Below are 114,133 nucleotides of genomic sequence, written 5' to 3' on the forward strand. Positions count from 1 at the left end.
CGCTTTCTTTTGCCTACTTTTCTTTGCGGCGGCAAAGAAAAGTAGGTGCCGCCCCGCACAGGGGCGACGCTTGGAGCGCGAAGGCAAAACGCGGATGCCAGCGAAAAAACGAGCAAACCAACCAGCCGTCGCAGACAAAGCAGGTACCGTCCCGCACAGAGGGCACCGCATGAAGCACGAAGACAAAACGCGGATGCCAGCGCAAAGGCCAAAACACCAACCAGCAACGCCACCCCCTCGACGCAAAATCGCAAACACCGGCGAAGCCAAAAGCAACGACGATCCACGAGGCAGTGATCGCAGTCGTCACGCGGGACGTGCCGGCCTGCACGCTGGCGGGCGGCATGCCGGACCGCAAAAGATCAGAGACATCGAGCCCGACCACTCAGCGCCAGGGCGCCATCGCCTGAAACACGCCATCGCGTCTGACCAGCGCATGAAACAACGCGGCCGCGAAATGCACAAGGATCAACGCAAAGAAGCACAACGCGAGAAACCGGTGCGCGTTCCATAGCAGCGTGTGCAGTTCGTTGCTATGCGGCAGTATCCACGGCAACTGGACGCCGGCCACGATCACGGGATACTCCGCTGCCGACAACATCCCCCAACCAATCAGCGGCAACGCAATCATCAACGCATAGAACGCGAGGTGCGACAGATGAGCGGCGAGCTTCATCGGCTCGGGCATGTCCGGCGGAAGTCGCGGCGCGCCGCGCGTGAGTCGCACCACCAGACGGATCAGCGCGAGCACGAGGATCACAATGCCAAGCGGCTTGTGAACCGAGACCAGCGTCAGATAGTCAGGCCGAATGGTCGACACCATGCCGACGCCGATGAACAGCATCGCCAGAATGCAGATCGCCATGATCCAGTGCAGCGCGCGCTGCAACGGTGTAAAGCGCTGGAGAGTCGGTGTCATGGCTTCGCTCCTTCGGCAGGCGTGTGCGGATAGTACTTGTCTTCGGCAGTCCGGCGATTGAACGAAACGGAATAGGCAGCCGAGCGCGCAGCTGGGAACGGATCGTCGGAAACATGCATGCCCGCCGGCAGGACGGTCGGATCGAAATTGAGGTCGCGGCACGGGCCGTCGGGTTCGGGCTCGATCGCGCTGACCACCAGCGTGCCCGCTTCCACCTTGCGGCGGTCGTCCGGCCAGGCCTTGCTCGGGTCGGCCGTCGGGTCGCCCGGATTGGCGACGGTGACGATCATCGTCCAACGTTGCGGCGCGCTCTGCACGCGTTGCGTGATGTCGGTTTCGAGGAAGTTCGCGGGGCGTTGCTTGAGGACGTCGGGCGACACGGCCTCCGGCTTCGCGGCCGGCACGAACGACCAGCGCACGACCTGGTCCTGTCCCTGGGCATTCGTGAACACGAAGCTGTTGAGACTGTTGTATTGATCCTGCGCGAACGATCCCGTCCATGGCGCCGTCGTCGCCCACGCACCGAACGCGGCGAACTCAGGGTGCGCGGCGATGAACTGCTTCATCGCATCGGGATCGTCCTTTTTCGCCGATGCTTCGAGCAACGCGTAGAACGCTTGCGGTGTCGCGACGGGGAAGAAGGGCGCGTCGATCATCGCCGAGCGCCATTCGGTTCCATCCGGCGCGACCACACGCATGCTCAGGCCGCGAACCCGAACGGTCGGGTCCGGCGCGTTGGGGTCCGGCGTGGCGAGATTGAAGCGTCCCGTCACGCGGGACGAACCCTGCGCGAACATCGGCGCCTTCGACAATGCAGCGGCTGCTCCATTCGATTCGAATGTGCCCGTGAAGCAGATGCCCTTCGCGTGATTGCGCCGGAAACCCAACGCAGGACCGCCCGGCGGCGCGAGCGCGTTGACGATCTTTGGTGGTGTCAGCCGGCCTGGCGTGAGCCAGCCTGCCGTATACGCAAACGCAATGGCCACGACGGCGACGATGATCGAAATCAAGGCCAGTGAGCGGGCAGCGGAAGCTTGTGAACCGGGTCTGTCAACCATGGAAGTCTCGCTCGAGAGTTCTGCTGGCGACAATCTAGCAGCATCATAAAATTTGTGCAGAAGGGGGCGGAGCGCGGGCAGGTCGGCGATAGGTGTCCACGGGGCAACACCGTGTATCTGTCCGCATGTCTACTGTCCCCATTCGAATCCGTCTAGCATGACGGCATGCTCAAACGAGCGCAGCGTGCTGCGTGACCATCATGGATACCATCAAGATCCTGCTACAAACGACCATTCCCCCCGTCGCCGACGACTGGTCGATCGCGCGGTTCAGCCGCCTTGCCGAACTGCTGCGCGACCATCGCGATGCTGAGGGGCGCGCCGTATTCGACGTGGTCGCGAGAGACCGCGAGCAACCCGGAGAGCCGGACCCGGTACTTTCGCGTCTGGATGAAACCGCGTTCGACGAGTTGTGGCTATTTGCCGTCGATAACGGAGACGGCCTGACGCCCGAAGACTGCGCAGGCATTACGCGATTCCGTCAGGCAGGCCGCGGTCTGATGGTGACGAGAGATCACATGGATGTGGGCTGTTCGCTGTGCAGCCTGGGCAAAGTGGGCAAGGCACATCACTTTCATACCCGCAATGTCGATCCCGACCAGTCGCGATGCGTATGCGACGATCCGTTCTCCACGCATATTTCATGGCCCAATTTTCATTCGGGCGCGAATGGAGACTTTCAGGAAGTTGCGGTTGTGGGTGCGACACATCCCGTGCTGAAGAATGCCGACTCGCCGACGGGCGTCATTCGCTACCTGCCGGCTCACCCGCACGAGGGCGCCGTTAATGCGCCCGACGATGCATCAGCCCGCGTGATCGCACGAGGCAACAGCAAGATCACAGGAACGAGCTTCAATCTTGCCGTTGCCTTTGAACCGTCCAGCGACGGCGGGCCCGCTGTCGCGCAAAGCACGTTCCATCATTTTGCCGACTACAACTGGGACGCGCGGCTCGGTTGTCCAAGCTTCGTGGACGAGCCGCCAGGCAACGGGATGCAGACGGAGCAAGCGGCGCTGCAGGACGCGCATCGATATGCGATCAATCTCGCGCTGTGGCTCGCTGGGAAAGCGCCGCATTAATAGACGCAGCGGCGCCCGTCATTCTCGTTTCGTCTTCGGTTGTTCGGGCTTCTGCTGCGGGTCTTTTCCGCGTTGCGTCGGAGCCCTTGTGCAGGCGTCCGGCGGCGTTGCGTACGGCACGTCGTTGCAGCAGCACGCGTACACGGGAAAGCCGTATGCGTTCGTGCGGATGATGGTGGTCGGCCCGTGTAGCGGGCATACCGCGTTCATGGTGCCTCCTCGATTTCATCGGTCGATTGTCTATCGTACTGCCGTTTGCACCGATGTTCACGACGCAATCCGGCTTGTGCGAGCTGTCGTTTCGAATGTACGGCCATCTACCCCTGTTCACCTTGAACAGCGCAAGCATGTACATCACCAGCACGCCTGCGAGAAATCCAGCCACCATCCCGACGATCAACATAGTCATCGCTCATGACCGAGCGCATCCATCGCGGCCCGAACCATGTCGTCGCGCCATTCGCGCTTCGGGTCCGCACGTACGGCCTGCATCGCGGCGATGCCGAGCCCGGAAAACGCGCTCGTCACGCGCACGATACGTTCCATACTGATCTCACCGCGGACCGTTAAGCAGCGCGACGACCGTTTCGATTCGCAACGTAAAGAAACTTTACGGTGCGCCTGCGCGCTCACCTCGCAAATCCCGCAAAGTGCCGCCACACAAGGCTCCGCTCACACTGGCGCAGCCCTTGCATATGAGCCGCACCATACAACCGGAGCTGCCCATGATCGAACCAGGCCAAGCCGCCACGCTCACCCACACTGTCGCTGCCGCCGATCTCGCGTCGGCGCATGCGCACGCGGCTGGGGAGCGGTATCCCGACGTGCTGTCGACGCCTGCATTGCTCACGCTGATCGAGCGCGCGTGTGCCGGGCTCATGCATGACGCGCTGCGCGACGGGCAGCTTTCCGTTGGCGTCACCACGCACCTCAGTCATCTTGCGCCTACGCCGCCCGGCATCGACGTGTCGGCCACCGCGACGTTTCGCGGCGTCGAGGGCGCGCTGTACTGGTTCGACATCGTGGCGGCCGACGCGGGCGGACCGGTCGGCACGGCGAGCCATGCGCGCGCCATCGTCGATCGTGCCGCCATCGAGGCGCGCGCGTCGAAGCGCGGCGCGCGATAAGCGGGCGCTCATCCATCCATTCATTCGCGGCGCGAGCCGCTCACCAAGAGGAATCACATGGACGTGGCCGTTTCTCCCCCGCCGCAAGGCGTCTATTTCGACGCAGCGTTCGAAACCCTTGCCCTGTCCGAGGTGCGCCGTCATCAGGACACGCTGTGGGCGCGCCAATGGCCGTATTTGCGCGCGATGTCGGCGTTCTATCGAAGCAAGCTGTCGCGCTGGATCGAGCGCGAGGACATCACGCTCGACACGCTGCAGGACATGCCCTTCACGGAGAAGGACGAGTTGCGCGTGAGCCAGGAAGGCGCGCCGCCGTATGGGAGCTACGTGGCGTGCGCGGAAAGCGGCATCGCGCGCTTGCATCGGACCTCGGGCACGACGGGCCGCCCGCTGATCCTCGCCAACAGCGTCCGCGATGCGCAGGATATCGCCCGGGTGGGCGCGCGTTCGATGTGGGCAGCGGGCCTGCGCCCCGATGACCGCGTGGTGCACTGCCTCAACTACTGCATGTGGACGGGCGGCTTCACCGATCACACGATCCTCGAAGCGACGGGCGCGACCGTGGTGCCGTTCGGCGTCGGTAGTACACGGCTTCTGATCGACTCCATTCTGAATCTCGGCATCAACGCGATTTCGTGCACGCCGTCGTATCCCGCGCTCATCGAGCAGGTGTTGCGCGAAACGGGCGGACCTTCACCGCGCGAACTCGGATTGAAGCTCGGGCTCTTCGGTGGCGAGGCGGGTCTCGACAATCCCGATCTGCGCGCCGCAATGGAGGACAAGTGGGGCTTCAAGGTGCGCAACGCGAATTTCGGTTTGTCGGAAGTGCTGAGCATTCTGGGCGGACAGACGGACTGGACCAACGATCTGCTGTATCACGCGGCGGACGTGGTGTTCGCGGAAATCATCGATCCCGAAACGCTCCAGCGTTTGCCCGTCGAAGAGGGCGTCACGGGCGAGCTGGTCTGCACGCATCTGCGCAAGCAGTGTCAGCCGCTCGTGCGTTATCGCACGCGCGACGTGGTGACGGTGACGGGCGCCGATCCGGGTCCCGACGGCCGCAGCGCGTGGCGCTTTCGCGTGACGGGCCGCACCGACGACATGTTCAACGTGCGCGGTGTCAATGTGTTTCCGGGCGCGGTGCGGCTTGCCGTCGAGGCGCTGCCGCAGTGGGCATCGGGTCAGTTCCGCATCGTGCTGAAGGGGGACGGGCCGTACGACCGTATCGTGATGAAAGTCGAGGCAGCAAGGGATCTTGCTGCCGAACGCTGGCCGGATGCCGCGGCACGCGTCGAAAGCGCGGTGCGCGAGCGCATTGGCGCGAGCGCGGCGGTGACGATGGTGCCGTTCGAACATTTCCCGCGCACGGAAGGCAAGACGCGCTGGATCGACAAGGAACCCACATGAGCGACGTGATCTTACGCAACGAAGGGCCCGTGGCCGTCGTGACGCTGAACCGGCCGGGGCGCATGAATGCCATCGGCGGCGCATTGCTCGACGATCTGCACGATGCCTTGCACGCATGCAATAACGATCCTGCCTGCCATGTGGTGGTGCTGACGGGCGCGGGCCGCGCGTTCTGCGCGGGCGACGATCTCCAGGAATTCGGCCAGCAGAGCGCGAGCGACGCGAGCATCCGCAGCCATATCGAACGGATTCAGCGGATCACGCGCGATCTCATGCTCGGCGCGAAGCCGGTGGTCGGCGCGGTGCACGGCTATGCGGTTGGCGGCGGGTTCGAGTGGATGCTCAATTGCGATCTCGTGGTGGCGTCGGACGATCTCGTGTGCTTCTTCCCCGAGATGGATTGGGGGCAGTTCGTGACAGGCGGCGTCACGCATCTGTTGCCGCAGGCCATCGGCCACCAGCGCGCGATGGAGCTCTGGCTGCTCGGCGAGCGGCAGAATGCGCAAGCGCTGCTGTCGATGGGTCTCGTCAATCGCGTGGTCCCGCGCGACGCCGTGCTCGACACGGCGCTCGATCTGGCGTCGCGCATCTCGCAGCGTTCGGCGACGTCGGTGGCGCGCCTCAGGCGCCTCGTGAACGCGGAGTTGTCGGGCGCGCTTGGCCGCAGTCTCGAACTCGAAAGCGCCGCGACCATCGACGCGTTTTCGCATCCCGATGCAGCGGAGCGCGTGAAAGCGTTCGCGGCGAGAAAGGAGGGCACGCGATGAATCCGAAAGCGCTGACTTTCGATTATTTTGGCACGCTCGTCGACGTCGATCGCGGCGGCACGGCAGGCATGGCCGAAGTGCTGCGCCGCCTGTCGGTCGAAACGGGCGAAAGCGCGTTCGATGTCTATCTGGACTGGGACATCCGTAACGTGCGTCTTTATCGCGGCCAGGCTTACGCGCGCTACCGCGACGTCGCGCAGCAGGCGCTGGCGGCGTGTCTCGACGCACGCTGGCCCGGCGCGCGCAAAGGCCATGCGATCGACACGCTGACGGACACGTTCCTCGCGCATCTGGTGGAAGCGTCGCCCGCGCACGCGGACGCCGAGCCGTTTCTCGACTGGGCGGCGGCGCGTTATCCGCTGATGCCGATCACCAACATGGATAGCGATCTGTGGCGTCGCACGCGGCTCACGCATTACTTCGAGCATGTGACGACGGCGGAGATGGCGCAGGCGTACAAGCCGTCGCAGGCGATCTTCGCGCTGGCGCTCGATCGCCTCGCGCTCGATGCAGCCGACGTGTTGCACTGTTCGCTCGCCAGCTGGGCGGATATCGACGGGGCGAAGCCGCTCGGGATGGCCGTGGCCTGGATCAACCGCGGCGCGGACACGCTCGGCACGTGGCAGCCGCGTCCGGATTTCGAGTTCGACACGCTGTCGCCCGTACGGGACGTTCTGGAAAGTTTGCCATTCACAGCAACTGGGGAAGCGATATGAAACCGATGAAGACGGCGATGGCGTTCATCGCATGCGCGGCGGCCGTTCTTGGCCTGGCCGGCGGCGCTGCTGCGCAGGAAGTGGTGAAGATCGGCGTCGCGGGCCCGCTCACGGGCAGCGCGGCGCAAAGCGGCAAGGACGACGAGCGGGGCGTGCGCCTCGCCGTCGAGGAGCTGAACGCGAAAACGTTCATGGTCGCGGGCAAGCCGGTTCGCTTCGAGCTGGTTTCGATGGACGATCAGGGCGATCCGAAAGTCGGCGTGAACGTCGCGCAAAAACTCGTCGACGGCGGCGTGGCGGCCGTGATCGGCCATTACAACTCGGGCGTGAGCATTCCGGCCGCGCGCATCTACAACGAGGCGCACGTGGTGATGATGACGGGCGCGTCGTCGAATCCGCAACTCACGCATCTGGGTTTTCCGTATGTGTTTCGCCTCGCCACCAACGACAACGTGATGGGCGGCCGCATGGCGCTCTATTCGGCGAAAGTGCTCGGCGCGCAGCGGGCCGCCGTGATCGACGACCGTACCGCTTACGGCACGGGCGTGGCTGACGTGTTCGTCGAAAGCGCGAAGAAGGCGGGGCTCGAGATCGTCGCGCGCGAGTACAGCACCGACAAGACGACCGACTTCAAGGCCATTCTCACGCAGATCAAATCGCGCAACCCGCAGGTCGTGTTCTACGGCGGCTACTACGCGCAGGCCGCGACGCTCGCGCGGCAGATGGGCGAACTCGGCATCAATGCGACGATCGTCGGCGGCGACGGCATCTGCTCGCCGGAATTCGACAAGCTGTCGGCAGGCGTCGCCGACAAGCGCATGTTCTGTGCGCAGGGCGGCGCGCCACTCGACACGCTACCCGACGGCAAGGCCTTTCGCGCGAGGTTCAGAAGCGCCTTCAACGCCGATGTCGATACCTACGCGCCGGCTTTCTACGCCGCGACGCTCGTCGTCGCCGATGCCATGCAGAAGACGGGCTCGACGAAGCCCGAGGTGTTCGTCAAGGCGTTACGCGATCAGGCGTTCACGAGCATCCTCGGTCCCGTGCGGTTCGATGCGAACGGCGACTGGATCGATGCGCCCGTCACGGTGTACCGGCTCAACGGCGGGTCGCTTACCGCGATTGCGCAGAAGGATTGACGCGCGCTCTGGCGCGTCGGAATGGGCCGGGCAGCGGGATTTTGAACTGGTATAGTCGGAGCCGTTGCCCGACCGCTCGCAGGTAGACATGGCCACTGTCGCGCTCGATCCCGACACCACTGCGCTCGAAAGCGCGCTTGCCTGCAAGCAATGGCGCACCGCGCGCCGGCTCGCCGCGAGTGAGGCGCGGGCCTGCGTGTTCACGCTGGATCGCGCAGGACACCTGCTCGAAGGCATCGAGGAAGTCGCGGATCCGGACGCTGCCAGGCGTGACACGCTCGATGCGTTCTTTGCGCACTGTCCTGCTGCGCGCCTCGCTGCACTCGCCGAAGCGGCAACGTCAATATCGGATGGGCGTTGCGCGACGCTGCCGTTGCAAGGCAGCGCCGCCACGCTTGGGCAGGCGTTCGCGTTGCGTGTCGAAGCGCATGGTCGGCGCGTCTTTCTTGTTGCGCTGCATGCGCAAGATGCCAGCGGCGGGCGCGCCAACTGGTCCGCGAGCTGGATTACGCTGCTCGGCGCGACGCTCGACGTTCTTTTGCAACGCACCTTCGATCTCGCCGCTTACGACACGCTCGTCGAAGAGCAGCGCGCGATCATCGATCATATTGGCGACGGGCTGATGGTGATCGGCCAGGGCCATGTGCTGCGGCACGTCAATTCGGTGGCAGGGCGCATTCTCGGCATCGATCCGAAGACGAGCATCGGCAAGACGCTCAACGAGGTCATCGATTTCGAGCCGATCGTTGGGCCGATCTACCGGACGGGCGTTGGCTACGTGGATCGCGAACTCATCATCGATTCGCCCGCGCGGCATCTGCATCTGCTCGATACGGCCATCCCCATCAAGAATCGCTGCGGCGAAGTAGTGTCCGTCGTCAATACGTTTCGCGAGATGCGCCGCGTGCGCAAGATGGCGGGACGCTACGCAGGCAATCACGCGCGCTTCACGTTCGACAGCGTGGTCGGAACCAGCGCGGGCACGCGGCGCGCGCTCGATGCGGCGAAAAAAGCCGCGCGCGGCTCGTCGAATGTATTGCTCTCCGGCGAGAGCGGTGTCGGCAAGGAAGTCTTTGCGCAGGCGATTCACAATGCCAGTTCGCGTAGCGCCCAGCCGTTCATCGCGATCAATTGCGCGGCCTTGCCGCACGCGCTGATCGAAAGCGAGCTGTTCGGCCATGCGCCTGGCGCGTTCACAGGCGCGGCGCGCGATGGCCGTCCCGGCAAGTTCGAGTCCGCCGACGGCGGCACGGTGTTCCTCGACGAAATATCGGAATTGCCGATCGACGTGCAGGCGAAGCTGCTACGGGTTCTGCAGGAGCGCGAAGTCACGCGCATCGGCGATACGCGCGGCATTCCGGTGGATGTGCGGATCGTTTGCGCCAGTAATCGCGATCTCGCGTCGATGGCGCGGGAGAAGACGTTTCGCGAAGATCTCTATTACCGCTGCAACGTGATCGAGATCGACATTCCGCCGTTGCGCGAGCGGCGCGAGGACATACCCGTGCTGGCGGCGTTTTTTCTCGAACGCTATTGCACGCGCATGCACAAGCCGACGCCCGCGTTGACCGAGCACGCATTGAAGCAACTGGCCGCCTACGACTGGCCGGGCAATGTGCGCGAACTGGAAAATCTCGTCGAGAAGATCGTCAATTTTGATGACGGCGAACGCATCGAGGACGTGTCGTCGTTCCTGCGTGGCGCGACACGCGCGCAACCAGCAGACGATGCCGTACACGTCGCGCATCGGGCGGCGCCTGTCTCGCTGATGGAAGCGGAGCGTCAGGCCATCGAAAACGCGCTGGAGGCGTGCCGCTACAACGTCACGAATTGCGCGAAGCTGCTTGCCGTGTCGAAGCCGGCGCTCTACGCGAAGATGAAGCGGCATGGGATTCGCCTCGAACGCTCGATCCGGCACAAGATTTGAAGCTTGCCGCGACGTGAACAACTCAATGCCTTGACGACGGCATGACGCCCACTCACGCAGCTTGCCCGGCCGCGTTCGCACGACGCCGCCGCGTCGCCGTTGTCTTCGACACTTCCTCGACCGGCGCGACATCGCTCGCCCGCTGCGCCTGATAGGACTCGCCCCATTCCCTGAGACTGATCAGCACCGGCGCAAGCGTCTCGCCGAATGGCGTCAATTCGTATTCGACCTTCGGCGGAACCTGAGGATAAACATGGCGCGCAACGATGCCGTCAGCTTCCAGCTCGCGCAGTTGCAGCGTCAGCATGCGTTGCGTCGTGTTCGGCAGCAGCCGGGTGAGTTCCATGAAGCGCTTCTTTTCATGCATCAGGTGAAACAGGATCACCGGCTTCCACAAACCGCCGATTACCGAAAGCGTCACTTCGACGGCGCAGCCGCTCTTGCTGTCCAGGCGTTTGGGTCGCATGGCGTTCATACCTACATAAATGATAGTACCGGCCATAATTGTACCTTCTTGCGGTAATCGACGTACGATCGGACAATCACGACGTGGTCGCGGCGCTTTCGCGACCTCGCGCGCCGGCCAACGCGCGCGACCGCCTTTTCGACGGCGATGCCGCATCGCGCATCGTCAGTCCGTCAATCGACTATCAGGAGTTGCTTAGATGAAAGCCATTACCTTGCGCCAGCCCGCCGGACTGGACAATCTCGTCCGCGTGGAACTCGCCGATCCCGGCGCGCCGGCGCCCGGCGAAATCCGCGTGCGCATCCGCGCAAGTTCGCTCAACTTCCATGATCTGGGTGTCGTCACGGGACGCATGCACACCGAAGACGGTCGCATTCCGATGTCGGACGGCGCGGGCATCGTCGAAGCGATCGGCGACGGCGTGACGGAATTCGCGGTCGGCGATGCCGTCGTATCGACGTTCTTTCCGTACTGGCTCGACGGCGGCCCGACGCTCGCCGATTTTTCGACGACGCCGGGTGATGGCGTCGACGGCTACGCTCGCGAAAGCGTCGTGCGTCCTGCGCAATGGTTCACGCACGCACCGCGCGCCTACAGCCACGCGGAGGCTGCGACGTTGACCACTGCAGGCCTGACCGCGTGGCGCGCGCTAGTCGTCGATTACGCGCTGAAGGCGGGCGACACCGTGCTCGTTCAGGGCACGGGCGGCGTCTCGATCTTCGCGCTGCAGTTCGCAAAGCAGATGGGCGCGACAGTGATCGCGACGTCGTCATCCGACGAGAAACTGGCGAAGGCAAGCGCGCTCGGCGCCGATCACCTGATCAACTACAAGCGCGATACCGACTGGGCCGCGAAGGTACTTGAGATCACGAACGGTCGCGGCGTCGACAACGTGGTCGAAGTGGGCGGTCCGGACACGCTGGGACAGTCGATCCGGGCTTGCCGGATCGGTGGTCACATTGCGTTGATCGGCGTGTTGACGGGACTGGCCGGGCAGGTGCCGACGGCTGAACTGATGCGTCGTCAGCAGAAGCTGCAGGGGCTGATTGTCGGCAGCCGGAGGCATCAGATCGACATGATCCGCGCGATCGACGCGAACGGTATCAAGCCGGTGATCGACAGCACGTTTGCGCTCGACGAGATTGCCGACGCGTTCCGCCATCAGGCGGCGGGCAAGCATTTCGGCAAGGTTTGTCTGGCGGTCTGAAGCGGGCGGCGGTAGCGATCGGGCGCCGCGGGCGATCTTCTCCTTTCAGGTGAAGATCGTCACAGGTCAGTAGTAAAGCCAGCGTCCATACTCCGGCGACCAGTACCAGCGGCCAGCAGCCGGCGCCGGCTGGTATTCGCCCGCCCAGGCAGCGGGTGGCGCGTAGTAGGCGTACGGGCGGGCGGCCACGCTGGTTGGCCGCTGCACGTAGCCATAGGCTTGCGGCGGAGGCTGCATCGCTACGGGCGGCGGCGCGTACTGCGGTCGCGGTCGCACGTACTGCGGCCCGGTCGTGTAGACCTGTGCTGTCCGTGGCATGACAGCGTCGTCGCCTTCGTCATCAGCGAACTCTTCGGGCGGCATTGCATTCTGTTGTTGCACGCGTCCCGTAGACCGCACGATGCCGGCATTTCTCGGCGGAGTGCTCGAGCGTTGCACCGGTTGCGGGTTCTGCAGTGAGTCGGTATCCGTCCAGGCGTCGGTTGTCGCGACTGGAGAGCGACGGGCAACCGGCTTTGTTGGCGCGATGCGAGTGCCGCTGGATGCGGAAGTTGGTGTGCCTGGCTGTTCCCCAAGCGGCTTCGACGTGATGGGCACCTCTTGCACGGTCTCGATATCGCTTGCGTCGCTGTAAACGTGCTTGATGTCGAGGATAGGTTTGCGAGGAGCCTCAATCGTTGATTTCTGCGCCCGCACTTCGGTTGCGGGTGGCGTCGTGGCGGCAGTGCCCTTTGCCGCCGCTGCGCGCGTGAGTTCCTCTTTCGCTGCCTTGTAGCCGCGATCGTAGGCCGCCTTCACTTCCCGGTCCTGGGCCTCGGCATCGTCGGCCGCGTTGTACGCGTGGGATGATGCCGAAAACAGGCAACCTGTGGCGAGAAACGCGCCGGCCAAAGTCTGCCTCAAGCGTGCGTCCATGAGGCCTCCCTTTATGGTTATTGATGGGCAATCGTACAACGTCTCCGGCGACAAAAGAACGCTAGCGATGCCATTGCGTGCGCTTCCCAACTGAACCTTCAATCGCATGCGTTTGCAACGAAACATGACGCGGCGACATGCGTCCGTTGCGTGCGGTCTCATGCCATGCGGGATGAATACCACACGTAACGTCAGCGCAGCGTCGCTATGGAAGCAGAAGCTATGGCTTGCTCCACACCAGCCTCCAGCACATCAGAAAGGTACCCTTAGCGTCCCTTGAAACCGCTCCTTCGGCCGTACACGCGGAGCCGGGAAGCGCGGGGCCGAATTGGGCGACCTCTCTATCGGCGTCGGCGAGTGCATCGGCGGGCACTCGTCCCCAGATGGACAGACTGGCCAGTACGCCGGCACAGCCGACCAACATAATCAGCGTACGTTTCAATCGGGCAGGGCGGCTGGCAATAAGGTCGATTCGCATTGGGAGGGCTCGTCTGGCAGGGGCTTATGAGCGCTCTTATCGGCATCGGCTGCCAAAAGAATAGATCCCGGTTCAAGTATTTTTTTCGGGCCAGATTGTCGGAGATCGTGAAGCGGGCGTCTGAACGTTTCAGGCGCCAGCAACGGGTTCCCGTCGAGCGTTCCGGCGCAGCATATCGGCGGGCACACCGAACGTTCGGACAAACGCGCGGCGCATGCGCTCCCGATCCGCAAAACCCGTTTCCTGCGCCACGACGTTGATCGTGTGCCGGCCCTGTTCGATCATGAATCGGGCTGCTTCGAGCCGTAGCTGCTCCACGGCCTTGGCGGGCGACTGACCGGTCTCGGCTACGAACGCGCGGCTGAACTGGCGAGGGCTGAGGTTGGCCACCGCGGCAAGCTCCTCGACCGTCAGCGGATTGCGCAGGTTACGGCGGATATGCGCCAGCACCAGTTCGATCCGATCGGACTTTGGCGTCATGTCGAGAAGGGCGGAATGTTGCATCTGGCCACCCAGCCGACGCTGATTCATGACCAGAAGCCTCGCGACCATTTTCGCGGCATCGGGACCGAGGTCGTTATCGATCAACGCCAGAACGAGATCGATACCGGCCGTCATGCCGGCCGAGGACCAGATGGGACCGTCATTGACGAAAATCCGGTCTTCTTCCGTGATGACTTCCGGGAAGCGGGCCCTGAATTCAGACGCATGGGCCCAATGCATGGTGGCGCGTCGGCCATTCAACAGTCCGGCCTCGGCGAGTACGAATGCACCGCTGCAGATCGAGGCAATCCGTCTCGATGCTTTGGCTGCCTCCTGAACGAACGCGATCACAGCGGCATCGGAGGACGGCATTTTCATTTCGGTGATCGAACCCACGATAACCGTATCGAAAGCCGGATCGCCGAACGCCTCGGTTTCCAGTGTCATGCCGCCCGAAGAACGGACAGGACCGCCATGTGCAGACAGCACATGGACGTCGTAGCACGGACCCGCCGGCGGCATGTTCGCGATCTCGAACGCTGTTAGGGCCGCAAGACTCATCATCTGAAATCGTTGCGGCACGATAAACCCAATCCGATGCATGTTTATTCCTGAGGTCCGGCTCGCGCACGTAACCGTAAATTCACGTCATTCCACGGGTCACATTCGCTGATTCCTTCTCGATCCGGCGACCCTCGTACGCCCGGGCGACGCACGTCATGAATGGTGGCAACAACGACATAGATCGTAAAGGGCAGAGGCGATAACGTACAAGCACTTCATCATCTGTCTCGCACCAGCGAAAGGAACACCATCATGTCGAAGATCATCCGGGCCGCAGCCGTTCAGATCGCGCCCGTTCTCTACAGCCGGGAAGGCACCGTCGATAAGGTCGTCAAGAAAATTCTGGAACTCGGCAAGCAGGGCGTCCAGTTTGCGACCTTCCCTGAGACTGTCGTTCCGTACTATCCGTACTTCTCGTTCGTCGAATCTCCGTTTGCGATGGGAGCCGAGCATTACAAGCTTCTCGATCAGGCAGTGGTCGTGCCGTCCGAGACGACGCGTGCAATTGGCGAAGCGGCGCGTCAGGCGAAAATGGTGGTGTCGATCGGCGTCAACGAACGCGATGGCGGCACGCTCTACAACACGCAACTGCTGTTCGATGCCGACGGCACACTCGTGCAACGCCGCCGCAAGCTCTCGCCGACCTATCACGAGCGTATGGTCTGGGGAATGGGCGACGGTTCAGGTTTGCGCGCGATCGATACCGCCGTGGGCCGCGTCGGTCAGCTCGCCTGCTGGGAGCACTACAACCCGCTAGCGCGCTATGCGCTGATGGCCGATGGCGAGGAAATCCATTCGGCGATGTATCCGGGCTCGTTCGCTGGCGATCTGTTCTCCGAGCAGATCTCGGTCAACATCCGCCAGCATGCGCTGGAGGCGGGCGCCTTCGTTGTCAACGCGACAGCGTGGCTGACTCCCGAACAACAGCAGCAGATTCTGAAAGATACCAATACCACCCAGGTGGGCCCGATCTCGAGCGGCTGTTTCACTGCAATCGTTTCGCCCGACGGTGAATACATGGGCGGAGCGCCGCTGCGCGAAGGAGAGGGCGAGATCATTGCAGACCTCGATTTCTGGCAGATCGACAAGCGCAAACGCTTGATGGATTCGCGTGGCCATTACAGCCGTCCGGACGTGCTCGGGCTGGTGATCGACCGCACGCCGAAGACTCACGTCATCGAGCGCTCGCTGCGTGCGCCAGGCGAAGAGCCCGTCAGGGATCTCGAAGTACTCGCCTGAACGGCGTATCCACACGCTCGATACCGCCATCCTCGTCGATTCGTTCACGTTCGTTCCGGGCTGCATTCCGTTCCTCGGCCGGACGCTGAACATCCTCGCGTTACAAGCGGTGCTTCGAGCCGAGGCTTGTGAGGTCGTGCGCGCACGATGCGCGCAATTCGACCGCTCGAATTTGCCCATTATCAAGGAGTAGCAGAAATGAACTTCAATGATGTCATGCTGGAGCGCAACGCCAGGTTCGCCGAGACCGAGTTCGCGCCTGAACTCAAGATGCTCCCGTCGACGGGAACGGTTGTCGTCGGCTGTGTCGATCCGCGCGTCGATCCCGTGAACGTGCTGGGGTTGAAGCAAGGTGAAGCGGCCGTGATCCGGAACGTCGGCGGGCGCATCAACAAATCGTTGCTCGAAACGCTGGCGGTGTTGAGCGTCGTCGCGGCATCGGCGGGACGCCCGGATGGTGCGCGCAATCTCGTGCTGCTCCAGCACACCGATTGCGGGATCATCGGCTGTCACCGGCATGCGCCCGCATTGCTCGCCCGGCATCTCGATGTCGAGACGGATGCGCTCGATGATCTCGCGATCACCGAGCCCTACAAGGCGGTCGCGCTCGATGTCGCAGCGCTCAAGGCAAACAAGGCGCTGCCCGATGGCATGGTGGTGTCGGGTCTTGTCTACGACGTCAAAACCGGCAAGATCGAAACCGTCGTCCCGCCGGCACCGTTGCGGGCGCCCGCCGCTTGACGGAGGCGCATCGGCCATCGCGCACGGCAGGTGCGGTCAATCCGGTTTCGAAGTCGCGCGATCGTCTGGCAGCAACGCTTGCGCGACGCCTTCCGAAAACCGCATTGACCGGCCCTCGATCAGCAGTCGTTCCGCATCCGCTGGATCACGCTCTATGTCAGGCAATCCGTGCGCGACGAGCGCGCGAGCGCAGCCGATCCAGTCGCCGTGTTCAACCCCGGCAGGTTCATTAATCGAAGCCCACGACAACGTGCCCAGCACGTCAGCACCGAAGCCATGTGTCTCTCGCCAACTTGCTCCATGCGCAAGCAGGAACGCGGTCAATTCGGCATCGCCGCGAAGCACCGCATGGTTCAACGCCGTCGCGTCCCAATCCCCGCCGCGCGCAGCAATTGGCCAGCCTAGTTCGACCATGACCTTGATCGCGTCGCCCGATCCCCACGCGGCTGTATCCGGCAATAGCCGCAACTGATCCTCCGGCAGAGCACGAGGAAGATCAGGACGCCATGCCTGGATGCGACGCGCCTCGCCGGCATCGGCGCGTGCACAGGCCGCCACGAACTCGTCCTCGGCGCTGAGTGTGTCGTTTGCCCCGGCGGCGCGCAACAGGTCCGCGACCTCGCGCAGTCCTGTTTGCATCGCCAGTCGCCAGGCGCTGACGCCACCGGGCGTGCGCGCCTGCGGATCGGCACCGGCGGCGAGGAGGGCGGCGATATGACGGGCCGATCGACGCACGGCGATGGCGCGCAGCAGCGGCGGTCCCCACGTCGTCGTCGGACCTGCTTCAACGGGTTCATTCGGATCGCCGCCGTGTGCCAGCAGCAGTTCCAGTGCAACAGGGTTCGGCATGTCGAGCGCCCGACGCAGCGCATTCGTTCCGCCGACGCGAGCGCCATGCTGCAGCAACACGCGCGTGCAAGCAGGCTCCTCCAGCGAGTGATAGAGCGATTCGCCGTCGTTGGGATTCGCACCTGCGGTGAGGAGCATCTCCGTCAGGACGGCATCGCGGTTGACGCCCGCTGCGCCGTAGAGCGCAGACAGCGGTTCCGACTCGTGGGGCGACGCCAGTGAAGCGGGGGGATACCGGTTGCCGATACGCTGATTGGGATTGGCGCCGGCTTGAAGCAGAAACCGCGCGCAATCACGCAGCCGTTCAGCGAACTGCGGCAACTGTCCGAGGCGCGAATGCGTCACGGCAACGAGCGGCGGAAGATTCAGCGGTCCGTCCGCCCGATTGATCCAGTCTGGATCGGCTGAGACTGCACGGGCTATCACGTCGAGCTGTCCCGCAGCGCACGCCACCGACACATCCGACGAAGGCAAGCCGGGATGGTCGCGCAATACCTGCGCAGCAACGCGCGGCCTTGCGGCGTCGTGGCTGCCAACGACGTCGCCGCCGTAAGCAAGGCCAAGCCAGTGTCGAATCAAATCCTGCTGTTCGCGCTGCACGGCACGGCTTTCGACATACAGGCGAAGCTCTGCCCATGAAGCGAAGCCGTACTCGCGCGCGATACAGGACTGCGCATCGTGCAGACGCAAGCCGAGTGCGATGACGTCGTCAGGCGTTCGCTGCGTGGCAGCAGGAAGGTTGTCGATGAAGCGCGAAATAGCCGTTGCATCGCCATCGCGATAGAGGCGGAGCAGTTCTTTCGCCTGCTTCTTCAGATAGTCGAGATTGGCCCTGGAAGGCAGAGTCTTCATTGCGGATCCTCGTGCATTGGAGGCTGTCGGTCCGCAACACCGCCTGCACAAAGGATGGTGAGATAACGCATTGGCTATCGCAGGTGAGTTCAACTCTTTCCGCGGACCCGGAAGCGGCCTGTACCGCTGACGAGATGCTAGGAGAAGACGGGCGGTGCCGTCAACTCCCACGCAGATGCACGGACCTATTCCTGCGGCGGCAACAGCGCCAGAAGCAGTCGCCGCAACTCCAGACATTCCCGCTGCGTCAGCCGCGCCGTGAGAATGCGCTCGACTTCCTCGACACGCGGACGCAAGGTCGCAAGCTGCTTCTTGCCGTCCGCGGTGAGGAACAGCACATAACTGCGCTTGTCGACGGGATCGTCGGACCGTTCGATCAGGCCGTTGCGAACCATGCGCGCGACGAGATCGGCGATGGTCGATCGGTCCACGTCGAGTTCATCGCCGAGTTGCCGCTGATTGACGCCGGGTGTTTTATGCAAGATCTCGAGCGCCGCATACTGGACGCTCGTGACCTCGGCGGAGACTTCGCTGAGCCATACCGCTACGTGGCGCTGCTGGGCGCGGCGCACGAGACTGCCCGTAAATTTCGAGAGCGCTTCGGGGTTGTCGTGTCTGGTCGGCAATTTCGCAGTTTCGGAACGGGTTAGCGCATGCGGAGTATCGGCCGGAAAAAGGCCTTCAGTTCCGCATATGCATCGAGTGGAAGAACATGCGCGACGTATTGATCCGGACGGACCACGACGAGCGCGCCCCGTTCGCGATCGATGCCGCGCGCGTCGAAGATATCAGTCGCTGCGTCGCTCGTAAATGTTTTCTCGTAGTCGATGAGGCCGTAGCGTCCCTTGCGCGGTAGCAACAGGGCGGGCAGGTCGTCGAGACGCACTTCGCGATGCGGCTGCTGCAGCACCGCGCGCAGATCGAACACGCTATCCACATCGGCATCCTCTGGCGTGGTGAGCCGCAAGACAGAATCGGACGATGTAGCGAGATGCTCGCACAGTGCATCGAGCGCAGTCCGTTTCGCATCCGCGAACGCGTACAGGCGCCAGCGGCCGTCAGCGGATGCCGCGTGTCCGAGATGGACGGGCTTCGCATCGGCGAGACGAACGACGGGCGATGAATGAAAACGCGTGCCGATCGCGAAGCCCTTGGCGAGCGTCTGATGCGCCGCTTCGCCCGTCAGCACACCCGGCCGGTAATGCGTCGCGACGCCCGCCGTATATCGGCCCGCGCGAACAAAATAGGCTTGCAGTTCAGCCGGATCGACGCCGCCTGCCTCGGGCCGGTTGGGATCTTTCGGCGGAGCGGCCATCATCGCCGACCATTCCTTGTCGAAGTCGATCAACTCCTGCGCGATCGGCTGACGCTCGTCGGAATACGTACGCAACAGATCGGCGCCGCTGCGTCCCTGCAGCACCGCGCCGAGTTTCCAGCCGAGATTGAAGCCGTCCTGCATCGACACGTTCATGCCCTGGCCGGCCTTCGCGCTATGCGTATGACAGGCATCGCCTGCGATGAACACACGCGGGTCGCGAGACGTGCCGTCGGCGGCGAGGGCGTCGTCGAAGCGATCGGTCAGGCGCTGTCCCACTTCATACACGGAGAACCACGCGACTTCCTTTGCATCGAGTGTATAGGGGTGCAGGATGTGCTGAGCCGTCTCGATGATGTGATCGACCGTGGTCTGTTTGAGGCTGTCGCGATTCTCGGGCGTGACCTCGCCTAGATCGACGTAGAAGCGCACCAGGTATCCGCCTTCGCGCGGAATGATGAGCAAGTTGCCCTTGCTCGCGGACTGAATGGCGACTTTCAGGCGGATGTCCGGAAAGTCCGTGACGGCGAGCGCGTCCATCACGCCCCACGCATGATTGGCGGCATCGCCGCGCAGGGTTTGTCCGATGGCCGTACGCACGCGGCTGCGGGAGCCGTCGCAACCGACGACATAGCGCGCACGCACAGTGATTTCCTCATCCAGCCTTGCTTCATCCATACGGCGCAACTTCACGCGCACGGGGTATTCGCCGGTATCGTCGCGTTGCACGTCGACCACTTCCAGATCGTAGTCCGGTTCGAGCCGTTGCGCGGAGCGACGCATCACATCGAGCAGATAGTCCTGCACGCGAGCCTGATTGACGATCACATGCGGAAACTCCGACATGCCTGTTTCGGTATCCTGAACACGACCGGTACGCTTGATGGCGCCACGGTCCTGTGCATCGGGGCGCCAGAACGCGGTTTCGTTGACCCAATATGCTTCACGCTGCAAGCGGTCGCTGAGGCCGAACGCATTGAACATCTCGACAGTCCGGCACGCGACTCCGTCTGCCTGTCCCATCTGCAACGGTCCTGAGCGCCGCTCGACGATGCGTGTGCGGACGGTCGGGAATTGCGACAGTTGTGCTGCCAGCACGAGTCCCGCAGGACCGCTTCCGACGATCAACACGTCGACCGTGTCGGGCATCTCGACGCGAGGCGCATTGTCGGCAGCCGGCTCGATGGTCGGATCGCCGACGCGGAAACCGTTGAGATGAAATTGCATGGTGTCTTCCTCCAGGGTGTGCGTGTCATCGTGATACTGAATATACTCCGTACACCAATCATTTCAAAGCACTTCGTGTGGTGGTGGATGTTTACCCTGGCCTGAGGATTTCGAGCGCCTGGCTCTGTCCGCATCCGAAAAAGCAGCCTATATCCAGCACACGGACGCCGCAGCGCAGCCCCCGACGCCATATCCGGTAAAACCCTAAGTCCTATTCCGCGCGACCGCCGACTCTGCTATAAATTGCGCTCCGTAGCTGATGACGTTTTAGCACGGCGATTTCTTGCAAGATTGGCAAGGTTCAGCGGGACCGTTTGAAAGGAATGGCATGGCGCGCGTAGTTGTGGTGGGCAGCATCAACATGGATATGGTGGTCGTCACCGACACGTTTCCCCGTCTGGGCGAGACACTGTTCGGCACGGGCTTCTCGACGAGCCCTGGCGGCAAAGGCGCGAATCAGGCCGTCGCGGCGGCTCGACTGGGCGCGCAGGTGACGATGGTTGGCCGGGTAGGCGCCGACGCCTTCGGTGAAGACATGAAGGCGACGCTCGTGCGTGAAGGCGTGGACGTGCGTTACGTCACCACCGCGAGCAAGGCAACAGGTATCGCATCGATCACGCTGACGGGCGGCGATAACGCGATCGTCGTCGTGCCGGGCGCCAACTCTGAGCTTTCGCCCGAAGATATCGACCGTGCCGCCGATGCATTCGAGCAGGCCGATGTCGTGCTGGCCCAACTCGAGGTGCCGTACGCGACCGTTCTGCATGCGGCGCGCCGCGCCCGCGCACTCAACAAGCCGTTCTTTCTGAATCCGGCTCCCGCCGTCGCGCTGAGCGACGAACTGCTGGATCTCGTCACGCTGCTGACGCCCAACCAGCATGAACTCGCGACCGCTTTGCACACGAGTGAAGAGCAGTGGGCCGACGAACTCGCGCGGCGCCCTGGCCAGATCGCGATGACTCGTGGTGAGGACGGCGTGTGTTACGCCGACACGGACGGCAAGCTCGTGCACCAATCCGGCTTCGCGGTGAAAGCGGTCGATACGACGGGCGCCGGCGACACGTTCAACGGCGCACTCGCGGCCTTCTGGAGCCTCGGGATCGACGAGGCAGTACGCCGCGCCAATGCTGCGGCAGCACTGTCTGTCACGCGCGCAGGCGCGCAAGGCGGCATGCCGACGCTCGCCGAACTGGACACATTTCTCGAAGCTCGATCATGAAAAAGCTCGGACATCTGAATCGCGACATCGCGCGCGTGCTGGCATCGATGGGCCACACCGACAGCCTCGTGATTGCCGACTGCGGCCTGCCGATTCCCGAAGGCGTCGAGTGCATCGACGTATCGCTGGCGCTCAACGTGCCGGGCTTTTTCGACGTGCTCGACAGTGTGCTCGCCGACTTCAAGGTCGAACGCGCGGTGTTTGCGAGCGAGAGCGCCGAACACAACGCCGCTGTCGTGGAACGCATCGCACAGATGGCGTCCAGCAAGATCGAAGTCGAACAGGTGCCGCACGAGGCGTTCAAGCAGCGCTCGCGCGAGGCGAAAGCCATCATCCGCACGGGCGAGTGCAGTCCTTACGCGAATGTGATTTTGCATTCCGGCGTCATCTTCTGAGAGGCACACCATGGAAGTGTTGATGCAGGGCATCGGCAAGGCCTTCGGACCGGTACGCGTGCTCGAGGGCGTCGATTTTCACATCAGTGCGGGCGAGATCCACGCGCTGATGGGTGAAAACGGCGCCGGCAAATCGACGCTAATGAAGATTCTGTGCGGGGTCCATCAGGCTGACGCAGGCAAGATCCTGATAGATGGCCGCGCCGCGCAGATTCGCAACACGGTCGAGGCCGAACACGCCGGCATCGCGATCATCCACCAGGAACTGAACCTCATCCCGCAACTGACGGTGATGGAGAACCTCTTCCTGGGCCGCGAACCGAGCCGGTTCGGGATCGTCGACAACGCGAAGATGCGTCGCGAGGCACGCAAGTGGCTCGACATGGTTGGCGCGCGCGACATCGACCCTCAGACGGAAGCGGGCGAACTGTCCATCGGCCGCCAGCAACTGGTCGAAATCGCAAAGGCGCTTTCACTGGACGCGCGCGTCGTCGTGATGGACGAGCCGACGGCCGCGCTCACCAATCGCGAGATCGACACACTGTTCGAGATCATGCTGTCGCTGAAGGCTCGCGGCGTTGCAATCGTCTATGTCTCGCACCGGATGGAAGAGATCTTCCGGATCTGCGACAAGATCAGCGTCTTGCGCGATGGTCACTTCGTCGGCGAACGCGCGATCCGGGACACGAGTTTCGACGAGATCGTCAGGCTGATGGTCGGCCGCGAACTCGGCGAGCGTTTCCCGAAGCGGCAGCACAAGCCCGGCGCGGTCCGCTTGCAGGTCAAAGGTCTCGCGGATCACGGCAACATCTCTAACGTTTCGTTCGATGTACGTGCGGGCGAAGTGCTCGGCATCGCCGGATTGATGGGGGCGGGGCGCAGCGAAATTCTCAGAACGCTGTTTGGCGCCAATCGGAAGACAGCGGGAACTGTCACGCTCGATGGCAAGCCGCTCGAAGTGCGCGATGCGTCCAGCGCCATCGCGGCGGGCATCGGCTTCGTCACGGAAGACCGCAAGGGCCAGGGGCTCGTGCTGGGTATGTCCGTGCGCGAGAACGCGACGCTCGTCCATCTCGATAGCTATGCAAGGCTTGGCTTCGTCGACAGCAAGGCCGAGCGCCAGGCGGCGGATGGTTTGATCGAGCAGTTGCGCGTGCGCACGCGGGATGCGGAGCTGGACGTGAAGTCGCTGTCGGGCGGCAATCAGCAGAAGGTGGTCTTCGCGAAGTGGCTTGCGCGACCGCCCAAGGTGCTGCTGCTGGACGAACCGACGCGCGGCGTCGACGTGGGCGGCAAGGCCGAAATCTACACGATCATCAATCAGCTGGCGGAGCGCGGCGTCGCAATCGTCATGGTGTCGTCGGAGCTTCCCGAGGTCCTTGCGATGAGCGACCGGATCCTCGTCATGCATCAGGGCCGCCAGAGTGGCCTGTTCGATGCAGAGGGCGCAACGCAGGAACGCATCATGACGGCAGCGGCGGGCGGCAATGCGACGCCTGTTTCGGTTGCTGCATAGACACCACACAACCTGATTCATGACGGCAGCGCGATTGGCAGCGCGCCGTGCATCCCAATTGAACGGTCCTGTCGCAAGCGAAGGGACACAACGCGAGACACATCATGGCGCAACTGAGTATCACACCGACCAACCGCGCGACGCTCCAGAAGCTTGGGCCGTTTATTGCCCTGCTTGTCATTGCGGTGGGACTCTCTATCGTCAGTCACAATTTTCTGACCGTCGACAATCTGCTGAACGTGATGCGTCAGGCGTCGATCAATGCGCTGATCGCATTCGGGATGACGCTGGTGATTCTGCTGGGCGGGATTGACCTCTCTGCGGGCTCAGTGCTGGCGCTGTCGTCCGTCATCATCGCGAGCCTCCTGACGTCGGGTATGCCTGCAGGTCTTGCGACGCTCGCCGGACTCGTTGCAGGCGGCCTGATGGGCCTCGTAAACGGGCTCGTGATCAGCAAAGGCAAAGTCGCGCCGTTTATCGCGACGCTTGGGTCGATGACGGTATTGCGGGGACTGGCATTGGTCCTGTCGAACGGAAGTCCGCTGAGCAGCTTCAACAGTGACTTCTTTTCGCTGCTCGGCGGCGGCTACATCGCACGCCTCGTACCGATCCCCGTCGTGCTGATGCTGGTCATGTTCGCGATCTTCTGGGTGCTGCTGCGCAAGACCGTGTTCGGCCGCCACATCTATGCGACGGGCGGCAACGCTGAATCGGCAAAGCTCTCGGGCGTGAAGGTCGATCGCATTCAGCTCTATGTGTACACGATCTCGGGCGTCATGGCCGCGCTCGCGGGCGTCGTGCTGACTTCCCGTCTGAACTCCGCACAGCCGACGGCGGGCACAGGCTATGAACTCGACGCCATCGCCGCCGTCGTGCTCGGTGGAACGAGTCTGACGGGCGGACGCGGCTGGATTTTCGGCACGCTCGTTGGCGCATTGCTAATCGGCGTTCTGAACAACGGCCTGAATCTGCTCGACGTGTCGTCTTTCTATCAGCAGGTCATCAAGGGCGGCGTGATCCTGCTCGCCGTGCTGATCGATCGCGGCAACAAGAAGGCGTGACGCAGGTTGACGAGGGAAGGGCGTAGCCCCTTTCCACAGAGCTTTATCTGCTTTATCTATTACCGACTGCTGGACAGCAAAACCCAGTTTCACCACACAAGGAAGAAGAGGAAGACAATGCAGAAACCCGTTTCGCCGCGATTCTCGAAGCTTTTCGCCGCGCTGTGCGCAAGCACGCTGATGGCTGGTCTGGTTGCGTGCTCGAAGGAGGGTCCGGCTACGTCGGCGGACGCCGGAGCCAATGCGGCATCGGCGCCCGCTGCAAACGGCGCGATCACGGTCGGGCTGTCGATTTCGACGTTGAACAATCCGTTTTTCGTCTCGCTGCGTAAAGGCGCGGAAGACGAAGCTGCAAAAGACGGCGTGACGCTGATCACCGTCGATGCGCAGAACGATCCCGCGAAGCAGCAGGCGAGCGTTGAAGACCTGATCGAAAAGAAAGTCAGCGTGATTCTGATCAACCCGACCGATTCGTCGGCCGTGGCGAACGTCGTCAAGGAAGCGACCAGCAAGGGCATCAAGGTCATCTCGCTCGACCGTAGCGTGAACGGCGCGGATGTCAGCTCGCACATCGCGTCGGACAACAAGGCCGGCGGCAAAATGGCGGCCGAGTTCCTCGCGGACAAGCTGGGCGGCAAGGGCAATATCGTCGAGCTTCAAGGCATTCCTGGCTCGTCGGCGGCGAATGAGCGTGGTGCTGGCTTCGACGACGAAGTGACGGCGAAGGGCGGCGTGAAGATCGCGACGAAACAGCCTGCCGACTTTGACCGTGCGAAGGGTCTTTCGGTGATGGAGAACATCATCCAGAGCAACAAGGACATCCAGGGCGTGTTCGCACAGAACGACGAGATGGCGCTGGGCGCAGTGAAGGCGCTGCAGGCGGCGGGTCTGAAGAACGTGGCGGTGGTTGGCTTCGACGCGACCAGCGACGCCATCACGGCCGTCAAGGGCGGTCAGATGTCGGCGACCGTGCAGCAGCAGCCGGAGCTGATTGGCCAATACGGTGTGCAGACGGCGAAAAAACTGGTCGATGGCCAGTCGGTCGACAAGTTCATCCCGGTGCCGCTGAACCTCTATAAGCAGTAAGTTCTCATCTGTCCCTTCCCGTAGTACCATCAGGCGCCAGGACTCACGTCGCTGCGCGCCTGCCTCTGCCTCCGATCGAGTTTGGGCGGCGAATCCCCGACGAAGTTATATCGTACGCACGCACCGCTTACCGAAGCGGTGCGCTCGCGCTTGATTCATTGACCTGCAGGAAGCCCGCGTGACTCAGTTCGAGCGTCTGACCATCGACGACATTGCCCGCCTCGCGAAGGTTTCCCGTACCACCGCCAGCATGGTGCTCAACGGCTATGCCGAGCGCTACCGGATATCCGCGGCGACCGTCGAACGAGTGTTGCAGGTCGCTAAGGACCATCACTTCACGCCGTCGCAGTCGGCGCGGGCGTTGCGCACCCGTCGCAGCAATACGATCGGTCTTGTGATTCCCGACTTGACCAACTCTGCACACGCGGCGCTGGCACAGGCTATGGAATGGCAGTGTCGCGAACGCTATCAATATCAGCTCGTTCTTGTCACCAGCGATGAAAACCCGGTACGTGAGACGGAGGGTATTGCGCACCTCGTTTCTCATCAGGTCGATGGCCTGATCGTCGTGCCGTGCACGGGGGATGCGAAGCGCTACGAGAAATGGATGAAGCGTCTGCCTCTCGTGTTTGCCGATCGTCGCGTCGAGTCGAGCAGCATTCCGTACGTCGTCACCGATGCGGTTGAAACGGTAGCAACACTGGTGGGCGAGAGTATTGCGCGAGGCGCGCGTGAGGTGGTCTATCTTGGCGGTCAACCAGAGTTGTCCGCGAGTCGCGATCGTCTGGCTGGATACCGGCAGGCGCTTCGCCAACATGGTCTCGAGGAACAACCGGACTGGGTGTTCGAGCGAGACTACCAGCGTGAATCGGGTTACGAGCTGATGAAGTCATGGTTCGCTGAACACCAGCGATATCCGCAAGCGCTGTTCGCAGGCTCGATTACGTTGCTCGAAGGCGTTCTGCAGTTTATGAACGATGCACATCAACTGGCGCAGGCGCCAGGCCAACTGATGACGTTCGATGACCACAAGCTGCTCGACTGTTTGCCTTTCAAGATCGACGCGATTATCCAGGACAGCGCGCAACTGGCTGAGCACAGTTTGCGCTGCGTGTTTTCTCTGCTTGAGGGTGACGGCGCGCCGGACTCGCGGCTGGTGCCGGCGCGGATTCGGTATCGTAGGTCTGGTGGATGAGTTGTTGCCGCGCGTGGCTTGTTAGTGCGCCATCCGTTCTATCAGGCCCTATTTTCAAAATTCGACTTTTGTCTCCGCCAAGTTCAAATGTCGTACCTCCAGCTAAATAGAAATGTCGGGTTTTGCTGTGCTTTTTCTTATGTTTTTGGGGTGGGGCGGCGCAGCCGCCCCCCGTTCCCTCATGCCGTTGGCGCTGACTTCAAGAATGACCTTGTTGATGTCGGCAACCTCAATGGCCCGCTGTTTCTTCAGCCCGATGAGCGCCTGCTTCGCGCGAACTTCTTCACCGCAATGCGTACGTGACGGCGAGCCCGAGGCGCGGCGCTCATCACGCATGGCCTGCACGTGCCTCGCAACCTCCAGGGCGCTGGCCAGCCGCTTGTTCTCAAGCTCCGCGCCCTGATCAATGCGCGTGATGCGATCGTATTGCCGGTAAGGCAGCGTGACACCGCCGGCCTGGATCTCGATGACGCCATCGGGGTATTCAACGACCTCGACGTATTCATGGATCAGCCCACGGCAGACCGGCGTGTCATCCAGCAGGTACATCACGCGGTCGTACTGCACGGTCAGCGCATTGGAGACCTTGCGTGGCACGCGATACGCGAGGATCTGTCGCAGTGCCTCGTCGGCCCGCAGGGGCCGGTGCGCGTCGTAATCGCTCTTCGGTGGCTTGCCGAAACGCCGGTTGAAATCGGCGATGAAGGAGGGCGCATACGCATTGGCCGCCTCCCGCGTGCTGATCCCGCGCAGCCGCAGCTCCTTCACGAGGCGATCCTGCAGCGTCAGGTTGGCCCGCTCGACGCGTCCCTTGGCCTGACTCGTGTTCGCACAGAATGCGTCGATGTTGAGTTCGTAAAGCGCGCGGCCGAACTGCGTGACACCTTTGCCCACCGTCTCCGAGCGCTGCTTCACGTAAAAGACGCTGGCCTTGTCGCTGTAGAACGCGACCGGCTTGCCGTGCGCGTCCAGATACTTCGCCAGCGCCTCAAAGTAGCTGAAGGTCGACTCCGTCGCCGTGAAGTGCAGCGCCATCAGCCGCCCGGTCGCGTCATCGATGAACACCAGCAGCGTGCAGGCGGGCGCCCGGTCCTCAAACCAGCGGTGATCGCTGCCGTCGATCTGGATCAGCTCGCCCAGACACGCGCGGCGGTTACGCGGCTGGTACACCTTTGGCGCACGTTCCCGGCGGGGAATCCACAGCCCGGCAGCCCGCATCAGCGTGCGTACCGTCTCGACGGCCAGTTCGATGCCATGACACTCCCGCAGCTTCTCGCACGCCAGCGTCGGCCCAAAATCCGGGTAGCGCTCGCGGATCAGCGCCAGCGCCCGCTGTGCCTTGCCGGCAGGAAGCTGATGGTTGCCCGGACGGCCTCGCTTGCCCGACACCAGTCCGGCCACGCCGGCCGCCTCATAACGCCGCACCAGCCGCTCCACCTGGCGCACGCCCAGTCCCAGCCGTTCAGCCGCCTGGCCCGGCTTGAGCCGGGCCTCGGTCACGGCCTGAATGACCTTGAACCGGTCCACCTCGCGCATCGTCATCGTGATCGTCCCAGTCGCATTCATCGCCGGCGCTCCCTGAGGGATGTCCGGCGCTCAAACTACCTAAAACACGACATTTCTATTTAGCGGAAACCCGACATTTCTATTTGGGACCTACAGACTTTACGTTGATAATTTATCTTATGTAAAATCACAAACGCAACCTGAAGATGGCCAATTCCCCCCCTTCAGTTCACGCGTCCTTCAGCCGCCATTGAGACCCGACGCGCACTGCACGAACCGTCGAAGCATTTCTGCAGCCAGTCGTTCGCCCAGTCGGTGGCATATCGGATCGCATCCTGGCGAAGATCGAAACCCGCCAGATCACCGCTCACATGGATGAACGATTCGCCGTCCGGCAGCGGACCACTGATCATCGCGTGAGCCATGTATTCGCCATCGGCGCGACGCGGCGTAGGGTCTATTCGGAACACTGCAGGATCGAAATGCATGCGACGCTCCCATCGCGCGTTGCGCGAGTATAAAGTTCGCTTTCAGTGAAGTTGTACTGGGCGTGTCGTGGATGCGCCGAACAAACAACCCTACGCATCGATCGTCAATCGAAGCGCACCACGATCACTATCGCAGGCGATCACTTCCGGGACGCGCGATGAAACCACCAAATACCGCGGACCATCGGATTCTCACACTTCGGCATCCCAGATGGTTCGACCCGACGGACACGCATCAATGAGATGTTCGGCATAAGCCGTCGACGCCCTTCTCGCATCGCCGATGTTTTCAAAGCCGCGTTCAACCTTGAGTTGAAAAACGCGGCTGCGCCCTTCCACTTCTTTCTGCCCGGGTTCGTTGATCCGGACAGCGGCATCGAAGCCCTGATCGTAGCTGTGACCCGTTCCCGCCATCGTGCGTTGACGCGGATAAACGAGCAGACGAACTTCAAGCCCCCTGTATAGATATGCAGCGGCTTCCATGAGACACCTCTGTTGCCGCGATGTGCGGCGAAGATTATGCAGGTGGGACGAGCGCGGACCAAACGGCCGCATCACGATCGACGCACACGCGGCTGTCGGGCGACAGCGTTGCGGTGCATTCAGGCGGGCGATATAACCGAAACGAGAACCGAATGAGCGCGAGGTGCGAGGACTCAGTCCATCGTACGCGCATTAGTGCATTTGTACAGTGAAACTTTGCTTTCCGAACCGCTTGAAACGGGCGTTTCCGGTAGCGGCCGATGCCCGCCGGAATGCGCAGCGCAAGGACCATGCATGGAGTACCATGGCGCGGCAACTCATCAATCCGTCAGCTCATCGGACGCCACCCACGCTGGTCATTCACTCGTCAGGCTCAGATGAACATTTTCACCGGCAAGGCGCTGGCGGGCTTCCTGAACGAACGGGAATTACTCGATAACTGGTTGGACCAGCATTTTGCAGTTTCGTTGAGGCGAGGCCTCACGACAGAAGCCGAGATGCGCAGTCAGTTTGTGGGGTTCATCGAAGTATTTCTCGACACGTTCAGGTCGAGCGACACGCTTGACGCAAACCGTCCCGAGTGGGAGCCCGTGCGTGTGCGCCTGGGTGAGATATCGGAGCAGCGCACCAGGCAGGGCTTCACGCCCGTCGAAACCGCGGCGTTTGTGTTTTCGCTGAAGCAGCCGCTCTACACGCAGTTGCGCGTGGCGTTCGGCGATGACATGACCGCGCTCGCGGACGCCAACTGGTCCATCAATCTGCTGCTGGACGCGCTGGGCCTCTACACGACAGAAGTCTTCCAGCGCAGCCGTGAAGCAACCATTGCCCGACAACGGGAAGAACTGCTCGAACTGTCGACACCCGTCGTAGAACTGTGGGAAGGTATCCTCGCGCTGCCGCTCGTCGGCACGCTCGATTCGGCGCGCACTCAGGTCGTGATGGAAAGCCTGTTGCAGAGAATCGTCGAAACAGGCGCCGCCGTCGCGATCATCGACATCACGGGTGTGCCGACCGTGGACACGCTCGTTGCGCAACACCTGATGAAAACGGTGGCGGCCGCGCGGTTGATGGGAACGGACTGCATCATCAGCGGTATTCGCCCGCAGATTGCGCTGACGGTCGTGCATCTGGGCGTCGATCTGTCCGGCATCACGACCCGCGCGTCGCTTTCCGATGCATTCGTCGTCGCGCTGCGCATCGCACAGGCGACCAGCCCGGGCATCAGGGCGCGCAGATCTTAACGGCGGCGTGTCGCGCGACGACATCACGAACCCGCTTCTCGCTGCAACAACCTGCGCGCGATCGCCTCCATCAAAACCTGAACAGGACTTTTTACCGATTCACATCCACTCGCGCAGAATGCAGATAATTTCTTTTCCACGTGGTAATTTGGCGGGGGGAATTTGTCACAGACGTTCTGGTCCGCGAGACGGTAGATGGAAAAATTGCCGAGCAGTGAAATCCTCCTGACGTCCATGGGAAGCTCCGCGTCGCGAGCTGCGCGTCAGCATGAACTCGTCGTTCGTTTCGGTCAGGCCGCCCTCGCCGCACATAATCTCGCTTCCGTGCTGAACGAAGCGTGTCGCACAGTGGCCGACGGCCTCGGTTCCCACTTCGTCAAGGTGCTGCGCTACGTCCCCGAGCACGATCATCTTCTGCTCGTAGCGGGCGTGGGCTGGTCACCCGCTGAAATCGGCTTTGCGAGACTGTCGGCGGACAATGGCAGCCCTGCTGGCTATGCGATCGCCAACGGCAAGGCCGTGCTGTCGAATCACCTCGCGTCGGAATTGCGGTTTCGTACACCGATACTGCTCGAGCGCTACGGCATCAAGCGGGCGATCAACGTGCCGATCCGCGGCGTGCCCTCTCCGTTCGGCGTGCTGGAAGCCGACAGTCCCGACGAAGAAGCTTTCATCGCAAGCGACATCGCCTTCGTCGAAGGGGTTGCGAACATCGTCGCCATGTCGGCTGAGCGGCTGGCCGCCGAAGCCGGGGAACGACGCTCCGAAGAGCTGTCCACCGACATCCTGTATGCAAGCCCCGACCCCGTCACAGTAATGACGGAAGACGGCGTCGTGCAGTCGATGAATGCTCGCGCGTTGTCGCATGTCGGCGTTACCGACGTTGCCGCCGTGCAGGGCGTGAAATGGGCGACGCTATGGCCGGCACAATTTCAATCCGCCGTTGAAGCGGCCCTCGTGCACGCCCGGACAGATTCGCCCGCCCGCTTCGAGGCGCCCATCGTCGCCGCTGACGGAGCGCAAACATGGTGGGATGTCTCCGTGTCGAAGATCGAGCCGCAGCATGGCGTGCCGGGACGTCTCGTTGCTGTCTCGCGTGACGTCACCGAGCGCCATGAGCAGGAAGCCAGGCTGGCGGCACTGATCAGCGATCAGGAGCAGCAGATCGGCGCGAACGAGGCGATGATGAAAGAAGTCCATCATCGCGTGCGCAACAGCCTTCAACTCGTCCAGACCTTGCTCGGCCTGCAAGGCAATCTGGCTCCCGAGCCGGCCGTCAAGGCACAGCTCAAGGCGGCAGCCGTTCGCGTCATGACGGTTGGTTCGGTCCATCAACGCCTGTATCAGGACAACGGTTCTGCAGCGACCGATGCCGCGCGCTATCTGCAGGGGCTGATTACCGATCTCCAGGCAGTCATCGGTGAGCGGCCAATCGAACTGGTCGCCGATCCCATCATCGTGCCCGCCGTGCGCCTGAGCCCGCTTGGTCTGATTACGGCGGAACTCGTCACGAACTCGGTGAAATACGGGCGCGGAAAGATCTCAGTATCGCTACGTGCCGACGCCCCAGACTCGGCACTATTGAGCGTCGTTGACGAAGGGCACGGACTGCCCGATACCTTCCCGTCGCCCGAGGGAACGGGGCTGGGTTTGCGGCTCGTGCAAACCTATTCGGGTTTCGGCCGCGACGCGCTGAGCGTGGACCGGTCGGTGCCGTACAGCAAGATCGACGTGCGGTTCCGTTTGTGACAGACTGGCGCATCATCGCGCAATCTTCACTGTTTTATGGTGCATTCGCGCGTGATCGCCTATCTTTGAATCGCGGGTATGCCGTGTGCGAGAAGACCACGTAGCAGCGCTTTCCGGGCTGCGGGCAATTCAGCCGGCAGGTCGACCGAAGGCCAATGTGAACGTTTCTTCCCGCAGCACAGATGAGAGACCCGCCATCCTTCTCGTTGACGATGCGATCGATGCGCTGGAAGCGTGGGCACTGCTTCTGCGCATGGAAGGTTTCGAGGTCGTAACGGCGACGGGTGGTCTGGACGCGTGGCATAAAGCCCAGCAGTCGCCGCCAGCACTCGTCATTACCGACCTGATGATGCCTGGCATGAACGGCCTTGCCCTGTGCCGCGCGCTAAAGGCCGATAGCAGGCTCGAATTCATACCGATCATTCTCTGGACGGCGGCAACGATCAGCGTCAGCGAACCGGTTTTCGATCGCTTCCTGGTCAAGCCCGTTCTACTCGATACGCTTCTCGAGCATATCAACGTGTTGCTCGTAGGGCCCTGAAAAGTAGCGGGTCAACTCCACCAGGCAGATCGGTTGATGGGTGAATCCGAACGACACCTGCAAAGCTGCGCTCTTCTTGGGGAAGTCATCATGGCGACGACGGACTCACTGCTGACGCTGGCCGAGTATCTGGAAATATCGCTCGATAACGGCGGCAGCGTGCTTGTGATGCAGATGTGCGACGGCCTCTGCGCGATATACGTCGGCGACGCAACGAAGGCCCAGGATCATTGGCGGTATCACGGCGCGATCAGTGCTTCGATTGTCGACGACATTCTCAGGCTGACCCGCTGCGGACGTAACCACCTCGAAATTGGCGGCCAGAAGTATCGCTTCATTCGCAGCGCCGCGCACTTCGAGGATAGGGGCGCGACTGTCTTCGCCACGGGGTAGGCACGCGCTCCGCTTTTATTTGTCACTCTGTCACGAACCCGGGACATATTGCATAACCGCGCGACGGCCGCCGCCCTGCTCTGGCGCGGCAAAATCAATGGCACCTTCCTTGCATTCATCGCACCTCCAACGTCGTCCAATCAAAGAGGAGGTCCACGATGAGCATCGATCTGACATTCCGCGCGGGTGAAGCCACCGTCTTCGCGGCGCCCGGCCAGGTGACGGACGCCATGCCAGAAATTCTGATCGGCCGCGTCGACGGCCCGGTTGGGCATGCGTTCGCGAACATGATGGCGCAGAGCAAAGGCCACACGGCGATGTTCGCGATTCGTGCCTGCAACCAGATGGTGCGGCCCGCGACGATGATCGTCCCCAAGGTAACGCTAAGAGACATGGCGACCATCGAACTGTTCGGCGGCGTCGTGCAGTCGGCCACGGCCGATGCGATCGTCGATTGCCTGATCGAAGGCATCTTGCCGAAAGACCAGGCGAACGAGCTATGCATCGTCAGTCTGGTATGGATCGATCCGCGCTGCGTCACAGATGCGAACCTCGACAAGAAGGACATGTACCGCACGAACTACGAGGCGACCAAACTGGCGATCCAGCGCGCGATGAGCAACGAGCCAAGTGTGGACACGCTGATCGCCAACCGTCATACGATCAAACACGACATGGACGACTGGAGTTGAACCTCGAGCCTCCGGCGACCCGAACCGCCGTGCGATTTCAGAATCGCGCCCGCTCCGCAAAAACATAACAAGGTGGCTTGCGGCACCATAACGTCACGTCAGTCCGGCGTGAGCACAGCGCCGCGTTTCCACGCGGCCACCCCGTCCTCTCGTACGACAAACACCCCCTGTTCGCGGTACTCTCCTAATCCGGCACCTTTTCTGCCACGACGCAATCCGCAATGGTTTCAACAGGACATGGTCCGATGCCCAACGACATTCCAGAACCCCAGGCCGTCACCACCCCCATCAACCGCAGCGCGATTTTCATCGTCGCGACGCTCGTCGACGGCGAAGAGCACGCCGACACCGCCCGCGCCTGGTGCGCTGACGTCGCCGCGCTCGTACGTTCGGTCGGCAAGCGCGTCCCGTCCGGCAATCTGTCGTGCGTGGTCGGCTTCGGTTCCGGCGCATGGGACAAGCTGTTCGGCGCGCCCCGCCCTGCGCAGCTGCACCCGTTTCGTGAGTTCGGCCCGAGTGAGCGCCGCGCGATCGCCACGCCGGGCGACATCCTGCTGCATATCCGTGCCGATCAGATGGACCTGTGCTTCGAGCTTGCGACGCAGCTGGTGACCCGGCTCGGCGAGTCGGTCCAGGTCGTCGACGAAGTGCATGGCTTTCGCTATTTCGATCTGCGCAGCATGGTCGGCTTTGTCGACGGCACCGAAAATCCGACCGGACGCGAGGCCGTCGACTTCACGATGATCGGCGACGAGGACCCCGAATTCGTATCGGGCAGCTACGTGCTCGTGCAGAAATACCTGCACGACATGACGGGCTGGAACGCGCTGTCGGTCGAGACGCAGGAGCGCATCATCGGCCGCACGAAGCTCTCCGACATCGAACTCGACGACGCCGTCAAGCCGACCTCGTCGCACAGTTCGCTGACGACGCTCGTCGAGAACGGACAGGAAGTGAAGATTCTGCGCGACAACATGCCGTTCGGACGGCCGGGCTCCGGCGAGTTCGGCACGTACTTCATCGGCTACGCGCGCTCGCCCGACCCGATCGAGAAGATGCTCGAGAACATGTTCGTCGGACGCCCGCCCGGCAACTACGACCGGCTGCTCGACTTCAGCCACGCGGCAACGGGCGGACTGTTTTTCGTGCCCTCGGCGCCGCTGCTCGAAGCGCTCGCCGAGCGCGATCCGCAAGCCGCGAGCACCGCTGCCGACGCGAGCCCGAACGTGCCCGCCGACCTCCCCGCATCCGCCGAGCCGACTCACGACGGCTCGCTGAATATTGGCTCTTTGAAAGGAACTTCTCAATATGAATAACCTGCATCGCGAGCTTGCCCCGATCTCCAGCGAAGCCTGGTCGCAGATCGAAGAAGAAGTGGCGCGTACGTTCAAGCGTTCGGTCGCCGGCCGCCGTGTGGTCGACGTGAAGGGCCCGGGCGGCGTCGATCTGTCCAGCGTCGGCACCGGCCATCAGTCGACGATCGCGGCCCCGCATCATGGCGTCATCGCGAAACTGGCCGAGGTCAAGGCGCTCGTGCAGCTGAACGTGCCGTTCGAACTGTCGCGCGATGCGATCGATGCCGTCGAGCGCGGCGCGAACGACTCGGACTGGCAGCCTGCCAAGGATGCCGCGAAGGAACTCGCGTATGCCGAAGACCGCGCGATCTTCGACGGCTACAAGGCGGCGGGCATCATCGGGATTCGCGAGGGTTCGTCGAATGCGTCGCTCACGCTGCCCGCCGATGTCGCGGACTACCCGGATGCGATCGGCGGCGCGCTGCAGCAGCTGCGGCTGGCGGGCGTCGATGGCCCCTACTCCGTGCTGCTCGGCGCCGACGCGTACACGGCGCTCGGCGAAGCGCGCGATCAGGGCTATCCCGTGCTCGAGCACATCAAACGGCTCGTGAACGGCGAGATCATCTGGGCGCCGGCGATCGAAGGCGGCAGCGTGCTGTCGATGCGCGGCGGCGACTACGAATTGCATCTCGGGCAGGACGTGTCGATTGGCTATCAGAGCCATACGGACTCGGCCGTGCGCCTCTATCTGCGCGAAACGCTGACCTTCCTGATGCTGACGGGCGAGGCGTCGGTGTCGGTGGTCCCGGCGGAGTAAGCGCCAGGCTCAGCGCCCGATGCGCTGAGCTTCACTTGTCAGGCCAGCTCTTCAGCACGGCGGCGACCAGTTGACGAAGCTGGCGCCGCGTCGCACCGCCCCGCGCCTGCACGGCGAGGCCCTGAATGAACGTCGATATGAACGCGGCCGCATCATGGCTCGTCATACCTGCCGGCAGCGGGCCCGCATCCTTCACAGCCTCGAAGCGGGCGCGCAAACGGCGCTCGAATGCGTTACGGCTTTCCGACAGTTCATCGCCCAGCGGGCGCGCGTCCGCGCTGCACGCCAGCGCCGCCAATGTCACGAGACAACCGGACGGCGTTTCCTTTCCCGTATGAAGCGCGACGATGCCATCGAGCAGCGACTCGACGATCCGCTTCGGCGTCGGTTGCGCCAACGCGTGTACGCGAAAGCCCAGATGGTCGCGATGGTAGCGCTCGACGACCCGCCGGAACAGCCCTTCCTTGCTTTCGAACGCCTTGTACAGGCTGGACTTCGTGAGTCCCGTCGCTTCCTGAAGATCGGCTAGCGACGTCGAGTCGTAGCCCTTGTCCCAGAAGACATGTAAGGCTTGATCGAGGACGTAGTCTTCATCGAACTCTCGTGGACGTGCCATTTCAACTCCTTCTATCTCTGCCGACATTGTAGACCAGACGGTTCCCAACCTCGTTCGATGCAATCGAACGTTACGACCAGGACCTTCGAACGACATTTAAAACCGATTGGTCCATAATTCGCTCCATCGTCACCGGCAGTGACATTCAACACGGAGCAGACCATGTCGAAGGGATTGGAAGGAACGCGTATCGCCGTCGTCTACCACAGCGGCTACGGACACACACGGAAAGTCGCGGAGGCTGTCGCCCGCGGCGCGGGCAGCGTCGATGGCGTCGAGAGCCTGCTGATCGGCGTCGAGGATATCGACGGACATTGGGACGCGCTCGAACAGGTGGACGGCATTGTTTTCGGCGCGCCCACCTACATGGGCAGCGCATCGGCCGAGTTCAAGAAGTTCATGGACGCCACATCCCGCAACGTCTTCGCCAAAGGAAGCAAGTGGGCGGACAAGGTTGCCGCTGGCTTCACCAACGCAGCCTCGCGCTCCGGCGACAAACTGGCGACGCTTCAGCAGATCGCGATCTTTGCCGCCCAACACCGGATGCACTGGGTCAATCTTGGCCTCCCGCCCGGACACAATCATTCAAAGTCGACGGAAGACACGTTGAACCGTCACGGCTTCTTTCTCGGTGCCGCTGCGCAATCGAACGCCGACGAAAGCGCCGACGTCACGCCGCCCGACGCCGATCTGCGCACCGCCGAATTTCTCGGGGCCCGCGTGGCGGCAGTGGCCGCGCAACTTGCTGCGGGCCGCGCCGTGCTGAATGCCGCTGAAGCCACCGTTTAACTTCCCCTCGTTCAAACTCAGGAGCCTGTCCATGTCTGAAACCATTTCGTTCATCGTCCGTCTGCCCGGTAAGCCGGAAGCACGCGAAGAACTTTATTCGAGCCTCGTGAAGGTGCTCGACGCCATGTCACATGAGCCGGATTTCGTGAACACTTACCTCCATCGGTCCACAGAAGATCCCGATACCCTGGTACTCTATGAAACCTGGGCATGCAGCGCGCAGTACTTTCTCGACTATCACCTGAAGAAAAGCTATCGGGTCGACTATGAAGGCAAGCTCCAGAACCTGTTGAAGTCCGAGCGGCGCATCGAATGGCTCGAGCCCGTCAAAGGTTACGAGCGTGCAGCCAGCTAGTGAATGAACGGGCGGCGGTCACGCTGTCCCGTCCGTATGATTCGATCGCGGTGGCGGCCTCTGAAAGAGGCTCGCCACCGCGCGCGTTTTCCGTAGTCTCGTGCGACCCTGGCCCATCATGAACAACCCGGTTCTCAGACGACTTGGCGGACTTGCGCTCTCCAGCATTGCGCTCGGCGTTGCCCATGCGCAATCGTCGTTGTCTATCAGTGGCCACATGGATGGCGGTGTCGATTACATCAGCAATCAGAATGGCGCGAAGAGCGTGCTATTCGACAGTGGCATTCTGGCGCCGAACCTGCTTACTATCAAAGGGCGCGAGGATCTAGGCGGCGGAAATTCAGCACTCTTCGAACTGACTTCGCAATTCGATCTCGGGACGGGACAGACCATCCCGCAAGCCGGCGACATATTCAACCGCACGGCACTGGTGGGGATCGAAAACAGCCATTGGGGAACCGTCACGTTCGGGACGCAGTACGACTTCATGTTCTCGACACTGACGCTGAACCGGTTCGACGGCGCACTCCTCTACGGCGGCCTGTACGGATTCCGGCAAGGCCCCTTCTCCGCGCTCGGTGTGCCGGAGAATCCCACGGGTGCATTCGACTTCGACCGCATGGCGGGTGCGACGCGGGTCTCGAATGCAGTCCGGTACGAGACACCCAGAATGGCGGGCATGCAGGCGGGCGCATTGTACGGTTTTGGCGGCGCGCCCGGTTCGCTCGACAAAGACTCGACCATGAGCTTCGGCGCCAGCTACGTGCGCGGCCCTTTCGCGATGGGGGCCGCGTACGTCGACGTGCGCTATCCCGAGCTCGACGGTGGCTATGGGAGCATCAGGAACTACGGCGTCGGCGCGCATTATGAGTTTCGTCAACTGCTCGCCATGCTGCTGTACACGAACACGCGCAACACGCAATCGGGCGGCGCCGTCGATGTCTACAAGGTCGGCGGATACTGGCAGCCTGCCGGTCCGTGGGCGTACGGCGTTGACTATCAGTTCATGCGCGGCAATGCCGAACTGCAGCACAACCACGCACACCAGATCACGACCGCTATCCAGTACAACTTCTCGAAGCGCACCACGGCCTACGCGGAAGCCATCTATCAGCGCGCCAGCGGCGACAACGACGCCCAGGCATGGATAAACGGCCTGTTGCAGGCCGATGGCGGCTCTTCGAGCCAGAATCAGGCGCTCGTCAGAATAGGCCTCCAGACTCGCTTCTGAGCGCGCTCGTTTTGGGCAGTTCAGGCACTACGGCGGCAAGAATCATCCTGTTGTGATTCGCAGGCAGATACGACGGGCTGACGCGGGGACGATAGACGGCGTCGCCGCGGCAAATCGGCATGCCCGACAACGCACAAAACGCGTTGATCCGCGCGATGCCGATACGCCATACCTGGTTCGCGTAATGACCCGAGCGCGGATCACTCCAGTACACGCTCAGCGACTTCGATGACAGTTGCTCCAGAACCGAGACACGCGAAGGCGCCGCTTCGAGCTCGGCGGGATTGAATTCCGTCTTGACTAGCTTCCTCGGCAGGCGCCGTTTTTTCTTCGGTGCGCAGTGCACCCGGATTGTCAGTTGCAGTGCCTGCGGATCCGGCATCAATACGCCGAGCAGCGCGCGTCGAACGATGTCGTCTTCAGACTGACTGGTCATCTATCCCACTCCATCGCAACGTGTGTGTGGATGGATTACGCGGTGCTCCGCGTGACCCACGGTTCGAATCCCCCGGTCTTCGCGCTAACGCCCGTGCCCGCAAACCGGCTCTCATGCGCGCACAAGGTGGTTGTCGCTTTTCGATCGATTATGTTCCATACGGTCCACAATGTAAACGACGGCCACAATTCAACTCGTTCGATGATCCAGAACGTTTCCATCGACATCCATGCATGTCATTGGAAACCAATTGGTCCACAATATTTTCAACACGGCGCGATGCAGAGATCCACACAAGCATTGCTCCCGTTAGAGTCGTGTGAAGCGCGGCCGTCGATGGCCACCGCAGACACGACATCTCCTTCGGTACTTTGACTCAGCAGGAACGATCATGGAAAAGTTGACCAGCAAGCGCGCGAAAGTGAACGGCATCACGCTCCACTACGTTACGGCGGGAAATCCCACCGGTCCCGTTGTCCTCGCCATGCACGGATGGCCGCAAAACCACCGCGAGTTTCTTCCCATCATCGAGGCGACAGGCAGCGAATACCGTTTCATCGTCCCGGATCTGCGCGGTTATGCCGACAGCGACAAGCCCTATTCCGGTTACGAGCCGAAAACGATCGCGCAGGACATGCTCGATCTACTCGAAGTGGAAGGCGTCGAGCGCTTTCATATCCTGAGTCACGATCTCGGCGGGCCGCCGTCTGTGGCCCTGGCGTACATGGCTGGCGACCGCGCGATTTCGCTGTCGACGATCGAAACACCCTACTTCGGTCTCGATTTCCCGGGCTACGTCGATCCGCGTGTGCCGTACTGGCACCTCGGCATGCACATGAATATGGACATCACACGCTTTCTGGTCGAAGGACGTGAAGAACAATATCTGCGCCATTTCTTCCGCGACTTTGCCTACAACCCGGATGCGATTCCCGAAGAGGACGTGCAGCGCTATGTGATGCAGATGAAGCGGCCTGGCAATCTGCGGGCGAGCCTGAATCACTATGGCTATATCCCGCAGATGGCTGAGCAGACGGCGGAACTCGCCAAAGAGAAGCTGAAAGTGCCCGTGCTCGCGTGGGGCGGGAGCCACTCGTTCGGTTCTCACACCTACGACAGCGCGAAAGCGATTGGCGTCGACGTCAGTGGCGGCGTAATCGAAGCAACCGGCCACTGGGTCTTCGAAGAGAAGACGGCGTTCATTTCGCAGGAACTGCGCACGTTCTGGCAACGCACGGACCAGGAGCAGGCATGAGTTCGCTGACAGACACGAAGGCTCAACGCAACTTCACGCTGACCCGCGTCGACCACACGGGCATCACGGTGTCGTCACTGCAAGACTCGCTCAGGTTCTGGGTCGACGTGCTGGGTTTTCGGCACCTCTATACATGGGACTTCGAGAACGACGCGTTCATCGAGAATCTCGTCGGTGTCAAAGGCGCGGCACTGAGCCTGGCAATGGTCGAAGGCTATGGGCATCAGATCGAGTTGCTGCAGTACCACGCGCCCGCCGACCGCACGACCGTTCACGCGCGAGCCAGCGACGCGGGCTTCATCCATATTGCCATGTATGTGGATGATCTCGACGCACTGCTGGAACGGATCGGCGAGGCGGGATGGCACCCCGTCGGACCGCCGCAGCGTGTCGAAGGCGGCGAGCGCGATGGTCTGAGGCTCGTCTATGTCCGTGGACCGGACGGGGTGACGCTAGAGTTTCTGCAACCGCGATCGGTAGCTAGCCGCTAAAGACCGAAAACGTGCAGGCAAGGCGCTCGCGACATCGGTCGTGAGCACTTTGCCATTCGGCACGCCCTAATCCCGAAACCGCGCCCCTGTCCAATCCGCCTTGCGCGCCATCGCGACGAACGCGCTCAGATAATCGATCGCATCATCCGCCTCGCGCGTGCCGAGAAAGATCTGCTTCGCGATGCCCTTCTTGCCCAGGCGCAGCGGCGTGAGCGGCATCCATCCCGCGTACTCTTCCGCGAGCCAGCGCGGTAGCGCCGCGACGCCGCGTCCGCTCGCGACCATCTGCAACATGATGTCGGTCGTCTCGATCACCTTGTGCCGTCTCGGCACGACGTTCGCGGGCGTCAGGAACTGCGTGTAGATGTCGAGCCGGTCGGTTTCGACGGGATAGGTGATCAACACTTCCGCCGAGAGTTGCTCCGGCGTCACATAAGGCTCGCGGGATAAAGCATGCTCGTCCGCGACGACCAGCACCTGCTCGTAATCGAACACGGGCTCGAACCGCAAGCCCGGCTTTTTCAGCGGATCGGGTGTGACGAGCACATCGATGTCATAGCCGAACAGCGCGCCAATGCCGCCGAACTGAAAGCGCTGCTTCACGTCGACATCGACATCCGGCCAGCGCGCGAGATACGGCGAGACGACCTTCAGCAGCCACTGGTAGCACGGGTGACATTCCATGCCGATGCGCAACGTGCCGCGCTCGCCCTGCGCGTATTGCTTCATGCGTTCTTCCGCGAGCTCGAATTGCGGCAGCAACCGGTTGGCGAGACCGAGCAGGTACTGGCCCGCCTGCGTGAGACGCATCGAACGGCCCTCGCGGGTCCAGACGGGCGTGCCCAGTTGCTGCTCGAGCTTCTTCACCGTGTGGCTCAACGCCGACTGCGTGAGATTCAGCACGTCGGCGGCGCCTGTGAGCGAACCTTGCCGCTCCACTTCCCGGACGACCATCAGATGACTGCGCTCCAGCATTGCGGCTCCATGAACATAAATAATCGATGTATGAAATAAATCCATTTTTATTCATACATCGAAAATTCTATCATCGCTTCCAGATTCATTATCCGAACGGGGAATAGCGATGGTCACGACACACAATCTGGGTTTTCCGCGCATTGGCGCCAAACGCGAACTGAAATTCGCACTCGATCAATACTGGAAGGACGAATCGACGCGCGACGAGCTGAAGGCCGTCGGCGCGCAACTTCGCGGGCGTCACTGGAAAGATCAGGCGCGTCTGGACTTCGTGCCCGTCGGCGATTTCGCGTTCTACGATCAGGTGCTCGACATGAGCTTCACGCTCGGCAATCTGCCCGAGCGCGTGCGCGGCTTTCACGGCGATGCGCTCGACAACGCCTTCCGCGTCGCGCGTGGACGCTCGGCGCAGAACGCCGAAGCGCACAGCGCGTGCTGCGGCGGCGTGGCGGCAGGCGAAATGACCAAGTGGTTCGACACGAATTATCACTACATCGTCCCCGAGTTCGACGCGAACACGCAGTTCTCGCTCGACCCTTCGCGTCTGCTCGAACAGATCAACGAGGCCCGCGCGCTCGGCGTCAACGTGAAGCCCGTGATCATCGGGCCCGTCACGTATCTGTGGCTCGGCAAGGCAAAGGACGACTCCGACAAGCTCGCGCTGCTGCCGCGCCTGTTGCCCGTCTATGCGGCGCTGCTCGACTACTTCACGGCACAAGGCATCGAGTGGGTGCAGATCGACGAGCCCGTGCTCGTGACGGAACTCGACGCGAAGTGGCGCGACGCGTTCGTCACCGCCTACGATGCGCTGTCGGCACGCCGCGTCAAGCTGTTGCTCGCCACCTACTTCGGGCAGTCGCAGGACAACCTGGAACTCGCGTGCAAGCTGCCCGTCGACGGCCTGCATATCGATGCGATCAATGCGCGCGATGAAGTCGCACAGATCGCGGCGAAGCTCCCTGATGCAGCATTGCTGTCGGTTGGCGTGATCAACGGCCGCAACATCTGGAAGACCGATCTGAATGCGGTGCTCGAATGGCTCGAACCGCTGCACCGTTCGCTCGGTGACCGGTTGTGGATTGCGCCTTCGTGCTCGCTGCTGCATACGCCCGTCGATCTCAACAGCGAACAGAAACTCGACGCCGAGATCAAATCGTGGCTCGCATTTGCGCTGCAAAAGCTCGACGAACTGACGGTGCTGGCGGGCGCGCTGAACAACGGGCGCGAGTCGGTGGCCGATGCGCTCGACGCGAACGCCGCTGCAATCGAAAGCCGGCGCGTGTCGCCGCGCGTGCACAACCCGGTCGTCAAGGCTGCGATTGCGCGTATCGACGCGGCGCTCGGCAAGCGCGTGAGCGCCTATCCGCAGCGTGCAGAAAAGCAGTCCGCGATTCTCAACCTGCCCGCGTTCCCGACCACCACAATCGGTTCGTTCCCGCAGACGAGCGACATCCGTCACGCGCGCAGCCAGTACAAGTCAGGCGAACTCGATCAGGCCGGCTACAACGCTGCGATGGAGCGCGAGATCACGCGCGCCGTGAAAGAACAGGAAGCCCTTGGCCTCGACGTGCTCGTGCATGGCGAAGCCGAACGCAACGACATGGTCGAATACTTCGGCGAGCAACTGGATGGCTACGCGTTCAGCCAGTTCGGCTGGGTGCAGTCGTATGGTTCGCGCTGCGTGAAGCCGCCCATTCTGTTTGGCGACATCAGCCGTCCAAAGGCGATGACCGTCGAATGGATTCGATATGCGCAATCGCAAACCACGAAGCCGATGAAAGGCATGCTGACCGGGCCTGTCACGATCCTGAACTGGTCGTTCGTGCGCGATGACCAGCCGCGCTCGGTGTCGTGCCATCAACTGGCGCTCGCGATCCGCGAAGAAGTGCTGGACCTCGAAAAGGCTGGCGTGCGCGTGATCCAGATCGACGAAGCGGCCCTGCGTGAAGGCCTTCCGTTGCGCCGCTCGCAGTGGAGCGAGTATCTGCAATGGGCAGTGGAGTCGTTCCGTATCACCGCGAACGGCGTGCAGGACGAAACGCAGATTCACACCCACATGTGCTATTCGGAGTTCAACGACATCATCGCGTCGATCGCCGACATGGATGCCGACGTGATCACGATCGAAACGTCGCGCTCGGATATGGAACTGCTCGATGCGTTCGACGACTTCGACTATCCGAACCAGATCGGGCCGGGCGTGTACGACATTCATTCGCCTAACATCCCGAGCCAGGACCACATCGTGAACCTGATGAAGAAGGCGGCCGGGCGCATTCCGGCGGAACGGTTGTGGGTCAATCCCGATTGCGGGCTGAAGACGCGTGCATGGGATGAAGTGATTCCCGCGCTGAAGAATATGGTGGCGGCTGCGCAAACGCTTCGCCAAAGCGCCTAACGCTTTCGTCGATCCGCGCGGATAACGAAAATTGAAGGCCACCTGCGGGTGGCCTTCGACGTTATTGCCCTTACGCCGTTTTAAAGCGCGCCGCCTCTTCCGATCCCGACGTCGCATTGCCCGCGCTGTACGAATGCGCGCCGACGCCCGCCAGCTTGCCGCCATCGACGATCAGATACTCGTCGCGGATGGCCCGCTTTTCGAACCAGCATTCGAGGATTTCGCGCGTGCCGGCCGCGTAACGCGCCTGCGCCGACAACGTCGTGCCCGAAATATGCGGCGTCATGCCGTTGTGCGGCATCGTGCGCCACGGATGATCGCGCGGCGCCGGCTGCGGGAACCACACGTCGCCCGCATAGCCCGCCAGTTGCCCCGATTCGAGCGCCCGCACGATCGCATCGCGATCGACGATCTTGCCGCGCGCCGTATTCACGATATACGCGCCGCGCTTCATCTTCGCGATCAGCTTTTCATTGAAGAGGTTTTCCGTTTCGGGGTGCAGCGGACAGTTGATCGTCACCACGTCGCATGCCTTCACCATCGATTCGACATCGGGGTGCCACGTCGCGCCGAGTTCTTTTTCGACATCGAGCGGCAGACGGTAACGATCGGTGTAGTGCAGCTTCACGTCGAACGGCTTGAGCCTGCGCAACACGGCTGCACCGATCCGGCCAGCCGCGACCGTGCCCACATGCATCGCTTCGAGATCGTAAGCACGCTCGACGCAATCGGCGATATTCCAGCCGCCCTTCTTCACCCATTCATGCGACGGCAGGTAATTGCGCACCAGCCCGAGAATCATCATCACGACGTGTTCGGCGACGCTGATGCTGTTGCAGTACGTCACCTCGGCTACCGTGACACCGCGCTCGATGGCCGCCTGCAGATCGACGTGATCCGAGCCAATGCCTGCCGTCAGCGCGAGCTTGAGCTTCGGCGCCTTCGCGATGCGCTCGGCCGTCAGGTACGCAGGCCAGAACGGTTGCGAGATCACGACTTCAGCGTCGGCAAGCTCGCGCTCGAACGTCGAGTTCGGAGCATCCTTGTCGGATGTCACGACGAGCGTATGCCCTAGCGATTCGAGGTATTTACGCAGTCCCAGTTCGCCCGATACGCTGCCTAGCAATTCGCCCGGCGTGAAGTCGATGGCCTTCGGCGTCGGGGCCGTTTGACCGTCGTGATACCGCGTGATTTCGGGTACGCCGTCGCGGGCGTACTGTTTCGGCATTCCTTTGACGGGGTCGTCATACAGCACACAAAGAACCTTAGCCATTCGTCTCGCTCCAGTCTGGTCGAGCGCATTTTCATGCCGGCGCTCTATCGACATATCGACGTGATACATCACATACGATGTGAAGCAGTGTCGATGGCGCGTCTATGTGCGTCCAATCGTTTGGGCGAATAGCCTGATAAGCGTCGCTTATCAACGAGTGTGTACGAGCGGCGCAGTCGTGTTGCGACGATTCAGCAAACGGGAAGCAGTGCGTCGAATTCGTCCTGCAGCCGAAGTCCTTCGGCGCAACGCCAGAAGGCGGCAACGAGCGGCTGCATCGCCTCGCGATTGCGCGCGACGAGGCCGATTTCACGCGTCAGTTCGGGCATCAGCAACGCGCGACGCACGTTATCGCCGGCCGGCAGCACGCTCAGCAGACTGTGCGGAAAGATGCTGGATATGCCGGCGTGCAAGACATGCCCGTACAACGCGAGCAACGAGTCGCATTCGACCAGCACTTCCGGCTGAACCTGCTCGCGACGAAACGCGGCGTTGATCACCTGCCTGTTCTGCATCGTCTGCGGCAGCAGGCCGAGTGGCAGGCCCGACAACTCGCGCCAGCTGCATGCGCCCTCCACTAGAACCGCATGATCGCCCGGCGGCGAAAGCAGAATGGAGCGCTCGCGATACAGCGGCAGCACGGCGAAGCCCGCCTGCACGCCCGAGTCGAGGTACGTGAGGCCGATATCCAGTTCGAGTTCGTCGAGTTGCCGATGAATCGCTTCCGAGCTGAGCGAATGCACGTCGTAGCGAATCTGCGGATGTTCGTGCAGGCAAGGCGCAAGCACACGCGACGCGACGGGAATCACGGTCGGTATCGCGCCGACGCGTAGCTTGCCGACCAGACGGTCCTGCGCCGAGCACGCGTCTTGCCGCATGTTCTGCAGCGTCGCCAGCGTCTGCCGCGCCCATCCCAGCACGCGCTCGCCGTCTTGCGTGAAGCCGACGAAGCGCCGCCCGCGATTGACGATCGTCAGCCCGAGTTCCGACTCGAGTGCCCGGATCGCCGACGACAAGGCCGGCTGCGAAACATGGCATGCGTCGGCGGCACGCGCGAAGTGCTTTTCGCGTGCCAACGTGACGAGGTAGTCGAGCTGGCGGATGAACATTGGCCGTCAGACGAGAAGGTCTTCATGGAACGCGCCGAACGGCCGCGTCGGATGCGCAATCTGGATCTCCAGAATCCACACGCCCGCCGCGGGTCTCGCATCGAAGTCGCCGAGATCGCCCGCCTTGTAGATGGCATGCGGGAAATCGCTCACGCGATGACCCTTGATATCGACGTTCAGGCGAAACCCATGCGCATTGGCCCGCTGCGCCGCGTAGACGTACAGATCGACGCCCGCGCAGCCGGTCGCGCGCCAGTGCTGCTCGACTTCGTCGTAGATCGTGCGCGCCGCCTGCGCGCACGCCAGCATGTCCGGGTCGTCGCCGCAGACGAAGGTGGCGCCCGCGTCGCCCTCGTGCTTCGCCCAGACAGCGCCGAGGTCGACGAAGAAAATGTCGTTGTCCGCCAGCACCGGGTCGCCGTTGGAACGCTGCTTGAATGTTCTCAGCGTGTTCTCGCCGAAACGCACGAGCACGGGATGCCAGATCCGGTCCATCCCGAGATCCTTCAGGATGCGCAGCGCCAGCGCATTCGCCTCCGATTCCCGCATGCCCGGCCGCATGTCGGCGGCGATGGCGTTGACGGCCTTCCATGTCATGACTCTTGCGTGCTGCATGGCGTCCAGCGAGAAATGCTCGCCGACGGCTTCCTTATGTGTCGAATTCAACGTACTGCTCCGCGTTGTCGTTAGCTGAAAATGTCAAATGTGCGCTCGATATATACGCGTCAATATATCGTGTTTGACGAGTCGAACCTATCAAGGCGAAGTTGAAGCGGCTTACGTCGCGCGATATAGCACCTTGTATACCGCGTAAACACGGGCGGCAGCGCTAGAGGTATGAACGCTAGACTTCGGGTTGGCTTAACACTACGGGTTTCCGTGGCATGAACGCGGGACCCATTCGAGGAGAACATCATCATGCGAACCAGCGCGCGAAATCATTTCACCGGACAGATCACCGAGGTCAAACCCGGCGCCGTCAATGACGAAGTCACGCTGCGCACCCAGGACGGACTGGACATCGTCGCGGTGATCACGCACGGCAGCGCGTCGTCGCTTGGCCTCGCAGCCGGCAAGCCGGCTTTTGCGCTGGTGAAGGCGTCGTCGGTGCTCGTGATGGTCGATGCGGGCAACGGCAAGGTGTCGGCGCGCAACCGCGTCGCGGGCACGGTCACGGCCGTCACGAGGGGTGCCGTGAATAGCGAAGTGATCGTTGCGTCCGCAAGCGGTGAGGAGATCGCCGCAATCATCACCAATGAAAGCGTCGACCGGCTCGGGCTTGTAAGCGGCGCGGCGGCGTCGGCGATCTTCAAGGCATCGAGCGTGATTATCGGCGTCGACTGATAAGCCTGTCGTTCGACGCAAGTTCAACGCAGCGGCAGAATCCGCAAGTAACTGGTACCGCCTGCCGCTGCGCGATCGACGACATAAAGACGGTGTCGCGCCGGATCGGCCGCAACGCCGCGCGCGTCGTGAAAGTCGGTGGCGATCTCATTCACGCTGCCGTCCGGCGCGACCTTGCACAACGACGCGCTATTGCAGTGTGTGTAGAGCGCGCCGCGACCATCTCCTGCCATCAGGTCCGGGTTCTCAATCTTCGCGAACGTATCGGCAGCGGTAACCGGCTGCGCTGACTGCAGCAGGTTCGCCAGCGACGCGCGCACGATCACGTTGCGCGCCTGATCCGAAACGAAAACCGTATCGCCCGATACGACGACACCCACCGGCTTGCCCATTCCCGTGATCAGATCGCGCTCGGTGGCGCGGCCCGCAATTGCATCGTAGGTCAACAGGCTCACGCCGCCTGTCGCGGGTGTGCTGCCTTCCTTGACGAACCACGTCGACAGCGCCTGCTGCGAACCAATCGCCGCAATGCCGAGCCTGCGGCGAGCGGGATTGGGTCCCGACAGCATGATTGCGCCATTCGCGCCTTTGACGTCGAACACCGCACTCGCGCTGCCGAATCCAAAGCGCACGGCCAGCAGATTGCGCGCATCGTCGAAGGTCAGCTGGCTCAGGCTTATACCCAGGCCGGACGGCTGAGGAATCGACGCGTAAGGGACAAACGTACGGCCATCGGACGATCTGAGCACGCTGCTTTTCCCGTCGTCGGTCAGATAGACGGCGCCGTCGCTCGCGTCGACCGCGACGCCGTTGGGCCGTACGCCTTCCAGCGCGACGGGCGTCGCATCCGTTGCCGTGCTGCTCGACGCGCAACCAAACGTCTGCGCGATCACGCCGGCAATCAAGACCTGCAAGAGACAGCGAACAACACGTTCAGACGTAGCTGCCGATAGCCGGAACATGAAATCTCCCTGAGTGACTTCCGCTTCAGCGCTGCGCGAGTTGAGCCTCGATGGCCGCCTTGTCGATCACCGACCACACCTGCGCGATCTTTCCGCCGCGAAACGCATAGAACACGTTCTCGGCGAAAGCGACTTTCTTTCCATCGACGGCGAGTCCAAGAAACATCCCTTTGGGCGAACACTCGAACTGCAAGCGACTGGCGATCACAGGCGGCTCTGCAACCAGCAGCGCAATGTCAAAACGAAGATCCGGAATCTCACGGAAGTCCCGCTCCAGCATCGCCCGATAGCCCGACAAGCCAATGCGCTCGCCGTTATACGTCACATCGTCATCGACGAACCGCCCCAGCGTCGCCCAGTCCTGCCGGTTAAGGCAGTCGATATAGCCCCGGTACACATCAGAAAGATCGCTCGCGCTCATCACGCATCGCCCTCGCCGAAGATCGCTCAAGCCGCCATGTTACCCGCGCCGGGTTTTGCGCTCAGATCGCGTCGACGGGCCGGTGCGCGTCCGTGTCCACGCAGCACACGAGCACTTCAGCCGGCTTTTTTCCCGTGCTTAGATACACGTGTCCAACGGAACTGTCGAAGTACAGGCTATCGCCCGGCTTCAACTGAAACACCGCGCCTGTCTCGAAGCGCAGTTCGAGCGTGCCGTCCAGCAGGAACACGAACTCCTCGCCGCTATGGCGAATGTAGTCGGGAAAATCGGAGAGCTTGCGCGCCCGCACGTGCGCGCGCATCGGCACCATGCGCTTGCCTGTCAGGTCGTTGGCGAGCATTCCGTATTCGTAGTTGGGCGTGTCGTAGATCATCTGCTGGCCCGACGCCGTGAACGTCGGCACGATAGCGCTCGCGCCCGCGCGCTTGGTGTGCTTCGCGCGGCCGAAGATCGCATCGAACTCGAGCTGCAGCGCATGCGCGAGCGCGGCGAACTTGTCGTAGGTCAACGCGATGTCGCCGCGCTCGGCCTTCGAGATCGTCGACACGGCGATGCCCGACTGTTCCGACAACTGCATCAGCGTCAGCCCGCGTGCCTTGCGCGCGTCGCGCAGCCGCGCCCCGACCGCCTGGTGATCGATCTGTGACGTGGGTTCGACAGGTTCAGGTTGTTTTCGCGCGACGGATCTGGCCATGGCATTACTCAGCGGATGACAAAGGGTTTTGTCGTATACGAGAATTTATTTTTTCTCGTATATGATAACTCGCATCGATTCCAGTCCCATGCAGTTCCACTCAGGAGCGGTCGACGTGTCAACGCTTGCATTGGAAAAAGCCGGTCTGTCGAAAACCCAGGTCATCGCCGCGACGACGCTCGGCACGGCGCTGGAGTTCTACGACTTCACCATCTACAGCTTCTTCGCGATCCAGATCGGGCAGCTGTTCTTCCCATCCGCATCGCCCGTGAACCAGTTTCTGCTGTCGATCGGCGTGTTCGGCGTCGGCTTCGTCGTGCGGCCGCTGGGCGGCATCGTGATCGGCGCGTACGCCGACCGCGCGGGCCGCAAGAAGGCGATGGTGCTGACCATCATGCTGATGGCGCTGAGTTGCGCGCTGATCGCCTGCGCGCCGCCCTACGCGGTCGCCGGGATGGTCGCGCCTTTCATCGTGCTCGCCGCGCGTCTGATTCAGGGCTTCGCCGCGGGCGGCGAGTTCGGCCCCGGCACGACGCTGCTCGTCGAATACGCATCGGACTCGACGCGCGCGTTCTTCGCCAGCTGGAACTTCGCCGCGACGGCGCTCGGTCTCGCGCTCGGCGCCGCCGTCGCCACGCTCATCAATGTGTCGCTACCGAAAGACGCCGTGCTCACATGGGGCTGGCGTATTCCGTTCGTGCTCGGCATCGTCGCGGCGCCCGTCGGCATGCTGATCCGCCGGCGCCTCGAAGAGACGCTCAGTGATGCATCATCCGCCCGCACGCAGCGGCGCGGCGCATTGAAAGCGGCGCTCACCACGCATCTGAAGCTGACGATACTCGGCACCTTTGCCGAACTCGGCGGTTCCGTTTCCGTCTATATCACCGCGTTCTTTCTGCCGAGCCATGCGGTGCGTACGCTGCATCTGTCGTCGACGGCGTCGGTTGCGTCGGGCGTGATCAGCTCGCTCGTGCTGTTCGTCGCGGCGCCCATCGCGGGCAAGCTCGCCGACCGCTTCAGCCGCAAGCGCGTGCTCGTCATATCGCGCGTGACGCTGCTGCTCACCGTGTATCCCGCGTTCGCGTGGCTGTCGGCGCAGCCTTCGACGTTGATGCTGTGCGCCGTGTCCGCGTTTCTCGCGCTGTTCGTCGCCGGGCAGATCGTGCCCGTGCTCGTGATGATCCCAGAACTGTTCCCGAAACATGTCAGAGCGACGGGCATCGCGCTAACCTATGTGGTGAGCGCGTCGTTCTTCGGCGGCTTTTCGCCGTTCGTCGCGAGCTGGCTCGTCGCGCTGACGGGCAACCCGCTCGCGCCCGCGTGGTACGTTGCGGCGGCCTGCGCGGTGTCGCTCGTGCCCGTGATCTGGCTGCGCGACCGCACGGGCGAAGCGCTCGACTGACCTCATTCGACATCACGAACAAGCAGGAACAAGCAGGAATAACCCGGAACCTGAACCATGTCTGATAACGACGACCTCGTCGCCCGCAACGCCGTTGAGTTGCGCCGGATGATCGGCGCGAAAGAAATTTCCCCCGTCGAGTTGCTCGATGCCTGCATCGAGCGGATCGAAGCCATCAACCCCGCCGTCAATGCGATCACGGCCACGTGTTACGACGATGCGCGCAAGGCCGCGAAGGCGGCCGAGCGCAAGGTGCTGGACGGCGAGCCGCTCGGGCTGCTGCATGGGCTGCCGCTCGGCGTGAAGGATCTCGAAGACACGGCGGGCCTGCTGACCACGTACGGCTCGCCGATGTCGCGCGGCCATGTGCCGTCGCGCGATGTCGTGCTGGTCGAGCGGCTGCGCGCGGCGGGCGCGATTCTCGTCGCCAAGACCAACGTGCCCGAACTCGGCGCGGGCGCGAACACGCGCAACCCCGTGTGGGGCGCGACGGGCAATCCGTTCAATCCGGAACTGAACGCGGGCGGCTCATCAGGCGGCTCGGCGGCGGCGCTCGCTTGCGACATGCTGCCCGTCTGCACCGGCTCCGACACGGGCGGCTCGCTGCGCATTCCCGCATCGAAATGCGGCGTGGTCGGCTTCCGGCCGTCCGCCGGGCTCGTGCCCAACTCGCGCCGGCTGCTGGGCTGGACGCCGATTTCCGTGGTCGGACCGATGGGCCGCGACGTCGAAGAGACAGCACTGCAACTCGCGGCGACAGCAGGCCTTTCCACAGGCGATCCTCTCAGCTACGAAGTCGATCCACTCCGGTTCGCAACGCTGCCCGCGCTCGATCTCGCCACGTTGCGCGTCGGCTATACGGAAGACTTCGGCTGCTGCGACGTCGACGATGGAATCCGCGCCCTCTTCCGCGCACGCATGGCCGCGCTCGCGCCGATGGTGAAAACCTGCGAGCCGGTCCAGTTCGATCTCGGCGACGCGCATCGGGCGTTCGACGTGATTCGCGCGGAAAGCTTCGTTGCGGGCTTGCGCGACGCGTATGCGCGCGACCCAGGCGCGCTCGGTCCGAACACGCGCGCGAACTACGAGATGGGCGCCGCGATGACGCTCGCCGATAGCGCATGGGCGCAGGCGGAACAGACACGCATTTTCCGGCGCTTCCAGTCGGCGCTGGACCGTTACGACGTGATCCTCTCGCCGACCACGCCCGTTTCGCCGTTCCCGTGGCGCGAGCTTTACGCAGCGCAGATCAACGGACGCGCGCAGGAGAACTACTACCGCTGGCTCGCGCTGACGTATGTAGTGACGCTGACGACGCATCCCGCGCTGTCGCTGCCATGCGGCGTCGATGAGGCAGGCATGCCGTTCGGCTTGCAGATCGTCGGGCCGTTTCATGGCGACCTCAAGACGCTGGCCGTGGCGCGCGCGATGGAACAGGCTTTCGACACGAACCCCGCGTTGCGCCGCCCGCGTCCCGATCTGTCGCGGCTCACGCAGCCGAACCCGGCGCTCAAATCGATCGTCACCGCGCCGCCCATTTTCAATTCCACCGGCGAAGCTCAGGCCGGCATGTCCTCCGTCTAACTCAGCGATATCCATCATGTCCAACGAAATCCAGCGACTGCAGACCAACGCCCGCATGAGCCAGGTGGTGATTGCCAACGGCATCGTCTATCTGTCCGGCCAGGTGCCGGACACGGCGGGCGCATCGATCACTGTCCAGACGACGCAAATCCTCACGCGCATCGACACGCTGCTCGCATCCGCAAACGTCGACAAGACGCGCGTGCTCACCGCGAACGTGTGGCTGAGCGACCCGAAGCACTTCGACGAATTTAACGCCGTGTGGGATGCATGGGTGCCGACGGGCCACGCGCCGACGCGCGCCTGCGTGCAGGCCCTGTTGATGAAGCCGGGCCTCGATGTCGAAATCGCCGTGACGGCGCTCGCATGACGTCATCGCGCGAGGATAAGCAGCAATGAAGTTCGATACCGTCGTACTCGGTGGCGGCATGGTGGGCGTGTCGATTGCCGTGCATCTGCAAAAGCGCGGGCTGGCCGTGGCGCTCGTCGATCGCAAGGCGCCGGGCAACGAGACGTCGTTCGGCAACGCGGGGCTGATCCAGCGCGAAGGCGTCTACCCGTATGCGTTTCCGCGCGACGCCAGCACGCTGCTGCGCTACGCGCGCAACCGCTCGCTCGATGTCCGCTATCACTTCAACGCGATGCCGAAGCTGCTGCCGTTCCTGTACCGGTACTGGCACTACTCGCGCGCCGATCGTCATACGGCCATCGCGCGCGCGTATGCGACGCTGATCGAGCATTGCGTCAGCGAGCATCGCGCGTTGATCGACGCTTCGGGCGCGCAGGCGCTGGTGCGCACGGGCGGCTGGCTGAAAGTGTTTCGCAGCGCAGGCAAGCAGGATGCCGCGTTGCGCGACGTCGAGCGCTGGCAAGCCGAATACGGCGTCACCTTCGACGCACTCGATGCAACGCAGTTGAGGCGCGCGGAGCCGTCGCTGAGCCACGCGCTGCTCGGCGCGTTACGCTACACCGACGCCGAGTCCGTCAGCGACCCCAACGCGCTCGTCACGGCCTACGCGCGTTATTTCGAACAGCTTGGCGGCCGCATCTTCATCGGCGATGCGTCGACACTCGAACCGCACTGGAGTGTCGACACGGAGGCGGGCCGCATCGACGCGCAGTCGGCCGTGATCTCGCTTGGTCCCTGGTCGGATACTGTCAGCGCGCGCTTCGGCTACCGGCTGCCGCTCGCGGTCAAGCGCGGCTATCACATGCACTACGCGGCGCAGGACGGCGCGCGATTGAATCAACCCGTGCTCGACACGGAGATCGGCTACATGATCACGCCGATGGCGCGCGGCATCCGGCTGACGACGGGCGCGGAACTGGCCGCCTGTGACGCGCCGGCAACCCCCGTGCAACTGGATGCGATCGAACCGATCGCGCGCGATACCTTCCCGCTCGGCGCGCGGCTCGATGAGCGTCCGTGGCTCGGCCGGCGTCCGTGCACGCCGGACATGATGCCGATCATCGGCCCCGCGACACGCCACAAGGACCTGTGGTTCGCGTTCGGCCATGCGCACCACGGACTGACGCTCGGACCCGTCACGGGGCGCCTGCTCGCTGAAATGATGACGGGCGCCGCGCCGGTCGCCGACCCGCATCCGTTCCGCGCCGATCGCTTCTAGCCCGATCGCTTCTAGCCCGGTTTGCCGCCCCTGGCGCCGGGCGGTACCATAGGCTCGCCTTATTTCTGAGGGACAAAAATGAATCCCAAGGTCGACGCCTATATCGGCAAACTCAAACAGTGGCGTGAAGAAACCGAAAAACTCAGAGCGATCGTGCTGGAATGCCCCGTCACGGAGGAGTTGAAATGGGGCGTTCCGTGCTACACGGTCGACGACAAAAACGTCGTGCTCATTCACGGCTTCAAGGAATACTGCGCGATCCTGTTCGTCAAGGGCGCGTTGCTGAAGGACCCGAAAGGCATCCTGATCCAGCAGACAGAGAACGTGCAGTCAGCCCGGCAGGTGCGATTCACGAGCCTGCAGGAAATCGCCAAGCTGCAATCCGTTCTGAAGACCTATATCCGCGCTGCTATCGAAGTCGAAAAAGCCGGCCTGAAAGTGGCTCACAAATCGACCGAAGAGTTTGAAGTCGCCGAGGAATTCCAGACCAAACTCGACAAGTTGCCCAAGCTGAAGACTGCTTTCGAAGCACTGACACCCGGACGGCAACGCGCCTATCTGCTCCACTTCTCATCGGCGAAGCAATCGAAAACACGGGAATCGCGGATCGAGAAATGCATGCCGATGATTCTCAAAGGCAAGGGTCTGAACGACGAGTGAGTCCGCCTGGACGCTCGAAAAGCGGTGGGAGACAGGCGAGCGCCCCACCGCCGCTCGCCTGCGAAACACAGCGTAAGCAAATTTTGAAGCATTTCCTTAAAAATTTATGTCGATAGGATGCTAACGAATAAAAATCGACATACAATCCCGGCCCATGGTCAATCTCCACCTTCTACGCCGCTCCGTCAGCAGCACGCTGGTCGTCGCCGCGCGCCGCTGGCGCCGCACGAGCCATAGCGTGTTGTCCGCCTACAACGTGTCGGAAGCGTGTGCGGGTCCTTTGCTTACCGCCAACCGCCTTGGCGAGGCCGTGCGTCAGGTGACGCTCGCGGAACATGTGGGGATCGAAGGCCCGTCGCTGGTGCGGCTGCTCGATCAGTTGTGCGCGGCGGGCCTGGTGCGCCGCGACGAAGATCCCGACGACAAGCGCGCCAAGACCATCACCCTCACCGACGAAGGCCGCGCCGTCACCGCGCGCATGGAAGAGCGGCTGATGGAGCTGCGCGCGCGCGTGCTCAAAGGCGTGAGCCGCGAAGACCTGGAAACGACGCTGCGGGTGCTGAATGCCTTCAACGCGTCGCTGGATGCTACAGTCACTTCCGACAAGGGCGTATCCGACGAGCCAGCCGCTGCCGCACGATCCGGCAGCAAACGCAACGCATAACCGCCATGGCCTATCCCTCAGTCCGCGACTGGCTGTTTTCCGCCAAGACCTTCGCGGCCGCGATGATCGCGCTGTACATCGGCCTTGCGCTCGAACTGCCCCGCCCCTACTGGGCGATGGCAACCGTCTATATCGTCTCGAACCCGTTCGTCGGCGCGACGCGCTCGAAGGCGCTGTACCGCGCGCTCGGCACGGCGCTCGGCGCGGCGGGCGCGGTGCTGATCGTGCCGCCCTTCGTCGAGTCGCCGTTCCTGTTCAGCACGATCGTCGGGCTGTGGACGGGCACGATGCTCTATGTGTCGCTGAACGACCGCACCGCGCGCAGCTACGTGTGCCTGCTCGCCGGCTACACGCTGCCGCTGATCGCGCTGCCCGCCGTCACCAACCCGACCACCGTCTTCGATCTTGCCATCACGCGTACGGAAGAGATCCTGGTCGGCATCGTGGTCGCGAGCATCGTCGGCAGCGTTGTGTTTCCGAGCCGCCTCGCGCCGACGCTGATCGAGCGCACCGACGCCTGGTTCCGCGACGCCGCGTTCTACGCGAGCGAGACGCTGTCCGGCCATATTGCCGGCGCGACGATCTCGGCTTCGCGCCAGCGCCTCGCGGCCACCGTCAACGGGCTCGAATTCCTGCTGAGCCAATTGACCTACGATCACACGCGGCCCGACATCGTGCGCCGCGCGCGCGCCCTGCAAGGGCGCATGCAGATATTCCTGCCGCTGATTTCGTCGATGGCCGATCCGCTGATCGAACTGATACGGCAGCGCGGCGCGCATTCGCCTGAAATCGAGGCGCTGCTCGCGGACGTCGCGAAGTGGATCAAGGCGCCCGCGCTCGAAGCCAAATACGCGGACGAGCCCGATCGCGAAGCCGAAGCGCTGCGCGCGCGCGTCGATGCGCTGCGGCCTTCCGCACAGGCGCTGGCGAGCTGGGATGGCGCGCTGCTGTCGAACGCGCTGTGGCGTCTGGGCCAGGTCATCGACGTCTGGCGCGACATCCGCTGCCTGCGCGCGGCCATCGTTCACGAAACCGTCCTGTGGCGGCCACACTTTCGCCACTGGCGGCTGGGCGGCACCGAGCGCTTCTTCGACTACGGCATGATGCTGTTCTCGACGGCATCGGCCGTCGGCGCGGTGATCGTCGCGTGCGCACTGTGGATCACGTCGGGCTGGAACGACGGCGCAGCCGCCGTCACGCTCGCCGCCGTCTCCTGCTGCTTCTTCGCGGCGCTCGACGATCCCGCGCCCTCCGTCTTCAAGTTCTTCCTTGCGACGTGCGCGAGCGTCGTACTGGCCGGGCTGTATGTGTTCGTGGTGCTGCCTCACGTGCACGATTTCGCCATGCTGGTTCTGATCTTTTCCGGGCCGTTCCTGATCATCGGCACGCTGATCCCAAGCCCGCAGTTCACGCTCGTGACGTTGCTCACGGCCGTCAACACGGCGACCTTCATCAGCATTCAGAGCGCTTACGAGGCCGACTTCTTCGTGTTCATCAACAGCAATCTGGCGGGCGTCGCGGGCTTGCTGTTCGCTTTCATCTGGACGCGCATCACGCGGCCGTTCGGCGCCGAACTCGCCGCCGGGCGGCTCACGCGGTCCGCATGGGCCGACGTCGTGGTGAGCGCGTCGACGGCCGCGATCGAAGACCAGCGCAATCTCTACTCGCGCATGCTCGACCGGCTGATGCAACTGCTGCCGCGCCACGCGGCCTCGGACTCGCACCGCCATCCGTCGATCGAAAGCTTCCGTGACTTCCGCGTCGCGCTGAACGCGCTCGACCTGCGACGCACGCGCCGCAAGCTGACACACGACTTGCAAGGCTCCATCGATGACGTGCTCGTCGGCGTGCGGCAGTATTTCGAGCAATGTATCGCGCGCCGCTCACGGCAGCCGGTGCCCGCCGCGCTGATCGAAACGATCGATGCCGCCGTCGCGCAAGTGACCACGCGCAACATCGCGCAGACGCAAGGCGGCACGCAGCAGGGACAAGAGGGACAGGCGGCGGAACAAGGCTCTGCGCCCGCTCCCGCTGCGACTTCCGGCGAGCGCTGGCTGCGCGAGACGCTGCACGCGCTGGTCGGCATGCGCCTGTCGCTGTTTCCGCCGCATCCCGCGCCCGGCAGCAATCCGCAGCCCCAACCGGAGACCGCAGCCTGATGCGAAACCCATCTCTTACATTCTGTCGACGTACATGATCGGCGAAATCGACATTCTCGGCGTATTCGTGCCAGCCGTGCTGGTGCTGATGTTCATCGCCTATCTGGTGAACCTGGTCTTGCGCAACGTGTTCGCGCGCATCGGCGTTTACCGCTTCATCTGGCACCGTTCCATTTTCGATCTCGGCATTTATGTTCTGGTGCTGGGGCTTGTCGTCATCGTTTCGCACCGGTTCATAACGTGAAAAAAACCTGGTTCTCAGTCGGGCAGATCCTGCTCACTCTTATCGTTGTCGTGATCGCAGCGGCCGTGCTATGGAAGCTGGTCGACTACTACATGTTCGCGCCGTGGACGCGCGACGGTCACGTACGCGCCGACGTGATCCAGGTTGCACCGGACGTATCCGGCCTCATCACCGAGGTCAAGGTCGTCGACAACCAGCAGGTGAAACAAGGCGAGGTGTTATTCGTGATCGACCAGGCGCGCTATACGCTCGCGCTGCGCAACGCGCAGGCCACCGCGCAGCAGCGCCGCGCGACGCTCGATCAGGCCCGCCGCGAAGATGCCCGCAACCGCGCGCTCGGCAATCTCGTCGCGCGTGAAGTCGTCGAGGAGACGCACTCGCGCGTCGAAACGGCCACGGCCGCGCTCGCCGACGCCGAAGTCGCGATCGACACGGCGCGCCTGAACCTGCAGCGCACGGTGATCGTGAGTCCTGTGGACGGCTATCTGAACGATCGCGCGCCGCGTGTCGGCGAGTACATTTCGGCGGGACGCGCGGTGTTGTCGGTGGTCGACATGCATTCGTTCCGCGTCGACGGCTATTTCGAGGAAACCAAGCTGCACGGCATCGACATCGGCCAGCCTGTCGACATCAAGGTGATGGGCGAGCCGGGCGTGCTGCGCGGCCATGTGCTGAGCATCGTCGCCGCGATCGAGGATCGCGACCGCCAGCAAAGCCAGAACCTGCTGCCGAACGTGAACCCGGCGTTCAGCTGGGTGCGCCTCGCGCAGCGCATTCCCGTGCGCGTCGCGCTCGACGAGGTGCCCGCCGACTTCCGCATGATCGCTGGCCGCACGGCGACGGTGTCGGTGCGCGGCATCGGGCCTTCGATGGGACGGCGCCCGGCGGCATCGGATGCGGCGGCTGCTTCGGCTGGCGCGGGGGCTTCGGCCACGGGCGCGGCTATCGTCGGCACCGCGCCGTCTAGCGCCACGCATTCTGCATCGGGCGCATCGCAATGAAACGCTTTCCGTCCCTCACGGCAACGCGCGCTGGCCTGGCGTTGCTTCCTGCTTTGTTGCCTGTTGCGCTCGCCTTGAACGGCTGCACGACGGTCGGCCCGAACTACAAGCTGCCCGAAAACGCGGCCGTCAACGCGCCGTATGCCAACGCGGCCATCGACGGCGCGGACAAGGCGCCCGTCACGCAGCAGGCCGTGCCGTCGAAGTGGTGGCGTCTGTACGACGACCCGGTGCTCGATCAGCTGGTCACGGAAGCGCTGTCGTCCAACACCGATCTGCGCGTCGCCGCGGCCAATCTCGCGCGCTCGCGCGCCCAGCTCGACTTCGCAAACGAACAGGGCGGCTTCTCCGGCAAGACGTCGGCGGCCTTCTCGCGCGCGCAGGAATCCGCCGAACAGTATTTGCTGACGGAAAAGATTCCCGTCGTCAACGAAGGCGCGCTGGATCTGAGCGTGTCGTATGAAATCGATCTGTTCGGCAAGCTGCGGCGCGGCGTCGAAGCCGCGAAGGCCGACGACGAAGCCGTCGAAGCCGCAAGCGATCTCGCGCGCATCACGGTCGTCGCCGATGTCGTGCGCGCCTACGTCGAATCATGCTCGGCAGCGGAAGAACTGGAGATCGCGCAGAAGTCGCTGGCCTTGCAAAAGCAACGGGTCAAGCTCACGCAGCGGCTGCGCGACGCGGGCCGCGGCAACCAGCCCGATGTGACGCGCGGCCAGACGCAGGCCGACACGCTCGCCGCCGACATTCCGCGCTTCGTCGCGCGCCGCCGCGCCGCGCAGTACCGGCTCGCGATGCTGCTCGCGCGCGCGCCGTCCGATCTGCCGCCCGCCGCGCTCGCCTGCAGCCGGCTGCCGCACCTGAAGCAGCCGATTCCCGTCGGCGATGGCGCAGCGCTGCTCAAGCGCCGCCCGGACGTGCGCCAGGCCGAACGGCTGCTGGCGGCATCGACGGCGCGCATCGGCGTCGCGACAGCGGCGCTGTATCCGACCGTGAGCATTGGCGCATCGGCGGGGTCGGTCGGCGTCGTCGAGGATCTGTTCGGCCCGACCACGAACCGCTGGGCGTTCGGTCCGCTGATCAGTTGGACGTTCCCGATCAACGGCCAGCGCGCCCGCGTCCACGAAGCGGAAGCCGCAACGGGCGGCGCGCTCGCACACTTCGACGGCGTCGTGCTGAATGCGCTGCGCGAAACGCAGACAAGCCTGTCGACCTACGCATCCGATACGACGCGCGCCGACGCATTGCGCACCGCGTACAAGTCGGCCGTGCAGTCGGCGGATGAAACGCATCGTCTGTACGCCGCGGGCCGCGACACCTTCATCGACGATCTCGACGCGACGCGCACGCTCACGAGCGTTGCCGCGCAGGTGTCGGCCGCCGAAGGCCAGGTCGCGGTCGATCAGGTGAATCTGTTCCTCGCGCTCGGCGGCGGATGGGAAGAAGAAAAGAACGACAGCAACGCGAGCGAGAAAGTCGGCGCCAAGGCCGACTGAGCGGCTTCAGTCGTCCGCTTCGAAAGCGGTTCCCACGAACCGCTCGATCACGCCATTGAACAGCGTAGGCCGCTGCAGCGGCGCGAAATGGCTGACGTTCGGCAGCACGATCAGCTCGGCCTCCGGGATGGTTTGCGCCAGATACACGGCGTGGGACTGCTTGATGAATTCGTCGTGCTCGCCGATTGCGACTGTCACGCGCACGCGGATCTGCGCGAGATCGTCGGCCGAGTAATCGGGCTGCGTGCGCTGCATCTCGCTGACGGCGGCGACGAACGCGTCGAACTCGCCGGGCGTTGCCGATAGCGCCTCGTAGTCCGCGCGATGCCGCCTGAAGCAGCGGTCGATCACGGGCGTCGGCACGAATGGCTTCGCGCCGCCGGGGTCCATGTTGCACGCGAAGAAGAACACGCCCGCGACGCGCTGCGGCGCGCGCCGGCCGAGAATCAGCGCAGTACACGCGCCGTCGCTCCAGCCGATGAAGGCTGCTTTCTGTACTTGCAGAGTGTCGAGTACGGCGAGCACGTCGGAACCCATCAACTCGTAGCTGTACGGTTGCGCGTCGCGCGTGCTGCGGCCATGTCCGCGGCTGTCGATCAGGATCACGCGGTAGCCAGCCTCAACCAGCGCGGGCACCTGATAACCCCAGTTGCCGCGATGTCCGAGGCCGCCATGCAACAGCACCACGGGGTGGCCCGCGCCGTACGTCGACCACGCGATACGCGCGCCCGCGCTATCCACGAAACCTTCTTCCTGTGCTTCGGGCAGCGGCGCCGCGCCGTGCGCTACGAAGTGTTTCAGCTCGTCGTCCGATGGCATGTCGATCGCGCTCCGTGAAGAAAAGCTAACGTGTCATTGTGACAGTTCACGCTCAGTCGGCGCTGTCGGGCGTCTGCTTGCTCAGCGGCGCAACGTGCACTCGACGCCGCCCCGCGCCGAGACCCACGAGCACGACGATCAGCCCCAGCGCGCCCATCCCGAGCGAGATCGCCACAACGACCGCGCTCATGCGCCCATTCCCCGAAAACATGCCGACCAGCAAACCCGCCAGCGGCTGCGTCACGTTATTGAGCATGATGACGACGCCAAGCGTCTTGCCGTAGTCCTTTGCCGGAATGATCGCCTGACGCACGCTGCGGATATAGATGCTGAACATCTTGTCGAAGCCCACGATCAGCAGAAAGCCCGCGACGTAGCCCCACACGGAAGGACTCACGCCCGCCAGCAGCCCGCCCGCGAAGATCGCGAGAAACGACACGATCCCGAGCGCCTTGCGCGGAATCCGCACACGCGCGATCAGCAGCAGAATCACGATCGTCGCGATCGCGCCCGCCGTCTGCACGAACGCGTAGAACGCATCCGGCCGGCGGTGCAGTCCCGTCACCATCGCGGCCGAGGTCGCGAGCGTCACGCCGATCACGAGATTCTCGGCGGCGGCCAGCGCGACCAGCCGGCCCAGACCCGGCAGTTTCACGACATGCGCCAGCGCCGTTTTCACGGGCGCGAGCCAGGCGCCGCCTGCATGCCCGTGCGGCGTCCATTCGAAAGCGCTCGCGCGCTGCCAGAAGAGCGTCGCGCCATCGGCGGCGAAAAACAGTACGGCCGCGACGCCGACGACGTATTCCCAGCGCCACCAGCCGAGCAGCAAACCTGCGAGCATCGGGCCGAGCACCACGCCGACCTGATCGGCGATCTGCGCATACGACAGCACCTTCTCGAAGCGCTCGGACGTGAACACCTGCGGCAGCAGCACTTCGCGCGCGACGAGCCCCTGACTGGTCAGCGTGCCGCAGACGGCGGACAGCGCGATCAGCCAGCCGATTCCGCCCGCCATCGCAAAGCCCACGATGCCCACCGCGCACGCCATCGCGCGAAAGCGCTGGCTCGCGCGCAGCACCGTGACGGGCGACATGCGATCGCACAGCGCGCCGCACACGGGAAACACGATATAGCGCGGGAACGCCTCGATAAAGAACGCGATGCCGGACCATGTCGCCTTTTGGGTCGTCTGGAAGACGACGAGCGGCACTAGAAACAGCAGTATCTGGTCCGCGAGCCGCGAAAAGAACAGCGAAGCGAAGAACGCCTGGTGTTGAGCGCGCATGCAGTTGATTGATGTTTATGCGTTGCACGCGGCTCAAGGTTGAGGTTTTGGCTCGCGCAGACGCTGTTGGTGTTCTGGTTTTGCTCTTGCTTTTGCTGGCATCCGCGTATTGTCTTCGTGCTTCAGGCGCTGCCTGTTCAGTGTTTCGGCCTTTGCGCTGGCATCCGCGCTATGTCTTCGTGCTTCAAGCGTCGCCCCTGTGCGGGGCGGCACCTACTTTTCTTTGCCGCCGCAAAGAAAAGTAGGCAAAAGAAAGCGGCTAACACCGCCAGCTCTTGTTACTGCCTGAGGGCCCCCAACCGGTCCCACACTTCAGATGATAACGCGCTGTTCCCTGCCCGTTGCCATCGGTCTTAACAAGCGCATCCCCCGCTTCAAGCACCCGTACAACGGCCAGCGGCAGCGAACGGTTGCGGCCGCCCAGGTGGCAAACTGTGTGTAGCTTGTCGGACCACACACGTTCGCGCTCTTACCAGAGACACCGACCTTGCCTTTTAGTCCGGAGTGATGCGTGTAAGACCTGAAAGCCTACACACAGTTTGCCGCTATAGAACGTGGGAAGTTTGATGCAATTTGATGCGACGCGGGTGATGCGCACAGAGCAAGCGTTGCGACGGGCCTGTGTTTTCAGTCCGGAGTGATGCGTGTACGGCCTGAAAGCCTACACACAGTTTGCCACCTGGGCGGCGGCCGAATATCTGGCACGGCGTGCTACAACGCGGGGACGTGAAGTGGGTGAGGCGCCTGTTCAGAGCGTTGGCAACGGGGCAAGCAGAAACGCTGCCGCGTGAAGCATAAGACCATTTGGGGGCCCTCAGGCAAGAACAAGAATTGGCGGTGTGAGCCGCTTTCTTTTGCCTACTTTTCTTTGCGGCGGCAAAGAAAAGTAGGTGCCGCCCCGCACAGGGGCGACGCTTGAAGCACGAAGGCATAACGCGGATGCCAGCGCAAACCCCAGCAAACCAACCCGCCTGCGCAGCAAAAAGCCCGCACATCCAAACCAGAATGCGCGGGCTCCGCCTAAATCGCTACAGTCAGAAGGCTTAAGCCGTCACCGCTGCCAGCGCGTTATTCAGCGTCTTGCTCGGCCGCATCACCGCTTCCAGCTTCGCAAAGTCCGGCTGGTAATAGCCGCCGATATCGACACCCTTACCCTGCACGTCCGCCAGTTCACCGACGATAGTCTTCTCATTCTCCGTCAGCACCTTGGCCAGCGGGCCAAACTTGGCAGCAAGCTCCGCGTCGTCCGTCTGCGCGGCCAGTTCCTGCGCCCAGTACATCGCGAGGTAGAACTGGCTGCCACGGTTGTCGAGTTCGCCCGTCTTCGGCGACGGGCTCTTGTTGTTGTCGAGCAGCTTGCCGGTGGCCGCGTCGAGCGTCTTCGCCAGCACCTTGGTGCGGGCGTTGCCCGTCTTGATGCCCAGCTCTTCGAGCGACACCGCCAGCGCGAGGAACTCGCCCAGCGAATCCCAGCGCAGATGGTTTTCTTCGACCAGCTGCTTGACGTGCTTCGGCGCCGAGCCGCCCGCGCCCGTTTCGTACATGCCGCCGCCCGCCATCAGCGGAACGATCGACAGCATCTTCGCGGACGTGCCCAGTTCCATGATGGGGAACAGGTCGGTCAGGTAATCGCGCAGGATGTTGCCCGTCGCCGAGATCGTGTCCAGGCCGCGAATCACGCGCTCCAACGAGTAACGCATCGCGCGCACTTGCGACATGATATGAATCTCGAGACCGTCCGTGTCGTGATCCTTCAGGTATGCCTGCACCTTGTGGATCAGTTCGTTTTCATGCGGACGGTACGGGTCGAGCCAGAACACCACGGGCATGCCCGAGTTGCGCGCGCGCGTGACGGCGAGCTTGACCCAGTCGCGGATCGGCGCGTCCTTCACGAGGCACATGCGCCAGATGTCGCCTTGCTCGACCTGTTGCGTGAGGCCGCTCAGCACTTCGCCCGTCGCGTTGTCGACGATGCGCGCTTCGCCGTCTTCGGCAATCTCGAAGGTCTTGTCGTGCGAGCCGTATTCTTCCGCCTTCTGCGCCATCAGGCCGACGTTCGGCACCGTGCCCATCGTCTTCGGATCGAATGCGCCGTTGGTCTTGCAGAAGTTGATGATTTCCTGGTAGATGCGCGCGAACGTGCTTTCCGGGATCAGGCACTTCGTGTCGGCGGGACGGCCGTCGGCGCCCCACATCTTGCCGCCTGCGCGGATCATCGCGGGCATCGATGCATCGACGATCACGTCGTTCGGTGCGTGCAGGTTCGAGATGCCCTTGGCCGAATCGACCATCGCCAGCGCCGGACGGTGCTCGTGGCACGCGTGCATGTCGCGGATCACTTCATCGCGCTGCGATTCCGGCAGCGCCTCGATCTTCGTGTACAGATCGACGAGGCCGTTGTTGACGTTCACGCCCAGTTCGTCGAACAGCTTCGCGTGCTTCGCGAACGCGTCCTTGTAGAACACCTTGACGGCGTGGCCGAAGACGATCGGGTGCGAGACCTTCATCATTGTCGCCTTGACGTGCAGCGACAGCATCACGCCCGTCTTGCGCGCGTCTTCCATCTGGTCTTCGTAGAACTCGACCAGCGCCTTCTTGCTCATGAACATGCTGTCGACGATCTCGCCGTCCTGCAGCTTGACCTTCGGCTTCAGCACGATGGTCTCGCCGCGCTTCGTGACGAGTTCCATGCGGACTTCACGTGCCTTGTCGTTCGTGATCGACTTTTCGCCGTGGTAGAAGTCGCCATGCTTCATGTGCGCGACGTGCGTGCGCGACGCCATGCTCCACTCGGCCATGCTGTGCGGGTGCTTCTTCGCGTAGTTCTTGACGGCGGCGGGCGCGCGGCGGTCCGAATTGCCTTCGCGCAGAACCGGGTTCACTGCGCTGCCGAGGCACTTCGAGTAACGCTTCTGGATGTCTTTTTCTTCGTCGTTCTTCGGGTCTTCCGGATAATCCGGGACCTTGTAGCCCTTCGACTGCAGTTCCTTGATCGCGCTGACCAGCTGGAACACCGACGCCGAAATGTTCGGCAGCTTGATGATGTTCGTGTCCGGGTCTTGCGTCAGGCGGCCCAGCTCGGCCAGATTGTCCGGCACGCGCTGCTCTTCCTTCAGGAATTCCGCGAACTCGCCGAGGATACGGCCGGCCACGGAAATGTCGCTGGTCTCGACATTGACGCCAGCCGGAGCGGTAAACGTACGGATGATCGGCAGAAAAGCACTCGTCGCGAGCAGCGGGGCTTCGTCGGTCAGGGTGTAGATGATCGTAGGTTGCTTGTTACTCATCGCTTTGCTCTTGGTCGAGAAAGGTTGGGAAATGCCGCCGGCGAAGCCACGGCCGACGCGAATGCCCCGAATTTTGCCTTATTTTGGATTTTGACGGTTTGAATCGTGCCGGTCGAATCGCATTAAGCGCAAAAAAATGCACGATTTGCGCCGCTTCGCTGCTTTTTCGTCGCCACGAACGGCACTTCATTGCATTTTGCAATTCTGGCACAGGCACAATTGTTCCGTTATGCGGTGTTGACGGCAAACGGACGCCGATCGAGATTGCGCCCGACGGATGGCGTGAGGATGAACGATTCCGCAGCGAGAACGCGATCGAAGGCGACGGTCGTTCCGCCACCGCGCGGGCGTAGGACGCGGCGTCCGGTCTACACTGTCGCACCATCGATTCTACGGCTGCAGCCCATTCGATACACGATGCCACTCCGGTTCCGCTCGCGCCTCGTCTGCGCCGCCATCGTTCTGAGCGCCGCGTCGGCGAATTGCGCCGTCGGCGCGCAGCAGCCCGATCCATCGCCCGACAAGCTCGCCGCAAGCGGCATCCATCACGCGCCGCGCACCGAAAACGGTTACGAGAACAACGACGGACCGCTCGCGCGCGGCTCGGTATGGAAATGGCGCTGGAACCGCTGGACGCACGGCTTGCCGCCACCGCCCGCGAACGGCTACGCGTTTCCCATCGATCACCCCGACGTCGCGTGGATCAAGGCGAACCGCAGCGACGATACGATGACGTGGATCGGCCACGCGACCGCCTTGCTGCAGATCAATGGCGTCAACGTGATCACCGATCCGATGTTTTCCGGGCGCGCGTCGCCCTTCACGTTCGCCGGGCCGAAGCGGCGCGTGCCGCCGGGTCTCGCGCTCGACGAACTGCCGCATATCGACGTCGTGCTGATCTCGCACAGCCACTACGACCACCTCGACACCGCGAGCGTCGAGGCGTTAAACGCGCAGCCTGGCGGGCCGCCGCTCTTTCTCGTGCCGCTCGGCATCAAGGACTGGCTCGCGAAAAAAGGCATCACGAATGCGCAGGAACTGGACTGGGGCGACGAAACTAGCGTTGCCGGTCTCGACTTCTGGTTCGTGCCCGCGACACACTGGTCCGCGCGCAGCCTGACCGATCGCAACGAGACGCTGTGGGGCGGCTGGGTCGTGAAGACGCCAGCGGGCGCCGCGCATCCGGTCTCCGTCTACTTCGCGGGCGACACCGGCTACTCGAACGACTTCAAGCGGATCGGCGCCGCATTCGGCTGCGTCGATCTCGCGTTGATCCCCGTTGGCGCGTATGAGCCGCGCTGGTTCATGGGACCGCAGCACGTCGACCCGCAGCAGGCCGTGCAGATCTTCGAGGACGTGCACGCGAAAAAAGCGATCGGCATTCACTGGGGCACGTTCGAACTGACTGACGAGCCGCTCGACGAACCGCCGCAAAAACTCGCCGAAGCGACCCATGAAGCCGGCCTGCCCGACGACGCATTCACGGTTCTCCATCACGGTCAGATGATTCGCCTCGACGCATCGGCCGACTCACACTCGACGTGTTCGCGCTAAAACGCGAGCCGCGCTGCACTGCGCCTGTGCAATGCAGCGCAGCAAGAACACCCGATTGTCGGTCAGCACACACTCAACATCACGCGAGACACCCCTAATTCGGTTAAACCCTGTCGTGCAAGGCACAACGTCGTGTTATTGTCGTACACACACGGGTTCGAGCTTTGCTACGCGGAACTCACGTCATATCCGTTACCTTCGCGAGCGTCGCCATGAGTGATGTACGCCATCTTCTAAGCCAACGCGACCGCGTGGAGCTGCTGTGCTGGCTCACGTGCGGAAGCCTCGGTGCCTGGTATCTGAACGAGACCTGGCCCTCACCGTCCTTTCACGTAGACGCCGCGCACAAGTGGCTCGACCGGCACGGGCGCACAGCCGACTGGTTAAGCATCGCGAGGCTGTCGGCGATGGCGCTCGACATCGCGCAACGGCATGCATCGTTTGTCGAAGCCGACTGGGCGCGCGACGCCGTCGAAGAAATTCTCGACACCGACGAACTCGACGCTCAGGCGCGCCTCGTCGTCACCGTGCTCGGCGACTGCGAACGCGCGCTCGCCGACAAGCGCCTCGCCGACTGATACCTGCTACCTGCGCACACCTGCGAACGGTACGAGCGCCGCGTGCTCGCGGCGCGATTGCGTTCGCCTTCATTCCTGCCTTCATACGCACGCGGTGGCGTCGCCGACGACCCGCCGCGCGTTCGCGTCACCGCGCGTAATCGAGCTTTGGATACCAATGCGGATCGCGTCCTTCGGGCGTCATGTCGAAGATCGTCCACATCGGCATCAGATCCGGCGCGCCGCGCGGGTCCTGACCGGGATCGACAGTCGGGAAGCCCATCTCAGCCGCATAGAAATGCCGGATCGTGCCGTCGCGGCGTGTGAAGACCTGAAACGCCGCGTCGTCGCCGCCGTCGTCGGAGATCGCGCCGAAGTCGCGGCTGTACTCGCCGTTCACGTCCGAATACAGCTTCAGATCGCGCCAGCCGCGCTCCTTTTTGAACGCCACGAGCCGCTCGATCGGCGAACGCGCGACCACGGCCAGCGCGATGCGTTGCGCGATGTCCCGTGCCTCGCCGTCCCACGCGCTCAGTAGCGACGTGCACATCGGACACGGCCGCTCGCGCTGCGGACCGAACATGTAGCTGTAGATCACGAGCGTGTCCTTGTCGCCGAACAGCCCGGCGAGATCGACGGGCCCCGCTTCGCCGATGAAGCGGTAGTCGCCCGTCACGTCGCCGCCCGGCGGCAGCGCGCGGCGCTGTTCCGCGACGCGCTCGATATGACGACGCAGTTCGATTTCCTCCGCGAGCAGCGCGTCGCGGGCGCGGCGGTATTCGACGCTCTCGTTCGGATAGTGCCTGCCGTTGCGCTTCGCCAGTTCCGTGGCGGGCACGAGAGAAGATGCAGAAGACATCGCGGCCTCCCAGTCAATTAAAGAACTATGAAATCAGTCGCGCTCCGGCATGCCGAGCGGAAACAGATGACGATACGGCCGCGCTTCCTCGACGGCGCGCGCGAACGAAGGCCGCTTCAACAGACGCTTGCGATACGCAATCACGTATTCGAACTTCGGATCGATCCGGTGCGTCCACTCGGCATAGAAGAGAAACGGCGCGGCGCCGCAATCCGCGAGACTGAAGCGCTCGCCTGCCGCCCACTCGCGGTCTCTCATCGTGTTGTCAAGCCACGCATACGCGACATCGAGCTGCGCGCGCGCATCGGCGACACCGCGCGCATCGCGTTCGCTCTCGTCGCGCAGGCTGTCGAAGACGATCTTCTGCTGCGGCGTCGCGATGTAGTTGTCGAAGAAACGATCCATGAAGCGCACGTCGAGCGCCGCGCGCGGATCGTCGGGAAGCAGTTGAACCGGGCCGGGATGATGCAAGCCGAGATGCTCGATGATGACGGTCGCTTCGACAATCGTGCGTCCCGCGTCGACGAGCAGCGGAAAGCGCCGAATGGGCCAGCGCGCGGCGAGTTCATCCATCGCGCCGGGTTCGTCGAGCCGGCGGTAGTCGAACGGTGTGCCGTTCTCGTAAAGCGCGGTGAGCGCCTTCTGGCAGTACGAAGAAAACGGATGGGCGTAGAGCTTCAAGGTCATCGTCGTCGTCCTTGCTGGCTAATAGCGGACGATATGCCCGCTTACCTTGACGACGAGCGGCGGCGACGGGAATCGACAGTGCGCGCGAAAAAACTTTTGCTGCGCTGCGGCGTGGATTGCTGGGCGCGTCACTTATCGCCGTGATTCGCGCCTTCGATTCGCCGCGTCAACGCGGCCCGCTCACTCGCGCAGCGACACCGCCAGCGCGCGAAGCAGCGCCGCGCCGTCGCCTTGCCACGCGCTGCCGTGCATGCACGCAAGCGTGTGCGGCTCGAGTGCGGCGAGCCGCTCCAGCATCGCGTCGCCGTGTTTCGTGTGCGAGTAGTAATCCATGCTGCGCCGGAACGCCTCGCTCGGGCCGAGAATGTCCGCGCCCGTCACGGCGGGCAATTCGGCGCCGCCTTGCGTAAAAAGATCGCCGCACAGCAGCGTCTGCGTAGTCTCATCGAAAAGCATCCCGCATTCCCACGCGTGCGGCAGATGCGGCGTCGCGAGCCAGCGCAGCCGGTGGCGTCCGAGATCGACGGTTTCGTCGTCTTCGAGGCCGCGCGCGGGCCGGTCGGCGAGATCGTCGATGGACACCAGTTTGGCGACGCCGCTGCACAGCGGCTGCGCGTCAGGCGCGGCGGCGAGCCACTCATTGAGCGAGCCGCACTCGTCCGCTTCGACATGCGAGAACGCGATATGCCGCAGCCGTTCGGGCGGCAACACGGACGCGACCGCTTCGCGCACGAGCGCGAACATCTTGCGCGGGCCGGTATGGAATAGCAGTGGCGCGTCGTCGACGATCAGATACTGGTTGAAGGAGAATCCGCCCGGCCCGCCCTCGAAGAAAACAGGCGTGTTGATCCGGTAGATGCTGTCCGCCACTTCATGGACGTTGGTGCCCGACACCGCATTGGTGACCGTCATGACCGGACCTCCATGCGCGCTGCGCGCGCAACGATGCGCCGCGCCGACTACGCGCTAACCGCCTAACGCGGCGAGATTCAATGGATACGAGCGCCCGATCCACGCCGCGCAATCGCGGTGATCGCGCAGCGCGTCGCCCGTGTTCGGATGGATGAAGACGTCGAGCGCGCCGTGATTGAGCGCGAGCCACGCGAACAGCTCCGCGAGTAGCTCGGGGCCGAACGCAAGCTGATACGACCACATCGGATGCGGACCGACGGGACGCTCGTGAAAACGCCCCATTTCGAATCTGCCGTGAAACTGCGTTTCGATGGTTTCGCGCAGCGTCCATGCGGCGTCGCGCGTCGTCTGATCGAAATACACATGCGCGTGCCAGCTGGCGATTGCCGTCATGGTCCATTGCGGCCGGGGCCGTCCTTCGTTTCGGGTTGTGCGAGGTTCATCATAGGCGCTCGATCGCTGTATGAACAAACCGGGATTGAACGGGAGCGAGTTTCATCGAACGCCGATACGTACCTCGATCGCCCGGATCAGCCCATCGATCCAGCTACGCAGCCCCGCATCCGACACCGACACGGGCAGTGAGCGCGCGAGAATGCCGTACACCTGCTTGCGCTGGATCTTCGATACTTTCGACGGCTCCAGCCAGTGCGCGTTATCGACGAGCAGCAGCATCGTTTCGAGCCCGATCACGATGGGCCACACGCACGCGAGACGCAAGCGCAGCGAAAAACGCGGAATCGCGAGCGTGTAGTCGAGGGCGGCGCGGAAGTGATCGAGCGACTTGCGCACCAGTTCGTGCATCAAGGGTTGCGCGCGCTGCGATGCTTGCGGCTCCAGCAGCATCTGCGGCGTCAGGCCGTAGCGGTCGAGCATCGCGGACGGCAGATAGCAGCGGCCGATGCGCAAATCCTTGCCGCAATCGCGCAGCACGTTGGTCATCTGCAGCGCCTTGCCGAAGCGCACGCCGCGCTCGAGCATCGTGGGCTCGTCGGTCTTCAGCGTGCCGGGCAGATGCGCGTAGGTCATCTTCGTCCAGAACTCGCCGACGCAGCCCGCGACCAGATACGTATAGCGATCCAGTTCGTCCCATTCGCGCAGCGCGACGATGCGGCCCGAGCGTTCGTCGGGGAAGGTGCGCAGGTCGAATTCCATGCCCGTCGTCAGCGTCGTGACGATCTCGCGCACGGCGGCGCGGTCGGCTGCGTCGAGTTGCTGGAGCACGTCGAGCGCGGGCGCGATCGATTCGAGCAAGACCTTTTCATCCGATTGCGTCTGCTGCCCCGCCACTTCGTTCGCAAGACGCTGCGCAAGTTCGCCGTCGTCGGTCGCGCCGTTGACCTGGTCGCGCAACGCTAGCAGCAGCGCAAGCCGTTGCTCGGGCGGAATCAGCGCGGTATCGGCGATCGTGTCGGCGGCGCGCGCGAGCAGATACGCGAGGCCGATGGGATCGCGCATGCCGGCGGGCAGAATGCGCAACGTCAGATAGAAGGAACGGGAAACCCCTTTGAGCAACGGACCCAGCAAAAAGGCCCGAGTGGAACTGGACATGAGTTGAAGTCGATCAGGTTGAGTCCGTGCTTCAGTCGGGCACGGACGCGGTGTTGGTGTTATTCGGCGCTGCCGCATTGTATCCGGCACGGGTGGAACGGGTTGCAAAGCGGACTGCAAAGCCCGCCTGCCGTCATCCGATGAAGCACGCATAAAACCAACACTCTGCGTCATGTCAACGCGCATTGCGATCACCTTGCGCAAGCTTTCCTGCTAGAATTCAAGCCTCAACGTAGTCGTTCTTCATCCACTCAATCACCCAAGGGAGGCATTCAATGCACGCAATGTACATCGCAGTCTCTCGCGGGATGTCGCGACGCTTCCTCTGCTCCCCTAGCTAGGTTGCCGTCCGCGCTGGCTCGCAAGCGCCCGCGCCTTTATCAGACTACCGGTTTTCTTTGTCGCCGCCGCGCGTTGGCGGGCATCGGTCGTCGACTTCCGAATCTCCTGACTGGATAGCGCTGCGCCGCCTCGCGCCGCACGCTGACATACATGGCTAGCAAAAAACTCGACTTTGGCGCGCAAGCGTTCAGAAGCGTTCTCGGCTTCACTTTCCATCACTGGCGCAAGCAGCCTGTGCGCGTCGTCGGCATTGCGCTGTTCGCTCTGTCGGCCGCGCTCGCGGACGTGTTGACGCCGCTGTTCGCGGGCCGTCTGGTCGACGCGCTCGCGTCGGGCAGCACGCTCGGCAAGGACGCCGCGTCGCATCCGGCGCTGGTCGCGTTCGGCGTGCTGATCGCGCTCGGCATCGGCGGCACGTTGCTGCGGCAACTGGTCTATCGCAGCATCATCGTGATGACGCTCAAGATGATGAGTGAGATCTGCGCGAACGCGTTTCATCGCGTGCAGCGCTTTTCGACCGACTGGCATGCGAACAGCTTCGCCGGCTCGACGGTGCGCAAGATCACGCGCGGCATCTGGGCGCTCGACCTGCTCAACGACACGCTGCTGATCGCGCTATTGCCTTCCCTGCTGATGCTCGCCGGATCGACGGTGCTGCTGGGCTTTCACTGGCCTGTGATGGGCCTCGTGGTCGGCGTGGGCTCGCTCACGTATGTCGCGGTGACGGTCGCGCTGTCGCTTGGTTACGTCGCGCCCGCCGCGCGTCTCGGCAATCTGTGGGACACGCGCATGGGCGGCTCGCTCGCCGACGCCGTCAGCTGCAACGCCGTCGTCAAGGCGTTCGGCGCGGAAGAACGCGAGGAAAGCCGGCTCGATCGCGTGATCGCCAAATGGCGGCAGCGCACGCGCCGCACGTGGCAGCGCGGCACGACCAATGGCGGCGTACAGGGCGGCATGCTGGCGCTGATGCAGGCGGCCATTCTCGGCGCGGCGCTGCTGCTGTGGCTGCACGACGAAGCGAGTGTCGGCGACATCACGTATGCACTGACCACGTTCTTCGTGCTGCAAGGCTATCTGCGCGATGTCGGCATGCACGTGCGCAACCTGCAACGCTCGGTCAACGACATGGAGGAACTCGTCGCGCTCGAACGCGAGCCGCTCGGCATCGAAGACAAGGCAGGCGCGCCGGCCATCGATATCGCGCAAGGCGAAATCCGCTTCGAGCACGTGACGTTCCGCTATGGCGCGCAGCGCACGGCGCTCTACAACGATTTCTCGCTGCGCATCGCGCCGGGCGAGCGGATCGGTCTTGTCGGACATTCGGGCTCGGGCAAGACGACGTTCATCAAGCTGATCCAGCGCCTGTACGACATCGACGAAGGCCGCATAACGATCGACGGGCAGAACATCGCCGACGTGCAGCAGGCGTCGCTGCGCCAGCACCTCGCGATCGTGCAGCAGGAGCCTGTGCTGTTCCACCGCTCGCTCGCGGAGAACATCGCGTACGCGCGGCCCGGCGCATCGTTCGATGACATCGTGCAGGCGGCGAAGCTGGCCAGCGCGCACGACTTCATCGACGCGCTGCCGCATGGCTACGACACGCTGGTCGGCGAGCGCGGCGTGAAGCTGTCGGGCGGCGAGCGCCAGCGGGTCGCGATCGCGCGCGCGTTCCTAGCCGACGCGCCGATCCTGATCTTCGACGAAGCCACGTCGAGCCTCGACAGCGAAAGCGAGGTACTGATCCAGCAGGCGATGGAACGGCTGATGGTCGGACGCACGACGCTCGTCGTCGCGCACCGGCTCTCGACAGTGCGCGCGCTCGACCGCCTGCTCGTGCTCGACAAGGGCCGCGTAGTCGAGGAAGGCAGCCACGAGCAACTGATCCGGATCGACGGCGGCGTGTACCGTCGGCTGTTCGAGCGCCAGGCGCTGGAGTTGACCAAGGGCCTGCTCGACGATGGACCCACGCGCGGCAGCGAGCGGTTTGCCGCCGATCCGAGCCTGATCGCGGGCAAGTAATCCATCGCTCGATCAACGAGGCCGAGGGCGGTTCGATTTTTCGAACCGCCCTTTTTCATGCGCAGATGCAGCACGCCCTGACGGCTGCGGCTTGCTATCATCTGCGATTCAACGCTTCAGCGAAGCCGCTTCCGACAACACAACCATGACACTGCACATCGACACCCCGCTTCTCGAATCCCAACCGCTCAGCCGGCATCTGGGCCGCCGCGTGCTGCTCAAGATGGATGCGCTGCAGCCGCCCGGCTCGTTCAAGATCCGCGGCATCGGCTACGCGGCCGAAGAGCATGCGAAGCGCGGCAAGCGCCGCTTCGTGTCGTCGTCGGGCGGCAATGCGGGCATCGCGGTCGCGTATGCGGGCCGCGCGCTGTCGATTCCCGTCACGGTCGTCGTGCCGCAAAGCACGGGCGAGCGCGCGAAGGAACTGATCGCCCTGCAAGGCGCGGACGTGATCGTGCACGGCGCGACCTGGCAGGAAGCGAACGCGTTCGCGCTCGAACAGGTCAGTCCCGACGATGCCTTCATCCATCCGTTCGACGATCCGCTCTTGTGGCACGGCCATGCGTCGATGATCGACGAGGTCGTGCGCGCGGGTGCGAAGTTCGATGCCGTCGTGCTGTCGGTGGGCGGCGGCGGGCTGATGGCGGGCGCGATCGAAGGCTTGCGGCGCAACGGTCTTGGCCACGTGCCGCTGATCGCAGTCGAAACGGAAGGCGCGTCGTCGCTCGCGCAATCGGTGCGCGCGGGCCAGCGGATCGAGCTTCCGGGTATTACGAGCGTCGCGACGTCGCTGGGCGCGAAGCAGGTCTGCGAGCAGGCGTTCATGCTCACACAGACGCATCCTGTCGAATGCGTGGTGGTGTCGGACAAGGAAGCCGTGGATGCGTCGCGCCGTTTCGTCGACGATCACCGCGTGCTCGTCGAGCCCGCTTGCGGCGCGAGCCTCGCCCTCGTCTACCGGCAGACGGAAGCGCTACAGCGTTTCGAAAGCGTGCTCGTGATCGTGTGCGGCGGCGCGGCCACGACCATCGAGCAACTGGAGCGCTGGCATCGCGAGATGGCGTGAGCGTCGTACGGACGTCACGCCTTCCTGACTAGCCGGTCACAGCGCGGCGATCAGCGTCTCGACGCCGCGCAAGTTGTTCCGCCTGCGCCACTGCAATGCATCGAGATTCGTAAGCCGCAGTTGCGGCAGACGTGTCAGCAGCTTGTGCAGCGCGATTTCGAGTTCCATCATCGCGAGGCGCGCGCCGAGGCAGTAGTGAATGCCCGCGCCGAACGTCAGCAGATGGCCTGACGGCTCGCGGCCGATATCGAGCGTATCTGGCGCGTCGAAACGCTCCGGGTCGCGATTGGCCGAACCGAGCAGCATAAAGACGATCGAGCCGCGCGGCAGCGTCTGTCCGTCGACGTCGATATCGTCGAACGCGGTACGCACCACCATCTGCACGGCCGTGTCGTAGCGCGCACATTCGGCCACGGCCTTCGACACCAACGACGGGTCGCCGCGCAGCCTCTCCAGTTGCGCCGGATGCTGATGCAGCGCGATCAACGCGTTGCCGAGCATGTTCGATGTGGTCTCGTGCCCGGCGACGAACAGCAAGATCACGTTTGAGATGATCTCGTCTTCCGACAACCGCTCGCCGCCCTCTTCCGCCTGGATCAGCGACGACACGATGTCGTGGCCCGGCGTAGCGCGCCGTTGCGCGACCACTTCCCGGAAATACTGTTCGAGTTCGAGCGCCGCCTGATTCGCGCGCGCGAGCGCGTCGGCGGACATCGGCGCGAGATCGAACGCGGACACCAGCAGGCTCGCCGCGTCGCCGAAGCGCACGCCATCCTCGACGGGCACATCGAGCAGCCGGCAGATGATCTGCAACGGCAGCGGCATCGCGAACTCGCTGACGAGATCCACTTCGGGCTTGCCTTGCATCGCGTCGATCAGACTGTCCGTCGTTTCTTCCGCGATGGTACGCAGCGTTTCGATCTGCCGCGCATTGAATGCCTTCATCAGCAACGCGCGCAGGCGCGTGTGCGTGGGCGGGTTCATCATCAGGAAGGTGCGTTCGAGCGCCTTAAACACCGGCTGCTCGCGCGCGCTCTCGCCGTATCGCGCGACCACGCTGGGCATGTACGTCTTGCCCATGCGGCGGTCGGGCAGCAGCGCGTCGATGACGGCGTGACGGCCCGTCAGCATGATGCTGGGCGCGAGCGGCACGAAGGCGCCCGCGCTGCGGATGCCTTCATAGAACGGATAAGGATTGTCGAAGTAGGCTGGGGACGACAGATCGGTGAATTTCATGCTTTGATGCGTGGGGCTTAAAGTTATTGAAGGTGCAGCGTCAGTCGAGAGGATACAGCCCACGCACGCGAGCGTGCAGACGAGCCAGCCCAAACAGCGCATTCGCATACGGCGTGTCGATGCCCGTCAGCTTGCCCAACTCGCATACTGCGCCGACCAGCGCATCGAGTTCGACGGCCTTGCCCGCTTCGACGTCCTGCAGCATCGACGTGCGCATCGCGCCCAGCTTGAGCGTAACGGCGTGGCGATCTTCGGGCGCCTGCTCGATGGGGATGCCGAAGCGCGCGCCGATGGCTTTCGCTTCGAGCATCACGCGCGTGACGAAATCGCGCGCGAGCGGGTCGCTCAGAATCTTGTCGGTGGTCGCGCCCGTGATCGCACTGACGGGGTTCATCGTCATGTTGCCCCACAGCTTGTACCAGACGTCGCGCTGGATCTGATCCGTCGCGCTCGCATCGAAGCCGGCCTTGCGCAGCAGTTCGACGAGCGACGCCACACGCTCGCTCGCATGCCCCGTCGCTTCGCCGACGATCAAGCCACGTCCCTGATGATGCGCGACGACGCCCGGCGCATCGACGCGGCAGCTCGCATGCACGACGCATCCGAGCGTGCGTTCAGCGGGAATCGCAGCAGCAATCGAGCCGTCGGGATCGACGGAAGCGAGACGCGCGCCCGCGAACTCGCCATGCAAGCCGGCGCAGAACCACCACGGCACGCCGTTCATTGCCGTCAGCACGAGCGTGTTCGCGCCGAGCAGCGGCGCGATGTGCTGCGCGACAGCGGCCATGCCGGGCGCTTTCACCGCGACGATCACAAGATCCTGCACGCCGAGCGCTTCCGGTTTGTCGCTCGCCTGCACGCGGACCGCATGCGTCTCGCCGTTTTCCTTAAGGCGCAGGCCATGTTCGCGCAACACGTCGAGCGTCGCGCCGCGCGCGACCACGCTCACCTCGCAGCCCGCCTGCGCGAGCTTCACGCCCATCCATCCGCCGATCGCACCGGCACCGTAAATGCATACCTTCATCGTTGTTCTTCCTCAATCCTTGTAGCTGGCGTCGATTCTATCGACCTTGCGTACCAGCGCGTCGAACACGTCCTGCCCCGCGCCGTAGCGCACGTCGAATTGCAGCGCGTCGCGCGAGCACTGCTCGGCGACCGCTTCGGGCACGGGCCGCGCGTGGCCCATCGCGAACGTCGCGACCTGAATCTCGCACGCGCGGTTCAGCGTCCACAGAATCGCGAACGCTTGCGGCAAGGTCGTGCCCCACGACAGCAGCCCGTGATTGCGCAGAATCACCGCTTGCCGGTCGCCGATATGTTCGACGAGGCGCGGCCCTTCCTCAGCGTGAATTGTGATGCCTTCGAAGTCGTGATACGCAATGCGTTCATGCAACTGCGCGCTATAGAAGTTGGTCTGCTGCAAGCCGCCTTCCGAGCACGCCACGGCGACGCCCGCCGTGGTATGCGTATGCATCACGCAATGCGCATCGGGTATGCCTTCGTGCAGCGCCGCGTGTACGGTGAAGCCCGCGGGATTCACCGGATACGTCGAGCCGTCGAGAATGCGCCCTTGCGCATCGATCTTCACCAGATTGCGCGCGGTCACTTCACTGTAATGCAGGCCGAATGGATTGATCAGGAACTGCTTCGCTCCGCCCGTCACGCTTTCGGGCAGACGCACCGTGATGTGGTTGTAGATCAGTTCGGTCCAGCCCAACATATCGAAGACGCGATAACAGGCGGCCAATTGAACGCGCGCCTGCCATTCGTCGGGATGCATCGCTGCCGTGCCAGTGCCAGTGGCCCGCTCGTCTCGCTCCATGATCTCCATCTCGTGCCTCCTTACTGGCGCGCGCCCGACCCGGCGACGGCGGCAATCGCCGATGCCACGTACGCGACGTTGTTGCGGTTCAGGCCCGCGACACACATGCGCCCCGAGCGCAGCAGATAGATGCCGTGTTCCAGGCGCAGCGTTTCGACCTGTTCGGCGGACAGTCCCGTGTAGGTGAACATGCCGACCTGCGCGGTGTAACGCGCGCGCATCACTTCATCGACGCGACCGGCAAGCCCGTCGTGAATCGCATGACGCATTTCATGAATACGCTCGCGCATCACGCGCAGTTCGTCGTCCCACGACGCGCGCAGCTTCGCGTCGCCGAGCACGCCCGCGACGAGCCGCGCGCCGTGCATCGGCGGATTGCTGTAGTTCGCGCGGATCGTGAAGGTCAGCTGGCCGAGCACGCGCTGTGCTTCGGCTGCGTCCTTGCAGAGGACGCTCAGCGCGCCACAACGCTCGCCGTACAGCGAGAAATTCTTCGAGAACGAGTTCGCGACGATCATCGGCACGTCGGCGTCCGCGAGCATGCGCACGCAGGCGGCATCTTCTTCGAGGCCATCGCCGAAGCCCTGATACGCCATGTCGACGAACGCGATCAGCTTGCGACGCTGCAGCACAGGCACCAGCTCGCGCCACTGGTCTGCCGTCAGATCGACGCCTGTCGGGTTGTGGCAGCAAGCGTGCAGGAGCACGATGCTGCGTTCGGGCAGCGCGTCGATCGTGTCGCGCATCGCGTCGAAGCGCAGACCGCCCGTTGCGTCGTCGTAGTACGGATAGGTGTTGACCGTGTGGCCCGCCGCTTCGAACACGACGCGATGGTTTTCCCAGCTCGGATCGCTCAGCCACACCTGCGAGTCCGCGAAGTGGCGCTTCAGAAAATCCGCGCCGACCTTCAGCGCGCCCGAGCCGCCCACCGCCTGGACCGTCGCGATGCGGCCCGCGGCGCGCGCTGCGCTGTCGGCGCCGAACACGAGCGTCTGCGCGGCGTCGCGGTATTGCGGCAGGCCCGACATCGGCAGATACGAGCGCGGCGTGCCTTGGGCGACGATGGCCGCTTCGGCTTCGCGCACCGACGACATCACGGGCAGCGTGCCGTTTTCGTCGAAGTAGATGCCGATGCTCAGATTGACCTTGTTGGTGCGCGGGTCGCGCTGGAAGTCCTCGTTGAGGCTCAGGATGGGATCGCCAGGATACGCGGGGATGTGTTCGAACATGGTTGTGTCTCTGTCTATGTGTGCTGGATGTTGCTTGACTCTGCGAGAGGTTGCGAAGGCATGCACCGACGCATGCGAAACAGTGTGTCGAAAAGCGCGTGTTGTCACAATCAATCGATTCTGCACGATTCGTAAGTTACGCTTTAGAATCGGCGGATGGCCCTCACACGCATCACCATACGCCAGTTCGAGGCGTTTCTCGCGATTGTCGATCAGAACGGCATTGCCGCTGCGGCGCAACGGCTGGGGCTGACCTCGTCGGCCGTGAGCCAGTTGCTGGCGGAGCTGGAGCGCGAGCTTGGCTTTCGTCTGTTCGATCGGACGACGCGGCGCGTGAGCCTTTCGACGGCCGGCCGCGATTTTCTCTCTTCGGCGGAATCGGTGCTGCGGCATCTGCGCGCCGCCGAGCAGACCGCGAGCGACATCCGCAACCGCGCGGCGGGCATTGTGCGGGTTGGCGCGCCGCTGGTGCTGGCGAGCACGGCGATTCCGTTTGCCATAGCGGGCTACGCGACCGAGAAGCCGAAGGTCGTGGTGCGGGTTGTTGATACGGATGTCGAGCAACTGGTGGAGCGCGTTGCGAGCGGGGACGTCGATCTCGCTGTTGGTCCCGATCGCGCGACGGGCGACCGCGTGCAGCGCGAAGCGATCTTTCAGAGCCCGTGGGTGTTGTGGTGCGCTGAGCAGCATCCGCTGGCGCGGAAAAGGCGCTTGCGGTGGCAGGATCTGCGGGGCACGCCGATCATCGCGACGGGCCGCGATCATGAAGCGAGTGTCGCGCAGATGTTGGCCGATCAGCCATCGGATGCGCGGATTGCGCCTGTTGAGGTTGTTGATAATGTCACAACTGCGTTTGGGCTCGTTGCGCAGGGGCTTGCTGTTACGCTTGCGCCGCTTTATGTGAAACCGCTTGCGCAGACGTTTGGGCTTGTGATGCGGCGCGTTGTTGAGCCGGAGACGATTCGGGAAGTGTGTGTTTATCGTCCTGTGGACCGGTCGTTGTCGCCGTCTGCTGATGGGTTTGCGGAGTTTCTTGGGACTAGCCTCAGGGCCTGGGATCGCAAGACGCAAGCTGGCGTGAAATGATGATGCGGTGCGCGCGGGTTGGTTTTTTTTGATTTTGCGTTGGCGTGTGGGATGCGTTTGGTTTTTTATGCTTTTACGCTGGCATCCGCGCTTTGCCTTCGTGTTTCACGCGTTGCCCCTGTGCGGGGCGGCACCTACTTTTCTTTGCCGCCGCAAAGAAAAGTAGGCAAAAGAAAGCGGCTCACACCGCCAACATTTCTTCTTGCCTGAGGGCCCCCAACCGGTCCTACGCTTCACACGGCAACACCCCTGATTCACGTTCGTTGCCAACGCTTCGAATGAACGCCTCACCCGCTTCAACCACCCGCACAAGGGCTAGTGGCAGCGAATGGTATCTGCCGCCCAGGTGGCAAACTGTGTGTAGGTTGTCGCGGCGTATAGCTTGGCGCTCTTACAGGGTGGAGCGTGCGCTATCGGTCCGAAGTGAGGCGTGTGTAGCGCTACGGCCTACACACAGTTTGCCACCTGGGCGGCCGTTGAATATCTGGCACGGCATGGTGCGACGCGGACGCGTGAAGCGGGTGAGGCGCACTGCAAGAGCGTTGGCAACGAACATGGGTCACGTGATTGCCGTGTGAAGCGTAAGACCCTTTGGGGGCCCTCAGGCAGGAACAAGAATTAGCGGTGTTAGCCGCTTTCTTTTGCCTACTTTTCTTTGCGGCGGCAAAGAAAAGTAGGTGCCGCCCCGCACAGGGGCGACGCTTGAAGCAAGCTAACACAACGCGGATGCCAGCAAAAAAGCAAAAAAACCCGACCAGCGCCTCAAACAAAAAAAGCAACCAATCGACAATCACACAGCCGTGCGGCCACGCACATCATTCTGCGCAATCTTCACGGCCCGCACGACGCGCAACGTTTGCGGCTTCACGGCCTCCGCGGCCAGCGGCAACTCAAGCTTCGGCACCAGCCGCCCCCCGATCCACGCGCGCAGCGTCTTCCACGCAATCAGTCCAATCACCCCATTCGAAACGATAAACAACCCAACCGCCAGCCACTCGACTTCACCCGTCGCCCCGCGCTCAACAATCCGCATGGCAAGCGTCGGCAGCGCTGCGGCAGCGAACGTGAACGCCCAGTACGACGGCGCAAACGGCTGACGGCGAATCCACGGCAGCAGCCGCAACATCAGCAGCGCCTGATACAGACCGTACCCAAGCAGCGCAAACGCGAACAGATCCGGCGCGCCGTGCGTAATGCTCATGTACGCAACACCGCCGACCACAGGCGGCGCAACCTGAATACCGAGCAGCGGGCGTTGCGCTTCAGGCAGCGGCGTGTGCACAGCGGCGCGATGCAAAATCAGTGATTCGATCGCGAGCCATGACAGCAACCCAGCCCCGAAGAACAACATGCCCATCTGTTGCCAACCAAACGTCGCCGACGCCGTCGCCGCGACAAAGCTCGGCGCGACGGCGGGCAGATAGATCGCGGGCGTCGTCAGTTCCGGGTCGCGTCCGCCCTGCCAGATGCGGCCTTGCAGATGCACGCCCACGGCGAGTTGCGCGACAGCCGCCACCGCGAACACGACGAGCCCAGCCGTGCGCGAATAGTTGGCAAGCGCAATCGACGCCAGCAGGCTCGCCGTCGACCCCAACCCGACAAACGACGATTGCAGCGGATGCTCCCACTCCGCCCTGGCTCGCGAGCGTTGCACGAACCACTTGCGCGCATACGCTGCGAGCACGATGACCCAGACGGCGAGCGCAACGAAGGTCAGCGTGTCGACGATCCCCGCCGGCAGGTGCCAGATGCGCGCCGCGACGCGCCACGCGTTCGCGAGCGCCAGTGAACCGACGGCAATACCGAAGAAGGAAGCGGGCATCACCGTATCGTTTGTCTTCGCTTGCATGTCACTCTCCTGTCCGATGCGCGTCGCGGACCGTACTGCTTGCGATGCGCCAATGGAACGCACTTTAGAGGCGACGCACGAGCTCGCGAATGCCAGGCCGTCTCGTCAAGATGCTCGATCGGATCAATAGCCTTCGGGAATCACACTCGCGGCTTTCGATGAGCCGATCGGGCAGGAATGTGAGCCGCGCAAGCATGTGCCGCGAGCGCGTCCATCCGTATGCTCGGCGCTCCTGTTTTCGCCATGGAGATTTCGTCAGACATGAATGTCGTCTCATCGACGCCCCGCCGATACGCGGTGTCCCTCGCCGCGGCCTTTGCATGCAGCGCAGCGCTCGCGGCCGCGCCCGCAGGGCCCGCTGCCATCTATCAGACGCAGTTGCAGCCGCTCGACGGCAAGCTCGAATCGCTCGACCGCTATCGCGGTCACGCCCTCGTCGTCAATTTCTGGGCGCCGTGGTGCGGGCCATGCCGCACCGAAGTGCCCGCCTTCGTCGCGATGCAGGACGCGTATCGCGGCAAGGCGCAATTCGTCGGCGTCGCACTCGACGAAGCGGCTGCCGTGCGTGCATTCGCGCACGACTATGGGATCAACTACCCGCTCTATCTCGCGGGCATGGGTGGCATCGCGATCATGCTTCGCGAAGGCGATACGCGCGGCGCGGTGCCGTTCACCGTCGTCTATGACGGCAACGGGCGCAAGGTCGGCACGATTACGGGGCTGGCGAGCCCCGAGAAGCTCGAAGCGTTGCTGGCGGCGGCAATCGCGACAAGCCCCGGCAATCAATGAGAACGTGTGCGGGCTAGTGCGACGCGCCGCCGTTGCTCGCCGCGCTGCAATCGAGAGGTTTCTGTGCTGACTGCAGTGCGGCCCGCACGCGCGACAGCGTTCGCGGCGAATCGACCAGCACGGCGTCCATATGCAGACACGCGGCTTCGCGATAAGCCGCCGCATCGTTCACGGCGAACGCGACCAGCCATGTATCGGCGGCGCGCCGAAAACACTGCACCGACGCGGGCGTCCACGTGCGAGCAGCAAAAGTCGAACGCCCTTCGCCAAGCGTGAAGCGCTCGATCACCTCGACCTTGCGGCCCAGTTCGAAGCCCGCTCGCGTGCCGGCTTGCGGCGCATCGCACTGCCCCGTCATCGCGACGCCGAAGAGCCGCTGGCGCGTCGCATCTCGCGACTCGAACATACGGGCCTGCGGATACTGCGCGAATGCCGCCTGATAATCCGCCTCCGTCGAATAGATCGTGACGCGCGGCCACGCATCCAGCGCGTCGAGCACACGCACGACGGCCGCCGCCTGGGGCGCGGCAGGCAACGCCTTCATGTCAAGCACAACGGGCACGCCAAAGGGAATGATCCGCAGCGCGTCTTCAAGCGCCGGTATGCCGACAGGCTTCGAGCGATACGGCTTGGCCCCCGGCGCGTCCAGCGCCTCGAACTGCCAGCCCGCGTTGATGCGCGCCAGTTCCGCTGCCGTCCGGCTCGCCACCGGGCCGCTTGTGTCCGTCAACGTCGACAGATCTTTCGGACGATACAGCACAGGCACGCCGTCCCGGCTCAACTGCACCGTGAGCCAGATGACGTCGGCATGATTCGCGAGCGCGCCTTCGATGGCGGCCAATGTGTTCTCGGGATAATCGGCCGTTCCGCCACGATGGGCGATCAGCGCCGGCAATGTGCGGGCGCTGTCAGCGTGAGGTGGCGCGACGGCGGAACCTGCCGTGCACGCTGAAAGTGCCGTGAGAATCGATAAGACAAACGCAAACCCCGGTATCCGCATTCGATGCATACATGTCGTGTCATGAACGCTCGCGCCGTGCGCGGCAACGCGTCATGGTAGACGCGAACCCGACTCTACGCCTCGCGTACGCAAGCCTTTGTGACACTTATTGATCGAACGCATGGCGGCGCGTCGCCCGCCCATCGGAGCACGGACGCTGCCGCTCACGCGGAATCGCGCGCAGCCGCCACCTGGATCAGCGCCTTCGCTTTGGCGAGCGGCTCGACGAGCGACGCCTCCAGACCATAGCCGTCCACGAGCGGGCCTGTGAGGTCGTCGATGGCGAGCCATGTGACGCGCGCTTCGTCTTCCCACACGAGCACCTTGAGCGGCAGCAGCAGCCCTGCCAAGGGGTTCGCCTGCATCACGGGCGTGCCGCCCTTTGGGTTGCCGAACACGATCAGACGCGTTGGGCGCAGCGTCATTGCGACTTGCGCGGCGGCGTCGGCCTGATCGATATCGACGAAGATCGTCATGCCTTTGTCGGCGAGCAGGCCGCGCAGCCGCGCGACCGTGATCGAAAAGCCGTGCTCGCTCCTGAACGTCGCAACCGACGCGGGACATTTCGCTGCGGCAGTCATCGCGGACTCCGGTGAAGGGACATCACCGCAGTGTAGTCATTGCGATGCAACAACAGAAGCGGAAGCTTGCTCGGCAAGCGCGCGGAAGTTCTCGGGCGTCGCGAAGCCGAGATACTGCGCCTGCATCTCGGGTGTCAGCACTTCGATCAACGTGCTGTTTTCGATCCATAGCTCGATCACGTCGAAGAAGTTGTTGCCGCGCGTGCAGCGCACGGCACGCCATCCCTCGCGCTCGCCGATCGCGATCACCTGCTCTGCCGACAGCGGCGACGCGACGGCCATATGAAAGCCGCTGTATTGCGCGCGCGTGTTCGTCATCGACGCGAGCGGCTCCTGGGTGTCGCCGGGCGTGAGCGTGAGGTTGCTCGGATAAGTCTCGATGATCGTGCCGCGGTCGTCGCCCGCCACCGCCATCCACGCGCCTTCGAAAGGAGAAAACGGCGCGGCAAAACCGCCCCACACTTCGGCAAGCGTGCGCGCGACGCGCTCGGGATTTTGCGTGGGAATGGACGCATGAAAGATCATCGAAACTCTCCAGTGACTCGTGACGTGACGGACGATGCTCAGGCGCAATCGCGCCTCACGTAAGGGCCGGCGCGTCGTGCGTTTTCGTTTTTCTTGTCACGCGCGCGGCATGGGCAAAGCAGCGAATTGCTGCATACGCCCAGCTTGCAGCGGCAATGCAGTGAGTAGTAGAACGGAAGCGATCTGCCGCGTTTGAAAACGAAGCAACGGTATAAGCATTCGATGCGCGAGCGTGCGGCATCGAACGCCATGCTAGAAGCGCGACGCGGTGCCACCAATCGGGAGTTTTACCAACAGCTTTCGATTCGTCCGACGAACCGGCTCAACGTGGCGTTGGGGATACGCATCTGTGAGCGAGCCGCCCGCCATTGCAGCGGGCGGCGTCTACGTTTTCAGCAGACTTTAGACGGCCATGACGGTGACGGCCTTCGTCACGAGATAGGCTTCCATCGCTTCCGGTCCGCCTTCCGAGCCGTAGCCTGAATCCTTGACGCCACCGAAAGGCATTTCCGGCGTCGGCGTGGCGGGCTGGTTGATCCACAGCATGCCGACTTCGAGGTTCTGCGACAGCAGATGCACGTTACGGAACGACTTCGTGAACGCATAGCCCGCGAGGCCGAACGGCAGACGGTTCGCTTCGGCGATGGCGTCTTCGAGTTTGTCGAAGCCGCGGATTGCGGCGATCGGGCCGAACGGCTCGTTGTTGAACACGTCGGCTTCGAGCGTCACGTCGGTCAGCACGGTCGGCGCGAAGAAGTTGCCTTCCGAGCCGATGCGCTCGCCGCCCGTCGCGACCGTCGCGCCCGTTGAGCGCGCGTTCTCGATGATGTTCGCCATCGCCGTCAGACGGCGCGCGTTTGCGAGCGGCCCGAGCTGCGTGCCTTCAGCGAGGCCGTCGCCGACCTTCAGGCTCTCTGCGTGCTTGACGAGCGCCGCGGCGAACTCTTCGCGGATGCTGTTGTGCACGAGGAAACGCGTCGGCGAGATGCACACCTGGCCGGCGTTGCGGAACTTCGCACCGCCCGCTGCCTTGACGGCGAGCGCGACGTCTGCGTCTTCCGCGACGATCACGGGCGCGTGGCCGCCGAGTTCCATCGTCGCGCGCTTCATGTGCTGGCCGGCGAGCGCGGCGAGCTGCTTGCCGACGGGCGTCGAACCCGTGAACGTGACCTTGCGGATGACGGGATGCGGAATCAGGTAGCTCGAAATCTCGGCGGGATCGCCGAACACGAGGCCGACCGTGCCGGCGGGCACGCCTGCGTCGACGAAGGCCTGCAACAGTTGTGCGGGCGATGCGGGCGTCTCTTCAGGCGCCTTGACGAGGAACGAGCAGCCGCTTGCGAGCGCGGCGCTCAGCTTGCGCACCACCTGGTTGACGGGGAAATTCCACGGCGTGAACGCGGCCACGGGGCCGATCGGCTCCTTGATGACGAGCGATTGCGCGTTCAGGTTACGCGACGGCACGACGCGGCCGTAGACACGGCGGCCTTCGTCCGCGAACCATTCGATGATGTCGGCGGCCGACAGCACTTCGACACGCGCTTCCGCGAACGGCTTGCCCTGCTCCTGCGTCATCAGGCGCGCGATGCTGTCGGCGCGCTCGCGTACGAAGCCGGCTGCCTTGCGCATGGTCGTCGCGCGCTCGTTGGCGGGCACCTTGCGCCACGCTTCGAAGCCCTTCTGTGCGGCTTCCAGCGCGCGGTCCAGATCGGCCTTGCCCGCGTGCGCGACCTTGCCGATCGGCTTGCCCGTCGCGGGATTGACGACGTCGAGGGTCTTGCCGCTGGCGGCGTCGCACCACTCGTTGTTGATCAACAGACGGGTATCGGTGTAGCTGCTGGATGTGACCATGCTGTGTTCCTGAGGATTTTTTGCGCGCTGCGCGCGCGGGCTGGAATTCTTCGAGGGAATGTTGATGTTAACTGATTGCTGGGAAGTATGCCGGAAGGTGGTGTTTTTTTGGGTTGTCTGCGACGCTGGTTCGGGTTTTGCCTTTGTGGTGCGGGCGGTTTGGTTTTCTGGGGTTTGCGCTGGCATCCGCGTTACGGTGTTTGCCGTTCACGCGTCGCCCCTGTGCGGGGCAGCACCTACTTTTCTTTGCCGCCGCAAAGAAAAGTAGGCAAAAGAAAGCGGCTAACACCGCCAACACGTCTTCCTGCCTGAGGGCCCCCGAACGGTCTTACGCTTCACACGGCAATCACGTGATCCACGTTCGTTGCCAGCGCTCTTGCGGTGCGCCTCACCCGCTTCACGCACCCGCGCTTCACCATGCCGTGCCAGATATTCCACCGCCGCCCAGGTGGCAAACTGTGTGTAGGCCGTAGCGACACACACGCTTCACTTCGGACCGATAGCGCACGCGTCCCACCATGTAAGAGCGCTAACGTGTACGACGCGACAACCTACACACAGTTTGCCACCTGGGCGGCACAAACCATTCGCTGCCGCTCGCTCGTGTATAGGAATTCGAAGCGGGTGAGGCGTTTATTCGAAGCGTTGGCAACGCGCGCCAATAGAGATGTTGCCGTGTGAAGCATAAGACCGGTTGGGGGCCCTCAGGCAAACACAAGAACTGACGGTGTGAGCCGCTTTCTTTTGCCTACTTTTCTTTGCGGCGGCAAAGAAAAGTAGGTGCCGCCCCGCACAGGGGCGACGCTTGAACAGCAAACACCATCACGCGGATGCCAGCGAAAAGGCAAAAAAACCAAACCGGATGCCAGCGCAAAGCCATATCAAACCACCCAGCGTCGCAGACAAAAAAAACACCCCACTCATGCGTACTTAAAAACCCCTTGCGCACTAGCAATCAACACCTTGTGATCGACCCACGCCTCAGCGCGAGCAAAGAACACGGACCGTCCTTTACGTTCAAGAAACCCTTTACTAATGACCTTTTCCCCGAGCCCCTTGTCGAGATAGCTGATCGTCAGCGACAACGTAAACGCGTGAATCGGATCACCTTCACTAAAGAGCCCCGAATAGCCCGCGGCAGCGTCAAGGAGAGTAGCAATCGCACCACCTTGCAAGACCCGCTGACGGTTAAGCGTCTCCGGCCGAATCGGCATCGTAAACTCGGCATAACCGCTCTTCCATTCGGTCAATTCGACCGCGAGCGATTCGAGAAAGGGATTATCGAGAGGCGGTGGCTGCATAGGAGCTCCTGCGGCGGTTGAACCCTCATGCTAATCCAGCACCGCAAACCGCGACAAATCAAGCCGTCGGCGAAACACTTTCACGCCGCTTTCGGCGGCCCAACCGAAGCCCGCATCGACACCGTCACCGGAAACTCGCGAAAGATATCCCACTTCGTCCCATAACACTGATTGATGAGCCAGCGCACCGCGTTCTGCGTCAACTCCGCTGTCGGAATATGCACCGATGTCAAAGCAGGTGCCGAATAAGCCGCCGAGTAATCATCGTCATAGCCGATCACAGACACATCGCCGGGCACCGAAATGCCCAACTGCTGAAACCGCGCAAGCGCACTGACGGCCATCGTATCGTTCGCACAAAAAAGCCCCGTAAACGGCACTTTCGATTCAAGCAACTGGCACGTCGCCGCATACCCGCCTTCCGGCGAAAAGTCCGATTCGATCAACGGCACCGACTCACGCGCAATGCCGTGACGCGCGAGTTCGTCGAAGAAACCTTCAAGCCGCTCGATATTGTCCGATGCCGTATACGGCCCCGAGATCACGGCGATCTTACGATGCCCATGCTCGAGCAGCGTCGCCGCCGCAATCTCACCGCCGCGCCGATGATCGGCGCAAAAGGACGCATCCGGCAACGCATCGAACGCGCGGTTGAGAAACACCATCTTCGGATGCATCTGGTGCAACTGATCGAGGTCTTCATCGTGCAGGTCGTGACTGATCACGACGACACCATCGCAATCGCGCCCGATCAGAAACTGCACGGCTTCGAGCGCCTGCTCGCGCGGTGTCGATTCGCCGCAACCCGTCGCCACCACCACGTGCCGGTGCACCGAGCGCAGTTCCAGATCGGTCTGCTTGAGGATCGTGCCGTAATACGAGCCGAAGAAAGTCGGCACGAACAGGCCGATGATGCCCAGTTGCTGCGTGGCCATCGCGCGGCCAATCGACGAAGGCCGGAAGTTGAGTTCGGCGATCGCGGCCTGCACGCGTGCAGCCGCCTCGGCCGATACGGGTCCTTTGCCGGAAATGGCGCGCGAGGCTGTCGAGAGCCCCACGCCCGCCAGCTCCGCTACATCTTTTAGGGTCGCCACGGTGTCTCCGTCCGCTTGTAGTGTTGCGCCTGCCGCTCAGAGGCGCGCCCCGCCCGCCTCGTCGAACAGCGATATATGTGCGCCATCGATCGCGAACGCCACTGAATCGCCAACGGCGACGGGCGTTTTCTCCTGATCGATCGACGCTATCTGAGTGCCATGATAATCGAGCCAGATAACCCGGTGGTTGCCCATTGGTTCGATAAGCGACACTTGCCCGCGCTGATTCGAGTCCGCGCCGATCCGCACGCGCACGTCCTCGGGCCGCACGCCAAGCACGCACGGTTTGCCGTAGTCGGGCTGCGCGGCGAACGCGTAGGGCGACACGTCGAGATCGAGCTTCGCGCCCGTAAAGCGCACGCCGTCACCCTGAGCATGCAGCGTGCCGTTCAGCAGGTTCATCGCCGGCGAGCCGAGAAAGGTCGCGACAAACAGGTTCGCAGGGCGCGCATACACCTCGGCGGGTGTGCCGAACTGCTGGATCACGCCGCTCTTCATCACGGCCATGCGCGTGGCGAGCGTCATCGCTTCGACCTGGTCGTGCGTCACGTAAATCATCGTGGCGCCAAGGCGCTGATGCAATTGCTTGAGTTCGCGACGCAATTCCGTGCGCAGCTTCGCGTCGAGATTCGATAGCGGCTCGTCGAACAGAAACACGTCGGCTTCGCGCACGATCGCACGTCCGATCGCGACGCGCTGCCGCTGTCCGCCCGACAGCTGCGACGGCTTGCGCTTGAGCAGGGGCCCAAGTTGCAGCATGTCCGACGCGCGCGCCACGCGCCGCTCAATCTCCGCCTTCGGTGTGCCGTTGATGCGCAGCGCAAACGACAGATTGAGCTCGACGCTCATCGTCGGATACAGCGCATACGACTGAAACACGAGCGCGATGCGCCGGTCTTTCGGATCGGCCCACGTCATGTCCTCGCCGCCGATCTCGATGCTGCCTTCCGTCACGTCGATCAAACCGGCAATGCTGTGCAGCAACGTCGACTTGCCGCAACCCGACGGTCCGAGCAGCACGACGAATTCCCCTGCGCGCACGTCGAGATCGAGCGCGTCGATCACCGTGTTCGCGCCGAGCTGGATTTTCAGGTCGCGGACCGCGACGTTTGCAATGTTCGGTACGGTAGCCATATTCGTCCCTTCAACCCTTCACTGCGCCGGACGCGATGCCGCGCACGAACCAGCGGCCCGAAATGAAATACACGGCGAGCGGCACGACGGAAGTCAGGATCGTCGCCGCCATGTTGACGTTGTAGATCTTCTCGCCTGTCGTCGTGTTGATGATGTTGTTCAGTTGCACCGTCATCGGCAGGTTGCGCGTGCCCGCGAACACGAGGCTGAGCAGGTAGTCGTTCCAGATGTTCGTCACCTGCAGAATCATCGCGACGACGATGATGGGCAGCGACATCGGCAGCATCAGTTGAAAGAAGATGCGCCAGAAACCGCCGCCATCGATACGCGCGGCCTTGAACAGTTCCAGCGGAATGCCCGCGTAGTAGTTGCGGAACAGCAGCGTCATCACGGGCATACCGAAGATCGTGTGAATGATCACGATGCCGGGGAGCGAACTGAACAGATGCACGCTCGCCAGCACGCGCACCATCGGGTAGATCATCACCTGATACGGAATGAACGCGCCGAGCAGCAACACGCCGAAGAACAGGCCCGCGCCGCGCGGCCGCCAGAACGACAGCGCATAGCCGTTGATCGCGCCGATCACGATCGAGAACACCGTGCTCGGCACAACGATGCGCACCGAGTTCCAGAAGCCCACGCGGATGCCGTTGCAATCGAGTCCCGTGCATGCCGACTGCCATGCATCGCTCCACGGTTGCAGCGTGAAGTGCGCGGGCAGTGCGAGCAGATTGCCCAGGCGGATTTCGTCCATCGGCTTCACCGACGTCACGAGCATCACGTAGAGCGGCAACAGGAAGAACAGCGCGGCGATAATCAGAAAGCCATAGATGCCGAGGCGCGACGGAGCAAAGCGCTTTCTGCGTGCATGATATTGCCGTGACACACGAGCGGAAGGTTCAAGCGTCGTGCTCATCACACCTCCTTGCGCGACGCGCTTCGGCTGCGGGCATACAGGAACGGCGCAAGAATCGCGAGCACCGTCGCGAGCAGCACGATCGACGCGGCCGACGCGAGCCCGATATTCGCACGCCCGAACAGATAGTCCATGATGAACTTCGCAGGCACTTCGCTCGCAGTGCCGGGACCGCCCTGCGTCATCGCAACGACAGCATCGAACAGCTTCACCACGGCGACGAACAGCAGCACGAACGCAGTCGAGATCGACGGGCCGAGCATCGGAATCACGATGCTCGCGTAGACGCGCCAGCGCGGAATACCGTCGATGCGCGCGGCTTTCCACAGCTCGTCGTCGATCCCGCGCAAGCCCGCCAGCATCACGGCCATCACGAGACCCGACGCCTGCCAGACGGTCGCGATCACGATCGTATAGATCACGAAGTCCTGATCGACGATCCAGTCGAAGCGCGCATGCGTGAAGCCCATCTTGTGCAGCAGCGACTGCGCGCCAAGCTCGGGGTTGAGGATCCATTGCCACACCAGACCCGTCGCGACGAACGACATCGCGTACGGATACAGGAACACCGTGCGCAACACGCCTTCCGCCATCACGCGCTGGTCGATGAAGATCGCGAGCAGCATGCCGATCACGATGCACGCGACGATGAAGCACACGCCATAAATCGCGATATGCTGCAGCGACACGAGCCAGCGGTCGTTATGAAACAGCCGCACGTATTGTGTGAAGCCGACGAAATCGTTCGATGGGAACGTGCGCGAGTTGCTGAGCGACACGCGCGCCGTCCACAGCATCGTGCCGAGATACGCGAAGACGACCGTGACTACCATCGGAATCAGCGCGATCCACGCGGCGAGCGACCAGCGCTTCCTCAACGGCCGCCCGCGCGTCTTCGCGACGGGCCGCCGGTTCGCTGTCATCTCGGGCAAGGCATGCGACTTGAGCGTGCCCATCGCGCGTCAGCCCTTCAGTGCGCTGGCAAAGGCCTTTTGTGCATCGTCGACCGACTGGTTCTTGTTCCAGAAGTTCGTGATGACGTCCGTCAACGCGCCCTGCATGTCAGGCGACAGGAGCATTTCCGGGTTCGGCAACTGGCGCGACTTGTCCTTCATGATCGCAATGCCCTCCTTCGCGCAGATGTCGAGCTGATTCACGTCGACGTCGGGCCGGATCGGGATCGAGCCTTTCTTCTCGCTGAACGCGACCTGCGCCTGCGGCGAGGTCATCACCGTCGCGAGCAGATTCTGCGCCTTGATCGCTGTCGCGTTATCCGTCTTCGGGAATACGAACACATCGCCCGCCACCAGATACGGCGAACGCGGACCAAAACCGGGGAAGCAGCCGAAGTCCTTGCCGGGCGCCTGCTTCGCCGCCGAAAATTCGCCCTTCGCCCAGTCGCCCATGATCTGCACGCCCGCCTTGCCGGAGATCACGAGCGCCGTCGCGTCGTTCCAGTTGCGGCCCGGCGAGCCGGCATCGACGTAATCATGCAGCTTCTTGAACGACGCGAGCACCTTCTTGAACGCATCCGATTTCACCGCGTTCTGGTCGCGGTCGCGATACACCTTCAGATACAGATCGGGTCCGCCGACATCGGCAAACACGGCATCGAACGTGATCTTCTCCTGCCACGGCTGGCCGCCCAGCGCGAGCGGTATCACGCCCGCTTTCTTCAGCTTGTCGAGATCGCCGACGAATTCATCGAAGCTCTTCGGGTCGCCCGCAATGCCCGCTTTCGCAAACACCGGCTTCGAATAGAAGAACCACGCGGGCATGTGGATATCGACGGGCGCCGCGTAGTAATGGCCGTTGACCTTGATGCTGTCGAGTATCGATTGCGGGAAAATGGCTGCCCAGTTCTCCTTCGTGGCAACGGCATCGACGTTGTTGAGCAGGCCCTGATCGATCAGGTCATGAAACTGCTTCGACGTGTTGAACTGCGCAGCCGTGGGCGGATCGCCACCGACAATGCGGTTGATCGCGGTCGCACGCGCCTGGTCGGCGCCCGCCACGGCGTTGTCGACCCACTGGCCGCCCGCCTGGTTGTACGCGTCGGCGAACTGCCGGATCGCCGCCGATTCGCCGCCCGACGTCCACCAGTGAATCACATTGGCCTTCAATGGCTCCGCTTGCGCGATGACGCCCGTGATGGCCAATGCGAGTGCGATACCGCTTTTCAACGCCCACTGTTTTCTGCTGTTCATTCCGTCTCCTTCAGGCTCGAGGCCCGATTTATCAGGTCGACTGCGTATCAGCTTCTTGTGACTGCGTGTCAGCGCGTCTTGATCAGCGCTGCTGTTTGCGCGCCTCGATGAACTTCGCGATCAGCTCGCCGCTGCGTTTGACGGTGCGCTGCTGCGTGCCGTAATCGACATGCACGACGCCGAAGCGACGCTCGTAGCCAAACGCCCATTCGAAATTATCCAGCAGCGACCAGACGAAGTAGCCACGAATATCGACGCCCTGCTTCACGGCCTGATCGACCGCGGCCAGATGCCGCTTGAGGAACGCGATGCGCTGCGGGTCCTCGACACGGCCGTTCTCCACCGTGTCGTCCGAGGCCATGCCATTCTCGGTGATATAGATAGGCGGCAGGTTCGGATACGTGCCGTGAAATCCCGTCAGCAGGTCTCGCAGGCCATCCGGATAGACTTCCCAGCCCATCTGCGTGCGTTCGACATTGGCCAGCGGCGCGTCGACGAAGCCGTGCGCGCCGTCGCTCTTCACATTGGTGCGGAAATAATAGTTGATGCCGAGAAAATCGAGCGGCGCCGCGATGGTTTGCAGGTCGCCTTCGAGCATGAGCGGCTCGGCGCCCGGCCACAGCTCCCATAGATCGGCCGGATACTCGCCCTTCAGAAGCGGATCGAGAATCCACGCATTGTGCTGCACTTCGAACAGATGCGCGGCGCGCTGGTCCGCTTCGCTCGACGTTGCAGTCGTACCGCGCCCCACGTTCGCAACGATGCCTTTCATCGACGACGGATCGTTCGCCCGCAGTACCTGGGTCGCCTGGCCATGCGCGAGCAGCAGATGATGCATCGCCTGCGTCGCGTAGCGCACGTTCGCAAGACCGGGCGCATGATGGCCGTTGCCGTAGCCGAGGAACGCCGAACACCACGGCTCGTTCAGCGTCATCCACGCGTCGACGTGACCCGACAGTTCGCGGCTCATCAGGTCGGCGTAGTCGGCAAAACGATAGACGGTCTCGCGGTTGAGCCAGCCGCCGCGATCTTCGAGATGCTGCGGCAAGTCCCAGTGATACAGCGTGACGAAGGTCTGCAAGCCCTTGTCCTTCAGCCTGCCGAGCAGCCGCTTGTAGAAATCGAGGCCCTTTGCGTTCGGGCGCCCCGCTTCGTCCATCACGCGCGGCCACGCAACCGAAAGCCGGTACGCCTCGAAGTTGAGCCCGGACAGCAGGTCGAGATCGCTTTCCCAGCGGTGATAGTGATCGCAGGCCACGGCGCCCGTGTCGCCCGCGAGCACCTTGCCCGGCGTCGCGGAGAACGTGTCCCAGATGGACGGCAGGCGGCCGTCCTCGGTGACGGCGCCTTCGATCTGATACGAGGCCGTTGCCGCGCCGAGCAGAAAGTCCTTGCGCCAGAGCACGGAGTCGGCGGATGGCGTGAAGGGATCGCTTTGCTGACTGCTCGACTGAATGCTGTTCGACTGAATGCCGCCCGGTGCCACTGCATCGTATGCCACGGAACCTCCTCTCGCTGAATGGTTTGATGTGTGTCTGAAACGAATCGATCGACGAAACGAAAGCCGGAGTGGAAGCGCTTCCACATGACCTGCGCACGATATCAGCGGCCCTTTCGGCGCAGCAATCAGGGTTTGTCTGGATCGGACAGAGGCCATCCGAAATCGCCATGCAACACGCATTGCAATACGGATCACGACCGGGGCGCGTTTCATTTGTCGTAACAATTAATCGGTGCCGGTACACAACGCGCAACGGGGATCGCTCGGCCAATGTCTCGGTGTTTTCCGACACCTCAGGGTTCAACCGGAAAGAACGTCATGGCAGACCGTTAAACTGAACTGTCGATGCGGAAACTTTTGGCGCATCCTTTTAAGAATGAGAGCCCAATGCGAGCGACGACCATTCAGGCCAACGGTATCGTTCCTGCGCTGACGAGCATCCGCTTTCTTGCAGCGCTGACCGTCGTCCTGTCGCATTACCGCGAACTCGAACTGCTCAATACGCCCGTTTCGTTCTTCAATTTCGTCGATGGCGGGCGCTCGGCTGTTTCCCTCTTCTTCGTGCTCTCGGGCTTCATTCTCACGTACACGTATCGCGATGAACTCGCGACGCAAGGCCCGCATAATTTTTACGTCGCGCGCGTCGCACGCATCTATCCGAACATCCTGTTCGCGCTCGCCATTGCATCCGTCACGACCGCGTACCTCGTCATCTCGCACAACGATGTGCTGTTGCTCAAGTGGTTCGCGCTGAAGACGTCGATCAATCTTTCACTGGTGGTGAGCTTCATTTGCCAGGTGTTCCTGATCACCGCCTGGTTCCCGTTCGCCGCGATCAATCAGCCGTGGAATGGTCCGGCTTCGAGCGTGTCGTGCGAGGCGTTTTTCTACGCGCTCTTTCCGTTGATCCTCGCGCGCTTCGTGAAGATGCGCGCATCGACGCTCGCCGTCACGCTGCTCGGCGTCTGGATCGCGCAGGGCCTGATGATCCTGTTCATCATGGCCGCGTTCCCCGTCTCGCGCAGTCACTTCCTTGCGGGCACGCTGCCGCTGTGCCGGATCGCCGAGTTCATGCTGGGCATCGGCGCGGCGCTCGCATTCCAGACTTTGCGCACGCGCGGTGTGTCGATGCATGGCCGTGGCATCGCGCTGGTGTCGGGTTCCGTCGTCGTGCTGATCGTGCTCGCGCTGTGGCAACCCACCACGCCCGTGTTCTATCCGCAAAGCCCGTTCTTCGCGACCTTGATTCTCGGCCTCGCGCTGCTGGAACGGCCCGTGATCGGCCTGCTGAATCAGCGCTGGCTCGTGCGCTTCGGCGAAGCGAGTTATGCGCTCTTCCTGATTCACGTGCCGCTCGCGTATCTCGCGTGGCTTGTGGGTTTTCGCGCGAGCAACGGCTGGATTCCGCTCACGTTCACGCTGCTGTTCAGCGTCATCGTGTTCACGTATTTCGAAGAGCCGATGCGCCGGCGCATTCGCTCGCGTTTTCGCAGCAAGCCGCTCGTGCCCGCAAGCGTGGTTGCGGAAACCGTGCCTGTCGATCCAACCGTGACGGTTGGGCCCGGCATGAAGCCGAGCTGAGCTTCCACCTCAACTTCCACTTCTCGCACAAAACACAAACGGCGCTTCACGCGCCGTTTGTGTTTGTACGTCTGCCTTGTTCATTTACGCCCAGTGCGCCGGAATCCACACGCGGCCGACCCAGTGTCCCGGAATCCAGACGGCGGGACGCGGCATCGGTGCGACATACACGACATGCGGGGGCGGCGGCGGAGCGACGACCACCACACGTGCGGGCGGCGGCGGCACGACGACGGGAGCCGGCGCGACCACCACAGCGGCCGGCGGGGGCGGCGGAACCACGACGACGGGCGCGGGCACAGGCGCGGCGACGATCACAGCGGGAGGCGGCGGGACGATCACAGGCGGCGGCACCACGACAGCCGCGCCGACCGTCGTCGTGCCCGTCACCACAGCCGTGCCGCCCGTCGTGACAACGCCGCCATGCACGACCGTGCCGCTCGTCGTCACGGTGTTGCCGTGCGTGCCTGTCGCGCTGCCCGACGTGACGACTACGCCAGGCGCCACGCTCGTTGCGCTGCCCGAGTGTGTGACCGTGCCGCCGTTGCTGCCCGTCACGGTGCCCGAGCGCGAGCACGTCCAGCCGCCGCAGTTCGTCGATGCCGAGTGGTTGTAGCTGTTGCCGTTGCCGCCCGTCACGGTTCCCGACGACGAGTATTGGCCGGCGCCGTTGCGCGTCACGTCACCCGACGTCGATGCCGTCTTGCCGTCCGAGCCCGTCATCGTGCCCGTATGGGAGCAGGTGCCGCTTGCGCAGCTGGTGTCGCCGGAATGCTGCACTGAGCGGCCGTTCGGTCCGTAGGCCGTGCCCGAGTTGGAGAACTGGCCCGGCGACGTACGCGTGACGCTGCCCGAGTTGCTCGCGACGCCGCCGTAGGGGCCGGCCACGCCGCCCGCGTGGTTGCAGGTGCCGCCGCTGCAGTAGCCGCCGTGCGCGCCGTTGTATTCGCCGTGCGACGTGTACGCGGTGCCATGGCCGTACCAGCCGGCCCAAGCGGGCACGCTGACGAGCGACGCGCTTGCGCCGATCACCGTCGCTGCCGCTGCCAGCGCGATGCGGCGCGCAGCGGATGCCGACGAACGGTTCAGCAGACCAGACAACGAAGAGAAGATGTGCGAGCGGGTTTTCACGGCAGTGTCCTTCACGGTTCGGGCCACTTCGCGTTTGCAGTGTGGCGACGGAATGAATCGTAGAAGAAACTGCCCTTCAGGTCAGTTCAAAAACTATGTCGGGAAATGTCACAACATGTGTCGCGGCAGGTCACGGCGACGTGCAAAAAATGCCTGTGCCGTGACCTGCGTGCGTGCGATGAAATGCTATGAAGAGCGGTCGCGGCCACGCGCGCGGGTTGCGCCCGTGACGACGCCGATGCCGAGCAGAATGACGGCGACGATCAAGACGTAATGCTGCGCGACGTGCATGGTGACGAGGGCCCACGACACGCCGCCAATGAAAATCAGCCAGCCGATCAGGTAAATGGCCAAGGTCATCGGGTTCTCCTTTCCGCTTTGACATGCAAGCTTTTTGCAAGAACCATGCCGCGTGGAAAGCCACCTGACCCAATGCGTCTGTTCAGCCCGTTTGTTCAGCCCTTATGCAATGACGTCGGTGCCGTCATCGGCAGGCTCGACCTTTTCGGATTCGCGCTCGCTTTTGCGCTGCTTGCCGCGTCCGGTGCGCGCGCGCCGCATGTCGATCAGCTCGCCATACGACAGCCACGCACCCGAGCCGCCCGACTTCGCCGCGTACATTGCGGCGTCCGCGTTGAGCAGCAACGCTTCGGCGGAATCGCCGTCCGCCGGGAACTGGCTGATGCCGATGCTCGCGCCGACGGCCATCGGCTGATCGTCGATCATCAGCTCGTCGTCCAGCGTGCGCACGATGCGCGCAGCGATCGCGGGCGCCGCATCAGCGGAACGCTCGCCCTTGACCAGCACAATGAACTCGTCGCCGCCCAGGCGCGCGACGATGTCGCCCGTATGCAGCACATCTTGCAAACGGCGCGCGACGACGGCAAGCACGTCGTCGCCGACGGAATGGCCGTATTGATCGTTAATCTGCTTGAAGCGGTTCAGGTCGATGAACAGCACGGCAAGCCGCTCGCCGCTCACCCGCGCCCGGTCGATCGCTTCCTCCAGCTTCTGCATGAAGAGCATCCGGTTCGGCAGCCCCGTCAGTCCGTCGTGGCTCGCGAGATGCGTGAGCTCGTGCTGCTTGCTGCGCAGTTCGTCCATCTGCACGCGGATCTCGCGGCGCATGCGGTCGAAGCAGCGCGCGAGCACGCCGATTTCATCCGTGCGCCTGAGCGGCAATGCGTCCACCGTGTGCTCGGAGAAAAAGTGCGTGGCGGCTTCCGCGAGACTATGCAGCGGGCGCGTCAGCGCGCGGGCGAACAGAATGGCGAGCAGGATCGCGAACGCGCTGAAAATCAGCACCATCCGCACGATGCTGTTGCCGAGCATGTTCGCGCCGACGAGCACCTCGTGCAGCGGCTTCCCGAGCCCGATCACGATGAAGCGGTTGCCCTGCGACTCGCCGAACGGCCGGCGCACGAACGAGAATACGTGCCCCGTCGCTTCGTTCGGTTGCGTGAGTCCGTTCATCAGCACCGGCTGGGTCGACTGCTCGAATAGCGGTTTCGTCGCCGCGAAGCTTTCCTGCATGAACACGCGCCTGCCCTTGTCGAAGCCGAACGTCAGCGACGGGTCGGGATGCACGAGAAAATCGCCCCACTCGTTGGCGAGATAGACCTGATAGTCGGCGGGGAGATCGGCTTGCGAGAGCCGCAACAGGCTCGCGAGATCGACGTCGATCACGACCACGCCGACCACGTCGCCGCGCACGTTGGCGACAGGCGTGCCGACCCGCAGCGTCGGCTTGCCCTCGGCCGCGTGCGCGCCGTGCTCGTGATTGACGGCAATGGGGGAAATGTAGACGCGCCCCGGCGGCAGCGCGAGCGTATCGAACACATACGCGAACTGCCCTTTCTCCTGCAGCGCGCTTTCCTGCACGCGCACCGTGCCGCCCGATTCACGGTCGATACGGATCAGCTCCAGCCCATAGTGGTTGCGCGCGATGAGCCTGACCTGCAGATACTCGGGGTGCTGCGCAATAAAACTCGCGAACACCTGCGCGAGCCGGTCGCGCGTCGGGTTGTCGACGGACCTGCCGTCGTCGTTGAGCGCGACGGTCGCGGCCGACGGCATCGTCGACAGCACCAGCGCGTCCGCGGCGATGTCGTTGATCGCCATCGTGAAGCGCTGGCCGAGCAGTTCCGTCGATGTGAGCAGACTGCGCTCCGCTTCGTGCACGAGCATCGTGCGGTTCGCGCGATACGCGTAATAACCCGTCGTGCCGGACGCGAGCACGCCGATCAGCGCGAGCAGCACTGAGAGCTTGAAGGTGAGCCCGGGGCGCATCATCAGAAACGCTCCGGGCGGTCGCCCGAGACGATGCGGCTCCACAGCGCCTCGCGTTTCTCGATGTTCTCGACGGGTTCGATCCAGAGGATGTGGCTCTTGTCCGTGTTTTCGGGCGACTCGGTGAGCGTGTTGGCGAGACCCTGGCGCTGCGTCAGCAGCCGGCTGACATCCGGCTCCAGCATGTAGTTGATCCATGCAAGCGCGAGCGGCCGGTTCGCCGCTGCGCTCGTCATCGACCAGCAGTCGAGCCATGCGAGCACGCCTTCGTCGGGAATCACATAGCCGACGTCGGCGCCCGCGCGGCGCAGCAGTTCGAGCTGCTGCGTGCCGTAGTTGCCGAACATCAGCGCGACCTTGTGCTGCACGAAGAACGCAGCGGCCTCTTCCGGCAGGTTGTAGTACGTCAGCAGATTGCGCCGTAGATCGATCAGCTTGCGCGTGATGGTCTGAATCTGCGCGCCGTTCAGCTGAAACGGATCCGGGTAGCCGAGCGCGAGCGCCGTGAACGAGAAATTGTGCTGCGCGCTGTTGTAGTCGAGTACCTTGCCGCGATAGCGCGGATTCCACAATTCGTTCATCGAATGCGGCGCGACGCTCACCTGCTTGCGGTCGTAGATGAGGCCCATCGTCGAATAGGTGAACGGAATCGCGTAGACGGCGCCTTGCTTCGTCAGTCCGTCGATCGACGACAATGCGCGAAAGCGCGGCAACTGCCGTTTCGTGTTCGGCAGACTGCCGAGATCGAGCGGCGCGAGCAGATTGTCGTGTGCGTAGCGCTGGATTTCAGCCGTATTTGCCGCGAGCACGTCGAACTGCGGTGCCTTGCCCTGATGCATCTTGTCCCACAGCGCTTCATCGGAATCGATCAGCGTGACTTCGACTTTTGCGTGATAGCGGCTCTCGAAACCTTTCACGACGTCGGGGTCGGCATAGCCCGGCCATGCGAGCACGCGCAGCACGTTCTCGGCCGCTGACGCATGCGCGATCAGCATGCAGCAGCCGATAAAAAGGATGACTGCGTCAAGGAAACGATTGGGACAGACAGCCGCGCACGCGATGCGGGCAGGCATGCCCCGCTGCCAGACACATGCATTTGAGTAGCACCACCGCATTTCGTCTGTCCTTATTGCGATCCGACTTCAATGCACTTTAAAGCGCACACCAGGGCGGCATCGGCTCGATGGCGGTGATGCGGCCGCCACATACGAGGGAAACGGCGTTTGGTCGCATGCGGGAGACGCGCGACGCTTTTCTTCGGGAGAAGGAACAGCAGTCTAGCGGAATCGCGGGCGCCAAAATATACCCTGTTGTGGTCTAACTGCAGATAACGGCCTGCATGGCCGCTTCTTTAACGATTGGGGTGCTCAAACTTTTCAAACAGCGTTTCAGAAAATTACCGCGGGTAAGGTGCGTGGGGCGCACTTCAATTTTTCGTGCGTTTCAAACTGGTGTTTGGATTTGGCTTGTTTTGTAGGGGTTTTATGTACTTGCTGGGAAGCGTTTTATGCCCTTGCGCTGGCATCCGCTTTTGAGCCTGGCGGTTTGGTTTGGTTTGCTTGTGTTTGCGCTGGCATCCGCGCTACGGTGTTTGCTGTTCAAGCGTCGCCCCTGTGCGGGGCGGCACCTACTTTTCTTTGCCGCCGCAAAGAAAAGTAGGCAAAAGAAAGCGGCTAACACCGCCAACATTTCTTCTTGCCTGAGGGCCCCCGAAGGTTCTTACGCTTCACGCCGCAACCACGTGACCGACGTTCGTTGCCAGCGCTCTTGCGGTGCGCCTCACCCGCTTCACGCGCCCGCGTTGCGGCACGCTGTGCCAGATATTCCACGGCCGCCCAGGTGGCAAACTGTGTGTAGGCCGTAGCGCCACACACGCCTCACTCCGGACCGAAAGTACACGCGTTCCTACATGTAAGAACGCCACGCTATACGCCGCGACACCCTACACACAGTTTGCCACCTGGGCGGCAGAAACCATTCGCTGCCGCTGGCTCTTGTGCGGGTGTCTGAAGCGGGTGAGGCGTTTATTCGAAGCGTTGGCAACGCACGCAAACAAAGACGCTGCCGTGTGAAGCGTAAGACCGGTTGGGGGCCCTCAGGCAAACACAAGAGCTGGCGGTGTTAGCCGCTTTCTTTTGCCTACTTTTCTTTGCGGCGGCAAAGAAAAGTAGGTGCCGCCCCGCACAGGGGCGACGCGTGAAGCACGAAGGCATAACGCGGATGCCAGCGCAGAGGCATAAAAGCCAAGCGCCTCGCGAATGCCAGCGCAAAGGCAGAAAACCCCAAAAACGCCAAACCTCCCGCACGAACCCCTGCGTGCAAATCTACTGCATGGACGCCACCACGCGTCCCCCCTTCTGCACACTCCCCGCCGGATGCAATTCAAAACAAAACGCGGTCCCTGCGCCATCCCGCTCAACAAGCCGTATCTGGCTATCATGCAACTGAAGCATCCGCTGCACGATCAGCAGCCCCAGCCCACCGCGATGCGCGCCGCCCGACGTAAACGCACGCTGGAACAGACCCGCGCGCACTTCCTCCGACATGCCCGGCCCCGTATCGCTCACCGTCACCGACACCTTACCGTCCCGCACCGCAAGCTCAACATCGACTGCGCCCGCATCCGGCGTATGACGGATCGCGTTATCAAGCAGATTGGTCAGCACGCGCTCGATCATCCCAAGGTCCGCCGTCACGTTAGGCAAACGCGGCGGAATGCCCGCACGCAGCTGGATATGCCGCGCTTCGGCAGACAGCTCGAACTTCTGAAACACATCCTGCAACAGATCGACCAGTGAGAAATCCTCAAGCGCAAGCTGCACGTTGCCGTGCTCCAGCCGCGCGAGCTCGAACAGCGACTGCGCAAGCCTGCCGACCTTCACGCTCTGCCCAAGCGCGATAGCCAGATAGCGCTTGCGCTCGGCATCGCTCAGCGTGTCCGATTTCATCGACAGCGTTTCCAGGTAGCCGTGCAGCGAAGTCAGCGGCGTACGCAGATCGTGTGAAATGTTCGCCACCAGTTCGCGCCGCTCCTGGTCCTGCCGCGTCAACGCGCGCCATTGCTGGCCGATGCGCTCGGCCATCTGCGCGAACGTCGATTCGAGCGTTGCGATTTCGTCGCGTGAATTCGAAGGCGACGGGCGCGCCGCGTTGGCAATCGAAGGTTGTGTATCCGGCTCGCCATTCGCATCGAACTTGCGCATCGCGTCGGTGAGACGGCGCAGCGGCCGTGTGATCAGCCCGAACGCCATCAGCCCCGCCACCAGACCGAGCAGCGCGACGACCGCCATCGACCACAACGTCGTGCGCAACACGGAGCTTGCCGCGACGCGCGCCGCGAGCGCATCGTGCGCTTCACCTTGCAGCACGACGTACAGGTATTCCGGCGGCCGGTTGCTCGCGTGCGGCAGCAACGCCGCGCTGAAAACCTTGCGCCCGTCGACGCTACGCGGGTCGTCGCCGAGTATCGGCAGCGGATCGCCAGCGATGAACTCGCGCACCGGCCGCACGTCGACCTGCATCCGCTTCAGATGGCCGGCGGGCGCGTCGTCGCCTTCGATATGGCCGTTCTGATCGAGCAGATACACCTCGACGCTCGGATTGACCACCATCAACTGCCCGAAAATCTCACGCAACGCGTCCTTGCGCGAGCCGTCGTTGCTGTCGTCCGCCAGTGCCGGACTGCGCGCGATATGCGAAGCGAGATCGCGCGACAGGCTCTGGATCACTTCCTTTTCGTGCAGATCGCTCGAACGTATCTGCAGCCATGCCGACGCGCCGCAGCACGCGAGCAGCAGTATGGAAAACACCAGCGACAACCGCTGTGTCAACGACAGATTCACGACGCGTCTCCTTCGTGCGCCGCGGGATCGGCGACGAACTTGTAGCCGCGTCCCCACACCGTCAGGATGCGCGTGGGCTGCGCGGGGTCGGCCTCGATCTTCGCGCGCAGCCGGTTGATGTGCGTATTGACGGTGTGCTCGTAGCCTTCATGCTGATAGCCCCACACGGCGTTCAGCAGATCCATGCGCGAGAACACCTTGCCCGGGCGGCTCGCGAAGAAGTACAGCAGATCGAACTCGCGCGGCGTCAGTTCGATCCGCTTGCCGTTGACGCTCGCCTCGCGCGTGAGCGGATCGATGAACAGGCCGGCGAGGTTCAGGCTGCCCGCTTCCATCCGCGCGTCTTTCGCCATCGCATCGACGCGTCGCAACAGCGCCTTCACGCGCGCGACCAGTTCGAGTACGGAAAAAGGCTTGGCGAGATAGTCGTCCGCGCCAAGCTCCAGACCAAGAATACGGTGCACTTCGCTCGAACGCGCGCTGGTGATGATGATGGGCGTATAGCGCGCCATCGCGCGGGCACGCCGGCAGATCTCCAGGCCATCGACGCCCGGCAGCATCAGGTCGAGGATCAGCGCATCCCAGTTGCCCTGCTCCAGCAGCCGCAGCCCTTCGTTGCCGTCGGCGCTATGGACGACCTCGTAGCGTTCGTCCCGCAGGTGCAGGCTCAGCACATTTGCTATGTCGACATCGTCTTCGACGATCAGTACGCGCTTCGGATGGTCCATCGGCTGGCTTGAATCAACGTGGGATTGAATGCAGGGATTAAACGTTGCCATACAACGTTTACAGCACTGACATTGTGCAGAATTTTCGGCCGCCGGGTTATCACAATTAATTTAAGTTTTCGTGAGGACCTGGATATCACAGCGGACTTACGCTACGCCATATTCAATCGAGTCGCACCAAGGAGCACACGATGAAAAGCCGCAGGCGGTTCCTGTTATCGGGCGGCAGCGCGCTCGCCGCGCTGGCTGCGCTCACGCACTGGCGCGCGTTTGCAGCGGGCGGGCCGAGCTCAGCGGACGCGAAGAACGCAGCGGGTGGCGCACCCGCGCGCTTCGAAGTCACGCGTTCCGATGCGCAATGGCGCGCGCAGCTCACGCCTGCGCAATACCACGTGCTGCGCGAGGAAGGCACCGAGCGCCCGTACAGCAGCCCGCTGAACGACGAGCATCGCAGCGGCGTGTTCGCCTGCGCGGGTTGCAGCCGCGAACTGTTTTCGTCGAGCACGAAGTTCGACAGCCATACGGGCTGGCCGAGCTTCTGGGCGCCGCTCGATCATGCTGTCGCGACGCGCGAGGACGGCTCATGGGGCATGGTGCGCACGGAAGTGCATTGCGGTCGGTGCGGTGGCCATCTGGGACACGTGTTCGACGACGGCCCGAAGCCGACGGGCTTGCGCTACTGCATGAACGGGCTCGCGATGACCTTCACGCCGCGCGCCGCCTGACATCTTCTTTCATAGCCCCATTTCGCACGATCAACCATCCCAACGATCATGTTACTCATTGTCCTCGCTTACCTCGGCGGCGCGCTCACGATCCTGAGTCCGTGCATTCTGCCCGTGCTGCCCTTCGTTTTCGCGCGCGCCGACCAGCCGTTCGCGCGCTCCGGCTTGCCTCTGCTCGGCGGCATGGCGCTCACGTTCGCGCTCGTCGCGACGCTGGCGGCTGTCGGCGGCGGCTGGGTCACGCAGGCCAACCAGTACGGCCGCTGGATCGCGATCGTGCTGCTCGGCGTGTTCGGCCTCACGCTACTGCTGCCGCGTCTCGCCGACCGTTTGATGCACCCGCTCGTCAGCGCGGGCAACCGGCTGTCCGAGCTTGCGCAGACGGACGGCGCAAAGCCGCGTATCGGCTCGTCCTTTCTGCTCGGCATCGCAACGGGCCTGCTGTGGGCGCCGTGCGCGGGCCCGATCCTCGGCCTCGTGCTGACGGGCGCCGCGTTGCGCGGCGCGAGCGTCGGTACGACCTTTCTGTTGCTCGCGTATGCGGCGGGCGCAGCGACCTCGCTGGCCATTGCGCTGTTGATCGGCGGACGGGTCTTCACGGCGATGAAGCGCTCGCTCGGCGCGGGCGAATGGGTGCGGCGCGGAATCGGCGTGGCGATGCTGTGCGGCGTTGCAGCGATCGCGCTCGGGCTCGATACGGGCGTGCTGACGAAGGTATCGACGGTGGCGACGAGCGGCATCGAGCAGCACCTCGTGGACAGCCTGTCGCCGCGCAAACTGGCCGGCGACGCGATGATGTCGGCCAATGTGTCGAACGATGGCCCCGCCATGATGAAGGCCGCCGACGTGCAGCCCGCCTCCGCCAACGTCACACCGCCCGCGGGCACGATGATGCGCGCATCGGCTGCGGCCGCGCCGCTGCCCGTCGAAGGCACGCTGCCGTCGCTGACGGGCGCGGTGCAATGGCTGAACTCGCCGCCGCTCACGAATGCGCAGTTGAAGGGCAAGGTCGTGCTGGTCGATTTCTGGACCTATTCGTGCATCAACTGCCTGCGCACGTTGCCGTATGTGAAAGCGTGGTCGCAGAAGTACCGCGACATGGGGCTCGTCGTGATCGGCGTACATGCGCCGGAGTTCGCATTCGAGCGCAATATCGATAACGTGAAGAAGGCCACGCACGATCTCGGCGTCGATTACCCGGTCGCAATCGACAACAACTATGCGATCTGGCGCGCGTTCGGCAACCAGTACTGGCCGGCCCACTATTTCGTCGATGCGCAGGGGCGTGTGCGTCATCATCACTTCGGCGAAGGCGAGTATGAACAGTCGGAGAAGGTGATCCAGCAACTGCTCGTGGAAGCGGGTCATCCGGAAGCGGCTCAGGTGGCGACGGGTCTCACGCAGCGCGCGAAAGGCGTCGAGGCGGCCGCCGACGGCAACGACATGAGGTCGCCGGAAACGTACATCGGCTATGCGCGTGCCGAGAACTTCGCATCGCCGGGCGGCGAAGCCGAGAACCGCGCGCACACCTATGCCGCCCCGTCGAGCCCCGACGTCAACGACTGGGGACTCGCGGGTACGTGGAAAGTGGGCGCCGAACACGCGACGCTCGCCGCGCCGAACGGACGCATCGTCTATCGCTTCCATGCGCGTGACCTGCATCTGGTGCTCGGGCCGGGCGCAGCCGGCAAGCCGGTGCATTTTCGCGTGACGATCGACGGCGCCACGCCCGGCGATGCGCGCGGCACCGACGTGGGCGCCGACGGCACGGGCGTCGTGACGGAACAGCGTCTCTATCAGCTCGTGCGTCAGACGGGCGACGTGGCCGACCACACCTTCACGATCGAGTTTCTCGATCCGGGTGTCGAGGCGTACGCGTTCACCTTCGGCTAACCGGATTCCGACTGACTGCACATCACCCTGTTATTCGAGGACTATCACCGTGAACAAGAAACTCATCACAAGCGCATTGGGCTGGACCCGCACGTCGGCGGGCAGGATCGTGGCGTGCGTCGCCATCGGCGCGGGCGCCATTGCGTGGCAGCACGTTGCGTCGGCGGAACAGGCGGTCCGGATTCCGCCGCCCGCGCAGGACGAAAAAGCGGGCAGCGCGCACACGGAAACGGCCGTCTTCGCGGGCGGCTGCTTCTGGGGCGTTCAGGGCGTGTACGAACACGTCAAGGGCGTCCAGCAGGTCGCGTCGGGTTACGCGGGCGGCGCGGCGAACACCGCTCAGTACGAGACCGTGAGCGGCGGCGACACGGGGCATGCGGAGTCGGTGCGGATCACGTATGACCCGACGCAGATCACGTATGGCCGGTTGCTGCAGATTTTCTTCTCGGTCGCGCACAATCCGACCCAGTTGAACTACCAGGGACCGGATCACGGCACGCAGTATCGTTCGGTGGTGTTTCCGCAAAACGCCGAGCAGCGTGGCATCGCGCAGGCTTACATCGCGCAGTTGAACGGCGCGAAGGTGTTTTCCGCGCCGATCGTCACGAAGATCGAGGACTTCAAGGGCTTTTATCCTGCCGAGCAGTATCACCAGAACTATCTGGTGCTGCATCCGGACTCGCCGTACATCGCGATCAACGATCTGCCGAAAATCGATTATCTGAAGAAGATGTTCCCGGATGTCTATCGCAACGATCCTGTGTTGCTGAAGGCATCGGCTTCATGATGGTGGCGCGCCGCGCGCCCTGATGTGGCCTGTCATATGGCCGCGCGGGGCGTTGTGGTTGCGTCGTCTTTTACCCGCCCACGGCCTCGACGATCCGCTTGCACATCGCGTTGTCCGGGTATGGGCCCACGCCTGCTTGGACGTTGTCGGCCATGTACTCGGGGCGTCCCGTGCCGGGAATCACGACGGTGACGGCGGGTTGCGCGAGCACGAATTTCAGCAGCAGTTGCGCCCACGTCGTGCAGCCGATGTCGGCGGCCCACGCGGGCAGCGGTGTTTTGCCGACGCGCGACAGTAACCCGCCGCCGCCGAACGGCTGATTGATCACGACACCGATGCCGAGATCGCGTGCCAGCGGCAGAATGCGCTGCTCGGCGTCGCGATCGTCGGCGGCGTAGTTGATCTGCACGAAGTCGGGCTTCTCGCTGCGCATCACGCTGGCGACTTCATCGAACGCGCCGGACGTGTAATGCGTAATGCCGATATAGCGAATGCGCCCGCGCGCTTTCCAGTCGCGCAGCGTGGCGAGTTGCGTGCGCCAGTCGACGAGGTTGTGCACCTGCATCAGGTCAATCTTCGGTTGTTGCAGGCGGCGCATCGACTCTTCCATCTGCGCGATGCCTGCGGCTTTGCCTTGCGTCCACACTTTGGTCGCGACGAACGCCTTGTTGTGCGCGTCGAGCCGCGTGAGCAACGTGCCCGCGACGGCTTCGGACGAGCCGTACATCGGGGATGAGTCGATCGTCGAGCCGCCCGCTGCGAACAGAACTTTCAGCACTTCGGCGAGCCGCGCCTGGCCGTTCGGATCGTCGCCGACGTCGAAGGTGCGCCACGTGCCGCAGCCGACGACGGGCAACGGTTCCCCCGTCGATGGGATCGCGCGCCGCTCCATGCCAGGCGTTGATTTTTGCTGGGCGGCGCTGAGGGATGGGATAGACATCGCGAGCGGCAGCATTAGCGCGCGTTGCAGGAAGTCGCGGCGCGCGGACGGTCGATGAGGACGCATTGACGTTGCGTCAGCCCGGACGGCGCGCGATGAAGTCGATCTCGACTAGCGCGTCGCGCGCGAGGCCTGTTACGCCGACGCAGGTGCGCGCAGGCAGCCGTCCCGGCGGGAAATGCGCGGCGTAGACGGCGTTCATCGCGGCGTAGTCGCGTTTGAATTCAGTGAGGAAGATACGCGCCGACACGACGTGTTCGAGGCCCAGACCGATGCCCTTGAGCACCAGCACGAGGTTGTCCATGACGCGTTTGGTTTGCGCGGCGACGCCCTCGGGTAAGGGGGCTGTGTCGTCTTCCGGGGATGTGGGCATCTGGCCGGTGACGAAGACCCAGCCGCCTGATTCCGTCGCATGGGAAAATGGGCCGACCGGCGTCGGCGCGCCTTCGATCATCCAGAACTGAGTGGGTTCGGTCATCGCTTTGGGTTCCTGGTTTGTTTTGGTGGTTGCGGCGCGGGTTGAATGGCAAGGTCATACCTTAGCGCGGATTTTTTTGTTATGCAGGTGGGTTTTGGTTTTTGTTGTTGTCTGCGACGCTTGGGGTGGTCTGCTTTGGTTTTGCGGTGGCATCCGCGTTATGCCTTCGTGCTTCTGGCGTTGCCGTTCGGTGTTTTGGTGTTTGCGATGGCATCCGCGTTTTGCCTTCGTGCTTCACGCGTCGCCGCTTGGTGTTTTGGCCTTGGCGCTGGCATCCGCGTTTTGCCTTCGTGTTTCAAGCGTCGCCCCTGTGCGGGGCGGCACCTACTTTTCTTTGCCGCCGCAAAGAAAAGTAGGCAAAAGAAAGCGGCTCACACCGCTAGCTCTTGTTTTTGCCTGAGGGCCCCCAACTGGTCCCACACTTCACACGGCAGCCTTTCTGTTTGCGCGCGTTGCCAACGCTTTGAATGTGCGCCTCACCCGCTTCGAATACCCGTACTCGGGCAAGCGACAGCGAATGGCATGTGCCGCCCAGGTGGCAAACTGTGTGTAGGTTATCGCGTCGTATAGCGCGGCGCTCTTACAGGGTGGTACGCGTGCGCTATCGGTCCGGAGTGATGCGTTCATGGTGCGAACGCCTACACACAGTTTGCCACCTGGGCGGCGGTGGAATATCTGGCACCGCGTGCTGCGACGCGGACGCGTGAAGCGGGTGAGGCGCTCATTCAGAGCGTTGGCAACGAACATGAGTCACGTGATTGCCGTGTGAAGCGTGGGACCGGTTGGGGACCCTCAGGCAAGAACTAGCACTGGCGGTGTGAGCCGCTTTCTTTTGCCTACTTTTCTTTGCGGCGGCAAAGAAAAGTAGGTGCCGCCCCGCACAGGGGCGACGCGTGAAGCACGAAGGCATAACGCGAATGCCAGCGCAAACACCAAAACACCGAACTGCAACGCGCGAAGCATGAAGACAAACCGCGGATGCGAGCGAAACCACAGGCAACCCACCCCAGCGTCGCAGACAAAAAAACTCACTCCACGCTAGCAGCCCGACAAAAAAACCGCCGCGCCGCCTTAGGCGCATCAACCTCAACAACATCCCGCCACCACCGCTCCCCGCGATGCGGCGCACCCAGATCAACCCTCTCGCCCATCCGGGGCGTAGAAAGCGCAATACCGCGCGCAGCGGCAAGTCCCACGACACGCTCAAACGGCTCCTGCCACCGATGCATCGCCAGATCAAAAGTCCCGTTATGAATCGGCACAAGCCAGCGACCACGCAGATCGACATGCGCCTGCACCGTATGGTCGGGTTGCATATGCACGTAAGGCCACTGCGCGTCATACGCGCCCGTCTCCATCAAGGTCACATCGAACGGCCCGAGCCGCTCGCCAATCGCCTTGAAGCCATCGAAGTAACCGGTATCACCGCTAAAGAACACCCGCAGATCACCATCGACGATTACCCACGACGCCCACAACGTGCTATTCCCATCGAACAGACTACGCCCCGAGAAATGCTGCGCAGGCGTCGCCGTCAATTGCACACCGTCGATCTCCACACCCTGCCACCAGTCGAACTGCCGCACCTTCGACGCATCGATGCCCCACTCGATCAGCCGATCGCCAACCCCAAGCGGCGTCAGAAACACGCCCGTCGTTTCAGCCAGCGCAAGCACCGTCTCGCGATCCAGATGATCGTAGTGATCGTGCGACAGAATCACGCCGCGCAACGGCGGCAACGCATCACGCGCAATCGGCGGCGCATGGAAACGCTTCGGCCCCATCCGTTTGAACGGCGACGCGCGTTCCGCAAACACCGGATCGGTCAGCCAGAACTGGCCGCGCAGCTTGAGCAGCATCGTCGAATGACCGAGGCGGAAAAGGCTCCGGTCCGGCGCGGCGTCGAGGTCTGCGCGCGTGAGCGCATCGACGGGTAGCGCGCCGGACGGCTCGGTGCCGCGAGGCTTGTTGAGCAGCACGTTCCACACAATTCGCAGCGTCTTGCCCAACCCTTCGACGGGACGCGGCTTCACGTTGCGAAAGTGCTCGCCATCATGCTGCGGCGACGTGCTCGACAACACGCGGCTGCGCTGCGCCGCCGTGAATCCCAAAACCTGACTGATGGAGCCGATGATCGATTTCATGCGAAGCGTCACTCGAGACAGAAGGTAGACTGCACAGTGTAGTTTATTATCTCGAAAAGTAAACCCACCGGTGTAAAATTAAAAGATGGACGACAGCACCACCCTTCCCCGTCTGACCGATCGCAAGCGCGCGGCCGTCATCGAAGCGGCCATCGACGAATTTCGCGCGGCCGGTTTCGACGCGACCAGCATGGACCGGATCGCCGCGCGCGCGAGCGTGTCGAAGCGCACCGTGTACAACCACTTTCCCAGCAAGGAGGCGCTGTTCGCGGCGATCCTCCAGCAGCTATGGGACGCCAGCAAGGCGGGCGATGCGCCCGGCTATCACGCGGACCAGCCGTTGCGCCCACAGCTGATCGAATTGCTCGCGCAGAAGCTGCGGCTGTTGAACGACGAGGCGTTCATGTCGCTCGCGCGCGTCGCGATCGCGGCGGGCATTCATTCGCCGGAGCGCGCGCGGGACATGGTGGCGCGCATCGGTGAACGCGAGGAAGGACTGACTGTGTGGATACGCGCGGCCGCCGCCGATGGCAGGCTCGATACCCCGGACCCGGCGTTCGCCGCGCAGCAGTTGCATGGTCTCGTGAAAGGCTTTGCGTTCTGGCCGCAGGTGACGATGGGCCAGCCGTCGCTGACAGCGGAAGAACAGAAGACCATCGCCGAGTCATCGGCGGATATGTTTCTGGCGCGCTATCGGACGGGTTCTAACGGCACGGCCTGATCTCGTCCGTCGCGCGCATCATTCATGCGCCGCCAGCCCCATCAGCGTATCCCCGAACCCACCCCGCACCTTCGAAGCAATCCGCGCGCTCGTTACGACACGCGGCGCCGCGCTCCACGCGATCCGAGCGCCCGTCTCGACGAGCAAACCCACCAGCGCGACATCCTCGCTGCACGTGAGCGGCGGAAATCCGCCGACGCGGCAATACGCGCGCGCCGACACGCCGAGATTCGCACCATGAATATGCCGGTGCCCATCCGCATTCATGTACGCGCGACAAAACGCTTCGCGGGTCAGTTCGTCGTGCTCGCGCCAGTCTTCGATGAGCACGGGGCCGCACACCGCTTCCGCATCGAGCGCGAGTTGCGCGACCAGCCAGTCCGGCGCGACGCGGCTGTCGGCATCGGTGAACGCGAGCCAGCGCACGCCCTGTTCGATCAGCGTCGCCG

Annotated in this window: 108 protein-coding genes (1 of these 108 cut by a window edge); 52 read left to right on the forward strand and 56 right to left on the reverse strand. The window is 63.1% G+C overall.

Annotation, left to right across the window (positions count from 1 at the left end; genetic code table 11):
* Positions 1–385: 385 nt before the first annotated feature.
* The gene (locus SB822_RS17370; RefSeq protein ID WP_009769753.1) at positions 386–919 is read right to left on the reverse strand and encodes a cytochrome b; all 534 of its coding nucleotides are present in this window, start codon (positions 917–919) and stop codon (positions 386–388) included.
* Positions 916–1,977 (reverse strand): catalase family peroxidase, encoded by a 1,062-nt coding sequence (locus SB822_RS17375; RefSeq protein ID WP_410855213.1) that lies wholly within the window; start codon positions 1,975–1,977, stop codon positions 916–918. Before SB822_RS17375 ends, SB822_RS17370 begins: the two co-directional genes overlap by 4 nt.
* A 200-nt stretch (positions 1,978–2,177) precedes the next feature.
* Between SB822_RS17375 and SB822_RS17380 the strand changes: the two genes are divergently transcribed.
* Complete coding sequence (locus SB822_RS17380; RefSeq protein ID WP_410855214.1) at positions 2,178–3,056, forward strand: hypothetical protein; 879 nt, start codon at positions 2,178–2,180, stop codon at positions 3,054–3,056.
* Between the two features lie 18 nt (positions 3,057–3,074).
* On the opposite strand, the gene SB822_RS17385 is transcribed toward SB822_RS17380, so the two are convergent.
* Positions 3,075–3,266, reverse strand: a complete 192-nt coding sequence (locus SB822_RS17385; protein WP_007746948.1) for a hypothetical protein — start codon at positions 3,264–3,266, stop codon at positions 3,075–3,077.
* Positions 3,267–3,461: 195 nt separating this feature from the next.
* Entirely contained in the window at positions 3,462–3,602 is a 141-nt protein-coding gene (locus SB822_RS17390) for a hypothetical protein (protein ID WP_007746946.1), read from the reverse strand.
* Between the two features lie 179 nt (positions 3,603–3,781).
* On the opposite strand from SB822_RS17390, the gene SB822_RS17395 reads away from it, so the two are divergent.
* The 6 genes from SB822_RS17395 to SB822_RS17420 all read left to right on the forward strand — a co-directional run bounded on the left by SB822_RS17395 (position 3,782) and on the right by SB822_RS17420 (position 10,139).
* Entirely contained in the window at positions 3,782–4,183 is a 402-nt protein-coding gene (locus SB822_RS17395) for a thioesterase family protein (protein ID WP_009769756.1), read from the forward strand.
* A 57-nt stretch (positions 4,184–4,240) separates the two neighbouring features.
* The gene (locus tag SB822_RS17400; RefSeq protein ID WP_410855215.1) at positions 4,241–5,590 is read left to right on the forward strand and encodes a phenylacetate--CoA ligase family protein; all 1,350 of its coding nucleotides are present in this window, start codon (positions 4,241–4,243) and stop codon (positions 5,588–5,590) included.
* Positions 5,587–6,357: an enoyl-CoA hydratase/isomerase family protein gene (locus SB822_RS17405; RefSeq protein WP_410855216.1), complete on the forward strand. Its 771-nt coding sequence runs from the start codon at positions 5,587–5,589 to the stop codon at positions 6,355–6,357. Before SB822_RS17400 ends, SB822_RS17405 begins: the two co-directional genes overlap by 4 nt.
* Positions 6,354–7,073 (forward strand): HAD family hydrolase, encoded by a 720-nt coding sequence (locus tag SB822_RS17410; RefSeq protein WP_410855217.1) that lies wholly within the window; start codon positions 6,354–6,356, stop codon positions 7,071–7,073. Before SB822_RS17405 ends, SB822_RS17410 begins: the two co-directional genes overlap by 4 nt.
* Positions 7,070–8,212 (forward strand): branched-chain amino acid ABC transporter substrate-binding protein, encoded by a 1,143-nt coding sequence (locus SB822_RS17415; protein WP_009769760.1) that lies wholly within the window; start codon positions 7,070–7,072, stop codon positions 8,210–8,212. Before SB822_RS17410 ends, SB822_RS17415 begins: the two co-directional genes overlap by 4 nt.
* Before the next feature lie 88 nt (positions 8,213–8,300).
* Positions 8,301–10,139: a sigma-54 interaction domain-containing protein gene (locus tag SB822_RS17420; RefSeq protein WP_410855218.1), complete on the forward strand. Its 1,839-nt coding sequence runs from the start codon at positions 8,301–8,303 to the stop codon at positions 10,137–10,139.
* Between the two features lie 52 nt (positions 10,140–10,191).
* On the opposite strand, the gene SB822_RS17425 is transcribed toward SB822_RS17420, so the two are convergent.
* Entirely contained in the window at positions 10,192–10,605 is a 414-nt protein-coding gene (locus SB822_RS17425) for a winged helix-turn-helix transcriptional regulator (protein WP_009769762.1), read from the reverse strand.
* 199 nt (positions 10,606–10,804) lie between these two features.
* Here SB822_RS17425 and SB822_RS17430 point away from each other — a divergent pair, with 199 nt between their 5' ends.
* The gene (locus SB822_RS17430; protein WP_079488690.1) at positions 10,805–11,812 is read left to right on the forward strand and encodes a zinc-dependent alcohol dehydrogenase family protein; all 1,008 of its coding nucleotides are present in this window, start codon (positions 10,805–10,807) and stop codon (positions 11,810–11,812) included.
* 66 nt (positions 11,813–11,878) lie between these two features.
* On the opposite strand, the gene SB822_RS17435 is transcribed toward SB822_RS17430, so the two are convergent.
* Together SB822_RS17435 and SB822_RS17440 are read right to left on the reverse strand one after the other, a co-directional pair.
* Positions 11,879–12,727: a hypothetical protein gene (locus tag SB822_RS17435; protein WP_410855219.1), complete on the reverse strand. Its 849-nt coding sequence runs from the start codon at positions 12,725–12,727 to the stop codon at positions 11,879–11,881.
* Between the two features lie 607 nt (positions 12,728–13,334).
* Positions 13,335–14,291 (reverse strand): GlxA family transcriptional regulator, encoded by a 957-nt coding sequence (locus tag SB822_RS17440; RefSeq protein ID WP_410855220.1) that lies wholly within the window; start codon positions 14,289–14,291, stop codon positions 13,335–13,337.
* Between the two features lie 213 nt (positions 14,292–14,504).
* Here SB822_RS17440 and SB822_RS17445 point away from each other — a divergent pair, with 213 nt between their 5' ends.
* The gene (locus SB822_RS17445) at positions 14,505–15,491 is read left to right on the forward strand and encodes a nitrilase-related carbon-nitrogen hydrolase (RefSeq protein WP_007746926.1); all 987 of its coding nucleotides are present in this window, start codon (positions 14,505–14,507) and stop codon (positions 15,489–15,491) included.
* 198 nt (positions 15,492–15,689) lie between these two features.
* A complete protein-coding gene (locus SB822_RS17450; RefSeq protein ID WP_009769766.1) occupies positions 15,690–16,232 on the forward strand; it encodes a carbonic anhydrase in 543 nt (180 codons plus the stop codon).
* A 36-nt stretch (positions 16,233–16,268) separates the two neighbouring features.
* Here the strand turns inward: SB822_RS17450 and SB822_RS17455 are convergent, their stop codons facing one another.
* From SB822_RS17455 to SB822_RS17465, 3 genes are all read right to left on the reverse strand, one after another.
* Positions 16,269–17,933 (reverse strand): ankyrin repeat domain-containing protein, encoded by a 1,665-nt coding sequence (locus SB822_RS17455; RefSeq protein WP_410855221.1) that lies wholly within the window; start codon positions 17,931–17,933, stop codon positions 16,269–16,271.
* 185 nt (positions 17,934–18,118) lie between these two features.
* Positions 18,119–18,559 carry a MarR family winged helix-turn-helix transcriptional regulator gene (locus SB822_RS17460; RefSeq protein ID WP_007746919.1) on the reverse strand — a complete coding sequence of 147 codons (441 nt, stop codon included), beginning with the start codon at positions 18,557–18,559 and terminating at the stop codon, positions 18,119–18,121.
* A gap of 20 nt (positions 18,560–18,579) precedes the next feature.
* Positions 18,580–20,475: an FAD-binding monooxygenase gene (locus tag SB822_RS17465; protein ID WP_410855222.1), complete on the reverse strand. Its 1,896-nt coding sequence runs from the start codon at positions 20,473–20,475 to the stop codon at positions 18,580–18,582.
* Positions 20,476–20,803: 328 nt separating this feature from the next.
* Here SB822_RS17465 and rbsK point away from each other — a divergent pair, with 328 nt between their 5' ends.
* From rbsK to SB822_RS17495, 6 genes are all read left to right on the forward strand, one after another.
* Positions 20,804–21,694, forward strand: a complete 891-nt coding sequence (gene rbsK / locus SB822_RS17470) for a ribokinase (protein ID WP_410855223.1) — start codon at positions 20,804–20,806, stop codon at positions 21,692–21,694.
* On the forward strand, positions 21,691–22,089 hold the full coding sequence (rbsD, locus tag SB822_RS17475; protein ID WP_054934814.1) for a D-ribose pyranase: 399 nt from the start codon (positions 21,691–21,693) through the stop codon (positions 22,087–22,089). The genes rbsK and rbsD overlap by 4 nt, the downstream gene beginning before the upstream one ends.
* A gap of 10 nt (positions 22,090–22,099) precedes the next feature.
* On the forward strand, positions 22,100–23,605 hold the full coding sequence (locus SB822_RS17480) for a sugar ABC transporter ATP-binding protein (protein WP_410855224.1): 1,506 nt from the start codon (positions 22,100–22,102) through the stop codon (positions 23,603–23,605).
* Between the two features lie 104 nt (positions 23,606–23,709).
* Positions 23,710–24,666, forward strand: a complete 957-nt coding sequence (locus SB822_RS17485) for an ABC transporter permease (RefSeq protein WP_007746908.1) — start codon at positions 23,710–23,712, stop codon at positions 24,664–24,666.
* Between the two features lie 117 nt (positions 24,667–24,783).
* Positions 24,784–25,752: a ribose ABC transporter substrate-binding protein RbsB gene (rbsB, locus tag SB822_RS17490; protein ID WP_009769773.1), complete on the forward strand. Its 969-nt coding sequence runs from the start codon at positions 24,784–24,786 to the stop codon at positions 25,750–25,752.
* A 178-nt stretch (positions 25,753–25,930) separates the two neighbouring features.
* Positions 25,931–26,947, forward strand: coding sequence for a substrate-binding domain-containing protein (locus SB822_RS17495; RefSeq protein WP_131242168.1), 1,017 nt, complete (start codon positions 25,931–25,933; stop codon positions 26,945–26,947).
* Between the two features lie 102 nt (positions 26,948–27,049).
* Here SB822_RS17495 and SB822_RS17500 read toward each other — a convergent pair whose 3' ends face one another.
* The 3 genes from SB822_RS17500 to SB822_RS17510 all read right to left on the reverse strand — a co-directional run bounded on the left by SB822_RS17500 (position 27,050) and on the right by SB822_RS17510 (position 29,424).
* Positions 27,050–28,513 (reverse strand): ISNCY family transposase, encoded by a 1,464-nt coding sequence (locus SB822_RS17500; RefSeq protein ID WP_007733814.1) that lies wholly within the window; start codon positions 28,511–28,513, stop codon positions 27,050–27,052.
* 164 nt (positions 28,514–28,677) lie between these two features.
* The gene (locus SB822_RS17505) at positions 28,678–28,941 is read right to left on the reverse strand and encodes a hypothetical protein (protein ID WP_009769775.1); all 264 of its coding nucleotides are present in this window, start codon (positions 28,939–28,941) and stop codon (positions 28,678–28,680) included.
* Positions 28,942–29,133: 192 nt separating this feature from the next.
* On the reverse strand, positions 29,134–29,424 hold the full coding sequence (locus SB822_RS17510; RefSeq protein WP_007746898.1) for a hypothetical protein: 291 nt from the start codon (positions 29,422–29,424) through the stop codon (positions 29,134–29,136).
* 377 nt (positions 29,425–29,801) lie between these two features.
* Between SB822_RS17510 and SB822_RS17515 the strand changes: the two genes are divergently transcribed.
* The 7 genes from SB822_RS17515 (at position 29,802) to SB822_RS17545 (ending at position 36,152) form a co-directional block, all read left to right on the forward strand.
* Positions 29,802–30,665, forward strand: a complete 864-nt coding sequence (locus SB822_RS17515) for an STAS domain-containing protein (RefSeq protein WP_410855225.1) — start codon at positions 29,802–29,804, stop codon at positions 30,663–30,665.
* Between the two features lie 195 nt (positions 30,666–30,860).
* A complete protein-coding gene (locus SB822_RS17520) occupies positions 30,861–32,414 on the forward strand; it encodes a sensor histidine kinase (protein ID WP_114222686.1) in 1,554 nt (517 codons plus the stop codon).
* 85 nt (positions 32,415–32,499) lie between these two features.
* Entirely contained in the window at positions 32,500–32,955 is a 456-nt protein-coding gene (locus SB822_RS17525) for a PleD family two-component system response regulator (protein WP_244207931.1), read from the forward strand.
* Positions 32,956–33,045: 90 nt separating this feature from the next.
* Positions 33,046–33,348 carry a hypothetical protein gene (locus SB822_RS17530; RefSeq protein WP_007746891.1) on the forward strand — a complete coding sequence of 101 codons (303 nt, stop codon included), beginning with the start codon at positions 33,046–33,048 and terminating at the stop codon, positions 33,346–33,348.
* A gap of 158 nt (positions 33,349–33,506) precedes the next feature.
* Entirely contained in the window at positions 33,507–34,040 is a 534-nt protein-coding gene (gene fae / locus SB822_RS17535; protein ID WP_007746889.1) for a formaldehyde-activating enzyme, read from the forward strand.
* Between the two features lie 245 nt (positions 34,041–34,285).
* Entirely contained in the window at positions 34,286–35,356 is a 1,071-nt protein-coding gene (locus SB822_RS17540) for a Dyp-type peroxidase (protein WP_410855226.1), read from the forward strand.
* Positions 35,349–36,152: a family 1 encapsulin nanocompartment shell protein gene (locus SB822_RS17545; protein ID WP_410855227.1), complete on the forward strand. Its 804-nt coding sequence runs from the start codon at positions 35,349–35,351 to the stop codon at positions 36,150–36,152. Before SB822_RS17540 ends, SB822_RS17545 begins: the two co-directional genes overlap by 8 nt.
* 31 nt (positions 36,153–36,183) lie before the next feature.
* Here SB822_RS17545 and SB822_RS17550 read toward each other — a convergent pair whose 3' ends face one another.
* On the reverse strand, positions 36,184–36,768 hold the full coding sequence (locus tag SB822_RS17550) for a TetR/AcrR family transcriptional regulator (RefSeq protein WP_009769780.1): 585 nt from the start codon (positions 36,766–36,768) through the stop codon (positions 36,184–36,186).
* A gap of 162 nt (positions 36,769–36,930) precedes the next feature.
* Between SB822_RS17550 and SB822_RS17555 the strand changes: the two genes are divergently transcribed.
* The 3 genes from SB822_RS17555 to SB822_RS17565 all read left to right on the forward strand — a co-directional run bounded on the left by SB822_RS17555 (position 36,931) and on the right by SB822_RS17565 (position 39,143).
* Positions 36,931–37,557 (forward strand): flavodoxin family protein, encoded by a 627-nt coding sequence (locus tag SB822_RS17555; protein WP_410855228.1) that lies wholly within the window; start codon positions 36,931–36,933, stop codon positions 37,555–37,557.
* Positions 37,558–37,588: 31 nt separating this feature from the next.
* A complete protein-coding gene (locus SB822_RS17560) occupies positions 37,589–37,912 on the forward strand; it encodes a putative quinol monooxygenase (protein ID WP_410855229.1) in 324 nt (107 codons plus the stop codon).
* A gap of 118 nt (positions 37,913–38,030) precedes the next feature.
* Entirely contained in the window at positions 38,031–39,143 is a 1,113-nt protein-coding gene (locus SB822_RS17565; protein ID WP_410855230.1) for a porin, read from the forward strand.
* On the opposite strand, the gene SB822_RS17570 is transcribed toward SB822_RS17565, so the two are convergent.
* The gene (locus SB822_RS17570) at positions 39,115–39,579 is read right to left on the reverse strand and encodes a DUF3331 domain-containing protein (protein WP_410855231.1); all 465 of its coding nucleotides are present in this window, start codon (positions 39,577–39,579) and stop codon (positions 39,115–39,117) included. The genes SB822_RS17565 and SB822_RS17570 overlap by 29 nt on opposite strands.
* A gap of 391 nt (positions 39,580–39,970) precedes the next feature.
* Between SB822_RS17570 and SB822_RS17575 the strand changes: the two genes are divergently transcribed.
* Complete coding sequence (locus SB822_RS17575) at positions 39,971–40,834, forward strand: alpha/beta fold hydrolase (RefSeq protein ID WP_410855232.1); 864 nt, start codon at positions 39,971–39,973, stop codon at positions 40,832–40,834.
* Positions 40,831–41,325: a VOC family protein gene (locus tag SB822_RS17580; RefSeq protein ID WP_410855233.1), complete on the forward strand. Its 495-nt coding sequence runs from the start codon at positions 40,831–40,833 to the stop codon at positions 41,323–41,325. The genes SB822_RS17575 and SB822_RS17580 overlap by 4 nt, the downstream gene beginning before the upstream one ends.
* A gap of 66 nt (positions 41,326–41,391) precedes the next feature.
* On the opposite strand, the gene SB822_RS17585 is transcribed toward SB822_RS17580, so the two are convergent.
* The gene (locus tag SB822_RS17585; protein WP_410855234.1) at positions 41,392–42,345 is read right to left on the reverse strand and encodes a LysR family transcriptional regulator; all 954 of its coding nucleotides are present in this window, start codon (positions 42,343–42,345) and stop codon (positions 41,392–41,394) included.
* A gap of 64 nt (positions 42,346–42,409) precedes the next feature.
* Here SB822_RS17585 and metE point away from each other — a divergent pair, with 64 nt between their 5' ends.
* Positions 42,410–44,701, forward strand: a complete 2,292-nt coding sequence (metE, locus tag SB822_RS17590) for a 5-methyltetrahydropteroyltriglutamate--homocysteine S-methyltransferase (RefSeq protein WP_410855235.1) — start codon at positions 42,410–42,412, stop codon at positions 44,699–44,701.
* A gap of 70 nt (positions 44,702–44,771) precedes the next feature.
* Here the strand turns inward: metE and SB822_RS17595 are convergent, their stop codons facing one another.
* From SB822_RS17595 to SB822_RS17605, 3 genes are all read right to left on the reverse strand, one after another.
* Positions 44,772–45,974: an NAD-dependent formate dehydrogenase gene (locus SB822_RS17595; protein ID WP_410855236.1), complete on the reverse strand. Its 1,203-nt coding sequence runs from the start codon at positions 45,972–45,974 to the stop codon at positions 44,772–44,774.
* Positions 45,975–46,165: 191 nt separating this feature from the next.
* Positions 46,166–47,083, reverse strand: coding sequence for a LysR family transcriptional regulator (locus SB822_RS17600; RefSeq protein ID WP_410855237.1), 918 nt, complete (start codon positions 47,081–47,083; stop codon positions 46,166–46,168).
* 6 nt (positions 47,084–47,089) lie between these two features.
* The gene (locus SB822_RS17605; protein ID WP_410855238.1) at positions 47,090–47,749 is read right to left on the reverse strand and encodes a M24 family metallopeptidase; all 660 of its coding nucleotides are present in this window, start codon (positions 47,747–47,749) and stop codon (positions 47,090–47,092) included.
* A 252-nt stretch (positions 47,750–48,001) separates the two neighbouring features.
* Here SB822_RS17605 and SB822_RS17610 point away from each other — a divergent pair, with 252 nt between their 5' ends.
* Positions 48,002–48,427 (forward strand): TOBE domain-containing protein, encoded by a 426-nt coding sequence (locus SB822_RS17610; protein ID WP_410855239.1) that lies wholly within the window; start codon positions 48,002–48,004, stop codon positions 48,425–48,427.
* Positions 48,428–48,450: 23 nt separating this feature from the next.
* On the opposite strand, the gene SB822_RS17615 is transcribed toward SB822_RS17610, so the two are convergent.
* The 3 genes from SB822_RS17615 to SB822_RS17625 all read right to left on the reverse strand — a co-directional run bounded on the left by SB822_RS17615 (position 48,451) and on the right by SB822_RS17625 (position 50,525).
* On the reverse strand, positions 48,451–49,389 hold the full coding sequence (locus SB822_RS17615) for a hypothetical protein (protein ID WP_410855240.1): 939 nt from the start codon (positions 49,387–49,389) through the stop codon (positions 48,451–48,453).
* 25 nt (positions 49,390–49,414) lie between these two features.
* On the reverse strand, positions 49,415–49,810 hold the full coding sequence (locus SB822_RS17620) for an ester cyclase (protein ID WP_410855241.1): 396 nt from the start codon (positions 49,808–49,810) through the stop codon (positions 49,415–49,417).
* A 61-nt stretch (positions 49,811–49,871) separates the two neighbouring features.
* Positions 49,872–50,525 (reverse strand): helix-turn-helix domain-containing protein, encoded by a 654-nt coding sequence (locus SB822_RS17625; protein WP_410855242.1) that lies wholly within the window; start codon positions 50,523–50,525, stop codon positions 49,872–49,874.
* Between the two features lie 115 nt (positions 50,526–50,640).
* Between SB822_RS17625 and SB822_RS17630 the strand changes: the two genes are divergently transcribed.
* The 10 genes from SB822_RS17630 to SB822_RS17675 all read left to right on the forward strand — a co-directional run bounded on the left by SB822_RS17630 (position 50,641) and on the right by SB822_RS17675 (position 61,363).
* Entirely contained in the window at positions 50,641–51,927 is a 1,287-nt protein-coding gene (locus tag SB822_RS17630; RefSeq protein WP_410855243.1) for an MFS transporter, read from the forward strand.
* Between the two features lie 57 nt (positions 51,928–51,984).
* A complete protein-coding gene (locus tag SB822_RS17635; protein WP_410855244.1) occupies positions 51,985–53,511 on the forward strand; it encodes an amidase in 1,527 nt (508 codons plus the stop codon).
* Between the two features lie 16 nt (positions 53,512–53,527).
* Positions 53,528–53,881, forward strand: a complete 354-nt coding sequence (locus SB822_RS17640) for a RidA family protein (protein WP_009769791.1) — start codon at positions 53,528–53,530, stop codon at positions 53,879–53,881.
* Positions 53,882–53,906: 25 nt separating this feature from the next.
* A complete protein-coding gene (locus SB822_RS17645; RefSeq protein ID WP_410855245.1) occupies positions 53,907–55,139 on the forward strand; it encodes an NAD(P)/FAD-dependent oxidoreductase in 1,233 nt (410 codons plus the stop codon).
* 78 nt (positions 55,140–55,217) lie between these two features.
* Positions 55,218–55,799, forward strand: a complete 582-nt coding sequence (locus tag SB822_RS17650; protein WP_410855246.1) for a YdeI/OmpD-associated family protein — start codon at positions 55,218–55,220, stop codon at positions 55,797–55,799.
* A 154-nt stretch (positions 55,800–55,953) separates the two neighbouring features.
* On the forward strand, positions 55,954–56,463 hold the full coding sequence (locus SB822_RS17655; protein WP_007746860.1) for a MarR family winged helix-turn-helix transcriptional regulator: 510 nt from the start codon (positions 55,954–55,956) through the stop codon (positions 56,461–56,463).
* Positions 56,464–56,468: 5 nt separating this feature from the next.
* Entirely contained in the window at positions 56,469–58,622 is a 2,154-nt protein-coding gene (locus SB822_RS17660; protein ID WP_410855247.1) for an FUSC family protein, read from the forward strand.
* Positions 58,623–58,656: 34 nt separating this feature from the next.
* Entirely contained in the window at positions 58,657–58,866 is a 210-nt protein-coding gene (locus SB822_RS17665) for a DUF1656 domain-containing protein (RefSeq protein ID WP_007746336.1), read from the forward strand.
* Entirely contained in the window at positions 58,863–59,867 is a 1,005-nt protein-coding gene (locus tag SB822_RS17670) for an efflux RND transporter periplasmic adaptor subunit (RefSeq protein WP_410855248.1), read from the forward strand. Before SB822_RS17665 ends, SB822_RS17670 begins: the two co-directional genes overlap by 4 nt.
* Positions 59,864–61,363: an efflux transporter outer membrane subunit gene (locus SB822_RS17675; RefSeq protein ID WP_410855249.1), complete on the forward strand. Its 1,500-nt coding sequence runs from the start codon at positions 59,864–59,866 to the stop codon at positions 61,361–61,363. The genes SB822_RS17670 and SB822_RS17675 overlap by 4 nt, the downstream gene beginning before the upstream one ends.
* Positions 61,364–61,369: 6 nt before the next feature.
* On the opposite strand, the gene SB822_RS17680 is transcribed toward SB822_RS17675, so the two are convergent.
* From SB822_RS17680 to SB822_RS17690, 3 genes are all read right to left on the reverse strand, one after another.
* The gene (locus SB822_RS17680; RefSeq protein ID WP_410855250.1) at positions 61,370–62,182 is read right to left on the reverse strand and encodes an alpha/beta fold hydrolase; all 813 of its coding nucleotides are present in this window, start codon (positions 62,180–62,182) and stop codon (positions 61,370–61,372) included.
* Positions 62,183–62,234: 52 nt separating this feature from the next.
* Complete coding sequence (locus tag SB822_RS17685; RefSeq protein ID WP_410855251.1) at positions 62,235–63,467, reverse strand: MFS transporter; 1,233 nt, start codon at positions 63,465–63,467, stop codon at positions 62,235–62,237.
* Between the two features lie 1,043 nt (positions 63,468–64,510).
* Positions 64,511–66,754 carry an NADP-dependent isocitrate dehydrogenase gene (locus SB822_RS17690; protein WP_079482029.1) on the reverse strand — a complete coding sequence of 748 codons (2,244 nt, stop codon included), beginning with the start codon at positions 66,752–66,754 and terminating at the stop codon, positions 64,511–64,513.
* A 417-nt stretch (positions 66,755–67,171) separates the two neighbouring features.
* On the opposite strand from SB822_RS17690, the gene SB822_RS17695 reads away from it, so the two are divergent.
* Together SB822_RS17695 and SB822_RS17700 are read left to right on the forward strand one after the other, a co-directional pair.
* A complete protein-coding gene (locus SB822_RS17695) occupies positions 67,172–68,308 on the forward strand; it encodes an MBL fold metallo-hydrolase (RefSeq protein ID WP_410855252.1) in 1,137 nt (378 codons plus the stop codon).
* A gap of 212 nt (positions 68,309–68,520) precedes the next feature.
* Positions 68,521–68,886, forward strand: coding sequence for a hypothetical protein (locus tag SB822_RS17700; RefSeq protein ID WP_007734752.1), 366 nt, complete (start codon positions 68,521–68,523; stop codon positions 68,884–68,886).
* A gap of 127 nt (positions 68,887–69,013) precedes the next feature.
* Here SB822_RS17700 and SB822_RS17705 read toward each other — a convergent pair whose 3' ends face one another.
* From SB822_RS17705 to SB822_RS17725, 5 genes are all read right to left on the reverse strand, one after another.
* A complete protein-coding gene (locus SB822_RS17705) occupies positions 69,014–69,724 on the reverse strand; it encodes a DUF899 domain-containing protein (RefSeq protein ID WP_079488597.1) in 711 nt (236 codons plus the stop codon).
* Positions 69,725–69,757: 33 nt separating this feature from the next.
* Positions 69,758–70,411 (reverse strand): glutathione S-transferase family protein, encoded by a 654-nt coding sequence (locus SB822_RS17710; RefSeq protein ID WP_410855253.1) that lies wholly within the window; start codon positions 70,409–70,411, stop codon positions 69,758–69,760.
* A gap of 180 nt (positions 70,412–70,591) precedes the next feature.
* Positions 70,592–71,323, reverse strand: coding sequence for an FprA family A-type flavoprotein (locus SB822_RS17715; RefSeq protein ID WP_024162827.1), 732 nt, complete (start codon positions 71,321–71,323; stop codon positions 70,592–70,594).
* A 54-nt stretch (positions 71,324–71,377) separates the two neighbouring features.
* Positions 71,378–71,716, reverse strand: coding sequence for a DOPA 4,5-dioxygenase family protein (locus tag SB822_RS17720; protein ID WP_410855254.1), 339 nt, complete (start codon positions 71,714–71,716; stop codon positions 71,378–71,380).
* A 102-nt stretch (positions 71,717–71,818) separates the two neighbouring features.
* A complete protein-coding gene (locus SB822_RS17725; protein ID WP_410855255.1) occupies positions 71,819–72,874 on the reverse strand; it encodes a phytoene/squalene synthase family protein in 1,056 nt (351 codons plus the stop codon).
* A gap of 492 nt (positions 72,875–73,366) precedes the next feature.
* Here SB822_RS17725 and SB822_RS17730 point away from each other — a divergent pair, with 492 nt between their 5' ends.
* Together SB822_RS17730 and SB822_RS17735 are read left to right on the forward strand one after the other, a co-directional pair.
* On the forward strand, positions 73,367–75,235 hold the full coding sequence (locus tag SB822_RS17730) for an ABC transporter ATP-binding protein (protein ID WP_410855256.1): 1,869 nt from the start codon (positions 73,367–73,369) through the stop codon (positions 75,233–75,235).
* A 145-nt stretch (positions 75,236–75,380) separates the two neighbouring features.
* A complete protein-coding gene (locus SB822_RS17735; RefSeq protein ID WP_079489852.1) occupies positions 75,381–76,301 on the forward strand; it encodes a pyridoxal-phosphate dependent enzyme in 921 nt (306 codons plus the stop codon).
* Between the two features lie 36 nt (positions 76,302–76,337).
* Here SB822_RS17735 and SB822_RS17740 read toward each other — a convergent pair whose 3' ends face one another.
* From SB822_RS17740 to SB822_RS17755, 4 genes are read right to left on the reverse strand one after another with little or no spacing between them, the layout of a single operon-like run.
* Positions 76,338–77,537: a cytochrome P450 gene (locus SB822_RS17740; protein ID WP_410855257.1), complete on the reverse strand. Its 1,200-nt coding sequence runs from the start codon at positions 77,535–77,537 to the stop codon at positions 76,338–76,340.
* Between the two features lie 40 nt (positions 77,538–77,577).
* Positions 77,578–78,561, reverse strand: coding sequence for a 2-dehydropantoate 2-reductase (locus SB822_RS17745; RefSeq protein WP_410855258.1), 984 nt, complete (start codon positions 78,559–78,561; stop codon positions 77,578–77,580).
* A 12-nt stretch (positions 78,562–78,573) separates the two neighbouring features.
* Positions 78,574–79,368: a class II aldolase/adducin family protein gene (locus tag SB822_RS17750; RefSeq protein ID WP_007749322.1), complete on the reverse strand. Its 795-nt coding sequence runs from the start codon at positions 79,366–79,368 to the stop codon at positions 78,574–78,576.
* An 11-nt stretch (positions 79,369–79,379) separates the two neighbouring features.
* A complete protein-coding gene (locus SB822_RS17755) occupies positions 79,380–80,588 on the reverse strand; it encodes an amino acid aminotransferase (protein ID WP_410855259.1) in 1,209 nt (402 codons plus the stop codon).
* Between the two features lie 156 nt (positions 80,589–80,744).
* On the opposite strand from SB822_RS17755, the gene SB822_RS17760 reads away from it, so the two are divergent.
* Positions 80,745–81,674 (forward strand): LysR family transcriptional regulator, encoded by a 930-nt coding sequence (locus tag SB822_RS17760; protein WP_007749328.1) that lies wholly within the window; start codon positions 80,745–80,747, stop codon positions 81,672–81,674.
* Positions 81,675–82,464: 790 nt separating this feature from the next.
* Here SB822_RS17760 and tehA read toward each other — a convergent pair.
* A complete protein-coding gene (tehA, locus tag SB822_RS17765) occupies positions 82,465–83,523 on the reverse strand; it encodes a dicarboxylate transporter/tellurite-resistance protein TehA (RefSeq protein ID WP_007746305.1) in 1,059 nt (352 codons plus the stop codon).
* 261 nt (positions 83,524–83,784) lie between these two features.
* Here tehA and SB822_RS17770 point away from each other — a divergent pair, with 261 nt between their 5' ends.
* Positions 83,785–84,312: a TlpA family protein disulfide reductase gene (locus SB822_RS17770; RefSeq protein WP_410855260.1), complete on the forward strand. Its 528-nt coding sequence runs from the start codon at positions 83,785–83,787 to the stop codon at positions 84,310–84,312.
* Between the two features lie 13 nt (positions 84,313–84,325).
* Here the strand turns inward: SB822_RS17770 and SB822_RS17775 are convergent, their stop codons facing one another.
* The 11 genes from SB822_RS17775 to SB822_RS17825 form a co-directional block, all read right to left on the reverse strand.
* Positions 84,326–85,312, reverse strand: coding sequence for a glycerophosphodiester phosphodiesterase family protein (locus SB822_RS17775; RefSeq protein WP_410855333.1), 987 nt, complete (start codon positions 85,310–85,312; stop codon positions 84,326–84,328).
* A 164-nt stretch (positions 85,313–85,476) separates the two neighbouring features.
* Positions 85,477–85,893 carry a DUF302 domain-containing protein gene (locus tag SB822_RS17780; RefSeq protein ID WP_410855261.1) on the reverse strand — a complete coding sequence of 139 codons (417 nt, stop codon included), beginning with the start codon at positions 85,891–85,893 and terminating at the stop codon, positions 85,477–85,479.
* 36 nt (positions 85,894–85,929) lie between these two features.
* Positions 85,930–86,418: a hypothetical protein gene (locus SB822_RS17785; RefSeq protein ID WP_007584061.1), complete on the reverse strand. Its 489-nt coding sequence runs from the start codon at positions 86,416–86,418 to the stop codon at positions 85,930–85,932.
* Between the two features lie 402 nt (positions 86,419–86,820).
* Positions 86,821–88,269: an NAD-dependent succinate-semialdehyde dehydrogenase gene (locus SB822_RS17790; protein ID WP_007584059.1), complete on the reverse strand. Its 1,449-nt coding sequence runs from the start codon at positions 88,267–88,269 to the stop codon at positions 86,821–86,823.
* Between the two features lie 920 nt (positions 88,270–89,189).
* Positions 89,190–89,570: a PaaI family thioesterase gene (locus SB822_RS17795; protein WP_007744521.1), complete on the reverse strand. Its 381-nt coding sequence runs from the start codon at positions 89,568–89,570 to the stop codon at positions 89,190–89,192.
* An 80-nt stretch (positions 89,571–89,650) separates the two neighbouring features.
* Entirely contained in the window at positions 89,651–90,664 is a 1,014-nt protein-coding gene (locus SB822_RS17800) for a substrate-binding domain-containing protein (protein ID WP_007744518.1), read from the reverse strand.
* A gap of 36 nt (positions 90,665–90,700) precedes the next feature.
* Positions 90,701–91,798: an ABC transporter ATP-binding protein gene (locus SB822_RS17805; protein WP_410855262.1), complete on the reverse strand. Its 1,098-nt coding sequence runs from the start codon at positions 91,796–91,798 to the stop codon at positions 90,701–90,703.
* 10 nt (positions 91,799–91,808) lie between these two features.
* Complete coding sequence (locus SB822_RS17810) at positions 91,809–92,717, reverse strand: carbohydrate ABC transporter permease (RefSeq protein WP_410855263.1); 909 nt, start codon at positions 92,715–92,717, stop codon at positions 91,809–91,811.
* The gene (locus tag SB822_RS17815; RefSeq protein ID WP_410855264.1) at positions 92,717–93,673 is read right to left on the reverse strand and encodes a carbohydrate ABC transporter permease; all 957 of its coding nucleotides are present in this window, start codon (positions 93,671–93,673) and stop codon (positions 92,717–92,719) included. Before SB822_RS17815 ends, SB822_RS17810 begins: the two co-directional genes overlap by 1 nt.
* Before the next feature lie 6 nt (positions 93,674–93,679).
* The gene (locus SB822_RS17820) at positions 93,680–94,924 is read right to left on the reverse strand and encodes an ABC transporter substrate-binding protein (protein WP_410855265.1); all 1,245 of its coding nucleotides are present in this window, start codon (positions 94,922–94,924) and stop codon (positions 93,680–93,682) included.
* A gap of 82 nt (positions 94,925–95,006) precedes the next feature.
* Complete coding sequence (locus tag SB822_RS17825) at positions 95,007–96,425, reverse strand: GH1 family beta-glucosidase (protein WP_410855266.1); 1,419 nt, start codon at positions 96,423–96,425, stop codon at positions 95,007–95,009.
* A 387-nt stretch (positions 96,426–96,812) separates the two neighbouring features.
* Here SB822_RS17825 and SB822_RS17830 point away from each other — a divergent pair, with 387 nt between their 5' ends.
* Complete coding sequence (locus SB822_RS17830) at positions 96,813–98,006, forward strand: acyltransferase family protein (RefSeq protein WP_007744504.1); 1,194 nt, start codon at positions 96,813–96,815, stop codon at positions 98,004–98,006.
* An 84-nt stretch (positions 98,007–98,090) separates the two neighbouring features.
* Here SB822_RS17830 and SB822_RS17835 read toward each other — a convergent pair whose 3' ends face one another.
* The 6 genes from SB822_RS17835 to SB822_RS17860 form a co-directional block, all read right to left on the reverse strand.
* The gene (locus SB822_RS17835) at positions 98,091–99,137 is read right to left on the reverse strand and encodes a hypothetical protein (protein ID WP_007744502.1); all 1,047 of its coding nucleotides are present in this window, start codon (positions 99,135–99,137) and stop codon (positions 98,091–98,093) included.
* Positions 99,138–99,323: 186 nt separating this feature from the next.
* Positions 99,324–99,497 (reverse strand): hypothetical protein, encoded by a 174-nt coding sequence (locus SB822_RS17840; RefSeq protein WP_007744500.1) that lies wholly within the window; start codon positions 99,495–99,497, stop codon positions 99,324–99,326.
* Between the two features lie 102 nt (positions 99,498–99,599).
* Positions 99,600–101,429: a diguanylate cyclase domain-containing protein gene (locus SB822_RS17845; RefSeq protein WP_410855267.1), complete on the reverse strand. Its 1,830-nt coding sequence runs from the start codon at positions 101,427–101,429 to the stop codon at positions 99,600–99,602.
* Positions 101,429–102,541 carry a PotD/PotF family extracellular solute-binding protein gene (locus SB822_RS17850; RefSeq protein ID WP_079488546.1) on the reverse strand — a complete coding sequence of 371 codons (1,113 nt, stop codon included), beginning with the start codon at positions 102,539–102,541 and terminating at the stop codon, positions 101,429–101,431. Before SB822_RS17850 ends, SB822_RS17845 begins: the two co-directional genes overlap by 1 nt.
* Positions 102,542–103,750: 1,209 nt before the next feature.
* Positions 103,751–105,268 (reverse strand): ATP-binding protein, encoded by a 1,518-nt coding sequence (locus SB822_RS17855; RefSeq protein ID WP_410855268.1) that lies wholly within the window; start codon positions 105,266–105,268, stop codon positions 103,751–103,753.
* On the reverse strand, positions 105,265–105,996 hold the full coding sequence (locus tag SB822_RS17860) for a response regulator transcription factor (protein WP_009771640.1): 732 nt from the start codon (positions 105,994–105,996) through the stop codon (positions 105,265–105,267). Before SB822_RS17860 ends, SB822_RS17855 begins: the two co-directional genes overlap by 4 nt.
* Positions 105,997–106,187: 191 nt before the next feature.
* Between SB822_RS17860 and msrB the strand changes: the two genes are divergently transcribed.
* Genes msrB through msrA form a run of 3 tightly spaced genes read left to right on the forward strand, consistent with a single transcriptional unit; the run spans position 106,188 to position 109,401 of the window.
* Positions 106,188–106,721, forward strand: coding sequence for a peptide-methionine (R)-S-oxide reductase MsrB (msrB, locus tag SB822_RS17865; RefSeq protein WP_410855269.1), 534 nt, complete (start codon positions 106,188–106,190; stop codon positions 106,719–106,721).
* A 48-nt stretch (positions 106,722–106,769) separates the two neighbouring features.
* Positions 106,770–108,614, forward strand: a complete 1,845-nt coding sequence (locus SB822_RS17870; protein ID WP_410855270.1) for a cytochrome c biogenesis protein DipZ — start codon at positions 106,770–106,772, stop codon at positions 108,612–108,614.
* A gap of 49 nt (positions 108,615–108,663) precedes the next feature.
* A complete protein-coding gene (msrA, locus tag SB822_RS17875; RefSeq protein WP_079488534.1) occupies positions 108,664–109,401 on the forward strand; it encodes a peptide-methionine (S)-S-oxide reductase MsrA in 738 nt (245 codons plus the stop codon).
* A 70-nt stretch (positions 109,402–109,471) separates the two neighbouring features.
* Here the strand turns inward: msrA and SB822_RS17880 are convergent, their stop codons facing one another.
* Positions 109,472–110,407 carry an aldo/keto reductase gene (locus SB822_RS17880; RefSeq protein WP_410855271.1) on the reverse strand — a complete coding sequence of 312 codons (936 nt, stop codon included), beginning with the start codon at positions 110,405–110,407 and terminating at the stop codon, positions 109,472–109,474.
* A 10-nt stretch (positions 110,408–110,417) separates the two neighbouring features.
* Positions 110,418–110,819 carry a RidA family protein gene (locus tag SB822_RS17885; RefSeq protein ID WP_009771635.1) on the reverse strand — a complete coding sequence of 134 codons (402 nt, stop codon included), beginning with the start codon at positions 110,817–110,819 and terminating at the stop codon, positions 110,418–110,420.
* On the opposite strand from SB822_RS17885, the gene SB822_RS17890 reads away from it, so the two are divergent.
* A complete protein-coding gene (locus SB822_RS17890) occupies positions 110,806–111,219 on the forward strand; it encodes a hypothetical protein (RefSeq protein WP_410855272.1) in 414 nt (137 codons plus the stop codon). The genes SB822_RS17885 and SB822_RS17890 overlap by 14 nt on opposite strands.
* Before the next feature lie 628 nt (positions 111,220–111,847).
* On the opposite strand, the gene SB822_RS17895 is transcribed toward SB822_RS17890, so the two are convergent.
* Positions 111,848–112,963: an MBL fold metallo-hydrolase gene (locus tag SB822_RS17895; protein WP_007577373.1), complete on the reverse strand. Its 1,116-nt coding sequence runs from the start codon at positions 112,961–112,963 to the stop codon at positions 111,848–111,850.
* 85 nt (positions 112,964–113,048) lie between these two features.
* On the opposite strand from SB822_RS17895, the gene SB822_RS17900 reads away from it, so the two are divergent.
* Entirely contained in the window at positions 113,049–113,684 is a 636-nt protein-coding gene (locus SB822_RS17900) for a TetR/AcrR family transcriptional regulator (protein WP_410855273.1), read from the forward strand.
* An 18-nt stretch (positions 113,685–113,702) separates the two neighbouring features.
* Here the strand turns inward: SB822_RS17900 and SB822_RS17905 are convergent, their stop codons facing one another.
* Positions 113,703–114,133: the 3' portion of a glycosyltransferase gene (locus tag SB822_RS17905; RefSeq protein WP_007577367.1), read on the reverse strand. Its footprint extends 226 nt past the window's final position; 431 of the gene's 657 nt are visible here — the last part of the coding sequence; its start codon lies off the right edge, out of view; its stop codon occupies positions 113,703–113,705.

It is taken from the genome of Paraburkholderia sp. SIMBA_054 (assembly GCF_046534875.1).
GTDB lineage: Bacteria > Pseudomonadota > Gammaproteobacteria > Burkholderiales > Burkholderiaceae > Paraburkholderia > Paraburkholderia hospita.

Coding starts and splice junctions, on each gene's coding strand:
- SB822_RS17370 (WP_009769753.1), bottom strand. CDS start 919: ATGACACCGACTCTCCAGCGCTTTACACCGTTGCAGCGCGCGCTGCAC.
- SB822_RS17375 (WP_410855213.1), bottom strand. CDS start 1,977: ATGGTTGACAGACCCGGTTCACAAGCTTCCGCTGCCCGCTCACTGGCC.
- SB822_RS17380 (WP_410855214.1), top strand. CDS start 2,178: ATGGATACCATCAAGATCCTGCTACAAACGACCATTCCCCCCGTCGCC.
- SB822_RS17385 (WP_007746948.1), bottom strand. CDS start 3,266: ATGAACGCGGTATGCCCGCTACACGGGCCGACCACCATCATCCGCACG.
- SB822_RS17390 (WP_007746946.1), bottom strand. CDS start 3,602: ATGGAACGTATCGTGCGCGTGACGAGCGCGTTTTCCGGGCTCGGCATC.
- SB822_RS17395 (WP_009769756.1), top strand. CDS start 3,782: ATGATCGAACCAGGCCAAGCCGCCACGCTCACCCACACTGTCGCTGCC.
- SB822_RS17400 (WP_410855215.1), top strand. CDS start 4,241: ATGGACGTGGCCGTTTCTCCCCCGCCGCAAGGCGTCTATTTCGACGCA.
- SB822_RS17405 (WP_410855216.1), top strand. CDS start 5,587: ATGAGCGACGTGATCTTACGCAACGAAGGGCCCGTGGCCGTCGTGACG.
- SB822_RS17410 (WP_410855217.1), top strand. CDS start 6,354: ATGAATCCGAAAGCGCTGACTTTCGATTATTTTGGCACGCTCGTCGAC.
- SB822_RS17415 (WP_009769760.1), top strand. CDS start 7,070: ATGAAACCGATGAAGACGGCGATGGCGTTCATCGCATGCGCGGCGGCC.
- SB822_RS17420 (WP_410855218.1), top strand. CDS start 8,301: ATGGCCACTGTCGCGCTCGATCCCGACACCACTGCGCTCGAAAGCGCG.
- SB822_RS17425 (WP_009769762.1), bottom strand. CDS start 10,605: ATGCGACCCAAACGCCTGGACAGCAAGAGCGGCTGCGCCGTCGAAGTG.
- SB822_RS17430 (WP_079488690.1), top strand. CDS start 10,805: ATGAAAGCCATTACCTTGCGCCAGCCCGCCGGACTGGACAATCTCGTC.
- SB822_RS17435 (WP_410855219.1), bottom strand. CDS start 12,727: ATGGACGCACGCTTGAGGCAGACTTTGGCCGGCGCGTTTCTCGCCACA.
- SB822_RS17440 (WP_410855220.1), bottom strand. CDS start 14,291: ATGCATCGGATTGGGTTTATCGTGCCGCAACGATTTCAGATGATGAGT.
- SB822_RS17445 (WP_007746926.1), top strand. CDS start 14,505: ATGTCGAAGATCATCCGGGCCGCAGCCGTTCAGATCGCGCCCGTTCTC.
- SB822_RS17450 (WP_009769766.1), top strand. CDS start 15,690: ATGAACTTCAATGATGTCATGCTGGAGCGCAACGCCAGGTTCGCCGAG.
- SB822_RS17455 (WP_410855221.1), bottom strand. CDS start 17,933: ATGAAGACTCTGCCTTCCAGGGCCAATCTCGACTATCTGAAGAAGCAG.
- SB822_RS17465 (WP_410855222.1), bottom strand. CDS start 20,475: ATGCAATTTCATCTCAACGGTTTCCGCGTCGGCGATCCGACCATCGAG.
- rbsK (WP_410855223.1), top strand. CDS start 20,804: ATGGCGCGCGTAGTTGTGGTGGGCAGCATCAACATGGATATGGTGGTC.
- rbsD (WP_054934814.1), top strand. CDS start 21,691: ATGAAAAAGCTCGGACATCTGAATCGCGACATCGCGCGCGTGCTGGCA.
- SB822_RS17480 (WP_410855224.1), top strand. CDS start 22,100: ATGGAAGTGTTGATGCAGGGCATCGGCAAGGCCTTCGGACCGGTACGC.
- SB822_RS17485 (WP_007746908.1), top strand. CDS start 23,710: ATGGCGCAACTGAGTATCACACCGACCAACCGCGCGACGCTCCAGAAG.
- rbsB (WP_009769773.1), top strand. CDS start 24,784: ATGCAGAAACCCGTTTCGCCGCGATTCTCGAAGCTTTTCGCCGCGCTG.
- SB822_RS17500 (WP_007733814.1), bottom strand. CDS start 28,513: ATGAATGCGACTGGGACGATCACGATGACGATGCGCGAGGTGGACCGG.
- SB822_RS17505 (WP_009769775.1), bottom strand. CDS start 28,941: ATGCATTTCGATCCTGCAGTGTTCCGAATAGACCCTACGCCGCGTCGC.
- SB822_RS17510 (WP_007746898.1), bottom strand. CDS start 29,424: ATGGAAGCCGCTGCATATCTATACAGGGGGCTTGAAGTTCGTCTGCTC.
- SB822_RS17515 (WP_410855225.1), top strand. CDS start 29,802: ATGAACATTTTCACCGGCAAGGCGCTGGCGGGCTTCCTGAACGAACGG.
- SB822_RS17520 (WP_114222686.1), top strand. CDS start 30,861: ATGGAAAAATTGCCGAGCAGTGAAATCCTCCTGACGTCCATGGGAAGC.
- SB822_RS17530 (WP_007746891.1), top strand. CDS start 33,046: ATGGCGACGACGGACTCACTGCTGACGCTGGCCGAGTATCTGGAAATA.
- fae (WP_007746889.1), top strand. CDS start 33,507: ATGAGCATCGATCTGACATTCCGCGCGGGTGAAGCCACCGTCTTCGCG.
- SB822_RS17540 (WP_410855226.1), top strand. CDS start 34,286: ATGCCCAACGACATTCCAGAACCCCAGGCCGTCACCACCCCCATCAAC.
- SB822_RS17545 (WP_410855227.1), top strand. CDS start 35,349: ATGAATAACCTGCATCGCGAGCTTGCCCCGATCTCCAGCGAAGCCTGG.
- SB822_RS17550 (WP_009769780.1), bottom strand. CDS start 36,768: ATGGCACGTCCACGAGAGTTCGATGAAGACTACGTCCTCGATCAAGCC.
- SB822_RS17555 (WP_410855228.1), top strand. CDS start 36,931: ATGTCGAAGGGATTGGAAGGAACGCGTATCGCCGTCGTCTACCACAGC.
- SB822_RS17560 (WP_410855229.1), top strand. CDS start 37,589: ATGTCTGAAACCATTTCGTTCATCGTCCGTCTGCCCGGTAAGCCGGAA.
- SB822_RS17565 (WP_410855230.1), top strand. CDS start 38,031: ATGAACAACCCGGTTCTCAGACGACTTGGCGGACTTGCGCTCTCCAGC.
- SB822_RS17570 (WP_410855231.1), bottom strand. CDS start 39,579: ATGACCAGTCAGTCTGAAGACGACATCGTTCGACGCGCGCTGCTCGGC.
- SB822_RS17575 (WP_410855232.1), top strand. CDS start 39,971: ATGGAAAAGTTGACCAGCAAGCGCGCGAAAGTGAACGGCATCACGCTC.
- SB822_RS17580 (WP_410855233.1), top strand. CDS start 40,831: ATGAGTTCGCTGACAGACACGAAGGCTCAACGCAACTTCACGCTGACC.
- SB822_RS17585 (WP_410855234.1), bottom strand. CDS start 42,345: ATGGATTTATTTCATACATCGATTATTTATGTTCATGGAGCCGCAATG.
- metE (WP_410855235.1), top strand. CDS start 42,410: ATGGTCACGACACACAATCTGGGTTTTCCGCGCATTGGCGCCAAACGC.
- SB822_RS17595 (WP_410855236.1), bottom strand. CDS start 45,974: ATGGCTAAGGTTCTTTGTGTGCTGTATGACGACCCCGTCAAAGGAATG.
- SB822_RS17600 (WP_410855237.1), bottom strand. CDS start 47,083: ATGTTCATCCGCCAGCTCGACTACCTCGTCACGTTGGCACGCGAAAAG.
- SB822_RS17610 (WP_410855239.1), top strand. CDS start 48,002: ATGCGAACCAGCGCGCGAAATCATTTCACCGGACAGATCACCGAGGTC.
- SB822_RS17615 (WP_410855240.1), bottom strand. CDS start 49,389: ATGTTCCGGCTATCGGCAGCTACGTCTGAACGTGTTGTTCGCTGTCTC.
- SB822_RS17620 (WP_410855241.1), bottom strand. CDS start 49,810: ATGAGCGCGAGCGATCTTTCTGATGTGTACCGGGGCTATATCGACTGC.
- SB822_RS17625 (WP_410855242.1), bottom strand. CDS start 50,525: ATGGCCAGATCCGTCGCGCGAAAACAACCTGAACCTGTCGAACCCACG.
- SB822_RS17635 (WP_410855244.1), top strand. CDS start 51,985: ATGTCTGATAACGACGACCTCGTCGCCCGCAACGCCGTTGAGTTGCGC.
- SB822_RS17640 (WP_009769791.1), top strand. CDS start 53,528: ATGTCCAACGAAATCCAGCGACTGCAGACCAACGCCCGCATGAGCCAG.
- SB822_RS17645 (WP_410855245.1), top strand. CDS start 53,907: ATGAAGTTCGATACCGTCGTACTCGGTGGCGGCATGGTGGGCGTGTCG.
- SB822_RS17650 (WP_410855246.1), top strand. CDS start 55,218: ATGAATCCCAAGGTCGACGCCTATATCGGCAAACTCAAACAGTGGCGT.
- SB822_RS17655 (WP_007746860.1), top strand. CDS start 55,954: ATGGTCAATCTCCACCTTCTACGCCGCTCCGTCAGCAGCACGCTGGTC.
- SB822_RS17660 (WP_410855247.1), top strand. CDS start 56,469: ATGGCCTATCCCTCAGTCCGCGACTGGCTGTTTTCCGCCAAGACCTTC.
- SB822_RS17665 (WP_007746336.1), top strand. CDS start 58,657: ATGATCGGCGAAATCGACATTCTCGGCGTATTCGTGCCAGCCGTGCTG.
- SB822_RS17675 (WP_410855249.1), top strand. CDS start 59,864: ATGAAACGCTTTCCGTCCCTCACGGCAACGCGCGCTGGCCTGGCGTTG.
- SB822_RS17680 (WP_410855250.1), bottom strand. CDS start 62,182: ATGCCATCGGACGACGAGCTGAAACACTTCGTAGCGCACGGCGCGGCG.
- SB822_RS17685 (WP_410855251.1), bottom strand. CDS start 63,467: ATGCGCGCTCAACACCAGGCGTTCTTCGCTTCGCTGTTCTTTTCGCGG.
- SB822_RS17690 (WP_079482029.1), bottom strand. CDS start 66,754: ATGAGTAACAAGCAACCTACGATCATCTACACCCTGACCGACGAAGCC.
- SB822_RS17695 (WP_410855252.1), top strand. CDS start 67,172: ATGCCACTCCGGTTCCGCTCGCGCCTCGTCTGCGCCGCCATCGTTCTG.
- SB822_RS17700 (WP_007734752.1), top strand. CDS start 68,521: ATGAGTGATGTACGCCATCTTCTAAGCCAACGCGACCGCGTGGAGCTG.
- SB822_RS17705 (WP_079488597.1), bottom strand. CDS start 69,724: ATGTCTTCTGCATCTTCTCTCGTGCCCGCCACGGAACTGGCGAAGCGC.
- SB822_RS17710 (WP_410855253.1), bottom strand. CDS start 70,411: ATGACCTTGAAGCTCTACGCCCATCCGTTTTCTTCGTACTGCCAGAAG.
- SB822_RS17715 (WP_024162827.1), bottom strand. CDS start 71,323: ATGACGGTCACCAATGCGGTGTCGGGCACCAACGTCCATGAAGTGGCG.
- SB822_RS17720 (WP_410855254.1), bottom strand. CDS start 71,716: ATGACGGCAATCGCCAGCTGGCACGCGCATGTGTATTTCGATCAGACG.
- SB822_RS17725 (WP_410855255.1), bottom strand. CDS start 72,874: ATGTCCAGTTCCACTCGGGCCTTTTTGCTGGGTCCGTTGCTCAAAGGG.
- SB822_RS17730 (WP_410855256.1), top strand. CDS start 73,367: ATGGCTAGCAAAAAACTCGACTTTGGCGCGCAAGCGTTCAGAAGCGTT.
- SB822_RS17735 (WP_079489852.1), top strand. CDS start 75,381: ATGACACTGCACATCGACACCCCGCTTCTCGAATCCCAACCGCTCAGC.
- SB822_RS17740 (WP_410855257.1), bottom strand. CDS start 77,537: ATGAAATTCACCGATCTGTCGTCCCCAGCCTACTTCGACAATCCTTAT.
- SB822_RS17745 (WP_410855258.1), bottom strand. CDS start 78,561: ATGAAGGTATGCATTTACGGTGCCGGTGCGATCGGCGGATGGATGGGC.
- SB822_RS17750 (WP_007749322.1), bottom strand. CDS start 79,368: ATGGAGATCATGGAGCGAGACGAGCGGGCCACTGGCACTGGCACGGCA.
- SB822_RS17755 (WP_410855259.1), bottom strand. CDS start 80,588: ATGTTCGAACACATCCCCGCGTATCCTGGCGATCCCATCCTGAGCCTC.
- SB822_RS17760 (WP_007749328.1), top strand. CDS start 80,745: ATGGCCCTCACACGCATCACCATACGCCAGTTCGAGGCGTTTCTCGCG.
- tehA (WP_007746305.1), bottom strand. CDS start 83,523: ATGCAAGCGAAGACAAACGATACGGTGATGCCCGCTTCCTTCTTCGGT.
- SB822_RS17770 (WP_410855260.1), top strand. CDS start 83,785: ATGAATGTCGTCTCATCGACGCCCCGCCGATACGCGGTGTCCCTCGCC.
- SB822_RS17775 (WP_410855333.1), bottom strand. CDS start 85,312: ATGCGGATACCGGGGTTTGCGTTTGTCTTATCGATTCTCACGGCACTT.
- SB822_RS17780 (WP_410855261.1), bottom strand. CDS start 85,893: ATGACTGCCGCAGCGAAATGTCCCGCGTCGGTTGCGACGTTCAGGAGC.
- SB822_RS17785 (WP_007584061.1), bottom strand. CDS start 86,418: ATGATCTTTCATGCGTCCATTCCCACGCAAAATCCCGAGCGCGTCGCG.
- SB822_RS17790 (WP_007584059.1), bottom strand. CDS start 88,269: ATGGTCACATCCAGCAGCTACACCGATACCCGTCTGTTGATCAACAAC.
- SB822_RS17795 (WP_007744521.1), bottom strand. CDS start 89,570: ATGCAGCCACCGCCTCTCGATAATCCCTTTCTCGAATCGCTCGCGGTC.
- SB822_RS17805 (WP_410855262.1), bottom strand. CDS start 91,798: ATGGCTACCGTACCGAACATTGCAAACGTCGCGGTCCGCGACCTGAAA.
- SB822_RS17810 (WP_410855263.1), bottom strand. CDS start 92,717: ATGAGCACGACGCTTGAACCTTCCGCTCGTGTGTCACGGCAATATCAT.
- SB822_RS17815 (WP_410855264.1), bottom strand. CDS start 93,673: ATGGGCACGCTCAAGTCGCATGCCTTGCCCGAGATGACAGCGAACCGG.
- SB822_RS17820 (WP_410855265.1), bottom strand. CDS start 94,924: ATGAACAGCAGAAAACAGTGGGCGTTGAAAAGCGGTATCGCACTCGCA.
- SB822_RS17830 (WP_007744504.1), top strand. CDS start 96,813: ATGCGAGCGACGACCATTCAGGCCAACGGTATCGTTCCTGCGCTGACG.
- SB822_RS17840 (WP_007744500.1), bottom strand. CDS start 99,497: ATGACCTTGGCCATTTACCTGATCGGCTGGCTGATTTTCATTGGCGGC.
- SB822_RS17845 (WP_410855267.1), bottom strand. CDS start 101,429: ATGATGCGCCCCGGGCTCACCTTCAAGCTCTCAGTGCTGCTCGCGCTG.
- SB822_RS17850 (WP_079488546.1), bottom strand. CDS start 102,541: ATGCGGTGGTGCTACTCAAATGCATGTGTCTGGCAGCGGGGCATGCCT.
- SB822_RS17860 (WP_009771640.1), bottom strand. CDS start 105,996: ATGGACCATCCGAAGCGCGTACTGATCGTCGAAGACGATGTCGACATA.
- msrB (WP_410855269.1), top strand. CDS start 106,188: ATGAAAAGCCGCAGGCGGTTCCTGTTATCGGGCGGCAGCGCGCTCGCC.
- SB822_RS17870 (WP_410855270.1), top strand. CDS start 106,770: ATGTTACTCATTGTCCTCGCTTACCTCGGCGGCGCGCTCACGATCCTG.
- SB822_RS17880 (WP_410855271.1), bottom strand. CDS start 110,407: ATGCGTCCTCATCGACCGTCCGCGCGCCGCGACTTCCTGCAACGCGCG.
- SB822_RS17885 (WP_009771635.1), bottom strand. CDS start 110,819: ATGACCGAACCCACTCAGTTCTGGATGATCGAAGGCGCGCCGACGCCG.
- SB822_RS17895 (WP_007577373.1), bottom strand. CDS start 112,963: ATGAAATCGATCATCGGCTCCATCAGTCAGGTTTTGGGATTCACGGCG.
- SB822_RS17900 (WP_410855273.1), top strand. CDS start 113,049: ATGGACGACAGCACCACCCTTCCCCGTCTGACCGATCGCAAGCGCGCG.